General features: G+C 62.0%; 83 protein-coding genes, 2 tRNA genes and 1 pseudogene. 36 read left to right on the top strand and 50 right to left on the bottom strand.

The features are described 5' to 3' along the window. The first annotated feature begins 1,117 nt into the window (after positions 1–1,117). The 10 genes from ACF8O8_RS19675 to ACF8O8_RS19630 all read left to right on the top strand — a co-directional run bounded on the left by ACF8O8_RS19675 (position 1,118) and on the right by ACF8O8_RS19630 (position 10,746). Positions 1,118–1,477, top strand: coding sequence for a hypothetical protein (locus tag ACF8O8_RS19675; protein ID WP_392510299.1), 360 nt, complete (start codon positions 1,118–1,120; stop codon positions 1,475–1,477). 585 nt (positions 1,478–2,062) lie between these two features. Continuing rightward, positions 2,063–3,784 (top strand): tetratricopeptide repeat protein, encoded by a 1,722-nt coding sequence (locus tag ACF8O8_RS19670; protein ID WP_392510298.1) that lies wholly within the window; start codon positions 2,063–2,065, stop codon positions 3,782–3,784. Between the two features lie 4 nt (positions 3,785–3,788). Beyond that, positions 3,789–4,406: a lipoprotein insertase outer membrane protein LolB gene (gene lolB / locus ACF8O8_RS19665; RefSeq protein ID WP_010951969.1), complete on the top strand. Its 618-nt coding sequence runs from the start codon at positions 3,789–3,791 to the stop codon at positions 4,404–4,406. Positions 4,407–4,410: 4 nt separating this feature from the next. After that, positions 4,411–5,271 (top strand): 4-(cytidine 5'-diphospho)-2-C-methyl-D-erythritol kinase, encoded by an 861-nt coding sequence (gene ispE / locus ACF8O8_RS19660; RefSeq protein ID WP_010951968.1) that lies wholly within the window; start codon positions 4,411–4,413, stop codon positions 5,269–5,271. A gap of 20 nt (positions 5,272–5,291) precedes the next feature. After that, positions 5,292–5,366, top strand: a tRNA-Gln gene (locus tag ACF8O8_RS19655). A gap of 48 nt (positions 5,367–5,414) precedes the next feature. After that, complete coding sequence (locus ACF8O8_RS19650) at positions 5,415–6,356, top strand: ribose-phosphate pyrophosphokinase (RefSeq protein WP_003247410.1); 942 nt, start codon at positions 5,415–5,417, stop codon at positions 6,354–6,356. Positions 6,357–6,474: 118 nt separating this feature from the next. Continuing rightward, positions 6,475–7,068 carry a 50S ribosomal protein L25/general stress protein Ctc gene (locus tag ACF8O8_RS19645; RefSeq protein ID WP_049586382.1) on the top strand — a complete coding sequence of 198 codons (594 nt, stop codon included), beginning with the start codon at positions 6,475–6,477 and terminating at the stop codon, positions 7,066–7,068. 79 nt (positions 7,069–7,147) lie between these two features. Then, entirely contained in the window at positions 7,148–7,732 is a 585-nt protein-coding gene (pth, locus tag ACF8O8_RS19640; protein ID WP_003247413.1) for an aminoacyl-tRNA hydrolase, read from the top strand. Positions 7,733–7,756: 24 nt separating this feature from the next. Continuing rightward, positions 7,757–8,857 (top strand): redox-regulated ATPase YchF, encoded by a 1,101-nt coding sequence (gene ychF, locus ACF8O8_RS19635; RefSeq protein WP_003247414.1) that lies wholly within the window; start codon positions 7,757–7,759, stop codon positions 8,855–8,857. A gap of 176 nt (positions 8,858–9,033) precedes the next feature. Then, positions 9,034–10,746 carry a SulP family inorganic anion transporter gene (locus tag ACF8O8_RS19630; RefSeq protein WP_010951966.1) on the top strand — a complete coding sequence of 571 codons (1,713 nt, stop codon included), beginning with the start codon at positions 9,034–9,036 and terminating at the stop codon, positions 10,744–10,746. An 18-nt stretch (positions 10,747–10,764) separates the two neighbouring features. Here the strand turns inward: ACF8O8_RS19630 and ACF8O8_RS19625 are convergent, their stop codons facing one another. From ACF8O8_RS19625 to ycaC, 7 genes are all read right to left on the bottom strand, one after another. Further along, entirely contained in the window at positions 10,765–11,787 is a 1,023-nt protein-coding gene (locus ACF8O8_RS19625; RefSeq protein WP_392510297.1) for a DUF2955 domain-containing protein, read from the bottom strand. Beyond that, a complete protein-coding gene (locus ACF8O8_RS19620) occupies positions 11,777–12,874 on the bottom strand; it encodes an HlyD family secretion protein (RefSeq protein ID WP_392510296.1) in 1,098 nt (365 codons plus the stop codon). Before ACF8O8_RS19620 ends, ACF8O8_RS19625 begins: the two co-directional genes overlap by 11 nt. Continuing rightward, a complete protein-coding gene (locus ACF8O8_RS19615; RefSeq protein ID WP_392510295.1) occupies positions 12,871–14,385 on the bottom strand; it encodes an efflux transporter outer membrane subunit in 1,515 nt (504 codons plus the stop codon). The genes ACF8O8_RS19620 and ACF8O8_RS19615 overlap by 4 nt, the downstream gene beginning before the upstream one ends. A 3-nt stretch (positions 14,386–14,388) precedes the next feature. After that, entirely contained in the window at positions 14,389–15,486 is a 1,098-nt protein-coding gene (locus tag ACF8O8_RS19610; RefSeq protein WP_003247421.1) for an AI-2E family transporter, read from the bottom strand. 40 nt (positions 15,487–15,526) lie between these two features. Next, positions 15,527–16,723, bottom strand: a complete 1,197-nt coding sequence (locus ACF8O8_RS19605; protein ID WP_392510294.1) for a monovalent cation:proton antiporter-2 (CPA2) family protein — start codon at positions 16,721–16,723, stop codon at positions 15,527–15,529. 36 nt (positions 16,724–16,759) lie between these two features. Next, a complete protein-coding gene (ppk2, locus tag ACF8O8_RS19600) occupies positions 16,760–17,575 on the bottom strand; it encodes a polyphosphate kinase 2 (RefSeq protein WP_392510293.1) in 816 nt (271 codons plus the stop codon). Between the two features lie 106 nt (positions 17,576–17,681). Continuing rightward, positions 17,682–18,302, bottom strand: a complete 621-nt coding sequence (gene ycaC, locus ACF8O8_RS19595; RefSeq protein ID WP_010951959.1) for an isochorismate family cysteine hydrolase YcaC — start codon at positions 18,300–18,302, stop codon at positions 17,682–17,684. A 210-nt stretch (positions 18,303–18,512) separates the two neighbouring features. Here ycaC and ACF8O8_RS19590 point away from each other — a divergent pair, with 210 nt between their 5' ends. The 3 genes from ACF8O8_RS19590 (at position 18,513) to ACF8O8_RS19580 (ending at position 21,938) form a co-directional block, all read left to right on the top strand. Further along, positions 18,513–18,902 (top strand): nuclear transport factor 2 family protein, encoded by a 390-nt coding sequence (locus tag ACF8O8_RS19590; protein WP_004575697.1) that lies wholly within the window; start codon positions 18,513–18,515, stop codon positions 18,900–18,902. Positions 18,903–18,994: 92 nt separating this feature from the next. After that, complete coding sequence (locus ACF8O8_RS19585; RefSeq protein WP_010951957.1) at positions 18,995–20,494, top strand: cytosine permease; 1,500 nt, start codon at positions 18,995–18,997, stop codon at positions 20,492–20,494. 13 nt (positions 20,495–20,507) lie between these two features. Continuing rightward, positions 20,508–21,938, top strand: a complete 1,431-nt coding sequence (locus tag ACF8O8_RS19580; RefSeq protein ID WP_010951956.1) for an aldehyde dehydrogenase family protein — start codon at positions 20,508–20,510, stop codon at positions 21,936–21,938. 131 nt (positions 21,939–22,069) lie between these two features. Here ACF8O8_RS19580 and ACF8O8_RS19575 read toward each other — a convergent pair whose 3' ends face one another. From ACF8O8_RS19575 to ACF8O8_RS19565, 3 genes are read right to left on the bottom strand one after another with little or no spacing between them, the layout of a single operon-like run. Beyond that, positions 22,070–24,481 (bottom strand): DUF3772 domain-containing protein, encoded by a 2,412-nt coding sequence (locus ACF8O8_RS19575; protein ID WP_392510292.1) that lies wholly within the window; start codon positions 24,479–24,481, stop codon positions 22,070–22,072. 56 nt (positions 24,482–24,537) lie between these two features. Then, positions 24,538–25,590 (bottom strand): bifunctional DNA-binding transcriptional regulator/O6-methylguanine-DNA methyltransferase Ada, encoded by a 1,053-nt coding sequence (gene ada, locus ACF8O8_RS19570; protein ID WP_129933727.1) that lies wholly within the window; start codon positions 25,588–25,590, stop codon positions 24,538–24,540. A 47-nt stretch (positions 25,591–25,637) separates the two neighbouring features. Further along, positions 25,638–26,264, bottom strand: a complete 627-nt coding sequence (locus ACF8O8_RS19565; protein WP_010951953.1) for a DNA-3-methyladenine glycosylase — start codon at positions 26,262–26,264, stop codon at positions 25,638–25,640. Positions 26,265–26,435: 171 nt separating this feature from the next. Here ACF8O8_RS19565 and ACF8O8_RS19560 point away from each other — a divergent pair, with 171 nt between their 5' ends. Then, on the top strand, positions 26,436–26,951 hold the full coding sequence (locus tag ACF8O8_RS19560; RefSeq protein ID WP_392510291.1) for a sigma-70 family RNA polymerase sigma factor: 516 nt from the start codon (positions 26,436–26,438) through the stop codon (positions 26,949–26,951). Further along, entirely contained in the window at positions 26,938–27,894 is a 957-nt protein-coding gene (locus ACF8O8_RS19555) for a FecR domain-containing protein (protein WP_392510290.1), read from the top strand. The genes ACF8O8_RS19560 and ACF8O8_RS19555 overlap by 14 nt, the downstream gene beginning before the upstream one ends. A 7-nt stretch (positions 27,895–27,901) precedes the next feature. On the opposite strand, the gene ACF8O8_RS19550 is transcribed toward ACF8O8_RS19555, so the two are convergent. From ACF8O8_RS19550 to ACF8O8_RS19540, 3 genes are all read right to left on the bottom strand, one after another. After that, positions 27,902–29,059 carry an MFS transporter gene (locus ACF8O8_RS19550; RefSeq protein WP_010951950.1) on the bottom strand — a complete coding sequence of 386 codons (1,158 nt, stop codon included), beginning with the start codon at positions 29,057–29,059 and terminating at the stop codon, positions 27,902–27,904. 83 nt (positions 29,060–29,142) lie between these two features. After that, positions 29,143–29,280 (bottom strand): hypothetical protein, encoded by a 138-nt coding sequence (locus ACF8O8_RS19545; RefSeq protein WP_003247435.1) that lies wholly within the window; start codon positions 29,278–29,280, stop codon positions 29,143–29,145. A gap of 103 nt (positions 29,281–29,383) precedes the next feature. Beyond that, a complete protein-coding gene (locus ACF8O8_RS19540) occupies positions 29,384–30,598 on the bottom strand; it encodes an MFS transporter (RefSeq protein ID WP_392510289.1) in 1,215 nt (404 codons plus the stop codon). 193 nt (positions 30,599–30,791) lie between these two features. On the opposite strand from ACF8O8_RS19540, the gene ACF8O8_RS19535 reads away from it, so the two are divergent. Continuing rightward, complete coding sequence (locus tag ACF8O8_RS19535) at positions 30,792–31,715, top strand: FecR family protein (protein ID WP_392510302.1); 924 nt, start codon at positions 30,792–30,794, stop codon at positions 31,713–31,715. 95 nt (positions 31,716–31,810) lie between these two features. Then, a tRNA-Met gene (locus ACF8O8_RS19530) sits at positions 31,811–31,887 on the top strand. A gap of 130 nt (positions 31,888–32,017) precedes the next feature. Here the strand turns inward: ACF8O8_RS19530 and ACF8O8_RS19525 are convergent. Next, a complete protein-coding gene (locus ACF8O8_RS19525) occupies positions 32,018–32,632 on the bottom strand; it encodes a LysE family translocator (RefSeq protein ID WP_392510288.1) in 615 nt (204 codons plus the stop codon). Positions 32,633–32,857: 225 nt separating this feature from the next. On the opposite strand from ACF8O8_RS19525, the gene ACF8O8_RS19520 reads away from it, so the two are divergent. Then, positions 32,858–33,775, top strand: a complete 918-nt coding sequence (locus ACF8O8_RS19520) for a LysR substrate-binding domain-containing protein (protein WP_010951946.1) — start codon at positions 32,858–32,860, stop codon at positions 33,773–33,775. Here ACF8O8_RS19520 and ACF8O8_RS19515 read toward each other — a convergent pair. Genes ACF8O8_RS19515 through ACF8O8_RS19505 form a run of 3 tightly spaced genes read right to left on the bottom strand, consistent with a single transcriptional unit; the run spans position 33,715 to position 35,585 of the window. Continuing rightward, the gene (locus ACF8O8_RS19515) at positions 33,715–34,290 is read right to left on the bottom strand and encodes a D-Ala-D-Ala carboxypeptidase family metallohydrolase (RefSeq protein ID WP_049586371.1); all 576 of its coding nucleotides are present in this window, start codon (positions 34,288–34,290) and stop codon (positions 33,715–33,717) included. The genes ACF8O8_RS19520 and ACF8O8_RS19515 overlap by 61 nt on opposite strands. A 57-nt stretch (positions 34,291–34,347) precedes the next feature. After that, positions 34,348–34,803, bottom strand: a complete 456-nt coding sequence (gene rimI, locus ACF8O8_RS19510; protein WP_010951945.1) for a ribosomal protein S18-alanine N-acetyltransferase — start codon at positions 34,801–34,803, stop codon at positions 34,348–34,350. Next, positions 34,800–35,585, bottom strand: coding sequence for an energy transducer TonB (locus ACF8O8_RS19505; RefSeq protein WP_392510287.1), 786 nt, complete (start codon positions 35,583–35,585; stop codon positions 34,800–34,802). The genes rimI and ACF8O8_RS19505 overlap by 4 nt, the downstream gene beginning before the upstream one ends. Positions 35,586–35,796: 211 nt before the next feature. On the opposite strand from ACF8O8_RS19505, the gene mksB reads away from it, so the two are divergent. The 3 genes from mksB to mksF are packed head-to-tail and all read left to right on the top strand — an operon-like array spanning position 35,797 to position 40,611. Further along, the gene (gene mksB, locus ACF8O8_RS19500) at positions 35,797–37,086 is read left to right on the top strand and encodes an Mks condensin complex protein MksB (RefSeq protein ID WP_003247449.1); all 1,290 of its coding nucleotides are present in this window, start codon (positions 35,797–35,799) and stop codon (positions 37,084–37,086) included. Continuing rightward, positions 37,076–37,783, top strand: a complete 708-nt coding sequence (gene mksE / locus ACF8O8_RS19495) for an Mks condensin complex protein MksE (RefSeq protein WP_003247452.1) — start codon at positions 37,076–37,078, stop codon at positions 37,781–37,783. The genes mksB and mksE overlap by 11 nt, the downstream gene beginning before the upstream one ends. Continuing rightward, on the top strand, positions 37,780–40,611 hold the full coding sequence (mksF, locus tag ACF8O8_RS19490) for an Mks condensin complex protein MksF (RefSeq protein WP_392510286.1): 2,832 nt from the start codon (positions 37,780–37,782) through the stop codon (positions 40,609–40,611). Before mksE ends, mksF begins: the two co-directional genes overlap by 4 nt. Positions 40,612–40,704: 93 nt before the next feature. Here the strand turns inward: mksF and ACF8O8_RS19485 are convergent, their stop codons facing one another. From ACF8O8_RS19485 to rplU, 5 genes are all read right to left on the bottom strand, one after another. Next, entirely contained in the window at positions 40,705–41,166 is a 462-nt protein-coding gene (locus ACF8O8_RS19485; protein WP_010951941.1) for a CreA family protein, read from the bottom strand. Beyond that, positions 41,163–42,281, bottom strand: coding sequence for a glutamate 5-kinase (proB, locus tag ACF8O8_RS19480; RefSeq protein ID WP_003247458.1), 1,119 nt, complete (start codon positions 42,279–42,281; stop codon positions 41,163–41,165). Before proB ends, ACF8O8_RS19485 begins: the two co-directional genes overlap by 4 nt. Positions 42,282–42,366: 85 nt before the next feature. Then, on the bottom strand, positions 42,367–43,593 hold the full coding sequence (cgtA, locus tag ACF8O8_RS19475; protein WP_003247460.1) for an Obg family GTPase CgtA: 1,227 nt from the start codon (positions 43,591–43,593) through the stop codon (positions 42,367–42,369). Positions 43,594–43,781: 188 nt separating this feature from the next. Continuing rightward, positions 43,782–44,039, bottom strand: coding sequence for a 50S ribosomal protein L27 (gene rpmA / locus ACF8O8_RS19470; RefSeq protein WP_003247464.1), 258 nt, complete (start codon positions 44,037–44,039; stop codon positions 43,782–43,784). A gap of 38 nt (positions 44,040–44,077) precedes the next feature. After that, the gene (gene rplU, locus ACF8O8_RS19465) at positions 44,078–44,392 is read right to left on the bottom strand and encodes a 50S ribosomal protein L21 (RefSeq protein WP_003247466.1); all 315 of its coding nucleotides are present in this window, start codon (positions 44,390–44,392) and stop codon (positions 44,078–44,080) included. A gap of 244 nt (positions 44,393–44,636) precedes the next feature. On the opposite strand from rplU, the gene ACF8O8_RS19460 reads away from it, so the two are divergent. The 3 genes from ACF8O8_RS19460 to ACF8O8_RS19450 all read left to right on the top strand — a co-directional run bounded on the left by ACF8O8_RS19460 (position 44,637) and on the right by ACF8O8_RS19450 (position 46,437). Beyond that, positions 44,637–45,605 carry a polyprenyl synthetase family protein gene (locus ACF8O8_RS19460; RefSeq protein WP_010951940.1) on the top strand — a complete coding sequence of 323 codons (969 nt, stop codon included), beginning with the start codon at positions 44,637–44,639 and terminating at the stop codon, positions 45,603–45,605. Between the two features lie 160 nt (positions 45,606–45,765). Next, positions 45,766–46,107 carry a zinc ribbon domain-containing protein YjdM gene (locus tag ACF8O8_RS19455; RefSeq protein WP_010951939.1) on the top strand — a complete coding sequence of 114 codons (342 nt, stop codon included), beginning with the start codon at positions 45,766–45,768 and terminating at the stop codon, positions 46,105–46,107. 84 nt (positions 46,108–46,191) lie between these two features. Next, positions 46,192–46,437: a hypothetical protein gene (locus ACF8O8_RS19450; RefSeq protein WP_010951938.1), complete on the top strand. Its 246-nt coding sequence runs from the start codon at positions 46,192–46,194 to the stop codon at positions 46,435–46,437. A 26-nt stretch (positions 46,438–46,463) separates the two neighbouring features. On the opposite strand, the gene ACF8O8_RS19445 is transcribed toward ACF8O8_RS19450, so the two are convergent. The 5 genes from ACF8O8_RS19445 to ACF8O8_RS19425 all read right to left on the bottom strand — a co-directional run bounded on the left by ACF8O8_RS19445 (position 46,464) and on the right by ACF8O8_RS19425 (position 51,250). Next, positions 46,464–47,081: an FKBP-type peptidyl-prolyl cis-trans isomerase gene (locus ACF8O8_RS19445; protein WP_003247482.1), complete on the bottom strand. Its 618-nt coding sequence runs from the start codon at positions 47,079–47,081 to the stop codon at positions 46,464–46,466. A gap of 85 nt (positions 47,082–47,166) precedes the next feature. Further along, positions 47,167–47,472: a DUF6482 family protein gene (locus tag ACF8O8_RS19440; RefSeq protein ID WP_014589631.1), complete on the bottom strand. Its 306-nt coding sequence runs from the start codon at positions 47,470–47,472 to the stop codon at positions 47,167–47,169. Between the two features lie 160 nt (positions 47,473–47,632). After that, the gene (locus ACF8O8_RS19435; RefSeq protein ID WP_003247486.1) at positions 47,633–48,121 is read right to left on the bottom strand and encodes a TIGR00645 family protein; all 489 of its coding nucleotides are present in this window, start codon (positions 48,119–48,121) and stop codon (positions 47,633–47,635) included. 189 nt (positions 48,122–48,310) lie between these two features. Beyond that, positions 48,311–48,649, bottom strand: coding sequence for a hypothetical protein (locus ACF8O8_RS19430; protein ID WP_010951936.1), 339 nt, complete (start codon positions 48,647–48,649; stop codon positions 48,311–48,313). A 162-nt stretch (positions 48,650–48,811) separates the two neighbouring features. Continuing rightward, entirely contained in the window at positions 48,812–51,250 is a 2,439-nt protein-coding gene (locus tag ACF8O8_RS19425) for a Lon protease family protein (RefSeq protein ID WP_004575710.1), read from the bottom strand. A gap of 250 nt (positions 51,251–51,500) precedes the next feature. Here ACF8O8_RS19425 and ACF8O8_RS19420 point away from each other — a divergent pair, with 250 nt between their 5' ends. From ACF8O8_RS19420 to ACF8O8_RS19405, 4 genes are all read left to right on the top strand, one after another. Continuing rightward, positions 51,501–51,989, top strand: coding sequence for a DUF3015 domain-containing protein (locus ACF8O8_RS19420; protein WP_003247492.1), 489 nt, complete (start codon positions 51,501–51,503; stop codon positions 51,987–51,989). Between the two features lie 71 nt (positions 51,990–52,060). Next, positions 52,061–53,914 (top strand): DUF4105 domain-containing protein, encoded by a 1,854-nt coding sequence (locus ACF8O8_RS19415; RefSeq protein ID WP_049586363.1) that lies wholly within the window; start codon positions 52,061–52,063, stop codon positions 53,912–53,914. A gap of 101 nt (positions 53,915–54,015) precedes the next feature. Then, positions 54,016–54,372 (top strand): hypothetical protein, encoded by a 357-nt coding sequence (locus tag ACF8O8_RS19410; RefSeq protein WP_176685629.1) that lies wholly within the window; start codon positions 54,016–54,018, stop codon positions 54,370–54,372. Positions 54,373–54,439: 67 nt separating this feature from the next. After that, positions 54,440–54,937, top strand: a complete 498-nt coding sequence (locus ACF8O8_RS19405) for a GreA/GreB family elongation factor (RefSeq protein ID WP_010951933.1) — start codon at positions 54,440–54,442, stop codon at positions 54,935–54,937. A 59-nt stretch (positions 54,938–54,996) separates the two neighbouring features. Here ACF8O8_RS19405 and gdhA read toward each other — a convergent pair whose 3' ends face one another. The 3 genes from gdhA to ACF8O8_RS19390 form a co-directional block, all read right to left on the bottom strand. Next, positions 54,997–56,337, bottom strand: coding sequence for an NADP-specific glutamate dehydrogenase (gdhA, locus tag ACF8O8_RS19400; protein WP_003247498.1), 1,341 nt, complete (start codon positions 56,335–56,337; stop codon positions 54,997–54,999). Positions 56,338–56,558: 221 nt separating this feature from the next. Beyond that, complete coding sequence (gene ettA, locus ACF8O8_RS19395; protein WP_010951931.1) at positions 56,559–58,226, bottom strand: energy-dependent translational throttle protein EttA; 1,668 nt, start codon at positions 58,224–58,226, stop codon at positions 56,559–56,561. A gap of 303 nt (positions 58,227–58,529) precedes the next feature. After that, positions 58,530–58,934 (bottom strand): hypothetical protein, encoded by a 405-nt coding sequence (locus ACF8O8_RS19390; protein WP_017148090.1) that lies wholly within the window; start codon positions 58,932–58,934, stop codon positions 58,530–58,532. A 248-nt stretch (positions 58,935–59,182) separates the two neighbouring features. Between ACF8O8_RS19390 and ACF8O8_RS19385 the strand changes: the two genes are divergently transcribed. The 3 genes from ACF8O8_RS19385 (at position 59,183) to ACF8O8_RS19375 (ending at position 65,718) form a co-directional block, all read left to right on the top strand. Continuing rightward, positions 59,183–63,013 (top strand): EAL domain-containing protein, encoded by a 3,831-nt coding sequence (locus tag ACF8O8_RS19385; RefSeq protein ID WP_010951929.1) that lies wholly within the window; start codon positions 59,183–59,185, stop codon positions 63,011–63,013. A gap of 249 nt (positions 63,014–63,262) precedes the next feature. Then, entirely contained in the window at positions 63,263–64,516 is a 1,254-nt protein-coding gene (gene glyA / locus ACF8O8_RS19380) for a serine hydroxymethyltransferase (protein ID WP_003247505.1), read from the top strand. Positions 64,517–64,764: 248 nt separating this feature from the next. Beyond that, entirely contained in the window at positions 64,765–65,718 is a 954-nt protein-coding gene (locus ACF8O8_RS19375; RefSeq protein ID WP_392510285.1) for an arsenic resistance protein, read from the top strand. Positions 65,719–65,746: 28 nt separating this feature from the next. Here the strand turns inward: ACF8O8_RS19375 and ACF8O8_RS19370 are convergent, their stop codons facing one another. From ACF8O8_RS19370 to ACF8O8_RS19330, 9 genes are all read right to left on the bottom strand, one after another. After that, complete coding sequence (locus tag ACF8O8_RS19370; protein ID WP_392510301.1) at positions 65,747–66,064, bottom strand: RidA family protein; 318 nt, start codon at positions 66,062–66,064, stop codon at positions 65,747–65,749. 46 nt (positions 66,065–66,110) lie between these two features. Continuing rightward, the gene (locus ACF8O8_RS19365) at positions 66,111–67,529 is read right to left on the bottom strand and encodes an aldehyde dehydrogenase family protein (RefSeq protein ID WP_010951923.1); all 1,419 of its coding nucleotides are present in this window, start codon (positions 67,527–67,529) and stop codon (positions 66,111–66,113) included. A gap of 12 nt (positions 67,530–67,541) precedes the next feature. Beyond that, complete coding sequence (locus ACF8O8_RS19360) at positions 67,542–68,585, bottom strand: homoserine dehydrogenase (protein WP_392510284.1); 1,044 nt, start codon at positions 68,583–68,585, stop codon at positions 67,542–67,544. A gap of 198 nt (positions 68,586–68,783) precedes the next feature. After that, positions 68,784–69,221 carry an Lrp/AsnC family transcriptional regulator gene (locus tag ACF8O8_RS19355; protein WP_010951921.1) on the bottom strand — a complete coding sequence of 146 codons (438 nt, stop codon included), beginning with the start codon at positions 69,219–69,221 and terminating at the stop codon, positions 68,784–68,786. Then, positions 69,218–70,606, bottom strand: coding sequence for a threonine synthase (locus ACF8O8_RS19350; protein ID WP_239607030.1), 1,389 nt, complete (start codon positions 70,604–70,606; stop codon positions 69,218–69,220). Before ACF8O8_RS19350 ends, ACF8O8_RS19355 begins: the two co-directional genes overlap by 4 nt. A gap of 24 nt (positions 70,607–70,630) precedes the next feature. Further along, positions 70,631–71,515, bottom strand: a complete 885-nt coding sequence (locus tag ACF8O8_RS19345; protein ID WP_392510283.1) for a LysR substrate-binding domain-containing protein — start codon at positions 71,513–71,515, stop codon at positions 70,631–70,633. Positions 71,516–71,560: 45 nt separating this feature from the next. Continuing rightward, positions 71,561–73,000: an amino acid permease gene (locus tag ACF8O8_RS19340; RefSeq protein WP_014589617.1), complete on the bottom strand. Its 1,440-nt coding sequence runs from the start codon at positions 72,998–73,000 to the stop codon at positions 71,561–71,563. A gap of 142 nt (positions 73,001–73,142) precedes the next feature. After that, a complete protein-coding gene (locus tag ACF8O8_RS19335; RefSeq protein ID WP_392510282.1) occupies positions 73,143–74,411 on the bottom strand; it encodes a cystathionine gamma-synthase family protein in 1,269 nt (422 codons plus the stop codon). Positions 74,412–74,578: 167 nt separating this feature from the next. After that, complete coding sequence (locus tag ACF8O8_RS19330) at positions 74,579–75,463, bottom strand: homocysteine S-methyltransferase family protein (RefSeq protein WP_193774180.1); 885 nt, start codon at positions 75,461–75,463, stop codon at positions 74,579–74,581. A gap of 118 nt (positions 75,464–75,581) precedes the next feature. Here ACF8O8_RS19330 and ACF8O8_RS19325 point away from each other — a divergent pair, with 118 nt between their 5' ends. Further along, complete coding sequence (locus ACF8O8_RS19325) at positions 75,582–76,403, top strand: ABC transporter substrate-binding protein (RefSeq protein ID WP_003247511.1); 822 nt, start codon at positions 75,582–75,584, stop codon at positions 76,401–76,403. Further along, positions 76,400–77,221, top strand: a complete 822-nt coding sequence (locus tag ACF8O8_RS19320; RefSeq protein ID WP_003247513.1) for an amino acid ABC transporter permease — start codon at positions 76,400–76,402, stop codon at positions 77,219–77,221. The genes ACF8O8_RS19325 and ACF8O8_RS19320 overlap by 4 nt, the downstream gene beginning before the upstream one ends. 105 nt (positions 77,222–77,326) lie before the next feature. Here the strand turns inward: ACF8O8_RS19320 and ACF8O8_RS19315 are convergent, their stop codons facing one another. Further along, positions 77,327–78,256, bottom strand: a complete 930-nt coding sequence (locus ACF8O8_RS19315) for a malate dehydrogenase (RefSeq protein ID WP_047605117.1) — start codon at positions 78,254–78,256, stop codon at positions 77,327–77,329. Between the two features lie 430 nt (positions 78,257–78,686). On the opposite strand from ACF8O8_RS19315, the gene ACF8O8_RS19310 reads away from it, so the two are divergent. Then, positions 78,687–80,072, top strand: coding sequence for a GntP family permease (locus ACF8O8_RS19310; RefSeq protein WP_392510281.1), 1,386 nt, complete (start codon positions 78,687–78,689; stop codon positions 80,070–80,072). Between the two features lie 96 nt (positions 80,073–80,168). Here ACF8O8_RS19310 and ACF8O8_RS19305 read toward each other — a convergent pair whose 3' ends face one another. The 7 genes and pseudogenes from ACF8O8_RS19305 to ACF8O8_RS19275 all read right to left on the bottom strand — a co-directional run bounded on the left by ACF8O8_RS19305 (position 80,169) and on the right by ACF8O8_RS19275 (position 85,381). Next, a complete protein-coding gene (locus tag ACF8O8_RS19305; protein ID WP_392510280.1) occupies positions 80,169–80,867 on the bottom strand; it encodes a hypothetical protein in 699 nt (232 codons plus the stop codon). A 245-nt stretch (positions 80,868–81,112) separates the two neighbouring features. Next, positions 81,113–81,325 (bottom strand): hypothetical protein, encoded by a 213-nt coding sequence (locus tag ACF8O8_RS19300; protein WP_392510279.1) that lies wholly within the window; start codon positions 81,323–81,325, stop codon positions 81,113–81,115. Beyond that, the gene (locus ACF8O8_RS19295) at positions 81,318–81,446 is read right to left on the bottom strand and encodes a hypothetical protein (protein ID WP_392510278.1); all 129 of its coding nucleotides are present in this window, start codon (positions 81,444–81,446) and stop codon (positions 81,318–81,320) included. The genes ACF8O8_RS19300 and ACF8O8_RS19295 overlap by 8 nt, the downstream gene beginning before the upstream one ends. Positions 81,447–82,040: 594 nt before the next feature. Beyond that, positions 82,041–82,507: pseudogene (locus ACF8O8_RS19290) on the bottom strand (helix-turn-helix domain-containing protein). Beyond that, complete coding sequence (locus tag ACF8O8_RS19285) at positions 82,504–82,905, bottom strand: HipA domain-containing protein (protein WP_392510300.1); 402 nt, start codon at positions 82,903–82,905, stop codon at positions 82,504–82,506. The pseudogene ACF8O8_RS19290 and the gene ACF8O8_RS19285 overlap by 4 nt, the downstream one beginning before the upstream one ends. Positions 82,906–83,598: 693 nt before the next feature. Further along, positions 83,599–83,988: a hypothetical protein gene (locus tag ACF8O8_RS19280; RefSeq protein WP_003247529.1), complete on the bottom strand. Its 390-nt coding sequence runs from the start codon at positions 83,986–83,988 to the stop codon at positions 83,599–83,601. Then, the gene (locus tag ACF8O8_RS19275) at positions 83,981–85,381 is read right to left on the bottom strand and encodes a PAAR domain-containing protein (RefSeq protein WP_010951904.1); all 1,401 of its coding nucleotides are present in this window, start codon (positions 85,379–85,381) and stop codon (positions 83,981–83,983) included. Before ACF8O8_RS19275 ends, ACF8O8_RS19280 begins: the two co-directional genes overlap by 8 nt. A 247-nt stretch (positions 85,382–85,628) precedes the next feature. Between ACF8O8_RS19275 and ACF8O8_RS19270 the strand changes: the two genes are divergently transcribed. Beyond that, on the top strand, positions 85,629–86,045 hold the full coding sequence (locus tag ACF8O8_RS19270; protein WP_392510277.1) for a hypothetical protein: 417 nt from the start codon (positions 85,629–85,631) through the stop codon (positions 86,043–86,045). After that, positions 86,038–86,220 carry a hypothetical protein gene (locus ACF8O8_RS19265; RefSeq protein ID WP_010951901.1) on the top strand — a complete coding sequence of 61 codons (183 nt, stop codon included), beginning with the start codon at positions 86,038–86,040 and terminating at the stop codon, positions 86,218–86,220. The genes ACF8O8_RS19270 and ACF8O8_RS19265 overlap by 8 nt, the downstream gene beginning before the upstream one ends. Before the next feature lie 31 nt (positions 86,221–86,251). Here the strand turns inward: ACF8O8_RS19265 and ACF8O8_RS19260 are convergent, their stop codons facing one another. The 3 genes from ACF8O8_RS19260 to ACF8O8_RS19250 all read right to left on the bottom strand — a co-directional run. Continuing rightward, the gene (locus tag ACF8O8_RS19260) at positions 86,252–86,866 is read right to left on the bottom strand and encodes a YitT family protein (RefSeq protein ID WP_392510276.1); all 615 of its coding nucleotides are present in this window, start codon (positions 86,864–86,866) and stop codon (positions 86,252–86,254) included. Then, complete coding sequence (locus tag ACF8O8_RS19255) at positions 86,856–87,038, bottom strand: hypothetical protein (RefSeq protein WP_049586345.1); 183 nt, start codon at positions 87,036–87,038, stop codon at positions 86,856–86,858. Before ACF8O8_RS19255 ends, ACF8O8_RS19260 begins: the two co-directional genes overlap by 11 nt. 888 nt (positions 87,039–87,926) lie before the next feature. Then, the coding region (locus ACF8O8_RS19250; RefSeq protein WP_392510275.1) for a Fic family protein at positions 87,927–89,040 on the bottom strand (1,114 nt) is incomplete at its 5' end.

The following is an 89,040-nucleotide window of genomic DNA, read 5'->3' as shown; positions in this document are numbered from 1 at the left end:
TTGGCGTCGCCATCGCAAACGGACTGTACGCCTGATCAAAACCGCCGCTTAAGCTTTTGGGCTTTGGGCTTTTGTGTTGTGCTTTCACATCGAGTAGACATTCATTCACGATATAGGCGCCAAGTCACCTTTCCGCCCTTCCGGCGGGTTACTTTGGTCGTGGCCAAAGTAACCAAAACCGTCGGCTCCCATCATCCGGCCCCTACGCTGCGCTCCGGGGTCCCCTCGCTCCAGGCTTGCTCCCGGGAGGACCGCGCTGCAGGCCCCATCCTGGGGCCCAGCGCTTGACGGGCATCCATGCCCGTCACCTCCCTCCGCAATCCCTGCGCTCGGCCTCCTGAAGTCGCAATCTGCGTCGCCTGAACTATCGCGCACTTAGAAGCAAGAGCAAGAGCAAGAGCAAGAGCAAGTTGGAAAAACCGTAATGCATGGTTCATTCAAGAAAGGCACGCTCGATAGCCTGCTGGTCGCGAAATTGGCCGGCCAGTTTGAATATCGCCCAGGCAACTAAGCCGACCAAAGCGAGAAAACTCCTAAATATTTCCAGAGGACTTATCCACAAGCTTGTAGTCCATTTCCCAAATATATGCCCAGCTGTTGCCCTCCCCCCTTTCCGCGCCTAGCCTTGCCAATCACTGACGGGGCAAGTCCCGTCGTCACATCAACATTCCGTACCCACATCCTTGCCAAGGAGCGGTAAACATGGCTTTTGACGCGTATTTGCAAATCAGCGATATGCGGATAAGGTTGCCGGGGTGGGCAAGGCTGCCAACCTGATCAAAAAGGGAACCTATATTGGCATAGCGCTTGACGTAGCAGCGACGGGGCTAGAGATTCACCAGCCTTGTATTCTGGGCAGAGAAAGCGAATGCCAGCGAGCTTCATATGTAAACTCTGCATCATTAGCTGGAGGTCTGGCTGGTAGCGCTGTAGGCGGTTACCTAGGAGGGAGTATTGTTGCACCCGCAGTATGTGCGGCACTAGGAATAGGGACTGCCGGACTAGGGGCACTCACCTGCGCGGTCATCGGTGGCGCTGCCGGGGCGAAGTTAGCCGGTGATTTCGCAGGAGAAAAAGGCGAGGTATTAGGTAACTTTTTGTGTCACGAGCTCTCAAAATGACTAACATAGAGCCAGGACTGATCGCGCCGTTCCTGATTACAGCAATGCTAATTGCCGCTAGCGCGCAAATTATTATTTCATACAAATACACCGAGCATTTTGAATCTTTCCTGCCCACCTCCCGCCTCGTATCTGACAACATCAAAAATTACCAGCACGCCGGACTCTTGGGCAAAACAATAAGAACCGGCCAGATTGCAACACTGTTGGCCATACCCAAAATCTTCATTTACAGGGGTTACGCTGAAATTGAGGAAATAAAAAATTTCCCCCTCCGCGAAAAGCGCATTTTGTTAACCCTCTGGGTTATTCACATCACCTTGTTCATTGCACTGACGTTGTCGCATTATCTATGACTTCATGCCGATACGACTTGCCCCGATTCGAAACCTGACAGTCTCTAGGAGTGGTGTTCGCCATTCTTATCACCGCGATCTTCATATCCATGTCGATAACCCTATATTTACCCCATCGCCTGACTGAACACATTGAGTCAATGCTACCCAATTGCAAGTTAATCAGTGAGAGCAGAAAAACATATGCCGGACTTGGCTTTACCGGGAAAGTTTTTTTGATTCGGAACAATATCTTTAATGCCAACCTTCCCGAAAGCCTATGCTCGCAAAGGCTTAATAGATACCAAAGAAGCAAACCAATTACCAAGCCACACGAAGAAAACAATCAGAAGACTTGTCATTGTGTGCCTAGCGCTTTTTCTCGCACTGTTACTCTTTAGGGCATTCCTATATGTTGCCGATCATTACCAAACCCTTTGAAAGCAGCGCCAAACCTCAAGCACAAGCCCCAGCGAACCTCTCCCCCACCCCGCTGTCCCACTCTGCACCACCCAGCCTGTAAACCACGACCTTCGCAGGTGGGTTTGCCTCCGCGCTTGTGTCATCATGCTCCGACCGCCGGTGAGTCCTCCTATAAGCCTTTCTATGAACAAACCATACGCATTGCTGCTTGCCTTCGCCCTGCTCCAGGGCTGCCAAAGCCTGGCCCCGCAAAAGGCCGAGCCTCCCGTCGCCGAAGCTGGCAAGGGCGAGGCGGAAAAGCCCGTGGTGTATGGTTCGTTCAAGCAGGACACACTCTATAGCCTGTTGGTGGCAGAGCTGGCCGGTCAGCGCAACCGTTTCGACATCGCCCTGGCCAACTACACCGATCAGGCGGCAAAAACCCAGGACCCCGCAGTTTCCGAGCGCGCCTACCGCATTGCCGAGTACCTCGGCGCCGACGAGCCGTCACTGGAGAATGCACTGGTCTGGGCGCGCAACGACCCGCAGAACCTCGACGCCCAGCGCGCCGCCGCCATCCAGCTGGCCCGCGCCGGTCGCTATGACGAGTCCATGACCTACATGGAAAAGGTACTGCAGGGCCAGGGCGACACCCACTTCGACTTCCTCGCCCTGTCCGCAGCCGAAACCGACCAGAGCACCCGCGACGGCCTGCTACACAGTTTCGAACGCCTGCTGGTGAAATACCCCGACAACGGCCAGCTGATATTCGGCAAGGCCCTGCTGCTGAACCAGGACGGCAAGACCGAAGAAGCCCTGGAACTGCTCGAGTCGCACCCGGCACAAAACGGCGAAGTCGCCCCGATCCTGCTGCGCGCCCGTCTGCTGCAGGCCCTGGACCGAGGTCCGGAGGCCCTGCCACTGCTGCGCGGGGCGATTCGCGACAACCCGGACGACAAACGCCTGCGCCTGACTTACGCTCGCACCCTGGTCGAACAGGACCGTATCGCCGATGCCAAAGGCGAGTTCATCAGCCTGGTCCAGCAATACCCCGATGATGACGAATTGCGCTACTCGCTGGCGCTGGTGTGCCTGGAGAACAAAGACTGGGATGAAGCCGAAGGCTACTTGCAGGAGCTGGTCGAGCGCGACAGCTACGTTGACGCCGCGCACCTGAACCTGGGCCGCATCCACGAGGAGCGCCACGACCCTGCTGGCGCTCTGCGTGAATACGCCCTGGTCGGCCCGGGCCCAGACTACCTGCCGGCACAACTGCGCCAGGCCGACATCCTGATCGCCAACGGCCGCGGCACCGAGGCCTCGCGCCTGCTCGCCGACGCGCGCGAAGCCCAGCCAGACTACGCCATCCAGCTATTCCTGATCGAATCGGAAAGCTACAGCAACAACAACAAGGACGCCCAGGCCAACCAGGTGCTGCAACAAGCCATCCAGCGCTACCCGGACGACCTCAACCTGCTTTACACCCGCGCCATGCTGGCCGAGAAGCGCAACGATTTGACGCAGATGGAAAAAGACCTGCGCGCCATCATCGCCCGCGAGCCAGAAAACGCCATGGCCCTGAACGCCCTTGGCTACACACTGGCCGACCGCACCACCCGCTATACCGAAGCCAAGGCGCTGATCGACAAAGCCCACCAGCTGACCCCCGATGACCCGGCAGTGCTCGACAGCCTGGGTTGGGTCAACTATCGCCTGGGCAACCTCGACGCAGCTGAAACCTACCTGCGCCAGGCCTTTGCCAACTTCCCCGACCACGAAGTGGCCGCCCACCTGGGCGAAGTGCTGTGGGCCAACGGCAAGCGCCGCGAAGCCCGCCAGGTATGGGCCAAGGGCTTCGAAGCCCAGGCCGACAGCCCTATCCTGCGCAAGACCCTCTTGCGCCTGACCGGATCCGAGACTCTTTAACGCCATGTTCCTGCGCCATTGCATCACCTTTACCTTGATCGCCCTGCTGGCCGGCTGCGCCGGCTTCGGTAGCCGTGAGGCCCTGCAGGGCCACGGCGACCCGCAACAGTGGCGCGCCCACAAAGCGCAGCTGAGCAGCCTCGATGGCTGGCAGATCAACGGCAAGGTCGGCATCCGCGCCCCGCGCGATTCCGGCAGCGGTACGCTGTTCTGGCTGCAACGCCAGGATTATTACGACATTCGCCTGGCCGGCCCGCTGGGCCGTGGCGCCGCGCGCCTTACCGGCCGCCCGGGTGGCGTGGTGCTGGAAGTGGCCAACCAGGGCCGCTACGAAGCCACCAGCCCGGAAGCCCTGCTGGAAGAACAACTGGGCTGGCAGCTGCCGGTTTCGCATCTGGTCTGGTGGGTGCGCGGCCTGCCCGCCCCCGACAGCAAGAGCAAGCTGACCCTCGATGGCGACAGCCGCCTGGCCAGCCTCGACCAGGATGGCTGGCAGGTGCAGTACCTGAGCTACACCGAACAGAACGGCTACTGGTTGCCCGAGCGCCTGAAGCTGCACGGCAAGGACCTGGACGTGACCCTGGTGGTCAAGGACTGGCAGCCGCGCCAGCTGGGGCATTGATCGCATGCAAAAGCTCACCCTGCCCGCCCCGGCCAAGCTCAACCTGTGGCTGCACATCATCGGCCGCCGCGCAGACGGCTACCACGAACTGGAAACGGTGTTTCAGTTTCTAGACCATGGCGACGAACTGAGTTTTGCCCTGCGTGACGATGGCGTGATCCGCTTGCACACCGAGATCGAGGCCGTCCCCCACGACAGCAACCTGATCGTACGGGCCGCGCGCATGCTGCAAGCACAATCGGGCACCACGCTTGGCGCCGACATCTGGCTGACCAAGGTACTGCCCATGGGCGGAGGTATCGGCGGTGGCAGCTCAGACGCCGCGACCACCCTGCTGGCCCTGGCCCACCTGTGGCAACTGGACTGGGACGAAGACCGCCTGGCCGCACTGGGCCTGAGCCTGGGCGCCGATGTGCCGGTGTTCGTACGCGGCCACGCAGCATTCGCGCAAGGCGTAGGCGAACAACTGACCCCGGTCGACCCGATCGAACCCTGGTATGTCGTGCTGGTGCCGCAAGTGTCTGTCAGCACAGTAGAAATTTTTTCACATCCACAGTTGACACGTGATTCTCTCCCCCTTAAGATGCGCCCCGTTCCCGAGGGAAACAGTCGAAATGACTGCCAACCGGTGGTAGAGCAGAATTACCCAGAAGTTCGCAATGCGTTGAATTCACTGGGAAAATTCACTGAGGCTCGACTAACCGGCACTGGAAGTTGTGTGTTTGGGGCCTTCCCAAGCAAAGCCGAAGCTGATAAAGTTCTGGCCCTTCTTTCAGCGACCCAAACAGGGTTTGTGGCCAAAGGAAGCAATGTTTCGATGTTGCATCGTAAGCTGCAAAGTCTGGTCAAGAAGTCGAGCGCATGAGCGTTCGCAGCAACAGATACAGGGGCGTCGCCAAGCGGTAAGGCAGCAGGTTTTGATCCTGCCATGCGTTGGTTCGAATCCAGCCGCCCCTGCCATTTTCCTTATACTCATCCAGGTATACCCTCAGCCTTCAGGTACTGCGCGTGTCCAAGATGATGGTCTTTACGGGGAACGCTAACCCCGATCTGGCTCGGCGTGTCGTACGTCAGCTGCATATCCCTCTCGGTGACGTCTCTGTCGGTAAATTCTCCGACGGCGAGATCAGTACTGAGATCAATGAAAATGTTCGCGGTAAAGACGTTTTCATTATTCAGCCGACCTGCGCCCCGACCAACGATAACCTGATGGAACTGGTAGTGATGGCCGACGCCTTCCGCCGCTCCTCAGCATCCCGAATCACCGCCGTGATTCCCTACTTCGGATATGCCCGCCAGGACCGCCGTCCGCGTTCGGCACGTGTAGCCATCAGCGCCAAAGTCGTTGCTGACATGCTCACTGTCGTAGGTATCGACCGTGTACTCACCGTCGACCTGCACGCTGACCAGATTCAAGGCTTCTTCGATATCCCCGTCGACAACATCTACGGCTCGCCCGTACTGGTTGACGACATCGAAGACCAGCGTTTCGAGAACCTGATGATCGTCTCCCCGGACATCGGTGGTGTCGTGCGCGCACGCGCTGTCGCCAAGTCCCTGGGCGTCGATCTGGGTATCATCGACAAACGCCGCGAAAAGGCTAACCACTCCGAGGTTATGCACATCATCGGCGACGTCGAAGGGCGCACCTGCATCCTGGTAGACGACATGGTCGACACCGCCGGCACCCTGTGCCACGCGGCCAAGGCCCTGAAAGAGCACGGCGCTGCCAAGGTTTACGCCTATTGCACGCACCCTGTCCTGTCGGGCCGCGCAATCGAGAACATCGAGAAGTCGGTACTGGACGAGCTGGTGGTGACCAACACCGTTCCGCTGTCTGCCGCTGCTCAAGCCTGTGACCGTATCCGCCAGCTGGATATCGCACCGGTTGTCGCTGAAGCGGTACGCCGCATCAGCAACGAAGAATCGATCAGCGCGATGTTCCGCTAAGCGGGACACGTGTTGATGTGAAGCGCCCCGCCCCAACCTGTGTTGGGGCGGGGCTTTTTTGCCATCCCCGTTGGCGCTGGTCGCAAACGCCCTCGGGGGGCTACTTTGGAGAAACAAAATGACTGAATTCACTCTGAACGCCCAAGCGCGTACTGACCTGGGGAAAGGTGCGAGCCGCCGCCTGCGTCACTCCGCGAACATCCCAGCCGTTGTCTACGGTGGTAACCAGGACGCCCAGTCCCTGACCATCCTGGCCAAGGAAATCACCAAACTGTTCGAAAACGAGGCTGCCTTCAGCCACGTTCTGGAACTGAACGTCGACGGTGCCAAGCAAAACGTCGTGGTCAAGGCCCTGCAGCGCCACCCGGCCAAAGGCTTCATCATGCACGCCGACTTCGTTCGCGTCGTTGCTGGCCAGAAGCTGACCGCCAAGGTTCCGGTTCACTTCATCAACGAAGAAGCCCCGGTCAAGAAAGGCGGCGAGATCTCCCACGTTGAGTCCGAGATCGAAGTTTCCTGCGAAGCCAAAGACCTGCCTGAGTTCATCGAAGTCGACCTGGCCAACGCTGAAATCGGCACCATCATCCACCTGTCGGACCTGAAAGCTCCGAAAGGCGTAGAGTTCGTCGCTCTGGCCCACGGTGATGACAAAGCTGTTGCCAACGTTCACGCTCCACGCGTTGCTCCAGAAGCAGAAGGCGCTGCCGAGTAATCCACTCGCACGCCGGCGTTGATCGGGTTACAGTGCCGCGCGCACTGTAACCCACCAACTCCAAGGAAGAGCCCCTGACGTGACCGCCATCCAGTTGATCGTTGGCCTGGGTAACCCCGGCCCCGAATACGAACAGACCCGGCATAACGCAGGGGCTCTTTTCGTTGAACGCCTTGCCAGCGCCCAGCGTGTTTCGCTGACCGCTGACAAAAAGTATTTCGGCCTGACGGCTAAATTCAGCCATCAGGGCAACGACGTTCGTTTGTTGATCCCCACCACCTACATGAACCGCAGCGGCCAGTCCGTAGCGGCCTTGGCCAATTTCTTCCGCATCAAGCCGGAAGCGATACTGGTGGCACACGACGAACTCGATCTGCCCCCGGGCGTTGCCAAGCTCAAGCGCGGCGGCGGCCATGGTGGGCACAACGGCCTGCGCGACATCATCGCGCAGCTCGGCAACCAGAACGACTTCCACCGCCTGCGGCTTGGCATCGGCCACCCGGGTGACGCCAAACTGGTATCCAACTTCGTCCTGGGCCGCGCGCCGCGCGCCGAGCAGGAGAAGCTCGACGCCAGCATCGATTTTGCCCTCGGCGTGCTGCCGGACGTGCTTGCCGGCGATTTCGCCAAGGCGATGCGCGAGCTGCACAGCCAGAAGGCCTGATTTCCTTTAGAGAGGGGAATACCCATGGGTTTCAATTGCGGCATCGTCGGCCTGCCCAACGTCGGCAAGTCCACCCTGTTCAACGCCCTGACCAAGTCTGGCATCGCGGCGGAGAATTTCCCTTTCTGCACCATCGAGCCGAACAGCGGCATCGTGCCCATGCCCGACGCTCGCCTGGCTGCGCTGGCTGAAATCGTCAAGCCAAACCGCATCCTGCCGACCACCATGGAATTCGTCGACATCGCCGGCCTGGTTGCCGGTGCCTCGAAAGGCGAAGGCCTGGGCAACAAGTTCCTCGCCAACATCCGCGAGACCGACGCCATTGCCCACGTGGTGCGCTGCTTCGAAGACGAGAACGTGATCCACGTTTCCAACAGCGTCGACCCCAAGCGTGACATCGAGATCATCGACCTCGAACTGATCTTCGCCGACCTCGACAGCTGCGAAAAGCAACTGCAGAAGGTAGCCCGCAACGCCAAGGGCGGCGACAAGGACGCCTTGGCGCAAAAGGCCATTCTGGAAAAGCTGATTCCACACTTTACCGAAGGCAAGCCTGCGCGCAGCCTGATGAAGCACATGGCTGACGACGAAAAGGCCGTCATCCGTGGCTTCCACTTGCTGACCAGCAAACCGGTGATGTACATCGCCAACGTGGCCGAAGACGGCTTCGACAACAACCCGCACCTGGACGTGGTCAAGGCCATTGCCGAGGAAGAAGGCGCGGTAGTGGTGCCGGTGTGCAACAAGATCGAAGCGGAAATCGCCGAGCTGGAAGACGGTGAAGAGAAGGACATGTTCCTCGAGGCCCTGGGCCTGGAAGAGCCTGGCCTGAACCGCGTGATCCGCGCCGGTTACGAGTTGCTGAACCTGCAGACCTACTTCACTGCCGGCGTGCAGGAAGTACGCGCCTGGACCGTTCGCGTCGGTGCCACTGCCCCGCAGGCAGCCGGCGTTATCCACACCGACTTCGAAAAAGGCTTCATCCGCGCTGAAGTGGTGGCCTATGACGACTTCATCCAGTTCAAGGGTGAAGCCGGTGCCAAGGAAGCCGGTAAGTGGCGTCTGGAAGGCAAAGACTACATCGTCAAAGACGGCGACGTGATGCACTTCCGCTTTAACGTCTAAGCGGTAACCTGCAGCACACACAAACCCCTTGAGGCTTGCGCTTCAAGGGGTTTTGTTTTGCCCAGACATGCGCGCCCTTGGCAGGGGCGGCCTTGCGTCGTGCCAGGCCGCAAAGCGGCCCCCGCCTTCAGGATCTAAGCTGAGGTTCAGCGCCCTTCTCGCCCAGAGCCGACACCATGCCCCAACCCACTCGTTTCGACTGGCAACGCTGGTTACCCGGCCTGGTCACCCTGCTCCACTACAAGGCAGCCTGGCTCCCCAAGGACATCGCCGCCGGCCTGGTGCTCACCACCATGCTCGTGCCTGTGGGCATCGCCTACGCCGAGGCTTCCGGCGTCCCCGGTATCTATGGCCTGTACGCTACCATCATCCCCCTGCTGGCCTATGCCCTGTTCGGTCCCAGCCGTATCCTGGTGCTGGGCCCGGACTCGGCGCTGGCCGCGCCTATCCTGGCTGTGGTGGTGCAATACGCCGCCAGCGACCCGCAGCGGGCGATCGCCATCGCCAGCATGATGGCGCTGGTCGCCGGGGCGTTCTGTGTGATTGCCGGGCTGCTGCGCCTGGGCTTCATCACCGAGTTGCTGTCCAAGCCCATCCGCTATGGGTACATGAACGGCATCGCCCTGACCGTATTGATCAGCCAGTTGCCCAAGCTGTTCGGCATCAAAGTCGACAGCGAAGGCCCCTTGCGCGACCTTTGGTACTTGGGCCAGGCGCTATACGCCGGCCAAGGGCACTGGCCAAGCTTTGTCGTGGGTGCCGGTAGCCTGGCGCTGATTCTGCTGCTCAAACCGTTCAAGCGCCTGCCGGGCATCCTGATCGCCGTGGTACTGGCGACGCTGGCAGTGAGCGTGTTCAACCTCGATCAGATGGGCGTCAAGGTACTCGGGCAATTGCCTCAGGGCCTGCCCGGCTTCGTCTTCCCCTGGGTCAGCGACATTGACCTGGTCGAGGTGCTACTGGGCGGGATTGCAGTGGCGCTGGTGTCGTTCGCCGACACCAGTGTGCTGTCACGCTCCTATGCCGCGCGCCTCAAGATGCGGGTAAACCCCAACCAGGAAATGTTCGGTCTGGGCGTGGCCAACGTGGCCTCGGGGCTGTTTCAGGGCATCCCGATCAGCAGCAGTTCGTCACGCACCCCAGTGGCCGAAGCTGCCGGCTCGCAGACCCAGCTCACCGGCATCATCGGCGCCCTGGCGGTAACCCTGTTGCTGCTGGTAGCGCCCAATCTGATGCAGCACCTGCCTAACAGCGCTTTGGCTGCGGTGGTGATTGCCGCTGCACTGGGGCTGTTCGAATTTGCCGACCTCAAGCGTATCTTCCGCATGCAGCAGTGGGAGTTCTGGCTGTCGTTCACCTGCTTTGTCGGCGTGGCGGTGTTCGGCGCCATTCCCGGTATCTGCATTGCAGTGGCGGTGTCGGTGATCGAGTTCCTGTGGGACGGCTGGCGGCCGCATTACGCAGTGCTCGGCCGGGCCGATGGGCTGCGCGGCTACCATGACATACAGCGTTATCCACAGGCCCGGCGTATTCCAGGGCTGGTGCTGCTGCGCTGGGACGCGCCGTTGTTCTTTGCCAACGCCGAGCAGTTCCAGAACACAGTGATGGCGGCGGTGGACGCGTCACCAACGCCTGTGCAGCGGGTGGTAATTGCCGCTGAGCCTGTGACCAGTATCGATATCACTTCGGCGGACATGCTGGCCGAGCTGGACCGGGCATTGGAGGCGCGGGGGGTGGAGTTGCAGTTCGCCGAAATGAAGGACCCGGTGAAGGACAAGATGCGCCAGTTCGAGTTGTTCGAACATATGGGGGAGAAGGCTTTTCATCCGACGGTGGGCGCCGCGGTGGATGCCTATCTGGAAGAGAGTGGGGTTGATTGGCAGCCCTGAATTGCCTGGAGAGCGGGCTTAATCGCGAAGAAGCCCGCGCCGACTCCGAAGCCGGTCAATCCACATCAACATGGCGCTGGCATACACCGACACCGCCAGAAACAGCGCCATACGCACCGCAAATGCCTTGTACACATCCTGCCCACCTGCACTGTCCTGCACCGACTGCCCCAGCAAGATCAACATGGTCGTCAGGCAACTGACCCAGTACGCCGGGCTCTGCCGGCTCGGCACCGCCTGGTACAGGCGCCGAGCCTGCCAAAGGGCGAACAGCAGTACCCACAAGAAGAACATCCACAGGTGAACGAACAGGCTCAGCGCTACCCACAGCGCTATCGCCAACACCCCGGCAAGCAAGGTTGAACCGATCAGCTCCCGGCTGGCGTGCCGCGCGCGGGTTTCGCCTGCTTGTTGCCCCACACTCACGGCCTTCATGATCAACGGCATGTACTGATCAGGGGCGATCAATGCCAGCAGAAAGGCCGGCATCACGATCAACGTGGCACGCAGCGCCACCCAGCTGACATGCTCGCTGCCCAGCAGCGGCGGCACCGGCGGTGCTGGCGCATTGGCAGGTTCGGGGAACAACGTATGCGCCACCGACGTGCCCAGCACTGCCAGCAGCATGCCTTTGGCCAGCGCTTCGACCACCGACAATGCCAGGGTGAAGTCACTGGTGCCGGCAGCAGCGATCATGGTCAGGCCGATCACCAGCAGGTTGGCCAGCAGGCCGTTGCCGCCCTTCAGCGCATAGCGCAGGGTCAGGAAAACACCCACCCCGACCAGTAACACCCCAGCCAACGGAGCATGGCGCAACAGCGGAATCAGCAGCAACCCGCTGCCGCAAGCGAGCAGCACCAGTAGCGCAAGGGCCGGTGCTGCACGCAGGGGCAATGGCTGACTGCGCATGGCCAGCAACAGCACCGCAAACACCGGCGCCAGGATCGGCACCGGCAAGCCGATACCAAAGCTCACCGCCAGGCACAGCGCCACGCCCCAGGCCAGGCGCAGTGCGCGCAGGCGGCGCAATTCAATAGGCATACGACAGCCAGCTCATCAGCCACATGAACAACCGGCCCAGCAGGTTCAGTGGGTTGCCTTCGCTAGGCAGGGCCATGACCTCGGCCTGCCCACCGACCCGCAGCACGGTCTTGTCCTGAAGCTGATCGCGCTCCAGTTCGACAATCACCGGAAAGCGCTGCGCCGAACGCAGCCACTCGCGGCTATTCTGCACGGTCGGCAGCGTACCCGGCGGCGTGCTCTGGCCCACGCTCACGCCATAGCCAATGCTGCGTATACGCCCTTTCAACACAGTGCCCGGTAGCGCATCGAGCACCACCAGCACCGGGGTTTCAGGGCGCAAGCGACCGAGGTTGTTCTCGGTCATGTCGGCACTTATCCACACGTCATGGATACTGATCAGGGTCATCATCGGGCTACCTGCCCCGACATAGTGGCCAACGTCTGTGCGCAGGTCGGTGATCAGCCCGTTTGCGTCGGCACACACCACGGTACGGGCAAGGTCCAGGCGGGCCTTTTCCACATTGGCCGCGGCACTGCGCAGTTGGGCGTTGTCTTCCTGTGCCCCGCCCTGCTGCTCACGGGCGCGCTCCACCTCGGCGCGGGCCGCCGCCACTTGGCTGATGGCCTGGTCGCGGGTGGCCTGGGCGCCTTCCAGACGGCGCACCGACACCGTACCGGGGTCTTCGTCAATCAGCCGTTTGAGGCGCTCGGCGTCCTGCCGCGCCTTGCGTTCGTTGGCCTGGGCGGCCACCAGCGCTGCCTGCGCCGAATCGATACCAGCGGTACTGGCGCCGATCTGCCGGCGCACGGTATCGAGGTCGGCTTCGGCGCGGGCCAGGGCAATGCGGTACTGCTCCTGATCGAGTTCGAACAGCACATCGCCCTGGCGCACCTCCTGGTTGTTGCCTACGGCCACACGCTTGATCTGCCCGGCCACTTCGGCGGCCACCGGGACTACGTAAGCCTGCAGGCGAGCTTGCTGGGTGTACGGCGTATAGCGGTCAGCCAGCAAGTACCAGAGCAGGCTGACGGCAATCAGCAGCAGCACCCAGCGTATGCCGCGATCCGGGGCTGATGGGGGCGGCGTTGGCGTGGCGTCGCTCATTCGGTTTCACCTTGTGCATGCGCGGTGGGGGCTGGCTCGTCGAGCAACTCGCCCCAGTCGGTGCGTTGCTGCATTTGCTGGCGGGTGGCCGGGTCGATCGGCGCGCGGCTGGCGTCCCAACCACCGCCCAGGGCCTTGTACAACGTCACCAGGCTGCTGACCGCGTTGCCACGGCTGACCAGGTAACCGTCCTGTTGCTGCAACAACAGTTGCTGAGCATCGAGCACCCGTTGAAAATCAGCGAAGCCTTCGCGGTATTGCGAGCTGGCCAGATTCAGCGAGCGCTGCGCAGCCTGAGAGGCCTGGTCGCGAATGGTTGCACTCTGCAGCGAGCGCACCAGCCCGCTGGCAGCATCGTCGGCCTCACGGGCGGCTTCGCGCACGCCCTGCTGGTACAACTCGATCAGTTGCTGCAAGCGGGCATCTTCCACGCGTACCGTGTTCTTGCGCCGGCCATAGTCGAACGGGTTCCAGATCAGGCTTGGGCCAGCCGCCAGGTCGAAGGTGTCGGGCAGATGATTGGCCGATAGGAAGGTCCAGCCGATACTGCCGAGCAAGCTCAGCTGTGGATAAAGATCGGCCTCGGCCACCCCGACCAGCGCCGACTGCGCCGCCACTGCCTGCTCGGCGGCGCGGATGTCCGGGCGGCGCTGCAGCAGGCTGGCAGGTACATCCTGCAACACTGCCCGGTTGGGCAAGGGCAGTTGGCCATGCCCGGCCTCCAGCTGCGGCAGCGGCCCGGGCGGGCGGCCAAGCAGCGAGCACAGTATGTTGCGCAGGGCGTTGAGCTGGTTCTCGAACTCGGGAATGGTGGCCAGGGTCGCCAGGTATTGAGTACGCGCCTGCTGCCAGTCGAGCTCGTCGTTTTCGCCGTGGCGGAACAACCGCTCGGTAATCTCCAGGCTACGCGCCTGGCGCTTGGCGTTCTCTTGTGCGATCGCCAGCCGCGCTTCGGCGGTACGCAGGGCAAAGTAGGTGTCGGCCACTTGCGCACGCAGCAGCAGCATGGCATCGGCGTAGTTGGCCTGGGAGGCGAAGTAGACGGCATCGGCGCTTTCGATGGCGCGACTGAAGCGGCCCCAGAAGTCAATTTCCCAGCCGATGTCGAAGCCCACGCTGGATTGCCAGAACACCGAATCACGGGCCGAAGGCGTACCAGACTGATCCTGCTTCAGGTACAGGCTTTGCGCACTCAGTTGCTGCAGCTGCGGATAACGCCCGGTCTGCACGATGGCCAACTGGGCACGGGCTTCAGCGATACGCAGGCCAGCCACGCGCAGGTTGGTGTTGTTGGCATCGGCCTCGGCTATCAGCGCGTCCAGGGTCGGGTCGGCAAACACTGCCCACCACTGGCGCAGGTCGGGCGCCGCCGCGCTGCGCCCGGCCTGCTCCAGCATTGGCGTGCTCCAGCCGCCCAACCACGGCGTTTGGGGCTTTTCATAATCCGGGCCGACCTGGGTGCAACCGGCCAGCACGATCAGCAGCCCCAGGCCACAGCAGCGGTTGGGCATGGCTCAGGCGGCAGGGGGTGCCGGTTGCTCCGGCACCTGCAGCGCAACCCATTGCCAGAACAGCACGTAGGCCACGCCAAGGATTACCGGGCCGATGAACAAGCCGATGATGCCTTTGACCACCATCCCGCCCAATGCGCCGATCAGTACCACCGGCATCGGTACATCGACCCCGCGTCCCAGCAGCAGCGGCTTGAGCACGTTGTCGGCAAGGCCGGCGACAAAGGTGTAGACGGCAAAAATGATGGTCGCCACCGTGAAGCCTTCGGCATTGAACACATAAATGATCACCGGCAAGGTCACCAGCGTCGCCGGGGCCTGGGCAATGCCCAGCATGAGGATGACGATGGCCAGCATCCCGGCACCGGGAACCCCTTTGACGATAAAACCAACACCGATCAGCAGCATCTGGATGAAGGCAATGCCAATCACCCCTTGTGCCACCGCGCGAATGGTAGCCGTACACAGCGTGGCCAGGGGTTTACCGCGCTCTGCGCCTGAAACCCGCATGGCGATGCGCTGGGCAGCGATTTCACCGCGTTCACCGAAGGCCATGATGACCCCGGAAATGATGATTGCGCCGATGAACAGAAGGAAAGCCCCACCGGCGCTGGCCGCAGCGCCCAGCACCGTTAGCCCGGCCCCCTTGATCTGGGGCATCCACTGATTCAGCACACTGGCCATGTTTTCGGAGGCCGCCAACCACAGCGCATGCACCTTCGGCCCGATCAGTGGCCAGGTCGCCACGGAATCAGGCGGGACCGGCACGCTCCAGGCGCCGCTCTTGAGTAGCGTCACCAGGCTGTCTACCGATTCGCCAATGGACATCATCACCAGGTAGATAGGTACCAGCAGCAGCACCAGAACCAGTAGCACCACCAGCGTCGCCACATAGCCTTGCTTGAGCCCGGTGCGGCGCTGGATACGGCAATGCAACGGGTACAACGTAACCGCCAGGATCACCGCCCACATCATCAACTCCAGGAACGGCTGAAACACCTGGAAAGCGAAGATCACCAAGGCGGCTACCAGACCGGCCTTGATGAGCACATCGAGCAAGCCCCGCGAAAGGGCGCTGTCCAGCTTGAAACTCGACTGCATAATTCACCTCCCGATACCCAATGCGCCAGCAAGGCGTAATTCACTGGCCCGTTTCAGGGGATGCCTGTACAGGGCTGTCATCGCGCAGCTGCCGCGCCAGGGCCATCATGACCAAGGGCACCACCGCCATCGACAAGGTGATGGCCAGCACCAGCAGGTCGTGTACCTGTTGGGTGAGTACCTGGTGCTCCAGCGCCAGCTTGAACACCACGAAGGCAAACTCGCCGCCCGAAGCCAGCACCACGCCCAGGCATAACGCCTGGGCCTGGTTGAGCCCTCCGGCCGTATGCCCCAGGCCATACAGCAAGGGCAGCTTGATGGCCACCAGCAGCACGGTCAGGCCCAGCACCATCAGCGGCATGCCGAACAGCAGACGCAGGTCGGCACTCATACCTACGCCAACGAAGAACAATCCAAGCAGCAGGCCTTTGATCGGCTCGATCTGGGTTTCCAGTTCGTGGCGAAACGGCGACTCGGCCATCAGCACACCGGCCAGAAACGCCCCCAGCGCCATCGACACACCCACATGCTCCATCAACCAAGCGGTGCCCAGCACGACCAGCAAGGCCGTGGCGGTCGACAGTTCAGGCAGGCCCGACCCCACCGTCCACTTGAATATCGGGGTCAGCAGATAACGGCCAAAAACAATCAGCACACCAATGCCGACAACCACAGCCAGCAAGGGCCAGGCACCTTCGTCAGCAGTGCTGACATCGCCACCGAGCAGCGGCACCACGGCAATCAAGGGAATGGCGGCAATGTCCTGGAACAGCAGGATGGCCACGGCCATGCGGCCATGAGGTTTGCCCAGGTCCTTGCGCTCGGCCAGTACCTGCAAGCCAAAGGCAGTGGACGACAGCGCCAGGCCCAGGCCCAGCACGATGGCGGCAGGTTTCGATTGGTCGAACAGCCAGAATGCCAGTAGCCCAAGCAGCACAGCGGTCAGCCCCACTTGCAAGCTGCCGACGCCAAATAGCGCCCGGCGCATGGTCCACAGACGCTTTGGGGACAGCTCCAGGCCAATCACGAACAACAGCATGACCACGCCCATTTCCGACAGCCGCGCCACGTTGTCCGGGTTGCCGAGCAGGCCAAACACCGACGGACCAATCAGGATACCCGCCAACAGGTATCCCGGTACTGCGCCCATTTTCAGACGCTGCGCCAGCGGTACCAGAAGTACCACCGCCAAAAGGAATACCACCGTCGCCTGCAACAGGCTGCCGTCATGTGGCATGAGCTCGTACCTTCGCAGCTCCCTGCTGGGAGGGGTTCAGAAGCGTTCTTCGACGAACTTGAACGGGTAGGCGACTGCCTTGTACTTGCCGATCTTGCCGCGTTTGGGCAGCTTCACGTGCTGGTCGCGGGTTATATCCTTGTAGGGAATACGGCTGAGCAGATGGCTGATGATATTCAGCCGGGCGCGACGTTTGTCGTTGGAATTGGCCATGAACCACGGCGCCCAAGCGGTATCCGACGCCTGGAACATTTCGTCACGCGCTTGGGTGTATTCATCCCAGCGGCTATACGACTTGAGGTCCATCGGTGACAACTTCCACAGCTTGCGGCCGTCGTTGATGCGATCCTGCAGGCGCCGGGTCTGCTCATCGGCGCTGACTTCAAGCCAGTACTTGATGAGGATGATCCCTGAATCGACCATGACCCTTTCGAACCCGGGTACTCCGGTCAGAAACTTGTCCACTTGCTCGTCAGAGCAAAAGCCCATTACCCGCTCAACGCCCGCACGGTTGTACCAACTGCGATCGAAGATCACCACTTCACCCGCCGCAGGCAGATGGCCCAGGTAACGCTGCACGTACATCTGGGTCTTTTCCCGCTCGGTCGGTGCGGGCAGCGCCACTACACGAAACACCCGCGGGCTGACACGCTCGGTAATGGCCTTGATGGTGCCACCCTTGCCGGCGCCATCGCGGCCTTCGAAGACAATGCATACCTTCAGGCCCTTGGCGACCACCCACTCCTGTAGCTTCACCAACTCTACATGCAGGTTCTTGAGCGCTTTTTCGTACGCCTTACCGCCCAGCTTTTCTGGCTGTTTTTTGGAGGGCTTCCTGGACGGCTTCGACATGACACGCTCCTGAAGGCGAATGAAGAGTGAGTATGGTCGATTAATGCCAGTTTGCCGCTTCGCTTGCAGATTGATGTGGGGGCTGTCGTGCAGCCCCCGGGAGGCACTATTTGGCCAGCTTGTTGTAACTGGTCATCAGGTTGCGGTAGTCCGGGATATGGTTGGAGAACAGAGTACCCAGCCCTTCGATGTCGTTGCGCCAGTCACGGTGCAGTTCGCAGGCCACGCCGAACCAGGTCATCAGTTGCGCCCCGGCAGCCTCCATGCGTCGCCAGGCCGAGTCACGGGTCAGTTCGTTGAACGTGCCAGAGGCGTCGGTGACGACGAATACCTCGAAGCCCTCCTCCAATGCCGACAGGGCCGGGAAGGCCACGCATACTTCAGTAACCACACCAGCAATCAGCAGCTGCTTCTTGCCGGTGGCTTTTACCGCTTTGACGAAATCTTCGTTGTCCCAGGCGTTGATGTTGCCCGGGCGTGCAATGTAGGGGGCATCAGGGAACTGCTCTTTCAGTTCCGGCACCAGCGGGCCGTTGGGCCCCGTCTCGAAACTGGTGGTGAGGATGGTCGGCAACTTGAAGTATTTGGCCAGGTCGGACAGGGCCAACACGTTGTTCTTGAAGCGGTCGGGGTCGATGTCCCTTACCAGCGAGAGCAAACCGGTCTGATGGTCGACCAGCAGTACGGCTGCGTTGTTCTTGTCCAGACGCTTGTATTGGAAGGCCACAGTGGATCTCCTTGCTTCAGCGGGTTGGGAGTATCAGCGTAGGCAAGGATGGAGGGTGGGAGAGACCGTCAGTCGGCTTGCCTGTACTGCCCTGTGCCCCATCAGTTCACAAATTTCTGAACTGATTATTTGCCGCCAGCGATTTTTCCCCTCGCCAACCGCCACCAGAATCGCTTCACCACAATCACAAAAAACCGTGAGGCCACTCCCGTGGACCAGACACTCCAAGTGCGGCAAGCCGCCGCCGACCTCGTCGCGGCGTTCGCCAGCAACGACACCGCCCGCTATTTCGCCTGCTTCAGCGAAGACGCCACCTTTCTGTTTCACACCTTGCCGTATCCGCTGCTGTCGCGTCGCGCCTATGAAGAGCTGTGGGCCCAGTGGCAGGCCGAGGGCTTCACCGTGCTTGCCTGCGAATCGGGCAACGCCCATGTAAGCCTGCAAGGCGACGTGGCTGTTTTCATGCACGATGTGGCCACGCGTATCCGCATCGGCGGTGAAGAGCACCCGTTGAGCGAGCGCGAGACCATTGTCTTCCGCCGCCATGGTGACCAGTGGCTGGCCTGCCACGAGCACCTGTCGGTCGTAACACCGGCCTGATCACCCTTTACGCGGCGCTGCCGCCCTGCCATCGCACCCACAAGAAGGCCCGCGCACTGCGCTGGCTACAACAACCGCGCTGGAGCACCACCATGAGCCACTCGACCGGTATCGAGACCAACGGCGTCGAACAGATCCCCGCCGATCAACGCGACGCCTCCCCGCTAGACCTGTTCCGCCTGATCTTCGGCGGTGCCAATACCTTCGCTACCGCCGTACTGGGCAGCTTCCCGGTGCTTTTCGGGTTGTCATTCCAGGCGGGTGTGTGGGCGATTCTGCTTGGCGTTGGCATCGGCGCGCTGATCCTTGCACCGATGGGGCTGTTTGGCGCGCTTAACGGCACCAACAACGCTGTTTCATCGGGCGCGCACTTTGGCGTACACGGGCGCATCGTCGGCTCGTTCCTGTCGCTGCTTACGGCGGTGGCGTTTTTCTCGCTCTCGGTGTGGAGCTCGGGCGATGCGTTGGTCGGTGGTGCCAAGCGCCTGGCCGGCCTGCCAGAGACCGACCTGACCCTCGGCCTGGCCTATGGTTTGTTCGCGGTGCTGGTCCTGGTGGTATGCATCTTTGGCTTCCGCTTCATGCTGTGGGTCAACAAGATTGCCGTTTGGGCCTCGAGCCTGCTGTTCCTGCTGGGCATCGTCGCCTTTGCCGGGCCCTTCGATGCCGGCTACGCAGGCAGCGTCAACCTTGGCCAGGCAGGCTTCTGGGCTGCGTTCGTCGGCGCGGCGATCCTGGCCATGAGCAACCCGGTGTCGTTTGGCGCCTTCCTGGGTGACTGGTCGCGCTACATTCCACGCGAAACCCCCAAGGCACGCATCATGCTGGCTGTGATCGCGGCACAGGGAGCGACGCTGATTCCTTTCCTGTTCGGCCTGTGTACGGCCACCTTGGTCGCCACCCAGGCGCCGGACTACATTGCCGCCAACAACTATGTCGGCGGCCTGCTGGCAGTTGCCCCTAGCTGGTTCTTCCTGCCGGTGTGCCTGATTGCGGTGATCGGCGGCATGTCCACCGGCACCACCGCGCTGTATGGCACCGGCCTGGACATGTCCAGCGTGTTCCCGCGCCTGCTCAGCCGTGCTGGCGCTACGCTGCTGATCGGCGTGCTGGCGATTGGCTTCATCTTCATTGGCCGCTTCACCTTCAACCTCGTGCAGAGCGTATCGACCTTTGCCGTGCTGATCATTACCTGCACCAGCCCGTGGATGGTGATCATGATCCTTGGCCTGATTACCCGCCGCGGCTTCTACCACGCCGACGACCTGCAGGTATTCACCCGCGGCCAGCGTGGTGGCCACTACTGGTTCCTGCACGGCTGGAACTGGCGCGGCATGGGGGCGTGGATCCCCAGCGCGGCGGTTGGCCTGTGCTTCGTCAACCTGCCGGGGCAGTTCGTCGGCCCACTGGGTGACCTGGCGGGCGGCATCGACCTGAGCCTGCCGGTCACGCTGGGGCTGGCTGGCGTGCTGTACCTGCTGTTGCTCAACCTGTTCCCTGAACCTGCTGGCGTTTATGGCCCCCTGGGGCCGCGATGGGTGCGTTGCAAAAGCACCGCGCATACGCCTGTGACCACCGCCGAAATGGCCTGACTGGAAACCGATCATGACCACTTCCCACTATATCGCCGGCCATTGGGTCGAAGGCCAAGGCAGCGACTGCATCAGCGTCAACGACCCTGCGCTGGGGCAACCGTTCGCCGAGCTGATGGCCGCCAGCGTGAGCCAGGTCGACCAGGCCGTCGCCGCTGCCCGCAGCGCCCTGCCCGCCTGGAAAAGCACCTGCGCCAGTGAACGTGCCGCCTTCCTGCGTGGTTTTGCCGAACAGCTCGGGCAGCGCCGCGAAGCGCTTGTCACCGTGCAGATGCGCAATAACGGCAAACCGCGTCACGAAGCGGAAATCGACCTGGATGACGCCATCGCCACCTTTGGCTATTACGCCGAGCTGGCCGAGCAGCTGCCATCGAAAAACCGCACTGTGCCCCTGGCTGCGCCGGGTTTCACCGCCCGCACCCGCCTTGAACCGGTGGGCGTGGTCGGCCTGATCGTGCCGTGGAACTTCCCGTTGGTGACCAGCGCCTGGAAACTTGCCCCGGCCCTGGCCGCCGGTTGCACCGTGGTGCTCAAGCCTTCAGAGGTCACCCCGCTGATCGAGCAGGCCTACGGCCAAATCGCCGACGCCCTTGGCCTGCCCGCCGGGGTGCTGAACATCGTCAACGGCAAGGCCGAGACCGGCGCCGCACTGAGCAACCACAATGGCCTGGACAAGTTGTCCTTCACCGGTAGCAACAGCGTCGGCAGCCAGGTGATGCGCAGCGCGTCGGCGCAGTGCCGGCCGGTGACGCTGGAACTGGGCGGCAAGTCGGCCATCGTGGTGTTCGATGATTGCGATGTCGACCAGGCGGTGGAATGGATTGTTGCCGGCATCAGCTGGAATGCCGGCCAGATGTGTTCGGCCACATCGCGGCTGCTGGTGCAGGACGGCATTGCCGATGCACTGCTGCCGCGCTTGCAGGCGGCACTGGAAAACCTGCGGGTGGGTAATCCTTTGACCGAAGAGGTCGACATGGGCCCGCTGACCAGCCAGGCGCAATGGCTGAAGGTGGCCAGCTACTTTGCCACGGCGCGGGAAGAAGGTTTGCAGTGCCTGGCTGGCGGCCATGCACTGGACCGTGAAGGCTGGTTCGTCAGCCCGACGCTGTATACCGATGTGCCGAAAGACAGCCGCCTGTGGACCGAGGAAATCTTTGGCCCGGTGCTCTGCGCACGGCGCTTTGCCACCGAGGAACAGGCCATTGCCGAAGCCAATGACAGCCGCTTCGGGCTGGTGGCTACAGTATGCTCCGCCGACCTGGAACGCGCCGAGCGCGTGGCCGATGCGCTGGAGGTTGGCCATGTGTGGATCAACTCGGTGCAGGCGGTGTTCGTCGAAACGTCCTGGGGGGGCACCAAGGGCAGCGGGATCGGCCGTGAGCTGGGGCCTTGGGGGTTGTCGGCCTATCAGTCGATCAAGCATGTAACCCGCTGTCTGGGCTGATATCGCAAGGGGTCGCGTTATGGCACCGGCTCTGCCGGTGTTCGCGGGTAAACCCGTTCCTACAGCGGCCTGTGTCCAAACTCCGGTGTGTGTCCACCCCCGCTCCTACCAGCTGGACTGCCCCCCGATGCCTACATCGACTCGTCAGCCGGCCGCGCCCCCTCCTGCACCAGCACCATGCTCTGCGGCGAAGACAGTGGAATGCCTTCATCACGCAACCGGCCAAGAATGGTGAACAGCAGGTCGCTGCGGGCTCCCGATACCTGCCGCGGCCCGGCCACATAGCCACTCACACCAATCACCATACCGCTGGCCGTCAGGTCCTTGAACGACACCGAGGCAGCTGGCGCATCCAGAATCGCCTCATGCTCATGGTAAGCCGCCAGCAGCAGCTCCCGGACGCGGTTGGCATCAGTCTCCAGCGGCAGTGTCAGGGTAATGCTGACCACGCCCAGCGCATTGCCCATGGTCACGTTGCGCACGTTCTGCGAGATGAACTGCGAATTGGGCACGATCACCGTGGAACGGTCAGACATCTGGATCTCGGTGGCGCGGACATTGATGCGGCGGATATCACCCTCGACACCCGCCAGGCTGACCCAGTCGCCGACCTTCACCGGTCGCTCGGTCAGCAGAATCAGGCCAGAAATGAAGTTCTGCACGATCTGCTGCAAACCGAAACCGATACCGACCGACAGGGCACTGACCACCCAGGTCAGGCTGGTGAGGTTGATACGCAAGGTCGACATCACCAGCATGGCCAGGAACAGGAAACCCAGGTAACCCACCAGGGTCACCAGCGAGGCCCGCATGCCGGCATCCATCTCGGTTTCCGGCAGCAGGCGGTCGCTCAGCCAGCGCTTGACCACACGGATGGCGAACAGGCCACCGAGGAAGATCGCCAAGGCCAGCAGGATGTCCTGCGGCACGATGTTCAGGTTGCCGAGCACCTTGCCGCCGGTCCCATCCCAATCGCCCAGACTCAGCAGCAATTCGCTAGGGCTGGTGCCCGACGGCATCAACACCAGCAGCAGTGCCAGGAACAGCACGACAGTGCGGCCGATGCCGGCCAGTATGGTGCTGGCCTGCGCCTGATGGCGAGGCGCCAGGCCCAGGGTCGACGCCAGTGCCAGGCCACCGGGCTGGCGGGGCGACAGCAGGGTTTCGCACAGGTCGCCGAAGAAGGTGGTCAGCAAGTAGGCACAGGTGATCACCAGGCTGACCCACAACAGCTTGGCGGTGAGGAAATAGGCGAGTGTCAGGTAGCCGGTGAGCAGTGCCAGCAGGATCAACGTCAGCCAGATGACCATCACGAACGGGATCAGCCCGGCCAGGCCCGTCGGGCGCTCCAGGTCATGCTTGCGCAGGGTGCGGCGGTAACACAGCAGCGCGCCTGCAAAGGTGAGCGCCACCACCAGCGCGGTCAGCCCGTTGACGGCCACCGTCAGCGCCAGGCTGGCACCGATCACGCTGTTCATGCGCTCCATGGTCATCATGACCATCAGTGCCAATGCCAGCACCTTCGGGAACCAGCCCAGCGCACTGGCGACTTCGTCGTGGATCGCCGGCAACCGCCAGGACGGACGCTGCAGCATCAGCATGGCGCGGCCCAGGCCTGTGATGAAGGCACTGAACACCACCAGGGTAAGAATGTGATTGGTCAGGCTGGTGATATCCGAACCCAATCGCGCATTGCTTTCCAGCCCCCAGCGCAGCAAAGACACCGAGCCGGCGATGGTGCCCAGGGTTGCCAGGCTAACGCCCAGAGCCAAGGCGCTGCGGCGCAGGCGGCCCTCCGGCAACCAACGGATCATGGCACTGGCCAGCAAGCGTTCAAGCACGCGCCGTACCAACGTCCACACCAGAATCGCCGCCACCAGGCTGGCAACGAACAGCCAGCGGTTTTCGGCGCTGAAGGCGCTGCTGATGGCGTCGGCCGCCTCCCCGCGCAGGTCACGCAGGCGCGCTACGTCGTCCTGGGTGGGGCGGATGATGCTCTGCCAGAACGCCGGGCTCAGCGGCGAGGCTGCGCGGCTGGTGATTTGCGAGTTGAACTGGCTGCGGCGCAGGTTGACGATTTGCGTGGACAGGTCACGGGCCGACTGGGTCAGCTTGGTGGCCTGATCCTGCTGGGCTACCAGCGCCTTTTTCTCGGCCTCCAGCGCTTTGCGCTGCTGCGTCAGGGTAGCGGCCTCGCCCGGCTGGGCCGGGCCGATGACCTTCAGCTGATCGTCGAGTTTTCCCACATCGGCAGTGCGCTGTGTACTCAGTGCATCAGCTTGACGCTGAACCTGCATCGCGCCCAGGCGCAGTTGCGACAGCACGTCGTCGTTAGCCTCGCTGGTGACGCCTTGGCGGATGAGGTCCAAGCGGTCGCTCAGTTGTTCGAGGCTGGCGTTTTCGTCCAGTGCGGGCGCCTCGGCAGCCGCCAGGTTGGACAATGGCGTGGCCGGGGCCGACCAGGCCGGGCTGACAAGCAACAGCATCAGGGCCAGCAGGGCAATCAGACCTGGGCAATAACGGGCAAGGCTGACACGCCTCATCGAATATTCCTCTTTGCAATTCGATTTGGCGGGAGATTCTACGCGGCTTCGGGCGGTCAGGAGAGTGCCGTTTCTCGCTTCAGCAATTGCTGTTTGCGCTCCACGCCCCAGCGGTAACCGCTGATGTCGCCATCCCGGCGCACCACGCGGTGGCAAGGGATGGCCACGGCAATACGGTTGGCCGCGCAGGCCATGGCGACCGCCCGCACGGCCTTGGGGGCGCCAATGCGCTCGGCGATGTCTGTGTAGCTGACCCTGCTTCCGGCCGGCACCTCACGCAGCGCCTGCCACACCCGCTCCTGAAACGCGGTGCCTTGCACATCCAGCGGCAGGGCCAGGCCCAAGGAGGGCGCTTCGACGAAACCGATCACTTCGGCGACCTTCTGCTCGTAGGCGCTGTCGCCGCCAATCAGGTGGGCCTTGGGGAACTGATCCTGCAGCTCGTGCAACAAGCCCTCGGGGTCGTCGCCCAGCAGAATCGCGCAGATGCCCTTGTCGCTCTGGGCTACCAGTATTGCACCCAGCGAGCATTGCCCAAGGGCGAAGTGAATGGTTGCCCCGGCACCGCCGGCGCGGTATTGCCGGGGGCGCATGCCCAGGCGCTGGTCGGCACTTTCGTAGAAGCGGCTGTTGGAGTTGTAGCCGGCGTTGTAGATAGCATCGGTGACCGAGTGCTGGTCGTCTTCCAGGTGCGCACGCAGGCGCCGGGCCCGGAAGGCCGTGGCGTAGGCTTTGGGGGTAACCCCGGTTTCGGCCTTGAACAGCCGATGCAGGTGGAAGGGGCTGACGGCCAGCCGTGCACTGAGTTGGCCGAGGCTTGGAACGGGGTCGCTGGTTTCGATCAAGCGGCAGGCGTGAGTAACCAGCTGGCTGTGGCGGGTGGCGCTGGCCTTGCTGATACAGCGTTTGCAAGCACGGTAGCCGGCAGCCTCGGCAGCCGCGGCAGTGTCGTAGAACTCGACGTTCATACGCTTGGCCTGGCGTGATTTGCAGCCGGGGTGGCAGTAGACGCCGGTGGTACGTACGGCGTAGACAAAGTGGCCTGTAGCGGCAGTGTCGCGGCTCTCTACGGCTTGCCAGCGTTGGTCGGGGGTGGTGTAGAGGTTCATCTTTGTTTCCCGGATATGTTGTTGCCTGTACGGGCGATGCGAAAACCTCAGGCCCGCCACAGGTACCAGGCCGCCACGGTACGAAACGGCCGCCAGGCGCCGCCCAGCGAACGCATTTGCGCCGGTGTCGGCGCCGTCTCCAGCCCCTTGAGCCGCCGATACCCCTCGCGCACGCCAAAATCGTCCACCGGCAGAATGTCAGAACGCCCCAGGCTATAGATCAGCAGCATCTCCACCGTCCACCGCCCTACCCCACGCAGCGCCACCAGGCGTTCGATCAACGCCTCGTCAGCCATGGTTAACGCCTGCTCCCGCGTCGGTACCAGGCCCTCCAGGGTGGCTTGAGCAATGCCCTGGACCGTCACCAGCTTGCTCGCCGAAAAGCCGCAGGCACGCAGGGTTTCCGGGGATACCGCCAGCAACTGCTCTGGCTGGGGAAAATCATCTGCCGGGAACAGTGCCAGCAAACGCCCCAGGATCGCCTCGGCGGCGCGGGCGTGCAGTTGCTGGTAGGCAATCGCCCGCACCAATGCCTCATAAGGCTCACGTCCCGGCGTAGCCTGGTGCAGGCAGGGCCCGATCGCTGCGATATGCCGTGACCAGTCCGGGTCAAGTGCCGCCAGGTGTTGCGCGGCCTCGTGATAGGCCTCAGGCGAAAGGTCGGCCAGCATCATGGCACCTCCATCAAGTCGATTGCAGGTCCAGCTTAGCGCAGCCGTTCATCGGGCAAACGCCGGTTCTTGCGCAGCTAATCTTTGGCATGCCATTGCTCCGCGCCATCTTACCCGCATAGAATTGAGAACTATTCACAATCGCACACATCACTGGACTGGGCCTTCTCTACGATGCAGATCAACGACACGCTCAAGCCCACCGAGGTCGCTCTGCTCTACCAGTCTCACCATGCCTGGTTGCGCGGCTGGTTACGCAGCCGGGTCGGTTGCAGTGAACATGCCGCAGACCTGGCCCAGGATACCTTCGTGCGGTTGTTGCGCGCCCGCCAGGTGTCGCCGCTCAAAGAACCGCGCGCCTACCTCAGCAGCATCGCCCGTGGCTTGATGATCGACCAGTTCCGCCGCCGCGCGCTGGAGCGGGCCTACCAGGAGGGCCTGGCTCACCTGCCCGAAGCAGAAGTGCCCAGCGAAGAGGATAAGCTTGTCATCCTCGATAGCCTGGAACGCCTCGACCGCGCCTTGCAGCAGTTGAAACCGCGCGTCCGCCAAGCGTTCCTGCTGGCCCAGCTAGACGGTTTGAGCATCGTGCAGGTTGCCCAACGTCTGGGGGTGTCCAGGGCCACCGTTGAGCGCGACCTGGCCAAAGCCCTGGGCGCCTGCTACCGGTTGCGCTATGCCGATGCCTGATGGTACGCCCGCACAGGCGCAGGTCGATCAGGCCATCGACTGGCTGGTGAAGCTGCGTTTCGACACCCCCAGCCCGCGCACCGAGCAGCAGTTTCAACACTGGCTGGCCAGCCACCCACACAACCGCCTGGCCTGGCAGCGAGTCAGTAATCTGGGTGATGAATTGGCCGGGCTGCCCAAGGACCTGAGCCGGCGCACCCTGGACGCTAGCCAGCACCCAAAAGCCAGCCGCAGGGACCACCTGAAGTTGCTGGGGCTGTTGGCCGTGGGCGGCAGCCTGGGCTGGGCCGCGCGCGAACCGCTAGGCCTGCCACAGCTGCTGGCCGACACCAGCACTGCCACAGGCGAACGGCGCCAATGGCAAGGCAGTGACGGCAGCCGCATCCAGCTCAACACCGCCAGTGCCATCGACTTGCACTACAGCGCGGAGCAACGCCAGCTGAAACTGATCCATGGCGAGGTCAGCCTGGAGAGCAACCCCAACGACAACCGCCCGTTCCACGTCGCCACCCGTGTCGGCCCGCTGACCACCTTCGATGGCCAGCTGTTGCTGCGCGAAAACAGCCAGGGGCTGCTGCTGTCGGTGCGTCGTGGTGAAGTCACGCTGTTCCCTGCCTCGGCCTCAGCGAGGCAAGTGCTGCCCGGTGAAACCTTGCAAGTCACAGCCGACGGCAGCATTCAGGCCAGAACACTGCACAACGACCCCTGGGGTTGGACCGAAGGTGTACTCAGCGTGCAGCAGATGCCGCTTGCCGAGTTTGCCAGCGAACTCGGCCGCTACCGACCGGGCCTGTTGCGCTGCGCTCCAGAAGTGGCGGGCTTGAAGGTTTCCGGCACCTATCAGTTGGCTGACACCGGGCAAATTCTGCAACTGCTCACCCGCAGCCTGCCCGTGCGGGTCGAGTACAGGACGCGCTATTGGGTAAGCATCGGCGCGGCGTAAAGGGTTATCACTGCGCCACAGCCCGCATCCGCCCACGGCGCCGGTATGACTGCCTGGCAAAGCACACGAACAGCCCGGCCATCAGTGCCAGCGCCATGGGCAAACCATGCGGCGCGACATTCATGGCCGCCCCACTGACCAGCGGCCCGACCAGGCTGCCTACGCCCCACAGCAAGCCCACACTGGCGTTGGCAGTGACCAGGTCCTGGCCCTTGAAGCGCTGCCCGATCAGCACCAGCGCCAAGGTATAGATCCCCCCCGCCACCGCGCCCAGCACCACCAGCAGCGGCCACAGCAGCCAGGTCAGATTCAGCAGCCAAGGCAAACCGATGCCGATCACCATCGCCACCAGCCCGCACGCCAGGTGCAGCCCTGTGCGCTCAACCCGATCGGCCAACCAGCCCAGCGGCAGCTGGAAAAGCATGTCGCCGGCAAACACCACCGTCACCATCAACGCCGCCACGCCAACGGCAAAGCCATGGCTGGTGGCGTACACCGGCAGCAGCGACAGCACCACGGCATCGAAGAACGAGAAGAACAGCACCGCCATGCACAACGCCGGTGCCACACGGAAGAACCCGGCCAGGCCGAAGCTTTTTTCGCCCTCTTCGTGCTCGACATGGTCGTTAGGCACCGTCAGCACAATGCACAGCAACGCCAGCCCATAACAGACCGTGACGACACCCGTGATCCACGGGCTATCGGCGCCCAACACTGCCAGCATGGCCGGGCCCAGCACCTGAAAGCCCGTAAAGCTGGTGGCGTACAAGGCCATGATCTTGCCGCGGTTATGTTCGGGGCACAGTTCGTTGACCCACGACTCGCCGAGGATGATGGCGATCCCCATGCCAAGCCCCAGGCCCAGGCGCAGCAACGCCAGCAGCCACAACGAGCCGAACGCGGACTCGAGCAAGGCGATGCTGACCGTGCACAGGCTGAAACACAGCAGATAGATGGTGCGCCGGGTGAGATGGCGGCAGCAGGCGTCGACCAGAAAAGCCGAGAGCATCATGCCGGCGGCAGGGATGGCCGAGATGATGCCGATTTCCAGTGTGCTCGCCCCCGCTTCATGCAGGCGCAACGACACCAGCGGCAAGCTGGCCCCCAAACTGAAACCCACGACAGAAACAGCGAACAATAAGCCCGCCAACAAACGCATGTTCATGTACCACTCCTGGCAAACCGAAAAGACGTGCAGAAACAGGCGCGCACGCCAGAACGGCGAGCGACGCGAAAGCGCAGATCAGTTCAGGCGAGGTGTGGCGAGAAGGTGAAGGCAAACAGCACGCTGCGGCGGCGCTTGAGCACCGTGTCACTCGGCCATGCACGACGCAGTGCCTGGAAGGCAGGCTGGCGGGCATGTGGGAGGGACTGGGTACGGCGCATTGCTTTGGCTACTACGCAGGTGATTGAAAAAAGAGGCGGCACTTTAGCCACCTCCGGGGGGCTCGTCAATTGCCCAGGGGCCTCTGCCAGGCCCCCGGTGCGTTCAGCGTTTACCTGTACTTGGCAGCAACACCGCCAACAACCCGAACAATGGCAGGAACGAGCACAACCCATACACGTATTCGATACCACGCAGGTCCGCTACGTACCCCAACAGCGCAGCGCCAATGCCGCCAAAACCGAACATCAGGCCAAAGAAGATCCCGGCAATCATGCCCACGCTGCCCGGCACCAGCTCCTGCGCATACACCACGATCGCGGAAAACGCCGAAGCCAGGATAAAGCCGATCACCACGCTCAGCACCGTGGTCCAGAACAAGTCGGCATACGGCAGCGCCAGCGTGAACGGCGCCACACCCAGTATCGAAAACCAGATCACAGCCTTGCGCCCGATACGGTCACCGATCGGCCCGCCAAAGAAGGTGCCCGCCGCCACCGCGCCGAGGAACAGGAACAGGTGCAGCTGCGAGCTGGCCACCGACACACCGAACTTCTCGATCAGGTAGAAGGTAAAGTAGCTGGTGAAGCTGGCCATGTAGAAGTACTTGGAGAACACCAGCAAGCCCAGCACGATCAGCGCCGCGATTACCCGATTGCGCGAAATGCCGTGGGTGGCCTGCACCGCCTTGCGCGCCTTGGCCTGATTGAGGTGTTCCTTGTACCAGCCGCGCAACATCAGGGTAACGCCGAGGAAGAACAGCCCGGCCAGGCCGAACCAGGCCACATGGGTCTGGCCGAACGGTATGACGATGGCCGCTGCCAGCAGTGGGCCCAGAGCAGAGCCGGTGTTGCCACCGACCTGGAAGGTCGATTGGGCCAGGCCGAAGCGCCCGCCCGAGGCCAGCCGTGCAATACGCGAGGTTTCCGGGTGGAAGGTCGACGAGCCAATGCCCACCAAAGCCGACGCCAGCAGGATCATCGGGAAACTGCCAACGAAGGCCAGCATCACGATCCCCACCAACGTACACAGGGTGCCTAGCGGCAACAGATTTGGCGTGGGCCGGCGGTCGGTGAAGAAGCCGACCCAAGGCTGCAACAGCGAGGCGGTGATCTGGAACGTGAGCGTGATCATGCCGATCTGGGCGAAGCTCAGGTCGTAGTTGGCCTTGAGCATCGGGTAGATCGCGGGCAGCACCGATTGGATCAGGTCGTTGATCAAGTGCGCCAAGGCGCAGAAACCGATGATACGCATCACCATCGGCGAGGCTTGGCTTGCCGCTGCCGGGGTGGATGCGGTGGAGGCACTAGTGGTGGCCATTTGCCTGAATCTCCGTCCTCTGGTTTGGGATCCGATTATCAGGAATCAAATAGATACATAGCTACCTTTTTTATCCCCCTGTCGCCACGTACTTGAAAATGGTTCTCAATATAATTAGCATCCTCTGCCAATGACTCCTGTCATCGTTAGGCCAAACGGCCCCTATCGTGAGCAGACCGCCCCCATGAGCCCGATGTCCGCCAAGCAGCTGCAGCCCGATCCACAACAGGAAGCGCTGGCGTGGTTTTCGTTGCTGCGCCAGCCCGGTTGCGACGAAACCCAGCGCCAGGCATTTGCAGCCTGGTGCCAGGTACAAGAGAACGCCCACGCCTACGCCGAGCTGGAGACGTTCTGGCAACAGCTGCAACCCGCACCTGCCCGCCCTCGCCCACGGCATGTCACTGTCCGTCGCAGTCACCTGGGTAAAGGGTTGGCGCTTGTGTTCTTGCTAGGGTTAGGCGCTGCTGCTTACCTGTACTGGCCGCTGATACAGCGCCTGGCCAGCGAGCTGCACACCGATGTGGGAGAGCGCCGCAGCATACGCTTGGCGGATGGCACGACATTGAACCTGGACAGCGCCAGCGCAATGAACGTCGACCTGCGCGGCCGCACCCGCCAACTGCACCTGGTGCAGGGCCAGGTGCATCTGGAAGTCGTGCTCGACGGGCGCGCCATGGACGTGGAAGTGGGCAACGCACGCATCCAGGTATACGGCACTCGCTTGCAGATAGCCCGCCATGCAGGGCGTGACGAACTCGTGGTATTCAGTGGCAAGGCCATGGTCACCCAGGGGGGTGAGCAGCGAATGGTCTCGGCAGGTGAGCGGGTAACCTTCGATGACACACGCATCGATCCGGTGCGGAAGGCTGATCTGAAAACCGCTGACAGTTGGCGCAACGGTCGCCTTAAAGCCACAGACATGCCATTGAGGCAGGTGCTGGAGCGCCTTGCCGGTTACCAAGGGCAGCGTCTGTGGATGATGGATGAACACGTGGCTCATCGCCGTGTGAGCGGCGATTTCAACCTCGACCGGCCTGGCCAAAGCCTGCAATCCCTGGCTGCAGCCCAGCAGCTGCAGTTGCTGGGTGTGCTCGGGTACTGGCTTGTGGTGCGCTGAAACCGGGGCTGGCCGCTAAGTTTTTGAAAGCGTGCAAATTTTTTTTGAAATGAGTGTTGACAGAGGGGGCGTTCAAGAGAATAATGCGCGCCATCGGCTACATAGCTCAGTTGGTTAGAGCATAGCATTCATAATGCTGGGGTCCGGGGTTCAAGTCCCTGTGTAGCCACCAAACAAGACGAAGGGCTTACCGCAAGGTAAGCCCTTTTTCTTTGCCTGCGAAAAAGTTGCTGATGCCCGCACCAACCAATCCCGCAGCAGCCGGGCGCCGAATGACAGGCTTCGGCGCTACTGTCTTCGCCTCAACGTATTCCGGTCACCGCCACAGCCAAACCCAGCCCGATCAATGCCAGACCAATAGCTCGGTCCACCAGCACTTGCCGCTCGATCATCGCCTTGCGCAATGCCGTGCTGGAAAAAAATACCGCCACCAGGCTGAACCATAGCCAATGGGCAACGGACATGAACGCACCGTAGGCGAAGTTCAGCGTCAGCGGGCTACCAGGCTGTACCACCTGGGTGAAGGCACTGATGACAAACAACATGGTCTTGGGGTTGAGGGCGTTGGTCAAAAAGCCCGTGCGCAGCGCTTGCAGTACGCCGGCAGAGGACTGGCCAACCCCGTCCAGGCTGATGCGCCGGGTGTTGGTCAATGACTTGTACCCCAGGTAAATCAGGTAGCCCGCCCCCAGCACCTTCATGACGAAGAACAGCGTCGGGCTCTGGCTGATGATCACGGCAATGCCCAACACCGTGTACAACACATGCACCTGCACCCCTAGGGCGATGCCCACAGCAGCAGCCAGCCCGGCCTTGCGACCCTGCGCATAGCTGCTGCGGGTGACCATGGCAAAATCGGCGCCAGGGCTGATGACGGCGAGCAGGGTGAACAGGGCGACGGCGATGAGTTCGGTCATGCTGAGGGCTCTCGATAGGCGATGGAAATACACAGACCGCCGATTATCAAGCGCTTACAGATGCGGAAAAATCGATTTATGCTGAGATGAATCTGATAGTTTTGCTCACAGATGTACAGCCTGCCTTGGCCTCTTCGCGGGTAAACCCGCCCCTACAGGGAAATATGTGGCCATGTAGGAGCGGGTTTACCCGCGAAGAGGCCGGCACAGCTGAACAGGGATATCATGAAACTGCCGCCACTCAACGCCTTCCGCTACTTCGACATTGCCGCCCAGACCGAGAGCTTCGTGCGCGCCGCCGAGCACTTGCACGTCACTCACGGCGCGGTCAGCCGCCAAATACGCCTGCTGGAAGAAAGCCTTGGCGTGGAACTGTTCGAACGCCGCAACCGGGCCATTTTCCTCACCCCCGCCGGTCGTGCCCTGCAAGGCACCACCCAGGCGATCTTCGAACAGCTCGAAGGCGCCGTGCAGCGCCTGCAGCAACAAGCTCGCGACAATGTGCTGGTGCTGTCTTGCGAACCGACCATCGCCATGCGCTGGCTGATCCCGCGCCTGCCGCGCTTCCATGCCACCCACCCCGACCTTCAGTTGCACCTGGTAGCCGCAGGCGGCCCGCTGGACTTCGCGCGCAGCGGTGTCGACCTGGCAATTCGCCGCGACGACTTCCACTGGGACAACCAGCTGTACAGCCAGAAAATCTGCGATGAATGGATCGGCCCGGTGTGCCACCCCGCCGCCTGCGCCAGACTCGATGGCCAACGGCTGCTGCACAGCACCACACGTCCTGCTGCCTGGCCCACCTGGCTGCGCCTGAGCGGCCAACAGGCGCGGCACTGCGAACGCAGCGACTACGAACATTTCTACCTGTCGATTCAGGCCGCCAGCGCCGGACTGGGCCTGGCCATTGCCTCAGCCCTGATGGTGCGCGACGAACTCGACAGCGGGCAGCTGCAGGCGCCGTTCGGTTTTGTGCGCGATGGCTCGGCCTACCACCTGCTCAGCCCGCAGCCTCTGGCCGACAGCGGCAAGCGCCAGCGCTTCGCCGAGTGGATAATGGACGAATGCCGGAAGTGCCTGGCTCATTTGGGGTTGATACAGAACGACGCCCCCGCACCGCCATCACCACCCCAGGTGCGATAACCGGCGGTATCCAAATGGATACGGCCTGATGGGTAGCGGCCCAGCCCCATGTTCCAGGCTTGGCCGTGTTGCTGCCAGAAACGGCACAGCGGATTGGGGTCGGCCCAGGCCGGCAGCAGTATATCGACGGCGAAAGCGCGGGTATGCGCACTGTTGGCCGCCCCGCCCGCACAGGCATTCAGGCGCGGCTCACGGTAGGCCGAAACCACCTCGAACTGGCGCAGGATGCCTTGATCGTCGAGTGCCTTGATCAACGCGAGGGTCGAACGCACAGCGGCCCAATTGCCGGGGGGTGGTACGGCGAAAGGCGATGCGTGGCACAGTTTCCAGTCCGATGCCGAGCGCAGCAACTGGTGAATTGGCACTACACCGTAAAGCCGGGCATCTACCAGCATTTCACGGAAAGGGCGGGTTTGATGATCACCCGCCCACTGGGCGAACATCCACACGTCGCGCTCGTCAGCGTGAGTAGCGCTAGCGATACACAGGCTCGCTGCCAAAAGCAGTTGTCTCATTCTTTATCCGTCCCTGCCGAGAACAAAGCCTGCGCGCCCGGGTACGCCCCTGCAAAGTCAGTCTTCGAACAGGGTACAGGCCATCACCAGGGCGTCTTCACGGCCGCCGGCAATCGGATAATAGTCGCGGCGGCGGCCAATTTCGTTGAAACCATAACGCTCGTACAAACGATAGGCCGACTGGTTGCTGGCGCGCACTTCCAGAAAGCATTCGCGGCCATTGAGCTGATAGGCCCGGGCCATCAGGTGCTTGAGCAGGCGCAGGCCCAGGCCGCAGCCTTGGTTTTCCGGTTTTACGGTGATGTTGAGCAGGTGCGCTTCATCGATGATCACATTGATCACACCATGGCCCACTTGCTGCTGGCCATCGAACATCAGCCAGACTTCGTACGATTTGAGCGCATCCTGAAAGATTCCACGGGTCCAGGGGTGACTGAATGCGGCATATTCGATCTTAAGTACGGCATCCAGATCCGCCTCGGTCATCGGGCGGAAGCTGATCGAGTCACTCATTCAACGCTCTTCCAGCGCGCCATCAGCTGGCGCATGGCTTTCCAGACGTCCGCCTTGCGTTGCGGCTCGTCCATCAACAGTTCAAGGCCCGGCAATGCCCAGGCGTCGCCCAGGCTGTCGAGCGTCAGGGTTTGGTAATAGGCATCGGCGTCGGCATTGGCGGCAAAACGCAGTGCCGGCAGGCCGACCAGCCACAGACAGGTACACGGGGCGTCTTCCAGGCGCGCCTGAACGAAGCCCTGGACGAAATCGCGCGCAGCCTCCGGCCCCTGGTCCATGTTTCCGCGCACCAGCAGTGGCCAGCGCACCGGCTCGCCGATGATCTGCGGGGCGTCGGGCAGGCCGGCGGCGCGCAGCATGTCCTTGAGCAGCAGGTAAGAGGGGTCGCGGCTCTGGAACGGCTGACCAGTGGCCAGTTCCACCAGCAGCAGGCAACTGCCGGCGCGCAACAACTGCAGCGAGAAGCGCGGTGGCGGCACCGGTGCCGGGCGCGGAGCAGCGGGCTGCTCTTGTGCCTCGACAGGCTTGACGGCGGGTTTAGGCACACTGCCCGGGCGCGGGATCTCGATTTTCGGCCGCTCGCCGGAGCGAGCCTGGGGGGTGACGGGCGTTTCGTTGGCGGCCGATGCCGGCCTGACCTCGAAATCGATGTCCTCGACCGGCGCAACCGGCAGCAGCAGCTCGGGCCGCGACGGTGCGGCGAACGGCAGCTCGGCGCGCGGCAGCCAGTGCACCACTTGCATGGCGGAAAGGTAGGCGCGGCGACGGGGTTCGGTCAGCAAGGGGCGGATATCCGAGGGGGTGAAGGCAATTGGGCATTCTAACGTGTACGCCGTGGTTTTTGCAGCGCCTATCAGACCGAGCGCCGTCACATGAACAACGCCTTACACCTGCACATCCCATGGTTATTTCTCATTACAGACCAAGGGGTAAAAACCACCCCCGCGAATGCAGTACAATCGCCCCCTTTTTCTTGGCAACGAGTCGAAGCCAATGATCGAACCCAAGCGCGTCCTGCGCGCCCTAGCCGAACACTGGGCCCTGATCGAGCCGCTGTGCGAGCGTTTCGACCAGGGCACCCTGAGCCTGGTCGAACTGCGCCAGCATGTGGCCCGCCAGCAGCTCGAAAGCACCCCGCAGGACATCACCCAGCTACTCGACGTGTGGATCCGCCTGGATATCCTGGTCCCGGTGGCCAAGAGCCCGAACCGTTTCGAGCTCAACGCGCAGATCCACGACTTCCTCGCCTACCTGCGCCGCGAACACCGGCTGGGCCTGTGCCTGGAGATCGAAGCCTACTTGCGCCACCTGGAGCGCCTGGCCGGGCACATCCAGGATGCCTTCGACAACCGCGACAGCGACGACCTGGCACGCCAGTTGCGCCTGCTCGACATGCGCGTGCGCGATGTGCTGAAAAAGCTCGACAACGACGAGCAGGCACTGGTGGCCGTGGCCGAACGGGCCAAGACCAGCAACCGCCAGATTCCGCTGCGTCAGCGTTATGCCGAAGTGCTGGCCACCTGGGACGAATACGTCGAGCCGATGATCCAGCTGGTCAACGCCGACGGCGCCTTCGAACAGGGTGTACGCAAGGTCGAGACCGTGCTGCTGAAACTGCTGGGCGAACAGGCGCGCCTGGGCCACCTGGTCGACGACGACATGCTGCTGCGCACCCACGCGCGCATCCTGGAAATGCAGACCAGCGCCCAGTTGACCCTGCGCCACGCCCGCGAACTGCTGCTGCCGCTGCGCGAAGAAGCCCGCCGGCACAACGCCGTGACCCGCGGCGCCGCACTGGCCCTGTCGGTGATCCGGCGCAAAGGCATCGATGCCGTGCCGCAGGCGGCCATGCCGATGTTCACCCGCCCGCAAAGCACCTTCCTTGGCAGTGCCAGCCAGGTCGAGGCCTACGTTTACGCACTGGCTCGCTTCGAGCCCAAACCGGCGCGTTTCCCCAAAGCCCACAAGACCCAGTCCGGCGCCCTGCCCCGTGCCCCGCGCACGGTCAAGGAAATGGCCGAACGCTGCGAACAGGCCCTGCCACTGCCCGACTTGATGGTCTGGCTGCTGGAGCAGGAGCCCGAAGGCGCCACCGACGAGCTGCTGTACTGGTTCTCGCGCCTGTCGCGGGAAAAGCGCTTCAAGCGCGAACGCCTCGACCGCCGCGAATACACCACCCAGGAACATTTGGTCAGCCTGCATTCGTTCGCCCTGACCTCCAGCCGCGAAGACGCCCCAAGCGCGCCTACCGAACCCAACGCGAGCCCAGCCCATGCATCTTGATCTTTCCGAACTGTCCCAGCTCGCGCCGATCTTCCGCGAGCTGTTCAAAGGCTTCCACGTCAGCCGGCGCGACCCTGAGCTGTACGCCCAGCTGTCGAACTTCCAGGACCAGTACCGCACCCTGTTCAAGGCCCTGGGCTTCGAACTGGTGTGCGATACCCGTGGCTTCTATTACTTCGTGCCCGACATGACCGCCGCGCAGGTCAACAAGACCGCGCAACGCCTGTCGCTGTTCACCTTCATCCTGGTCGAGCACCTTGCTGACCAGGGCCGCGACCCGATGGCCGTGCTCGATGGCGGCAGCATCGGCCGCGACGAACTGCCCTCGCTGCTGGACAAGTACCGCGACCTGTTCCTGCAGGCCGAAGTGCAGACCGTGGACGAGCTGGAAGAAAAAATCCTGCGGCGCATGACCCAACTCGGCTTCGCCCATGAGGAAGGCGGCATCTACCGCTTCCTGCCGCCCATGCATCGCTTCCTCGATGTGTGCCTTTCGGTGCAGCAGGACCGCGACCTGGCCGCCACCCTGCACAGCGCCCTGCCGCTGCCGACCCCGGTACTGGTCGAGGAAGAAAGCGCCGAAGAACTCAACCGTACCGACGACCCGCTCGACCTCACGCCTTTCCAGGGCGAGGAAAGCGAAGAGGACGCCCTGGCCCGGGCCATCCGCGAAGAGCAACAGGAGATTGACGCATGAGCCAGGAACGCTACGGCATCCGCCGCTTCGCATTGCTCAACACCGCCGGCTACAGCCTTGGCCTGTTCCCGCTGGAGCACCCGCTGTCGGTATACGGCGCCAACAACCTGGGTAAATCGGCTTCGATCAATGCCCTGCAGTTCCCGATCCTGGCACGTATGTCGGACATGAGTTTCGGCAAGTACAGCCTTGAGCAATCGCGCCGCTTCTACTTCGCCAGCGACACGTCGTACATTCTTTGCGAACTGAGCCTGCCCCACGGCACGCACGTGATTGGTGTGGTCGGGCGCGGCCCGGGTGGCGGTTTCGGCCACCAGTTCTTCGCCTACAAGGGCGAACTGGACCTGGCCCACTACCAGAAGAACGACACCTGCCTGCGTCAGAAAGAGCTGTTCACCAACCTTGAACGCCTGGGGATCAAGGCTTACGAACTGAAGCCGGACGAACTGCGCCGGCTGCTGGTGGGCGGACACACTTCGGTGCCGCTGGACCTGACCATGATCCCGCTGCGCTCCACCAGCGAGCAAAGCCTGAAAACCTTCCGCGCGCTGTTCATCAACCTGCTGCACATGCGTGAGATCACCGCCGCCAAGCTCAAGCAGCTGTTCCTCGACGCCTTCGAGCACAGCCTGCGCTCGGGCAGCGTCGACTACATCGCCGCGTGCGAGGAAGCCTTCCGCGACGTACGCCGCATGGAGCAGGACTACAACGCCCTGGTGGCTGCCGGCCCGTTGGTCGAGGCCCTGGCCGGTGGCGTGGCCCAGCGCGACATCCTGCGTGGCAAGCTGCACCGCATTTCGCCTGTGCTCGACACCCTGCTGGGCACCTGGCAGGAATACGCCATGGCGCGCAAGGAAGAGCTGGTCATCCAGTCCGAGCACTACCGTGGCGAGCAGGACCGCCTGCAGAACGACCAGCGTGGCGGCACCCAGGAGCTGATGCGCCTGGAGCGTGAAATTACCGGTATCCAGCGCTGGCTAGGCGAGCTGTCGGTGCTCAAGCACCGCTTTGCGCTGGTCGATGACGTCAAGGTACTGGAGCAGCAACTGCTGGCGGCCAAAGACGCCCACGACGAGCTGGCCGGCGCGCTGGCCCAGTCACGGCAGTTCAGTGCCGAAGACCTCGACGAGCGCGTACGCGACCTGGAAAAACGCCTGAAGCAGGTCAAGCAGCAGCTGGATCACGCTGACAACAACAGCTATGCCCGCCTGCGCGAAGAGTTCTCGCAGCAGGACGTCGACCGCCTGATGCGCCTGTTCAACGGCGCGCTGTTCAGCCTGCCGCTGGGCGACCGCGGCATCGAGCTGGACGACAGCGACCTGTGGGTAAAATCGCTGGAAGCGGTGCTGGACGGCTTCAAGGGCGAGCGCTTCGAGGCCCCAGGCCTGGCCATCGACCTGACCCACATCGACCCACCGGCCCTGCAGGCCCTGGCCGACCGCGCCGCCCTGCGCGACCAGAAAGAGCGCCTGGAAAAAGAACTCAAGCAGCTCAAGACCCAGCAGGCCGTGGCCGCCGACCGCTCCGCGTCCAAAGCGCAGACCGAAACCCTGTACCAGGAAGTGCTGGACGCGCAGAAGGCGCTGGAAGACTTCCGCCGTAGCCAAACCCTCGCCGCCGAAGAGCCCGAGAAGCTGGAACAGCTCTCGCAGCTGGAAGCGGCCCAGGACGAACTCAAGCGCTCCAGCGACGCCTTCACCGAGCGCGTCCAGCAGCTGTCAGCCAAGTTGCAACTGGTCGGCCGCCAACTCGGCGACCTCGAGTCCAAGCAGCGCACCCTGGAAGACGCCCTGCGCCGTCGCCAGCTGTTGCCGGCCGACCTGCCCTACGGCACGCCATACATGGAAGCCATCGACGACTCGATGGACAACCTGCTGCCGCTGCTCAATGACTACCAGGACAGCTGGCAAAGCCTTCAGCGGGTGGACAACCAGATCGAGGCGCTGTACGCCCAGGTGCGCCTCAAAGGCGTGGCCAAGTTCGACAGCGAAGACGACATGGAACGCCGCCTGCAACTGCTGGTGAACGCCTACGCGCACCGTACCGACGAAGCCCTGACCTTGGCCAAGGCACGCCGCGCTGCGGTCACCGACATCGCCCGAACCCTGCGCAACATCCGCAGCGACTACGACAGCCTTGAGCACCAGCTGGCCCTGTTCAACCGCGAGATCAACAAGCGTCAGGTGTCCAACCTGGAAAGCTTCCGCGTGGTACTGGCGCCGAACAAGGAAGCGCTCAAGCACATCGACCAGATTATCCACAGTGCCGGCCAGTACGAAGAAGGCGAAACCCTGTCGGTCTTCGACCTGACCCAGAGTGCCGATCAGGACAACAAGAACGAAGAGGCCAAGGAGTACCTGGCACGGCTGGTGGCGGCCAACCACAACCAGCTGGGCCTGAAGGACCTGTTCGAGCTGGCGTTCGAGATCACCAAGGTCAATGGCCAGCCGATCATCCACGCCGACATCGACGGTGCGGCGTCCAACGGCACCACCATGACCATCAAGGCGCTGACCAACATGTACCTGTTGCTGCACCTGATGGACCGTGACCTGGCCGGGCGCATTCGCCTGCCGTACTACCTGGACGAAGCGGCAGACATCGACGAACGCAACCAGGCGGCACTGCTGGAGACCAGCCAGCAACTGGGCTTCGTACCGATCCTGGCGAGTGTGAAACCACAGGTCTCGGCGCACGTTGCGATCGACCTGGAAGGTGGCAGCGGGCCGAACGGCATCTACATCGACGAGGCGGACTGGAAGTTCATCAGCCGGCTGGATGAAGTGAAAGCGGTTGTGCGTGAGGATCAGGCCGAGGAACTGGCCTGAGATAGCCGGGGCCGCGTTGCGGCCCTTTCGCGGGTGAACCCGCTCCTACGACGGCCTGCGCCCAACCACCGATGCGTATGCAGGAGCGGGCTATCAATGAGCCCAAGGCAGGATCGGAATGGCAGTCACCGCATTCTGCGGGCTGCCTTCGATCATGCGGTCGCTGTACACCAGGTACACCAGCGTGTTGCGCTTCTTGTCGAGAAAACGCACCACCTGCATGGTCTTGAACACCAGCGAGGTGCGTTCTTTGAACACTTCCTCGCCATCCTTGAGCTCACCCTTGAAGTTGATCGGCCCGACCTGACGACAGGCAATCGATGCCTCCGCCCGGTCCTCGGCCAGCCCCAAGCCCCCTTTCACTCCGCCAGTCTTGGCACGTGACAGGTAGCACGTCACGCCCTCGACCTTAGGGTCATCGAACGCCTCGACCACAATGCGGTCGTTCGGCCCGACGAACTTGAACACGGTGGACACCTGGCCGACCTCTTCGGCGCCAGCCAACATCGGCAGCACGCACGCTGCCACAGCGATTACGTTCTTCAGCAGGCTCATACCAGCACCAGGTTGTCGCGGTGTACAAGTTCCGGCTCGGCGCTATAGCCAAGGATCGACTCGATGGCTTCGGACGACTGACCAATGATCTTCTGCGCCTCCAGGGCGCTGTAGTTGGCCAGGCCGCGAGCCACTTCAACACCGTCCGGGCCGACGCACACCACCATCTCGCCACGACGGAAGCTGCCCTGCACAGTCTTCACGCCAACCGGCAGCAAGCTCTTGTTGGCCTGACGCAGCGCTTGCACGGCACCGGCATCCAGCACCAGGGTGCCACGGGTTTGCAGGTGACCGGCCAGCCACTGCTTGCGCGCCGCGAGCATGCCGCGCTCAGGGGACAGCAAGGTGCCCAGGCGCTCGCCCGCCTTCAGGCGGTCCAGCACGCGCTCGATGCGGCCACCGATAATGATGGTGTGGGCGCCGGAACGGGCAGCCAGGCGCGCCGCACGCAGCTTGGTCTGCATGCCGCCACGGCCCAGGGCACCACCGGTACCACCGGCCACGGCATCCAGTGAGGGGTCGTCGGCGCGGGCTTCGTAGATCAACTGCGCTTCGGGGTTGTTGCGCGGGTCGGCATCGAACATACCATCGCGGTCGGTGAGGATCACCAGCAGGTCGGCCTCGACCAGGTTGGCCACCAGCGCCGCCAGGGTGTCGTTGTCGCCGAAGCGGATCTCGTCGGTGACCACGGTGTCGTTTTCGTTGATCACCGGCACCACGCCCAGATCGACCAAGGTGCGCAGGGTGCTGCGGGCATTCAGGTAACGCTTGCGGTCGGACAGGTCGTCATGGGTCAGCAGGATCTGCGCGGTGTGCTTCCCGTGCTCCCCGAAGCTCGACTCCCAGGCCTGCACCAGACGCATCTGGCCGAGCGAGGCAGCCGCCTGCAGCTCGTTCATCGCACTCGGTCGCTTGGTCCAGCCCAGCTGGCTCATGCCGGCAGCCACGGCCCCGGAGGAGACCAGTACCAACTCCACGCCCGCCTCACGCAGCGCGACCATCTGCTCGACCCAAACGGCCATTGCACCGCGGTCGAGGCCCTTGCCATCGGCGGTCAGCAGAGCACTGCCAATCTTAACGACCCAGCGCTTGGCGCCCGTCACCTTGCTTCGCATCTTCTTCCAACCTATGTCGAATCTGTAGATACCGTGGATACAAAAACGCCGCTCCAGAGAGCGGCGTTTAGTGTACTGCAACCGATCAGTCGCGCACGTAAATGATTTCCGGACCGTCTTCGTCGTCCTCGAAATCATCGTCCCAACCATCGTCGTCGCCGATGTCATGCACGCTCTTGACGCCGGTACGACGCAGGGTACGGGCGTCGTCCAGGGCCTGCAGCTGGGCACGGGCTTCGTCTTCGATGCGCTGGTCAAGGTCGGCCAGCTCTTCGGCGTAGGCCGGGTCGTTGGCCAGGCGGTCGGCGCGGTCTTCGAGGTAGCGCATCAGGTCGTGGCTGAGCTTGTCGGTGCCCTGCTTGGAAATAGCCGAGATCACGTAGACCGGGCCTTCCCACTCCAGACGGTCGATCACTTCCTGCACACGCTCGTCGCGCTCGTCGTCCATGACCATATCGGCCTTGTTCAGCACCAGCCAGCGCTCACGCTCGGCCAGCGACGGGCTGAAGCGGGTCAGCTCGTTGACGATGACTTCGGCGGCATCGGCCGGGCTGCTTTCGTCCAGCGGCGCAATGTCCACCAGGTGCAGCAGCACGCGAGTACGCGCCAGGTGCTTGAGGAAGCGGATACCCAGGCCGGCACCTTCGGAAGCGCCTTCGATCAGGCCTGGGATGTCGGCGATGACGAAGCTCTTCCAGCGGTCGACGCTGACCACGCCCAGGTTTGGCACCAGGGTAGTGAACGGGTAGTCGGCAACTTTCGGCTTGGCGGCCGAGACCGAACGGATGAAGGTACTCTTGCCAGCGTTCGGCAAGCCCAGCAGGCCGACGTCGGCCAACACCTTCATTTCCATCTTCAGGTCACGCTGCTCACCCGGTTTGCCTGGGGTGGTCTGGCGCGGCGCACGGTTGGTGCTCGACTTGAAACGGGTGTTGCCAAGCCCGTGCCAGCCACCTTGCGCGACCATCAGCTTCTGGCCGGGGGTGACCAGGTCACCGATCACTTCCTGCGTGGAAGCATCGATCACGGTGGTGCCGACCGGCACGCGCAGGAACAGGTCTTCACCCTTCTTGCCGGTGCAGTCGGTGCTACCGCCGTTGGAGCCACGCTGGGCTTCATGGTGACGGGTGTAGCGGTAGTCGACCAGGGTGTTCAGGTTTTCGTCGGCAATCATGTACACCGAGCCGCCGTCACCACCGTCACCGCCGTTAGGGCCGCCGTTCTCGATGAACTTCTCGCGACGGAAGCTCATGCAACCGTTGCCACCGTCACCGGCCTTGACCCGAATGGATACTTCGTCAACAAACTTCATTAAAACCGCCTCTCGTCGGCAGACGAGCTGAATGACTCAAAAACATGAGGCTCTTGCAAAAATGAGCGCGGCGGCCCCGTACGACCGTAGAAACCAACGCCGGCAACCCAGACAAACAGCTTTGCAAGAGGCTCACCACAAACGAAAAAGCCCCGTCGCATGACGGGGCTTCTGGAGCGACGTCGCGATTAAGCGGCGACGATGCTCACGTAACGGCGCATGAACTCGCCTTTCTTCTCGAACTTGATCACGCCTTCGATCTTGGCGAACAAGGTGTGGTCCTTGCCCATGCCAACGCCGTAGCCAGCGTGGAATTCGGTACCGCGCTGACGGACGATGATGTTGCCTGGCTTGATAACCTGGCCGCCATACATCTTCACGCCAAGGCGTTTCGATTCTGAGTCGCGACCGTTACGAGTACTACCACCAGCCTTCTTGTGAGCCATGGTTCAATTCTCCAAATAAATTCAGGGGATCTAGGGGATTAAGCCTGGATGCCGGTGATTTTGATCTCGGTGAACCACTGGCGGTGGCCCATACGCTTCATGTGGTGCTTACGACGACGGAACTTGATGATGCGAACCTTGTCGTGGCGGCCTTGCGAAACGACTTCGGCCACTACTTTAGCGCCAGCAACAACTGGAGCACCGATGGTGACTTCTTCACCGTTGGCGACCAGCAGAACGCGATCGAAGGTCACGGATTCGCCAGTGGCGACTTCCAGTTTTTCGATCTTGAGGAATTCACCTTCAGCGACTTTGTACTGCTTGCCGCCGGTAACGATTACTGCGTAAGACATGGTATTTCTCCGATAATCCTGCTCACCCAGCGCTTTATATGATGAGTATTGGCTGGCATGGCTGCACAGGGCTGGAACGGCCCGGCGCAATTGCGTAAGGCAGGTGCTGCCCAGGAAGTTAGGGTGCGCGATTGTACGCAACCGCGGTTTTGCTTGCAAGTGCCGCCCCCGGCCTGCGGGCACCGCGCCTTGACACACCGGGACCCGCGACCTAGCATGCCGCGCAACCTCACTGGAGCAGCCGATGCAACCCCAAACCTTCTACCGCGCGGTGGCTGATGATTTCAGCGCCGTCGACGAGATCATCAAGAAGCAGCTGACCTCGCGCGTGCCGCTGGTATCGAAGATCGGCGACTATATCACGTCCGCCGGTGGCAAGCGCCTGCGTCCCCTGCTGGTACTGCTGTGTGGCAAGGCCCTGGGCCGCGAAGGCGACGACCTGCGCCTGCTGGCCGCCACCATCGAATTCCTGCACACCGCCACCCTGCTGCACGACGACGTGGTCGACATGTCCGGCATGCGCCGTGGCCGCTCTACCGCCAATGCCCTGTGGGGCAACGCGCCGAGCGTACTGGTGGGCGACTTCCTTTATTCGCGCTCGTTCGAAATGATGGTCGAGCTGGGCTCGATGCCGGTCATGCAGATCCTGTCCAAGGCCACCCGGGTGATTGCCGAAGGTGAAGTGCTGCAACTGTCGCGCGTACGCGACGCCAGCACCACCGAGGAAGTCTACATGGAGGTCATTCGCGGCAAGACGGCGATGCTGTTCGAAGCTTCTACCCACAGTGCTGCGGCGCTGGCCCAGGCCACCGACGAGCAGCGCGAAGCCCTGCGTACCTTTGGCGACCATCTGGGCGTGGCCTTCCAGCTGGTCGACGACCTGCTGGACTACAAGGGTGACTCGCAGACCCTGGGCAAGAACGTCGGTGACGACCTGGCCGAGGGCAAACCTACCCTGCCGCTGATCTACACCATGCGCGAAGGCACTGCCGAGCAGGCGGCGCTGGTACGCCAGGCGATCCAGAAGGGTGGCCTGGAAGATCTGGAACAGATTCGCGTTGCGGTCGAAGAATCGGGCGCACTGAAATACACCGCCGAGCTGGCGCGCGATTACGTGAAACGCGCCATCGCCTGCCTCGAAGTGCTGCCTGCCAGTGAATACCGGGATGCGCTGGTTGAACTGAGCGAGTTTGCGGTCGCGCGTACGCACTGACAGACCGAGTCGTCTTCATTCGCGGGCAAGCCCGCTCCTGCACCATTTGTGGGGAGCGCGCTTGCCCGTGGTGCTTTTTGTCCGGACATAATCACTTCCGGAAAAATACCTTTTACAATGTGGGCTTTTAACCGCCCGTCTGTTTGTTTGAGGAACCGAAGTGAGCACTCTGCCACCCTGCCCGAAATGCAACTCCGAATACACCTATGAGGATGGCACTCAGCTGATCTGCCCTGAATGCGCCCACGAGTGGTCGGCCAGCGGCGATGCCGAGGCGGCCAGCGACGATGTGGTGAAAAAGGACTCGGTCGGCAACATCCTGCAAGACGGTGACACCGTCACCGTGATCAAGGACCTCAAGGTCAAGGGTTCGTCCCTGGTGGTCAAGGTTGGCACCAAGGTCAAGAACATCCGCCTGTGCGACGGCGACCACGACATCGACTGCAAAATCGACGGCATCGGCGCCATGAAGCTGAAGTCCGAGTTCGTCCGCAAAGTCTGATCAGGCAAAAAACCGCCAATTGGCGCTTGCTATTCTGGTAATAAGAATTATTCTCATTGGAATTGCTGTCCAAGGAGAATAGCCATGACTTATCTGATCGACGCCTGGCTGGAACGCCCTCACCCCTACCTGCGCATTCTTCATCGGGAAACCGGCGAAGTGTGCGCGGTGCTTGAAGAAGAAGCCCTCGACGAACTGCGTGACCAGGGTGACCTGGACATGAGCGGGCTGAATTCGAGTGAACCGGGGGTGCTCAAGGAACTGGTACGGAATCTGTTTCTGTTCTGCTATGCGCGGGCGTTGCGCCCTGGGGGGACAGACTGGAATTGAGGCCGGCAGGGCCGGCCTCCAGGGCATTACAGAACGTCGAGCAGCTCGACGTCGAACACCAGAACGCTGTGCGGCGGGATGCTGCCAACGCCTTGGGCGCCGTAAGCCAGCTCGCTTGGCACGTACAGGCGCCATTTGCTGCCAGCGTTCATCAGCTGCAGGGCTTCGGTCCAGCCAGCGATCACGCCGCCTACCGGGAATTCAGCCGGCTGGCCACGCTCGTAGGAGCTGTCGAACACAGTGCCGTCGATCAGGGTGCCGTGGTAGTGCGTACGCACGTTGTCTTCGCGGGTCGGCTTGGCGCCTTCACCAGCGGTCAGCACTTCGAACTGCAGGCCCGAAGCCAGCGTGGTGATGCCTTCACGCTTGGCGTTCTCGACCAGGAACTCCTTGCCAGCAGCAGCAGCGGCTTCGGCCTTGGCTGCAGCTTCGGCTTGCATCACCTCGCGGATGACCTTGAAGCTGGCCGACAGGTCGGCTTCGCTGACGCGGCTGTCGGCACCGTTGAAGGCGTCGGTCAGGCCGGCCAGGATGGCTTCCAGGCTAACGCCTGGTGGCGGGTTGTCGCGCAGCTGGCCACCCAGCTGACGGCCGATACCGTAGCTGACGCGCGTTTCGTCGGTAGACAGGTTGAGTTCGGACATTGTCGTGCTCCACTGCAGGGCGCAATGCAGCCGCGCCCTTGATAAAAAGGGCGAGCAGCCTAGCACACTGGGGCGCTGCGAGCAGCTACCAGGCCGAACGCTGGGAAATCGGCACCTTCAGGTCTTCTTCCGGGTGCGTACCCATGCCGCACATTTCGTCCTGCACCGACCAGTGCACCAGGTTCATCGAGACCATGGGGATGGTTTGCAGCAACTTGCGCGCATCCTCCACCGAGTGCACGCGCAAGCGTTCACCACGGGTATCGGACAGGGGGTGAGGATGGCCTTTGACCCGGGCCTCGAGCAGGTAGTCACCGCCTTCGATGGCGATCAGGTTCAGTTCGTCGACATGGCCAGCCCTGGCCTCGGTATTGAGCTGATGCAGGTTCATGAGAGCACCTCGCGATGGGAACCACGCATGAGAGCTCATTTTTTGTACAGGAAGGGAGAATGCGCAAGGCATGACTGACGCCACTCGTCAGTTGAGCCTCGATATCTGTGGGAGCGGGCATGCCCGCCCCCACAGGAGTTGCAGTGAAGCCTGGGGGGACTCAGTGCTTGGTCAGCTTGTCCAGGTAGCCCATGCAGAACGCCGAGACCACGAAGGTCATGTGGATGATCACGTACCACATCAGGTAATCGGTGGAGATGTTCTGCGCATCCATGAACACCCGCAGCAGGTGAATGGAGGAAATCGCCACGATCGACGCGGCAACCTTCATCTTCAGCGACGAGGAGTCCATCTTGCCCAGCCAGTTGAGCTTTTCCTTGCTTTCATCGATGTCCAGTTGCGAGACGAAGTTCTCGTAGCCGGAAATCATCACCATCACCAGCAGGCCACCAACCAGCGACATGTCGATCAGTGACAGGATCACCAGGATCAGGTCAGCTTCGCTCAACGCAAAGACATTGGGCAGGACGTGGACCACTTCCTGGAAAAATTTCAGCGCCAGGGCCAGCAGGCCGAGGGACAAGCCGAAGTAGATCGGTGCGAGCAGCCAGCGCGAGGCATACATCGCGTTTTCGAGGATACGTTCCATGAAGTTCAGGACTCATCAGGTGACTAAAAAAGCGACGGCGAGTATAGCCAGCCACCTGTTACAGCAAAAGCCCGGGGGCTGCTCCGCAGCCTGATCGCGACACAAGGCCACACTCCCACAGCAAGCCGATGCTGTACCTGTGGGAGCGGCCTTGTGTCGCGATGGGCCGCAAAGCGGCCCCGGCATTCTTCAGGTCTCAGGATGAAACTGGTAATCCCCCAGGTTGCGACACCGCTCACCATTGATCCGCCGCAACTGCGCCTGCAAATGCAGACACCAGATCTGCGGGTCATCGGCCACCTGATAACCATGCATGGTCAGGCTGTCGACGATGGCATTGAGCACCGATTCGGCCACCAGTGGCCCATGAAACGGGCCCTGCGCCTTGATCGCGGAGGGTTGTTCACCGGCCATGCCGGCGGCGAACAGCAACGTCCACATGCCGTTGTCACCGGCCAGCGGGCGGATGCTGCATTCGATACGGGTCACCAGGCCCAGGCACTGGCGTGTGAGGCTGAGGTTGCGCATGGCCGCGTCCCCTCCAATGAGCCTTGTTCAGCCCGAAACCCTCAGGCTGTTTCCATCCTGAACGCTGTACCGTCCTTAAGTTCCAGCATAGAGGAACAGTACAGAAAGATGGAAAACTGGCGCTGAACGGTAGCACATCGCCGCCAGCGCCAGTTTATTGACTCAGGCCGGTTTGGCCTGGGCAATCACCTCTTCCAGGCGTTCCTTTTCTGCCTTCTCGATGTCTTCCTCACTGATCATCTCGGCAATTTCACGCAGGCGCTCCACCACCCGGGCATTGACGCTGCCCTCGGTGAACAGCCCCTTGTCGTCGAGTACACCGGCCTCCTCGCCCACCAATAGGCTCAGCGCCTCATCAGCCTGGCTGACCGCGTAGACGTGGAACATGCCGTTCTCCACCGCCTGCAACACACGCTCGTCAAGCATCAGGGTGGCGACGTTGGCACGCGGAATGATCACCCCCTGCTCGCCGGTCAGGCCACGCGCCTCGCAGAGGCGGAAGAAGCCCTCGATCTTCTCGTTCACCCCACCCACCGCCTGCACTTCACCGAACTGGTTGATGGAACCTGTAATGGCGAAGCACTGCTTGAGCGGCGTGCGCGACAAGGCCGAGATCAGCGTGCAGGCTTCGCCCAGCGAGGCGCTGTCGCCGTCCACGTAGCCGTAGGACTGCTCCAGGGCGATGCTCGCGGAGATCGCCAGCGGGAACTCCTGGGCATAGCGGCTGCCCAGGTAACCGGTGAGGATCATCACCCCTTTGGAGTGGATCGGCTGGCCAAGGTTGACCTCACGCTCGATATCGACAATACCGCTGCCGCCGGGGTAGACGGTGGCCGAAATACGCGCGGGCATGCCGAACGCCGAGTCACCCACTTCAAGCACGGTCAGCCCGTTGCACTTGCCGATGGCCGCGCCCTCCGTGTCGATCAGGATGATGCCGGCGAGCATGTCGTCCAGCACCCGTTGCGACACACGGCCGGTACGGGTGGCCTTGGCCTTCAGCGCACGCTCGATGTGGCCTGCGTCGGTCATTTCGTCACTGGCCAGCTGGCGAATGAAATCAGCCTCGCTGACCAGCTGGAACAGGTCACCGATACGCGCTGACAGGCGCGACTGGTTTTCGGCCAGACGAGCACTGTAGGTGGCCAGACGCGCTACCGCGTCACTGGTCAGCGGCGCCATGCCCTCTTCGTTGGTGCGGGTGCGCAACAGCTGGGCGAACTGCTCCAGGTTCTCGTCGACCATCGGCATGTCTTCATCGAAGTCCACCAGCACGCGGAACATCTCCTGGAAGTCCGGGTCGTGGTCCTGTAGTGCGTAGTACAGCTGGCGCGAGCCGATGATCACCAGCTTGACGTTCAGCGGAATCACCTGCGGCTGCAGGCTGACAGTGGCAACACGGCCCAGCTCACCGATCGGCGACTCCATCTTCAGCTTGCGCGACTGCAACGCACGCTTGAGCGCGTCCCATACGAACGGCTCACCCAGCATTTTCTCGGCTTCCAGAATCAGGAAGCCGCCGTTGGCACGGTGCAGCGCGCCTGGGCGCAGTTGGCGATAGGAGGTATACAGCGCACCTTGGTCGGTGCTGTATTCGATACGGCCAAACAAATTGTCATAGGTCGGGTGCGGCTCGAACACCACCGGCGCCCCACCGTCAGCGTGATGGCCCACCACCAGGCTGGGCGCGTACTGCTCTTCGAGCAGCTTGCGGGCCACGGCGTCGGACTTGCTGTCATCGACCAGTTGCTCGACCAGCGTACGCAACAGGTTCAACTGCACCGATTGCAGGTAGGCGCACACCGCCGCGTTTTCGGCGTACTTTTCCGACAGCGGCGCCAGCAACGGCTGCAGTGCCAGGGTGATGGTTTCTTCGTTGAGCTGGCGCAGCTGGTTGTTCGATTCGCGCTTCCATTGCGGCAGGCTGGCCAGCTCTTCGTTGAGGCGCTCCTCAAGCAGGGCAATGTCCTCGTGGAATTGCTCGCGCACCTCCTCCGGCAATTGGGCAAATTCAGCTTCATCCAGCGCCTTGCCATCAGCCATCGGCGTGAAGGCGACGTTGCTGGCATCGCGGTACAAGGCCACGTCCTTTTCCAGCGACGCGCGCTCGATCACATCCAGAGCACGGTCATAACGCTGGTTGAAAGCGCGGTCGATGGCGCCCTTCTTCTGCTGGTAGGACGGGTGTTCGAACACCGCCGGGAACGTCGACAGCAGGTTGTCGATCAATCCGCCCATGTCGCTGATGAACTCGGCGGCGCTTCCGGACGGCAGCTCCAGTGCACGTGGTTCACGGGTGTCGTCGAAGTGGTTGACGTAGACCCAGTCGGCCGGGGTCTGCTGGCGCTTGCCCTCGGCCTTGAGGTAGCGCTTGACGAACGAGAAGCGCCCGGTGCCGGGCTCGCCCATCACATACACATTGTAACCAGGACGCGGCATGGCCACGCCAAACTGCAGGGCCTCAACAGCACGTTCCTGGCCCAGAACTCCGCGAAACGGCTCCAGATCGTCGGTATGGGTAAAAGCAAACTGCTCGGGGGAGAAACGCCGGGTCAGGGCTTCAGGCGCAAGACGCAGGCGCGCAGCGACAGGATCGGGCATTGGGTTTCCTTACTTCGGCGGGGCAGATACGCAGCATTCTGGCGCTGCCCGCGCGCGCCTTGCAAGGCTCCACGGGACTTTATGTCGCAGCCGGTGCAGTCTTGTGACAGCAAATTTTTCGCAATCAACAACGCAACCTTTAGATCGTGCCTAAACTCCAAGCTGCGCGGGTGGGTGAAAAGCTTTCCCGACCTGGCAACCGAGTTGCCAGAAACCCTGACCCTTGGTTAAGACAAAGAGAACAAATGCTATGAAACGGATTCTTCTGGGTACTCTGTTCACCGTGGTCTCGCTGAACGCCATGGCCGAAGCGCCAGGCGGCCCGAACTGCGGCTGGGGCAACATGCTGTTCGAAGGCCAGCGCGGCACGCCGGCACACTTCCTGGCTTCTACCACCAACGGCACCTCCGGTAACGCCACCTTCGGCATGACCTCCGGCACCAACGGCTGCTCGACCAAGGCTTCGCTGACCTACGGCGGCAAGTCCTGGTTCGCCATGAACGGCATGATGAACGAGCTTTCCGAAGACATGGCCATGGGCCAGGGCGAAGCACTGACCACCTATGCCGTCGTTCTCGGCGTAGCACCGGAGGACCGCAGCTACTTCAACTCGGTCACCCACCAGCACTTCAACCAGATCTTCAGCAGCGCCGACGTCACTGCCGAAACTGTCCACAGCAACACCCTGGCCGTTCTGAAGAGCGACCCACGCCTGGCCAAATACGCTACCGAGGCCTAAGCACAGCTGCTCCCGCCCCACCCGGGGCGGGTTTCGCCTTTTTCGGCATCGTCAAGAAGTAGTTGCCCGATATGCTCAAACGCCTCGCTGCCCTGGCGCTGTGTGCCTGCGCCCCTGTTCATGCCGCCCCCATGCTGGATCCAGGCCGTCTCCAGCAATTGGCCAATACCCCCTACTGGCTCGCCATTGGACATTACGAAACCGCCAAGCTCGGCGGCTGGCGCAGCTATGTGGATGATGATGCGTTCTTCCTCGCCGAAGATGGCGCGCACCATCCGGACCAGGAACTCAAGGCTACGGTCGCTGCGCTGTATGCCCCGGCCAGCCTCGGTGACAAGCACGCCCAGTGCGTATTCCCCGCTCGCACCCGCTGGCTGCGCGAACAGCTCGACCTGCAAGACTTGCCACAACCGGACTGCCAGGAATTCAAGACCTGGTACCAGTCGATCGACCCGCACAGCGCCGCGTTGATCTTCCCGGCAGCCTACCTGAACAGCCCGTCGTCGATGTTCGGGCACACCCTGCTGCGCATCGACCAGTCCAACACCCGCAGCGACGACACCACGCTGCTGAGCTACGCCATCAACTTCGGTGCCTATATCGAAGGCAGCGACAACAGCATCCTGTACGCCTGGAAAGGCCTGATGGGCGGCTACCCGGGGCTGTTCGCGCTGATGCCCTACCAGGAAAAACTCTCCGAATACCGCAGCCTGGAAAACCGCGACCTGTGGGAATACCAGCTGGACCTGACCCCCGAAGAAACCGGACGTATGGTCGAGCATGTGTGGGAGCTGAAGCAGATCCAGTTCGACTACTTCTTCTTCGACGAAAACTGCTCGTATCGCCTGCTGGAGCTGCTGCAAGTGGCCCGGCCGAGCCTGGACCTGACGTCTCAGTTCCCGCTGACCGCCATTCCCACCGACACGGTGAAGGCCGTGAAGCAGTCCGGGCTGGTCGCCAGCGAAACTTACCGCCCCTCTCGCGAACGTGAATTGCTGGCCAGAGCCGAGCCACTCGACCACGACGAAAAGCGCCAGGTGCTGGCTGTAAGCGCCGACACTGCGCAATTGCAAAGCCCAGAATTCCAGGCCCTGCCTCGCGAACGCCAAGCGTTGGTGCAAGATGCCGCGTATCGCCTTGAGCGGTATCGGGCCAACGGCCAGGAACGCGACCCAGGGCAAGCCAAACGCAGCTTCGAGTTGCTGCGGGCGATCAACAGCAACCCGCCGCCGCCCCTGCAGATCGAGCGCCCCGGCCTGCCCGAAGATGGCCATGACTCGCGCACCTGGCAACTGGGCGTGGGCACCCGTGAAGACCGCGCCTACGCCGAATATGGCTTGCGCATGGCCTACCACGACCTGAATGACAACGCCTATGGCTTCCCGCTGGGCGCACAGATCGAAATCCTGCAATTGAAGCTGCGCCAGTATGAAGGCAACGATTGGCAGGTGCAGCGCCTGGACCTGGCCACCATCCGTTCACTGACACCCCGTAACGAGCTGCTCAAGCCTTGGTCATGGCAAGTGGCCGGCGGGCTGGAGCGGGTGCCGGGCAAGCATGATGACGAAGTGCTGGTGAGCCATGTGAATGGCGGCGCTGGCGGCACCTGGCAGCTGGCCGACGGTTTGCTGGGGTTTGCCTTGGGCACGGTGCGGGTCGAGCATCACAACGACTTCGCTCAGTTCATTGCCCCGGCAGCTGGCTTCAATGGCGGGCTGCTGTGGCGCAACGGGCTGGGCAACATGACGCTGGAGGCCAAGGGCGATTACTTCACCAACGGCGAAGTGCGGCGCAGTGTAAGCCTGAACCAGCAGTGGGAAATCAGCCAGAACCTTGGTCTTCGGTTGAGCGCCTCGCGTGAGTTCAGCCACCTGGCCACGGCACAGAACGAGGTGATGCTCGAGCTGAAGTGGTATCACTACTGACGTGAATTGTGGGAGCCATCCGACTCTTTGACACTGTTTTGACACCTACCCGACAAACCGCCACCTAGACTTCCCATCATCAACTGGAGGGTTTTGTGGCTATGTCGCGGTACTGGTTCGGCGTGTGCGTCGCGTTGTTGCTGTCAGGTTGCGAAACCACCCACGAGCAGATGGTCAACCACGGTTACCCTCCTGCCTATGCGGATGGCTTCCAGGACGGCTGCAGCAGTGGCCGCCAGGCGGCCGGGCTGATGGTGGGCAACTTTCGCAAAAACGTACCGCGCTACCTGCACGAGCGTCAGTACGAAACCGGCTGGGACGATGGCTTCCGCCAGTGTCACGCCATGCAGAACAGCGAAGAACAGCGCCAATACCACGAGCGCTTCTGGGACCAGCGCGACCGCGAGTGGGAGCAGGAAAAGGACCGCGGCGCTGCCAAGGCCTATCGCCACAATTGAGTCGCAAACGGACATTCCTTTAAACCGGCGGCCTGCCATGATGGTCTCATGCACAAGGAGGCCCTACATGAGCCGAGCATTCGTCAACGAAGACCAAGCAGCCGACCAGGCCGACCAGCCGGTCGAGCGGCGCATCAGCGAACAGCCCAACTATGTGACGGCCAGCGGCCTGCGCCAGTTGCAGACGCGGGTGGCCGAGCTGAATGCCTTGCGCAGCGAACTGCAGGCGCAGGGCGAACGGGGTGACAAACAACGGCTGGCCGATACCGAGCGGGATCTGCGCTACTTCAGCGCGCGGGTGCAAAGCGCCCAGGTGGTACCCGCGGCGACTTCCCATAGCAAGGTACAGATTGGTAGCCGGGTGCGGTTTGTCGACGCGCAGGACCAGGAGCAGGTGGTGCAGCTGGTGGGCGAGGATGAGGCGGATGCCGGGCACGGGTTGATCAACTGGGGTTCGCCATTGGGGCGGGCTTTGCTCGGGGCTGGGCCGGGGGATGAGGTGGTCTGGCGGCGGCCGGTGGGGGAACAGGTGATAGAGGTGGTTGAGATTCTGGGCGAGGGTTGAGGGCCCTGGGGCTGCTTTGCAGCCCATCGCGACGCAAAGCGGCCCCCTACGGTCTCAGATCAGACCACGCCCTGAGCCAGCATCGCATCGGCCACTTTCACGAAGCCCGCGATGTTCGCCCCCTTGACGTAGTTGATCCGGCCATCAGCCTCTTCACCGTAGTGCACGCATGCATGGTGAATCGACTGCATGATGTTGTGCAGCTTGCTGTCCACTTCACCGGCCGTCCACAGCAGGCGCATGGCGTTCTGCGACATTTCCAGGCCCGACACGGCTACGCCGCCCGCATTGGAGGCCTTGCCCGGGGCGTACAGAATGCCGGCGTCCAGGAAGATATCCACAGCCTCGAGGGTAGTCGGCATGTTGGCGCCTTCGGCCACACAGATACAGCCGTTACGCAGCAAGGTGCGGGCATCTTCGGCGCCCAGCTCGTTCTGGGTGGCGCATGGCAGGGCGATGTCGCACGGCAGGCTCCACGGGGTCTGGCCCTTGCGGAACTCCAGGCCGAATTGCCCGGCCAGCTCGCTGATACGTCCGCGCTTGACGTTTTTCAGCTCCATCAAGGCGTCCCACTGGGCGTCGGTCAGCCCGGCTTCTGCATACAAGGTACCTTCAGAGTCAGACAGCGAGATCACCTTGCCGCCCAGGTCCATGACCTTACGCGCAGCATACTGGGCGACGTTGCCCGAACCGGACACCGCCACGCGGCGGCCGTCGATACGCTTGTCCTGACGCTTGAGCATTTCTTCGGCGAAGTAAACGCAGCCATAGCCGGTGGCTTCCGGGCGGATCAGGCTGCCGCCATAGGTCATGCCCTTACCGGTCAACACCGAGGTGAACTGGTTGGCCAGGCGCTTGTACTGGCCGAACATGAAGCCGATTTCGCGGGCACCCACGCCGATGTCACCAGCCGGTACGTCGCAGTCAGCGCCGATGTGGCGATACAGCTCGCTCATGAACGCCTGGCAGAAGCGCATCACTTCGGCGTCGCTCTTGCCTTTCGGGTCAAAGTCCGAGCCGCCCTTGCCGCCGCCCATGGGCAGCGAGGTCAGCGAGTTCTTGAACACCTGCTCGAACGCCAGGAACTTCAGCACGCTTAGGTTCACCGACGGGTGGAAGCGCAGCCCGCCCTTGTACGGGCCAATGGCACTGCTCATCTGAATGCGGTAGCCGCGGTTGACCTGCACCTTGCCCTGGTCATCGACCCAAGAAACGCGGAAAAGTACGGCGCGCTCGGGCTCAACCATGCGCTCGAGGATGCCGGACTGCAGATAGTGGGGGTTGGCTTCAAGGAATGGCCACAGGGTGCGCAGCACCTCTTCCACCGCCTGGTGGAATTCCGGCTGGCCTGGGTCACGCTGCTTTAGGCGTGCAAGGAAATTGTCGACAGATTCGATCATGGTAGACATCTCACCAAGAGGATTGGACTTATTGGTTTTTTCAGGAATGTACCAAGAAGCAATCGCACCGGAATAGGGCGAAATGTCGTTTTTTTGAAATTATTTGGTGCGTTTTATGTAAGTGTATACAAAATACAGCTTCGCCTCGCCATTTATAGCGGTCCGCCAGGCACAAAAATGGGGCCACTTGGGGCCCCATTCTTGTGCATCAGAAAACCGGCTTACTGGGCCAGTTTCTTGTGCCGTACACGGTGCGGCTGGGCAGCAGCATCACCCAGACGCTTCTTGCGGTCGGCTTCGTACTCGGTGTAGTTACCTTCGAAGAACACCACGTTCGAGTCGTCTTCGTACGCCAGGATGTGGGTAGCCACACGGTCCAGGAACCAACGGTCGTGGGAAATCACGATCGCGGCGCCCGGGAAGTCCAGCAGGGCTTCTTCCAGCGAACGCAAGGTTTCGACGTCGAGGTCGTTGGACGGTTCGTCGAGCAGCAGAACGTTACCGCCTTCCTTCAGGGTCAGGGCCAGGTGCAGGCGGCCACGCTCACCACCGGACAGGTCCTTGACGAACTTCTGCTGATCGCCACCTTTGAAGTTGAAGCGGCCAACGTAGGTACGCGAAGGGATCTCGTAGTTGCCGATGCGGATCTGGTCGGAACCGTCGGAGATCTGCTGGAACACGGTCTTGGCGCCGTCCAGGTCCTCACGGCTCTGGTCAACACAGGCCAACTGTACGGTTTCACCGATCTCGATGCTGCCCGAGTCCGGTTGCTCCTTGCCCATCAACATGCGGAACAGGGTCGACTTACCGGCACCGTTACCACCGATCACGCCAACGATGGCACCTTTGGGCATGGAGAACGACAGGTTGTCGATCAGCACACGGTCGCCGTAGCCCTTGGTGACGTTCTTGAACTCGATGACCTTGTCACCCAGGCGCGGACCGGCCGGGATGTAGATTTCGTTGGTTTCGCTGCGCTTCTGGAATTCCTGCGACTGCATTTCTTCAAAGCGCTGCAGACGGGCCTTGGACTTGGACTGGCGGGCTTTGGCGCCTTTGCGCACCCACTCCAGTTCCTCTTTCATGGCCTTTTCGTGGGCGCTCTGCTGCTTGGATTCCTGCGCCAGACGCTCCGACTTGGCTTCCAGCCAGCCCGAGTAGTTGCCTTCGTACGGGATGCCGGCGCCGCGGTCCAGCTCCAGGATCCAGCCGGCGACGTTGTCGAGGAAGTAACGGTCGTGGGTAATGGCTACCACGGTGCCCGGGAAGTCGTGCAGGAAGCGCTCCAGCCAGGCCACCGAGTCGGCGTCCAGGTGGTTGGTCGGTTCGTCGAGCAGCAGCATGTCGGGTGCCGACAGCAGCAGGCGGCACAGGGCCACACGGCGTTTCTCACCACCGGACAGGTGTTCGATGCGCGCATCCCAGGCCGGCAGGCGCAGGGCGTCGGCAGCGACGTCCAGCTGGCGCTCCAGGTTGTGGCCATCGGCGGCCTGCAGGATGGCTTCCAGCTTGGCCTGCTCGGCGGCCAGCTTGTCGAAGTCGGCATCCGGCTCGGCGTAGGCCGCGTAGACCTCGTCCAGGCGGGCCTGGGCGTCCTTGATTACGCTGACCGCTTCCTCGACCACTTCACGCACGGTCTTGGTTGGGTCCAGTTGCGGTTCCTGTGGCAGGTAACCCACGTTGATGTCGGGCATCGGACGGGCTTCGCCGTCGAATTCCTTGTCGACGCCCGCCATGATCCGCAGCAGGGTCGATTTACCGGCGCCGTTCAGGCCAAGTACGCCAATCTTGGCGCCTGGGAAGAACGACAGGGAAATGTTCTTGAGAATTTCCCGCTTCGGCGGCACGACCTTGCTCAGCCGATGCATGGTGTAGACGTATTGAGCCAAAACCAAGCCCTCTAATCAGATAGGTAAAGACATCGCCGATCGCCCCGGCACGCGGTGGCCAGTGGGATGTGTTTACGGGGTGTCATTGAACAAAGTCGACCATTCTACGCCAACGCGCGGCGTTGCATAGGAGGGGCCGATGGTGGGGTGTGATCAGTGCGGTCACTGGGATGAATTCATTGCCTGTGCCGGCCTCTTCGCGGGCATGCCCGCTCCCACAGCGTCACCACAGAGTCTGAAGAATCCGCATTCCTGTGGGAGCGGGCGAGCCCGCGAAAGGGCCGGCACAGCAGCCGAAGAGGCTCAGACGTGACGCTGTTTGGCCTTGCCCCGCGGCAGGCGGCAACGGTCGCCCTGCTCGGCCAGGCGCGCGGCCCAGGCGGACTTCACGCTGAAGCCGCCGCTGCGGGCAGGTTGCTGCTCGGCCGCCTTGGCCGGTTTGCCAGGTGCAGGCGCAGTGCTGACCACCTTGGCTGCCGGCTTGGCCGCCGCCACTGCGACAGCCGGCTCTGCTGCCACCTTGGCGGTCTTGCGCAGTTCAGCCAGCGATGGGGCCTTGCTTTTTGCGGCAGCGGCCGCCTCAGGTTTGCCCAGCGAACGCTGGCAAGACTTGCAGGATACGTCCTCGGTCACGGCAGTGCTGACAAGGGTCTGACTGCTGCGCCCGCAGGCGGAATCGAGGCCATTGGAGGAAAAGTGAGTAACCAAAACCGAACATCTCCGATGCGTTGTCATGTGAAGCGGGCGCTATTCTCGCACAGGTTACAGGGGCTTGCCGAACCACCGGGCAGCCACCATCGGTCAACATGGCTGGCACTTCGCCATAATCCGAGGCATGCTAGCCGGTTTCGGGTGTCCGGCCTTATAGTGCGCCACCGCGGTGCGCAAGCCGGGCGCCGGCACGCACCGTGCACGATCATTCCCTGCCATCGCCAGCCCAATCGCAGGATCAACGCTTGACCAACCTTACTCATCCGTCGTCATTGCGTTCCGCCCCACAAGCACCCGCGACTCTCCTGCGCGGGTCGATCAAGGGTGCGCTGGCGCTGCTGGCCCTGATCCTGCTGGGCCTGCTGCTGTGGCAGCTGTTCGCCCAGTTCAATCATACCCAGGCCGAATTGCGCAAACAGAGCCTGGACGCCTCCGCGGAACTGGCCGACCACCTGAGCCTGAACATGGCGCTCAAGGCGCAACAGGCCGTGAACGTGGTGCAACCCTACCCTGATGCACCGACACCTGCCGCCCTGCCCAGCCTGCTCGGTACCCTGCGCGAACGCCTTCCCGCCCTGCAGAGCGTGGCCTGGCTGGACAACGTCGGGCAGCTACGCGCCGACAGCCTGGCCGGCAGCCCCGACCGCCAGTCACTTGACGAGTTGCTCGTGCTGAGCCAGGGACGCCCGTACTTCTTCACCAATTCGGCCGACAACCACCTCCTGTACCTGTTGCTGCGCCAGGATGCCGCACAGGGTAGCGGCTACTGGCTGCTGCGCCTGTCACCGGACTATTACCGCGAGCTCACCCTCCACCTCGAGGGCAGTGGCCACCCGCAGTGGCTGCTGGAAAACAGCCGCAGCGGCGAGGTGCTGCAGCGCCATGCCGCAGCCGACACCAGCGACGAGCCGCTGCAAAGCGTGATGCTGGCCTTTATCGAAAACAGCACCTGGCAGCTACGCGGTCTGTTCGACGCCAAACTGGCCCAGCAAAAATTATTGCCGGCGCTGCTCGGCAAGTGCCTGCTGGTGCTGTTCTGCGCCCTGCTGCCAGTGCTGGCGCTGATCAACATGCGTCGCCGCCAACGGGCGCTGCAGGAAGACCGCCGGCGTTATCAGGAAATTTTTGAAGGCACCGGCGTTGCCCTGTGCGTGCTCGACCTGTCCAGCCTGCCCGGCCAGCTCGACCGCTACCACCTGCGTAACCGGGCCGCGCTCAAGCACAGCCTGGCGCTGGACCCGAACCTGCGCCGCTCGCTGCTGCTGGAGCTGAAGATCACCGAGGTCAACCAAGTGGCGCGCCAGCTGCTGAACATCGACTGCCACGAAGGTGCCTGGCAGCGGCTGATCGATGGCACTGGCGACAGCCGAGACAGCGTCGGCATGCAACTGATCGACGCACTGATCGAACAACGCCCGTTGCTGGAGCTGGAAGTGCGCCTGCCGACACCGCAGGGCACCGAGCTGCACCTGTGGCTGATGGCGCGCCTGCCGCTGCAGCGCCGTGATTATCAGGCGGTGATCCTCAGCATCAGCGATATCACCAGCCGCAAACAGGTGGAGCTGTCGCTACTGGAACGCGAAAGTTTCTGGTCGGACGTGGTACGCACCGTACCCGACCAGTTGTATGTGCAGGATGTGCCGAGCCAGCGGATGATCTTCAGCAACCGCCACCTCGGCCAGACCCTGGGCTACGACCGCACCGAGCTGGCACAGATGGGCGACCGCTTCTGGGAGCTGCTGCTGCACCCCGAGGACGCCGCACACTACCAGGCACTGCGCCGCCAACAGCGCGACAACTGTCATGACCAACCGCTGCACTGCCAGCTGCGCTTCCGCCACCGCGACGGAAGCTGGCGCTGCTACGACATCCGCGAGCAGGTGCTGACCCGCAACGCCGAAGGCCTGGTGACGCGCATCATCGGTGTGGGCAAGGATGTGACCGTTCAGATCGAGGCCAGCCAGTCGCTACGTGACAGCGAGCAACGCTACCGCATGCTCGCCGAAAGCATCAGCGACGTGATCTTTTCCACCGACAACCAGCTCAAGCTCAACTATGTCAGCCCCTCGGTACAGAGCGTGCTGGGCTACCAGGCCGACTGGATCTTCGCCAACGGCTGGCAGTCGATCGTCGCCAACCCGGCCCAGCTCACTGGCATCTACAGCCTGATGGAGCGTGTCAGCAAGGCCATGGGCGATCCGGCGCAGATGGCGCAACTGTGCAGCCAGTTACCCACCCAACTGTTCCTGTTCGACTGCCTGCGTGCCGATGGCCGCAAGATCCCGATCGAGCTGCGCCTGGTGCTGGTGTGGGACGATGACCAGCGCTTCGAAGGCGTACTCGGGGTGGGCCGCGACATCAGCCAGCAACGTCGTGCCGAAAAAGACCTGCGCATGGCCGCGACCGTATTCGAACATTCCACGTCGGCGATCCTCATCACCGACCCGGCCGGCTATATCGTTCAGGCCAACGAGGCGTTCAGCCGCGTCAGCGGTTACGCCGTCAGTGAAGTGCTCGACCAACTGCCGGGCATGCTCACTGTCGACGAACAGCAGGAAGGCCACCTGCGCTATGTGGTCAAGCAACTGCACCAGCGCGGCAGCTGGGAAGGTGAGGTGTGGCTCAAGCGCCGTGACGGCGACCACTACCCGGCCTGGGTCGGCATCACCGCGGTACTGGACGACGAAGGCGACCTGGCCAGCTACGTGTGCTTCTTCACCGACATCAGCGAACGCAAGGCCAGCGAACAGCGCATCCACCGCCTGGCCTACTACGACGCCCTTACCCACCTGCCCAACCGCACACTGTTCCAGGACCGTTTGTACAACGCCCTGCAGCAGGCCGAGCGGCAGAAGGCCTGGGTGGTGCTGATGTTCCTCGACCTCGACCGCTTCAAACCGATCAACGACTCCCTCGGCCATGCGGCCGGCGACCGCATGCTCAAGGACATGGCCCTGCGCCTGCTGGCCTGCGTGGATGACGACGACACGGTGGCACGCATGGGCGGCGACGAGTTCACCCTGTTGCTGCAACCGCGCCCCACCCGTGAAATGGCCCTGAACCGCGCCATCCACGTGGCCGAGAACATCCTCGGCAGCCTGGTGCGGCCGTTCGTGCTGGAAAACCGCGAGTTCTTCGTTACCGCCAGCATCGGCATCGCCCTCAGCCCGCAGGATGGCAGTGAGCTGAGCCAGCTGATGAAGAACGCCGACACCGCCATGTACCACGCCAAGGAGCGCGGCAAGAACAACTTCCAGTTCTACCAGGCCGAAATGAACGCCAGCGCCCTGGAGCGCCTGGAGCTGGAAAGCGACCTGCGCCATGCCATGGAGCAGAACGAGTTCATCCTCTATTACCAGCCGCAGTTCAGCGGCGACGGCAAGCGCCTGACCGGCGCCGAAGCGCTGCTGCGCTGGCGTCACCCGACCCGAGGCCTGGTGCCGCCGGGCGACTTCATCCCGGTGATCGAGGAACTGGGCCTGGTGGTGGACGTGGGCGACTGGGTGCTGCGCGAGGCCAGCCGCCAGCTCAAGGCCTGGCACAAGGCCAAGGTGCGGGTGCCGAAAGTGTCGGTGAATATTTCGGCGCGGCAGTTCTCCGACGGCCAGCTAGGCACGCGGATTGCCAACATCCTGGAAGAAAGCGGCCTGCCGCCGGCATGCCTGGAACTGGAGTTGACCGAAAGTATCCTGATGCGCGAGGTGAACGAGGCGCTGCAGATTCTTGCCAGCCTGAAGAACCTCGGCCTGAGCATTGCGGTAGACGACTTCGGCACCGGCTACTCGTCGCTCAACTACCTCAAGCAGTTCCCCATCGACGTCCTGAAGATCGACCGGACCTTCGTCGACGGCCTGCCCGAAGGCGAGCAGGACGCGCAGATTGCCCGGGCGATCATCGCCATGGCCCACAGCCTCAACCTGGCAGTCATCGCCGAGGGCGTGGAAACCCACGAACAGCTGGAGTTCCTGCGCGAGCATGGTTGCGACGAGGTGCAGGGCTATCTGTTCGGGCGGCCGATGCCAGCGCATCAGTTCGAGGCGCAATTCTCCAACGAGACCTTGTTCATGTTCCATTGACCCGCACACAAGGTCCCCGTAGGAGCGGGTTTACCCGCGAACACCGGCCAAGCCGGTGCCATCCACCGCGCCGCATTCCTGCATAAAAAAGCGGACTTCCAGGTCAACTCCCGCCCCCGCCCAGCCCAGAAACGGCGCGGGATGCAAGATGAAGCCCATTGGTCTGCGACTTGACGCCACTTCATATGCCAGCCGCGAATCAATCGGTTAGAATGCACACCCAAATTACCCCGATCCTTGAGGACCGCCATGTTCAGCCGTGATTTGACCATTGCCAAGTACGACGCCGAGCTCTTCGAAGCCATGCAGCAAGAAGCTCTGCGCCAGGAAGAGCATATCGAGCTGATCGCTTCGGAAAACTACACCAGCCCGGCAGTCATGGAAGCCCAGGGCTCGGTCCTGACCAACAAGTACGCCGAAGGCTACCCAGGCAAGCGCTACTACGGCGGTTGCGAGTACGTCGACGTCGTCGAGCAACTGGCCATCGACCGTGCCAAGGAGCTGTTCGGCGCCGACTACGCCAACGTACAGCCGCACGCTGGCTCCCAGGCCAACGCTGCCGTCTACCTGGCCCTGCTGTCGGCCGGTGACACCATCCTGGGCATGAGCCTGGCACACGGTGGCCACCTGACCCACGGTGCTTCGGTAAGCTCCTCGGGCAAGCTGTACAACGCCATCCAGTACGGCATCGACGGCAACGGCCTGATCGACTACGACGAAGTCGAGCGCCTGGCTGTCGAGCACAAGCCCAAGATGATCGTTGCCGGCTTCTCGGCCTACTCGCAGGTTCTGGACTTCGCCCGCTTCCGCGCCATCGCCGACAAGGTCGGTGCCTACCTGTTCGTCGACATGGCCCACGTTGCCGGCCTGGTTGCCGCTGGCGTGTACCCGAACCCTGTTCCGTTCGCCGACGTGGTCACCACCACCACCCACAAGACCCTGCGCGGCCCGCGCGGCGGCCTGATCCTGGCCCGTGCCAACGCCGACATCGAGAAGAAGCTGAACTCCGCCGTCTTCCCGGGCGCCCAGGGCGGCCCGCTGGAGCACGTCATCGCGGCCAAGGCCATCTGCTTCAAGGAAGCCCTGCAGCCAGAGTTCAAGGCTTACCAGCAGCAGGTCGTGAAGAACGCCCAGGCCATGGCCAGCGTGTTCATCGAGCGCGGTTTCGACGTGGTTTCCGGTGGCACCCAGAACCACCTGTTCCTGCTGTCGCTGATCAAGCAGGAAATCTCCGGTAAGGATGCTGACGCCGCCCTGGGCAAAGCCTTCATCACCGTCAACAAGAACTCGGTACCGAACGACCCGCGTTCGCCGTTCGTTACCTCGGGCCTGCGTTTCGGCACCCCAGCCGTGACCACCCGTGGTTTCAAGGAAGCCGAGTGCAAGGAACTGGCCGGCTGGATCTGCGACATCCTGGCCGACCTGAACAACGAAGCGGTGATCGACGCCGTCCGTGAGAAGGTCAAGGCCATCTGCAAGAAGCTGCCGGTTTACGGCAACTGATTGGCGCTTGCCTAAAGTGAAAGAGCCCGGCCCAGTGCCGGGCTTTTTCGTGAACGGACCATGAAACACGTTCGCAGGCCTGATACACATCCTGTGGGAGCGGGCGTGCCCGCGAAGAAGGCTACGCGGTGGATGGCACCGGCTGCGCCGGTGTTCGCGGGCACGCCCGCTCCCACAGGGAATGATTTCGAGCAGCGACGTGCCATCACGTATTACCCTGTTTGACACTACCAACCACAGGCCACACCTTGACCAGAGAGCAACTCGAAACCCGGCAGATCCCCATCTACTTCGCCGCCGTACTGGCCGCGATCGTTTTCGGCCTGCTGGCCAGCGACACTGCGCGCCAGCTTGAAGCCCTGATCACCCCCGCCATCGCCGTGCTGATGTACGCGATGTTCCTGCAAATACCCTTCCTCGACCTGCGCCAGGGCCTGGGTAACCGCCGCTTCATCACGGCCCTGCTACTGGCCAATTTCATTCTCGTTCCGCTGCTTGTCTGGGCCATCACCCGTGGGCTGGTGGAACACCCGGCGATCCTCGTCGGTGCCTTGCTGGTGCTGCTTACGCCCTGCATCGACTACGTGGTGGTGTTCACCCACATTGGCAAAGGCGACTCACGCCTGACCCTGGCCGCAACCCCCCTGTTATTGCTGGCGCAACTGGTGCTGCTGCCGGTGTATCTGGCCCTGATGCTGGGTGGCAGCAGCCAGGTGGCAATCTCCATCACCCCGTTCGTGGAAGCCTTCGTGCTGTTGATCGTGTTGCCGATGGCCCTCGCGGTACTCACCAGCGCCGGTGCCCGGCGCTCGCGCGCAGTCGCGACCTGGAACGACGCCTGGGCGTGGTTGCCGGTGCCGGCCATGGCCTTGGTGCTGATGGTGGTGATCGCTTCGCAGATTGACGTGGTACTGCGTGATTTCGACCGTTTGCTGCCGGTGATTCCGGTATACATCGGCTTCATGCTGCTGGCGCCGGTGCTCGGCTTCATCTGTGCGCGCCTGCTGCGCCTGCCGGCCAGCGAGGCACGCTCGGTGACGTTCAGCGCAGCCACGCGCAACTCGCTGGTGGTGCTGCCGCTGGCGCTGGCGTTGCCAGAAGAGATGCGCGGGTTGGCGGCAGCAGCCGTGATCACGCAAACCCTGGTAGAGCTGGTGAGCGAACTGATCTATGTACGGGCGGTACCACGGTTTGTGCGTTGACCCGTGGTACTCGTCATAGAGAAAAGGACTATTCGGGGCACACAGCGAACACCTGCACCTCTACCAGGTAGCCAGCCCCCAGGTCGGCACCCACGCAGGCCCGCACCGGTTTTGCACAGCCTTGCAACCAGGCGTCGTACACTTCGTTGACCAGGTCGAAGTGGCGGTAGTCGGCAAGCCACATCTGAACCCGCGTCAGCTGCGCCTTGCCGACGTTGGCTTGCACCATCAGGCCGTCGATCACGCTCAGCGCCTGACGCAACTGCCCCTGCACATCCTGTTGCAGGTCCTCGGCCACGATGCCTGCCGTTTCGAACAGGCCCCTGTAACTGACCGCCAGTGACATCCGCGCGCCTGATCCGTAGCGAGTGATCATCGAGGTAACCTCCCCCTCAACCCATCTGGTTGAAGCAGACGACTTTGGGTTGGGTCATGTCCTCGTAGGCAAACCGCACCCCCTCACGCCCAAGACTCCCATACTTGGCACCACCAAATGGCATGGCATCGAAGCGGTAGTCGGAAGAGTCGTTGATCATTACACCGCCGGCCTCGATACGCCGGGCCAGGCTCAACGCCAGCGACAGGTCACGGGTGAACACACCGGCATGCAAGCTGTACTCCGGGGCATTGGCCAGCGCTATCGCCTGCTCGACAGTCTCGAAGGGCGCCAGCATCACCACCGGTGCAAAAACCTCCTCGAGCCACAGCCGGCTGACGGGGTCAACGCTTTCGAGCACTGTCGGCGCATAGACCGCCCCGTGACGCTGGTGGCCGCAGAGCAGGCGGGCACCGCCCTCAATCGCCTGGTTCACGCGTGCTTCGATCTGCCGTGCAGCTGCTTCGGTGATCATCGGCCCCATATCGGTTTCGCGCCGGCCCGGATCGCCCCAGACCATCGCCTGGGTCAATGCCACGAAGCGCTCTCGAAACGCCTCGTAGATCGAGGCATCTACGAGAATGCGCTGGGTGCCGATGCAGTTCTGCCCGGCCGCCCAGAACGCGCCCGACACACACGACTCGACAGTGGCTTCCAGGTCGCAGTCCTTGAGCACCAGCACCGGGGCGTTGCCGCCAAGGTCCATGGCAAGCTTTTTCAAACCAGCCCCGTGCGCAATCTTTTCGCCCGTCGCGAAACCGCCCGTAAAGGAAACCATGCGCACCTCACGCACAGCCACCAGCGCCTTGCCCAGTTCGGCGCCCCCTGTGGCTACGGTGACGACGGCCTCCGGCAGCCCTGCATCCACCAGGTACTGCACCAGTTTCAGGGCAGAAAGCGGGGCCAGTTCCGAGGGTTTCAGAATGACCGCATTGCCCCCTGCAAGTGCTGGCCCCAGCTTGTGCGCCACCAGGTTGAGCGGGTCGTTGTACGGGGTAATGGCCAGGATCAACCCCAACGGCTCGCGGGTGAACCAGCCCTGACGCGATTCGGAGCCTTCATAGGCATCGAAAGGCACCACCTCACCGGCGTTGCGCCGCGCCTCTTCGGCAGACAGCTTGAGCGTGTTGATGCAGCGTTTGACCTCTTTCTCGGCCTGGCGCAGGGTCTTGCCCGCTTCATCGACGATCAGGCCGGCAAAGTCTGCCGCATCCCGTTCAATGAGCTGAGCGGCGTGCTCCAGAATAGCGGCCCGGCGGTGCCGGGGCAGCGCCGCACTTTCACGCACACCTTGACGGGCACGGGCGAGCAAGGCAGGCACTGCTTCTGCGCCGAGGTTGTCGACGCTGCCAACCAGGCTGCCATCGAAGGGGTTGTACACATCGATCAAGGCGGGTTGCTGAACAAGCGCCCGCGATACGGAAGTCAGGCTCATGAACGTTGCTCCTCAGGCCGAGTGGCCGGCGGTGTGAATGGCGACAATGTCCGACAGCAGGGCAAAAGCCGTTTCGATGCGCCCCGCCCCCGGGCCGGACACGGTTACAGCCCCCAGCAACTCCGTGTCGAACGCCAGCGCATTGGTGGCGCCTAAAATACCCGCCAAGGGGTGATGACCAGGCAGCAGCTTCGCTTCGACGCTGGCTCGTACCGAACCATCGGCTTCACGGCGGGCGCTGCCGATCAGCTTCCAGCGCTCGCCCGCCGCCCGTGCCCGCTCGATAGCCGCGCTGTCGATGGCACTGATACCGCTGCAGGCCACATCACCCACCTGCAGACAGGCGCCGAGCAACTCATTGGCGAGGATCACCACCTTCAGGCGTACGTCATGGCCTTCCACATCGGCGGTCGGGTCAGCCTCGGCAAAGCCAAGCGCTTGTGCCTGGGCCACCGCCTCGTTGAAGCCAAGCCCTTCCTCCATGCGCGTGAGCACATAGTTAGAGGTACCGTTGAGAATGCCCTCGAAACCTACCAAGCCCGCGCCCGCCAGGGTCTGGCGCGCCATGCGCAGCACCGGTGTGCCGCTCATGACGGCGCCTTCGTATTCGAACGACACATTGTTGGCCTTAGCCAAGGCCTTGAGTGCCTGGGCATGCAAGGCAATCGGCCCCTTGTTGGTGGTGACCACGTGCTTGCCCGCCTCCAGCGCCCAGCGGCAGAAGGTTGCCGCCGGCTCACCGTCCTTGGGGTTGGTGAATGTGGCCTCGGCGATGATGTCGGCGCCTGATTGCTTGATCACCGCCTCATTGAACGCCTCGGCCGAACCTTGAGGGATGTGCGCCAGCGCGCCCTTCTGGGCCGGCAGCGCGGCCAGCACGGCGGCATCCAAGCCGTCGCGGTCGATCACCGACCCCAGGAACAAGTCGGTGACACCCACGATTTTCAGGCCAAAGCCCAACTCGTGCTGCCAGCGCGCATTGCGTTCGGCGATCAGTTGGGCAAGCGCGCGGTTAACGCCACCAAAGCCAACGAGTGCAATTTTGTATTCGGTCATGGTTTGCTGTCCTGTCCAGGCAGTGGGTGGATGAGGACTAGCGTAAGAGCCGTGCACTGCCAGTTGAATATGGCAATCCGCTGTATTTATTGGCCAATCTGGCCAGTGCAAAGCGCGCACTTGCGCCAGGGCAAAACGCACAACGCCGCCTGGGCGCGAACCCAGGCGGCGTTGTGCCAGCCAATGCAAAGACGCGGTTCAGACCACCGCGGCCAGGACGAACGAAGTCACCGTGTTCTCCACCCCGGGCATGGCAGCGATTTCCTTCCACACATGGTGCACCCGCTCCGGGCTGGAGGCCTCGACGCGCAACATCAGGTCGAACTCGCCGCTGAGCACTTCACACTGGATCACCTCGGGGATCTGGCGCAGCGCATCGAGTACCGCCTCACCGCGCATGCGGTCATAGCGGTAGACGAAGATCACCGCGTTGATCAACGACGCCGGCCGTCTGCCCTCACCGATGCGCAGGGTATAACCCTGAATGGCGCCGTCACGCTCCAGGCGCTCGATGCGCTGGCGTACCGCATTGCGCGACAGGTTCACCTTCAACCCCAACTCGGCGTGGGCGATACGCGCATTGGCGGTGAGCTCGGCGAGAATGCGCTCGTCGAGGGGGTCGAGGATGCGCTTCATCGCCCAGCCTGCAGCCGGGCCAACAAAGCATGAACACCGGCCAGGTCATCAGGTGCCAACAGCGGCCCATCGCCCGCTGTGCCGACCGCGCCGGCGGGCACCTCACCGTGCCAGGCCCCCAGCTCCGCCAGCAGCCCGGCAGACTTTTCGGGGGCAAACTGCCCCAGCGTGACGATGGGCGCACCGATGTTGCGCCGGTGCAGGCGCCCGGCGAATACCCCTGTCGCGGCATGAGGGTCTACTGCGCTGCCCGTTTCGTGGAACAGCGTGACAATTTCTTCGCGAATCAGCGCGTCGTCCACGGCATAGGAGTCGAACAGCATGCGCGCATGCAACCACTGGCGGTTGCCGATGCTCAGCTCGCCACACGCCTCGAAGTGCTCCATCAGTGCCCGGGTCGCCACGCCATCGCGGTCATACAGTTCCCAGACGAAGCGCTCCAGGTTGGAGAACAGCGAAAAGTCCATGACCGGTGACAAGGTCTGGCTGGTTGAGCCACGGCTGTAGCGGTTGCAGTGGATGAACCGGTGCAGGGCATCGTTGCGGTTGGTGGAGACGATGATCTGGTTGATCGGCAGGCCCATTTTCTGGGCAATGAACCCCGCGTAGATCTCGGCAAAACTGGCCGTGGGGATGCTGAACCCGACCGGGCGTATGCCGCCACCGAGCTGCAGCGCCGCATGGAAATAGAACACGATCTGCGCCAGCACACCGACCCAGTTGGTGGAGTTGAAGCTGACCGGAATCAGCCCGGGGCATGGCCAGTCACGCAGCAGCGCCGACACCAGCGACTGGCAATCGTCAAAGCTGCCATCCACGGCCACGCAGCTCACGCTGTCGGACGCGGCGCTGCGCATCACTGCCGCGCGGTCGGCGGGCGTGCCTGCGCTGGGGTATAGCGCCAGTAAGCCTGCTGCAGGGCAATGCCGCAGCGCCTCGATAGCCGCTACTGCGGTATCGCCGTTGCTGGCACCGACCAGCATGACCCGCTCGCACTCCGCCCCCAGAAAGTGCCGGACAAAACGCGCCTGCAACTGCGCGGCAAAGTCCTTGGAGGACCGGGTAGGCCCATGGAAAAGCTGCAGGATCCATTCGTTATGGCCAAGCTGCTGCAAAGGCGCAATGCCGCGGTGGCGGAACCCGCGATAGCTGTCGCTGACCAGCGCCCTGAGGGTAGGCTCGTCGAGGGTATCGCCGACAAACGGTGCCATCACCCGCCAGGCCAGTTCGTCGAAGGGCAACCACGACCAGCTGGCAATTTCCTGTGGGCTGAACACTGGCACCGAGGTGGGTACATAAAGCCCGCCATCGTCGGCCAGGCCAGAAAGCAATGCCGTGCGGAAATCGACCCGTGTCTCGTTGCCGCGCGTGGATGTGTACTGCATCGGTGCTCCAGATAGCTACGTAAATTAACGATGCGCCATGGCCACCAGCCAATGGCTGAACGCCTGGGCATCGGGGGACAACGCTTCACCCAGGCCGCGTACCAGGAAAAACGACTCGCTTGCCTCGATACGCTGGGCAAAGGGAGCGACCAGCCGCCCCTCCTGCAGCAGGTCCTCTACCAGCGACGAGCGTGCCAGCGCCACGCCCAGCCCCAGCTCCGCCATGCGCAGGGTCGACACCAGCGTGTCGAACTGCAGGCCGCTGGAAGAATCGACCTGATCGGCGCCGACCCGCTCCAGCCAGTAGCCCCACCCCTCCTCGTAACCCAGCACATGCAGCAACGGCACACGGGCCAGGTCGCGCGGTTCGCGCAGCGGGCAACCGGCCAGCAGCGCGGGTGCGCACACCGGCACCAGCACGTCGCGGGTCAGGCGCTGCGCCTCTACCCCGGCCCACTGCCCGCTGCCCCAGCGGATTTCCAGATCATCTTCGGCATCCAGCTCCTTGACCCACAGGTTGCTGATGTAGCGGATGTCCACCTGCGGGTGCGAACGCCGAAAGTCGGCCAGCCGGGGGGCCAGCCAGAAGTGCAGGAACGACAGGCTGCCCCGTACCTTCAGGGGCCGACGCTGGCGTTGCCCGAAGATTTCATTGGTGCCGACCGCAAGGCGGCTGATGGCGTCCTGCACCACCGGCAGGTAGGACTGCCCTTCTTCGGTCAGCCCCAACCCGCGCGGCAGGCGCTTGAACAGCGCCACACCCAATTGGCTTTCCAGGTGACGAATCTGCTGGCTCACGGCCCCTTGGGTAAGGTGCAGCTCTTCTGCCGCATGGGTGAAGTTCAAGTAACGCGCCGACACTTCGAAGGCTCTCAGCCAGTTCAGGGGGGGCAAGGTTTTCTGAGTCATCGGCGGCTTCTCGTGGCTCGGTTCCGGTGGCCTAGTATCACCTGCTCAGGCGGCCTCGGAACCTGGGGCGACAATTTCCACCGGGCCCGTACGGCGGCTGCGGTACTTGCACGTCAGCCAATAGGCCAGGTAGCACCAGGCAATGAAGGGCAAGCCGAAGTACAGGGCAACCCGCTGAGCTGGGTCGAAGGCAATGCCGACGCAGGCCAGTACGCAGCAGAAAATGGCCCCCAGTGGTACGAACGGGTAGCCACGCACCCGGAACTTGAGGTCCTCGAGCTTGCCGCCGCTGGCGATGTAATGACGGCGGAATGCGATTTGGCTGGCCGCGATGCTGATCCACACCACTACCACGGCCAACCCTGAAATCGACACCAGCGCCAGGTAGATGGTGTCGGGGGCAAACACACTGCTCAACAGCGAAGCCATGCCGCCAGCCATGCTCAGCACGATCGCATTGAAGGGGGTGCCGCGGCGCGACAGCGTGGCGTAACGGCGGGGCATGTTGCCTTGGTCGCTGAGAGTCCAGAGCATGCGCGAAGCGGCGTATAGGCCGGAGTTGGCGGCAGACAGCAGCGCGGTGATGATGACGAAGTTCATGATATCGGCCGCATACGGGATACCAATCATCGCAAAGACCATCACGAACGGGCTTTCAATAACCCCGGCCTGTTCACGCGGCAGCAAGGTGGCCAGTACAAAGATGGTGCCGATGAAGAACAGCGCCAGGCGCAGGACCGTGGTGCGAATGGCCTTGGGCACGTTCTTTTCCGGGTCTTTGGTTTCACCGGCAGCGATGCCGATCAGCTCGGTGCCCGAGAACGCGAAGGCCACTGCCAGCAGGGTCATTGCAATGGACCAGAAACCGGTGGGGAACAACCCTTCACGGGTGAAATTGCCCAGCCCTGCACTGTGCGCCTGCTGGATCTCGAAGCCACCCAGAATGGCCCCGCCGCCCACCACCAGAAAGGCGATGACGGCCAGCACCTTGACCAGTGACAACCAGAATTCGGTTTCGGCGAACGATCGCACCGAAATGATATTGCTGATGAACACCGCGGCGCCGAACAGCGCACTCCACATCCATACCGGCGTGTCGGGGAACCAGCGCACCATCAGGATGCCTGCGGCGGTGAATTCGGAGCCGATGGCCACCGTCCAGGTCAGCCAGTACATCCAGGCCACCATGTAACCGGTGCCCGGGCCGAGGTAACGCGTGGCGTAACTGCTGAACGAGCCGACTTCCGGCATGTGTACCGCCAGCTCACCCAGGCACATCATGACCAGGTACACCATGATTGCGCCAAGTATGTAGGCGATGACCGCGCCCAACGGGCCGGCCTGGTTAACGGTGTAGCCCGACGTGAGAAACAGGCCGGTGCCTATCACTCCGCCCAGCGCCAGCATGACGATGTGGCGGGTTTGCATATCCTGCTTGAAGGTATGCGCCGAGGCATTTCTAGTTGTGGTTGTCTGCACGGACATTGTGGGTTACTCATGAAAGTTGGCGGGCAAGGACGTAGCAACGACCTCGTCTTGGCAGAGCGAATCGAGTTGCCTTGCATATTGTTTTTGTTCGACTTCATGAAGTGGCACCCACCACACGGGTGGGCGCTACGCGCCAGCCTCAGGCCTGCACCGGGCTCTGGCAGTCTGCGTCAGCGTGCAATTCCTTTGCGACGGCCAGTTCCTCACGCACCGATGCACAGGCCTGTGCCAGGTCCGCCAGCAGGTCATCGGTTTCCTCGATGCCCACTGAAATGCGCACCAGCCCTTCGGAAATGCCCAGCGCCAGGCGCTCTTCCAAAGTGTTCTCGACATGGCTGGTGGTGCGCGCCGGGCCATAGATGGTCTCTACCGCGCCGAGGTTGCCGGCCCGATGGGCATACTTCAGCCGCGGCAGCAAACGGGCCACGGTCGGCATGCCGCCCTTCAGCACGAAGCTGACAATGGCGCCAAACCCGCGCATTTGCGCCTTGGCAATGGCATGCCCGGCATGCGCCGGCAAACCTGGGTAGTTCACCGCTTCAACCAGCGGCTCGGTGCTCAGGTAAAGGGCCAACGCCATGGCACTGGCTTGCTGCTGGCGCAGGCGCACTGCCAGGGTCTTGATACCGCGGATGATCAGGTAGGCCGAGAACGGGTCCAGCGCCGCACCGTTGATTTCCCGGTAGTGCCGCACCTGGGCCATCAGCGCCTCCGCGCCGCCCACCACCCCACCCAGCACGTCACCATGCCCGGACAGAAACTTGGTTGCGCTGTGCACCACCACATCCACGCCCAGCGCCAGCGGGTTCTGGTTCAGTGGCGTGGCAAAGGTGTTGTCGGCCACCACCAGCGCCCCCACCTTGTGCGCAGCGGCGCTCAGCCGACGAATGTCCAGCACCTTCAGCGTCGGGTTGGTGGGGGTTTCCAGGTAAAGCAGGTCGCAACCGGCGGCAATCTCGCGCTCCAGCGCTTCAGTGTCCAAGGTATCGCACAGGCACACTTGCACGCCCATGCGCGGCAGGAACTCTTCGAAGATCTTGTTGGTGCCGCCATAGCTGTCGCGGGTCGACACCACGCGTTTGCCGTTGGACAGGAAGGTATGCAGCACGGCACTGATGGCCGCCATGCCGCTGCTGAACGCGACTGCCGACTCGGCTTGCTCCAGTTCGGCCAGTTTTGCTTCCAGCGTGGCGACCGTGGGGTTGCTCATGCGGCTGTAGATGAAGCCCGGCTGCTTGCCCTGCGCCACGTCGTACCAGGCATCGATATCGTTGTAGCCATAAGCGGCGCTGACCACGATCGGGGTCTGCGTGGCGTTGTACGGGTGCTGTACCTGTTCCCCGCTCCACACGACCCGCGTCCCCACACCGGCCGCAGCATTGCCCTCGATTTTTTCGTTGTTGTTCATATCCGGTTCCCGCCCAGCTGAGTTGTGTACACCGATGCAGCATCGGCCTTCAGCGGACTATAGGGAGATGACGGAGGCCTGAAAAACGATGGAATCCGGGTCTGACTGGCGTTTTTTTTAATGGCTGCGGGCCGGGCGCTGCAAAAGCCGCCCGGCCACGTGGGCGCTTAGGCCAGGTTACGCTTCAGCTCGGCGATGTGCTCCGGGCCGATGCCACAGCAACCGCCGACCATGCTGGCACCCCGCGCACGCCAGTCCTTGGCCCATGCCAGGTAACCCGGCGGATCGAGGTCTTCGCGCAGTTCGTCCAGGCCATCGTTGGCAGTGGCTTCTTTGGGCTGCGGCGGGAAGGCGTTGGCATAGGCACCGATGGCAATCTCGGCGTTGTGTCGCTCGATGACCGAGCGCGCGACATCAATGGCGGCGCCGATCACCTCAGGCTGGCTGCAGTTGAACAACACCGCAGCCACCCCCAGGCTGACTGCGGCTTCGATGGCGTCGGCCACCGGTTCACCGGAGCGCAGGCGCGGAACCTCGTCAACGTCCTCGTCCTGCAGGGTGAAGGACACCCAGAACGGCCTGCCGTCTGCCGGCAAATGGCTATGAATGGCCCGCACCTCGGCCACGGAACTCTGGGTTTCGGCCAGCCACAGGTCGACATGCGGGGCCAGGCCCTGGAGCAACGGGGTCAGCACCTCTGCCACACGCTCGGGCTGGAACAGGTCGGGGCGGTAGGACCCGAACAGCGGCGGCAGCGAGCCGGCCACCCTGACCGGGTGCGCGCCGCTATCTGCCGCGTGCCGCGCAAGCTGGCCGGCGATATGGGCCAGCTGTCGCCCTTCGGCGGCAAAGCGTTCTTCACCGATGTGGAACGGTACTACCGCATAGCTGTTGCTGGTGATGACCTGCGCACCCGCCTCGATGAAGGCTGCGTGCACACCCACGACCGCCTCCGGCGCCTCGCTCAGCGCCAGCGCCGACCACTCGGGCTGGCGAAACGGTGCGCCACTGCGCTGCAGCTCTCGGCCCATGCCACCGTCCAGAATTACCATCGTTCGCTCTGCCATATAACTTCTCTGAAGGTTCTTATGAATAAAATTCATTATGGGGATTAGGGTTATAACTATTAAATACCCTATCACCCATTTGCCCAACATATCAGGTATGTACATGCGATTTTCTTCTCTGCTGGGTGCGGGCCTTGTACTGCTCGCAACTGCCACCCAAGCCTTTGCTGGCGCCACGTTGGAGCGAGTTGAATCGCGCAAGGAAATGGTTAACGTGCTGATGGAAAGCTACCCGCCGTTTTCCTTCCTCAATGACCACAACCAGCTCGACGGTTACGACGTGGACGTGGCCAAGGCAGTGGCCGACAAGCTCGGCGTCAAACTGCGCCTGGAAACACCGTCCTGGGACGTGATTGCCGCTGGCCGCTGGAGCGGGCGCTACGACATCTGCATTTGCTCGATGACCCCGAGCAAGGCGCGCGCCGAGGTGTTCGACTTCCCCGTGGAGTACTACGCATCGCCCGCCGTGATCGTGGTCAATGCCTCGGATGAGCGCATCCATGGCGCCAAAGACCTGGAAGGCCGCAAGGTGGGTTCGATCAGTGCATCGAGCTACGAAAGCTACCTGAACAAGAACCTGGTCATTGAAGGCAAGGAAGACCAGAAGATCGATTACCCGTTCGACTTCGTGCAGGCTGCGCCCTACGACACTGAAAACGTCGCCTTCCAGGACTTGGGCCTGGGCACTGGCGTGCGGCTGGACGCCATCATTACCAACCTTGTGACCGCGCAGCCGCGCCTGCAGCAAGACAAGCGCTTCAAGCTGGCCGGTGCGCCGCTGTATGAAGAGCCCAACGCGGTGGCCATCGAAAAAGGCGACCCTGAGTGGGATGCCAAGGTACGCCAGGTGTTCGCCGAGCTGAAGGCTGATGGCACCCTGGCCAAGCTGTCGCAGAAATGGATTGGCGCCGACATCAGCAAATGAGCACCTTCCCTCCCTCCCCCAAGCCCGTGGCAAAGCCTGCGGGCGCCGGCCTGTTCGGCTTTCGCACCCGGTTACTGCTGACCTGGCTGGCGCTGTTCGGGCTGTTTGTCGCCTTCTTCCTCAGCTTTGACCTGAAGTTCGCCATCATTCTGGAGAAGTTTCCCAACCTGGCCGGTTTCAAGCTGGGGCCCAATGGTTTTCTGCAAGGCGCCGCACTGACCCTGTTCCTGTGCCTGTGCTCGATGGTGGTATCCGTGCTGCTCGGCTTTGCCGCCGCGCTGGCACGGTTATCCAACAGCGCGGTGCTGGTGGGTGTGGCCAGCTTCTACACCTCGTTCTTCCGTGGCACGCCGCTGCTGATCCAGATTCTGCTGATCTACCTGGGGCTGCCGCAGGTGGGCCTGGTACCCGGCGCCATCAGCGCCGGCATCATTGCCTTGTCGCTGAACTACGGGGCCTACCTGAGCGAGATCTTCCGCGCCGGCATCCTCGGGGTGGCCCGTGGGCAACGTGAAGCAGCATTGGCGCTGGGCATGCGCACGCCGCAGATCTTCTGCCACATCATCCTGCCCCAGGCCATGCGGGTGATCATTCCGCCCACCGCCAACCAGTTCATCTCGATGCTCAAGGACTCGTCGCTGATTTCCGTGATGGGGGTTTGGGAGGTGATGTTTCTGGCGCAGTCGTATGGGCGTTCGAGCTATCGCTACCTGGAAATGCTGACCACCGCCGCCGTGATCTACTGGGTGCTGTCGATACTGCTGGAGCTGCTGCAGGCGCGGCTGGAACGGCATTTTGGCAAGGCTTATCAGCGCTGAGGGCTGCACACGGCCCCTTGCAGAATCATCTATGCACGCACGACGTGCAGGAGCACCACCAGGGTGCTCCTGCATCGAACGCGTCCACTGAAGCCGCTTTGCCGCTCACAAAGCTTTCATCTCGGCAATATCCCGCGCTACCTGGTCGGCAGAGTGGTCGAACATCGCCTGTTCCTGCGCATCCAGCGGCAACTCGATCACCCGCGCAAGCCCCTTCTCTGCCAGTACGCAGGGCACCCCCATGGCGATATCCGTTCGCCCATACTCGCCCTCGAGAATCGCCACCGCCGGCAAAATACGGTTCCGCCCATTGGCGATCGCATCGACCATCTGCGCAATGGCCACGCCCGGTGCATCGCAGGCGCTCCCCATCTTCTTCAACCCCAGAATCTCGCCGCCGCCCTTACGTGTGCGTTCGACAATCTGCTCGATCTGCTCATCGGACAAGAAGTGCGACAACGGCACCGAGCCAATCTGGCAGTAGCGCATCAGCGGCACCATGCTGTCGCCATGCCCGCCCAGCACCAGCGCCGTGATATCCCGTGCAGAAAACCCGGTTTGCTCGGCGATGAAGCACTTCATGCGCGCGGTATCCAGCACCCCCGCCTGCCCAAACACCTTGTCACGCCCCTGCCCGCTGACGCTCCAGGCGCGGTAGGTGAGCACATCGACCGGGTTGGACACCACCAGCACCGTCGCTGTCGGCGCGTGGTGCTTGATATCCGCCATGATGCTGTCGAGGATTGGCAGGTTGGTACTCAGTACATCCTGGCGCGACTGGCCGGGCTTGCGCGGCACGCCCGCCGTGATCACCACCAGCTCGGACCCCTCCAGCATCTCGGCTTTGGCCCCGCCGTGAACATGGGTATCGGAACCTGAATCCACCGCAGCCTGCCAAACGTCCAGCGCCTTGCCCTGCGCCAGCTCACCCTGCACGTCCATCAACACCAGCTCACGACACAACTCATCGCGGGCGATGATCTGCGCCGCCGCCTCGCCGACCAGGCCGGCACCCACAATCGTTAATTTGTTCACCAGACACCTCCCAGCGGCGCGCGCCACCAGGAACACGCCTGCGTATACAGAGAAGTATTGCCTGCCGGGGCTAAATGGCCACCCAAGACGATGCGACTACCTTCACTTGACAGTATTCCATGGCAGCGCGAATACTTTGGCCAGATTCATATAGATGACCATACAACAAGGTGAATCAACCAATGAACATGCTGCCCAAGCGCCCTGTCGCCACACCACCGCCCACCGGCCTCAGCGCCACGCCTCCCTGCTGCCCACCTTCCGTTACCAGGCGCCCGCCTGTGAGCGGCAGCTAGCGCAAAGCCGCGTTCCCTTCCTCGAAACCGTAGCAGCAGCCCCAACGGCAGCCACCTGCATGCCCCGTGGAAACGCCCGTCACGCCTTCAAACCCTGAGTGCAGCCGAGCGCCAGCCCAACCGAGACTCCTTGAATGACTCCCTTAGATATACAGCTATTACTGACAGCCTTGGCCAGTGTTCTGGTGTTGGTGGCGCTCATCGTTTCGCGCCTGAAAATGCACCCGCTGCTGGCCTTGCTGGTGGTGTCCATTGGCGTGGGCTTCGCGACGCATATGGCGCCAGGCAGCATCGTCTCCCACCTGCTCACCGGCGCCGGCAAGACACTGGGCGCAGTGGGGGTGGTGATTGCGCTGGGTGCGATGCTCGGCAAGATCCTGGCTGACGCTGGCGTCACGGAGCAGGTCGCGGATGTCATCCTCAAGCGCACCCCCGACCGCATGATCCCTTGGGCCATGATGCTGGTAGCCTTCGTCATTGGCATCCCCATGTTTTTCGAAGTCGGCCTGGTGATCATGCTGCCGCTGATATTCAGCGTGGCGCGCAAACTGGAAAGCAAGGCGCGCTTCAAAGGCTCGGCGTATGTGTATGTAGGTGTGCCGGTCATTTCGGCGCTTGCCGCCATGCACGGCATGGTACCGCCGCACCCAGGCCCCCTGACCGCCATCGCCGTGCTCAAGACCTCGGTTGGGCCCACCATGCTCTATGGCTTCCTTGCCGCCATTCCGGCAATGATCCTGGGCGGCCCGCTGTACGGCATGTTCATTTCACCGCGCATGAACACGCGGCCCGATCAGGCATTGCTGGACCAGTTCACACTGGCTGAAAAAGCCGATGGCCAACCCCGCCCCGGGGTAATGGTCGGCATGCTGGCCGCATTGCTGCCGGCCATCCTGATGCTGGTGCATGCCGTCGCCGAGATGCTGCTGCCCAAAGGCAATGCGCTGCTGGAACTGGCCAGTTTCCTGGGCAACCCGCTGATCGCCATGCTGCTGGGCGTGCTGTTCGCTGGCGCCAGCCTGGTGCTTGCCCGCGGCGGCGACGCCGAACAGCTGCGCGATGCACTGGGCAAAAGCCTCAAGCCGATTGCCTCGATCATCATGATCATTGCCGGTGGCGGTGCCTTCCAGGAGATGCTGACCAGCGCCAAGGTTGGCGATGCCATTGTGCACCTGACCCAGCAATCTGCCTTCCCTCCCCTGATTCTGGGGTGGCTGATCGCGATGTTGCTCTCGGTGTCTACCGGTTCCGCCACGGTCGGTATCGTAGGGGCTTCCGGCTTACTGGCGCCGCTGGCAGGTGCAGACCCCAGCCTCAACCTGCCTTTGCTGGCCTTGTCCATCGGCTGCGGTTCGCTGTTCTTCAACTATGCGAACCATGCAGGCTTCTGGATGGTGAAAGAATCCTTTGGCATGACCATGGGCGAAGCCACCAAGACCATCTCGGTGGTGCAGTCCATCGTGGCGGTGGTTGGCTTGATCGTGGTGTTGCTGCTGAACGCGGCGATTGCTGTGAGCTGAACCGGCTTGCAACAACTGCCCGAGATCATTCCAAGGTCTGCACGGACGGTGCGGACCTTGGGTCGCGATGGGCTGCAAAGCAGGTTCACGCCGACGTCAGTACTGGGTTTTGTTCAGCTTCTCGGCCAAAGGCGGATAGTAGATCTGGCCGATCTCATCCGATGACCACCACGCCCAGTGCAGCAGGTACAGGGTGACGATGCTCAGTAGCGCATAGCCCTTCCAGCCAAACCAAAAGGTGAAATAAGCCATCAACCCGGGCAGCTGGAAATGAGCACTCACCCCAGCATTTGCAATTGCCATCAGCACCAGGCCGAACACCAGTACCCCGGTTTGGAAGCGCTGTTGCCGCCACTCCTCGCGCTGCATGGTCAAGCGCTTCCAATAGTTGTAGAGGAATTCGTTGCCTTCACGAAGGCTGTGCTCTCGCAGTGCACTGAAGGTCACGTAGTTGGGAAACAGCGAATAATCTCGCGGGCCCTGAAGCCGATACCACGGAACGAAGCTGCCCATGATCGCCGCCACACGCGCCAGCACCGGGATTACCACCGACACCACCAGGCAGAAGACCATGATGCCCACGAATATACGACCGACATTTTCCCAGACGATCGCCATGTCCCCCGAGAAACCCAGCAAAGTTGTACCCAGTGAGTGCATGAGCGCGATATCGATGAACAAGCCTACATAGGCCAGCTTCAATGCCCAGCGTACTTCCCACGCTTTTTCGAACACCGCGCCCGGCAGCCCGGCGATAGGGTTGGTGGTTTTCAGGCTGTCTCTGTTTTGATCCATGCAGAACCCTCGGTAGTTGGCACATGGCCAGGCAAATGGTCAGGGCAAAGCGCTTTAAATGCGCTTTGCCTGATTACCATGCACTACAGAGGCGCGAGCGTTCTACTCAACTTGACGCAGTTGCTACCATCCCCGCAGAAGAGGCTGCTTTTGTGTTGCATGTCCAAGGGCTGTAAAGCAGCCGTTCATGCATCCACACCGGAGTGCCATGCCCTCTTCCGCGGTGCCCGCTAATCAGCCGGGTCCTACCCACCCTGCTCCATCACCTTCCCACACTGCTCGCTGGCCAACCGGCTGATGATCCGGATCGCCTGATGGATACCGGCCGTGTTGCGAAAACTCAGCCGCGGGTTGTGTTCGCACTCGAGCACTTCGTCGTGCTGGACCAGGGCCTCGCCTAGCAGTTCTAGGGTCCAGGCGTAGCTTTGGATGGTGGAGAGGCGTTCTTGGTCAGACATGGCGGGCCTCCGGTTGGACGGAGGTGAAGAAAGGTTTGCCGACGGTGAGCTCACTCAGGGCGCCCGAAGAACAACGGCGGCGAACGGATACGCGGATCTGTAACGGATTTACGGTGGTCATGCATGAGTTCCTTTCGTGATGGAACTGCCACCGCTCGCGGCCAAGCAAGTTAAGGTGGCAGCAGTACGCGGGTTGGCCGACCGGGACGAAAGGAGCCCGGCACACCCGAAGGTGTCCCGCGCACCACCGCCATAACGCAACATCGCGGGCACAAAAAAAGCGCCTGCGATGAAGATTGGGCGCTGATGCGCCTTTCGATTCCGACCGGCCAAGGTCGCATCGCCGATGCTTCGGCGACGTAGGGACTTTATTCCTGGGTGGCTGTTTTCGCAAGTTTCTCGGGGCACGAATAGCCAACGCGCGCCGTAGGAAAACGGCTTGCCACAGGTCACATGCACTTACCAGGATTAATGCGGTCCGTGTAGGAGCTGGCTTGCCTGCGAAGGGCTGCGCAGCAGCCCCATACCCCGACATGACTGGAATAATCCTTCAACGGCCTTCAGCAGACTAGGCCAGGCGCAACATGCGATACCTGGCCAATCAACACCCTCGCCTAACCCTCCAACTCCTGGCCATCGCGTTCCAACACCTTCCCACACTGCTCACTGGCCAACCGGCTGATAATCCGAATCGCTTGATGAATCCCAGTTGTAGTTATTCCTGACTGCTTTTCCGTGCCCGTGGCGATGCCGGCCTCGACACTGCCTTCTTCGCTTTGGCTGCCGCAGGGCTTTTCCCTCGTTTCGGTCCGGCCACCACGCAGGAACTGGCCAGCGGCGCGGCCACAGCGATTGGCCCACCAGCCTTCAACTGGCCGACAGTGTTGCCGACGAGCGTTGCAGTGGGCTTATTTTGGCAGTCATCACCATACCCATCCGCACGCCAAAGAGACGCAGCACGCACTCCAAAGTGCTGAGTTTCGGATTCGACTTCCCGCTTTCCAGTTCGTACAGGCTTTTCGTGGACATCTTGCACATGGTCGCGAAGGTCTTTTGGTCAAGCCCGGTGACTTCGAGCCGAAGACGGCGGATGGATGTCCCAATTGGATCGAGTCCCGCCGCGTTGCGCTTGACGATATCCTCTACGAGCTGGGCGCGCTCTTCAGGCTGTAGTTTTTTCATCGCAGTCCCCACTCCACGAGTCGTTTATCCAGGTTATTCACGGGTAGCGAGGCTGCATTGCGCATCGATTCAGGCGCATCGGTCAGCAGATCGGGCAATGCCCTGAATGCCTCAGCCGCATGCATCAACCGTTGCAGCAGAACCTCGGGATCAGTGCAACCAACAAGCTCAGCGCAGTTGTCGCGCCGATTAGAAGACCCCTTGCGCTCCGCCGCCCACTTTGTCGTCCGTGTGATGCCCTCTTCATACAGGATCATTGGCGCGAGGTCATAGATTGGCGCCAAACGAAACCTCCCACCCACACGCATGATGCAGGTGTTGCGGCCGTGGTTATCGGTGCTCCCTAGAATGCGGTTCAGCAGATCGCGATGATGTAGTCGTCGTAGGCGACAAGACAGCTTCCATCAGCAACACGCTCAGGGTTCTCAACCGAGAGTGTCGCTGCCTCGCACCATGCACCATCGGAGAAGCCCGGATCGTGAGTCTGAGCGGCATCGCGACACCATTAATCAGTATTTGAATGCCGATTAAACTAGTGCGCACGACAGGAATCGGCAATATTTTGCCGATTAAAAGCTTAAGCACGGGCAAAACCGGCACCACACTACCGATTATGCATTTACAGCGCGCCGGTGGGTGCTACAGGTCGTTACTGCGCCTGGGAAGCAGGAACTGCATGTGACTCGGCCTTTGGGTTATAGGACTATGTTTAATTGCGCTGGGTAGGTGGTGGATGGCACAAGCTTCGCCCGTGTTCGCGGGTAAACCCGCTCCTACAGGGGGGGGGAACGGCTAAGTCCGAGGTTTGCAGGCCTGATGAGAAAAGACAGGCATAAGAAAGCCCGCATTAGGCTGGCTTACATTGATGGCCCGATAGCAAAAAACACCATCGGCCAAATTGTCTGGTGCGGAGACAGACGGACGGTTGTAGGGCGTCAGGGCCCGGTTTTCACGGGGCTGGAATTTGGTGGATTTATAGACGTACCTCATAGGGTATCTATCAAAAAATCAGCTATTTATGGCTTTCAGTGGAATCGAATCGGGACTTGCGAAGGATCCAGTGAGAGCTACGACCGCCGTGGCATCAACGTTCACGCCTTGATGAATCCATAGGTCACCCACATCCAAGCGAAGCCAAAGGCCGTCAGCCACGTGGATACCTGTAGAGCCAACTTAAGTTTTGCAGGGAAGTTTTCCAGTTCTTCGATGTCCAGATGCCCTCGGCGCATATGTACGCCAGGCCAAATGAGTATTCCACAAAGAAACGTTATCAGCAGCCACCGAGCGCCAAAGCGCCGCGTGCCCAAAAACAGTTTCATTTGCTCCAGGCCGGGATGACTTTGGATAGCCGAGGTTGCAACAGTGAAATTTCTTGTACCCGCGATGAATGCACTGACCGCACAACCGGCCAACGCGATCACGAACGGACACGCCAGCATTATCCACTTCAGCCACACGGGCCAACTCTCGAACTCAGTCATAATGTGATTCGTAGATCAGCTCGCCCATTTGCTCACCGCCCTCCGCACCGGCGATGCTCCCAGCAAAAGCCCCTCCCCCGACCAGCGCAATGCCACATACCGGCGCCCCGAAACCCGCGGTACCAGCAGAGAACACCCCACATACAGCGAGCGCAGTGATCCCAGCAATCTTGCCACCCACGATCCCTCCCGCCAGCCCCCCAGCGAAAGCACCTGCCTCAGACAAACGAATTTTTTTGCAGCCTTCGGTTTCCCCTGCACGGCAGGCCTCTTGGACTTTCAGATAGGAAGATGTACCACCTAAGCCAATTCCGACATGCCCACCATACCGAAGGTACTTACTAAGCTTCGCCACTTTGTCCAAGTATGTGGCGTACCCAGGAATCTGCCCTGGCCCACCGGCTTTTGACCAATGATGCACAAGACTTTTGGTCGAGATATTCAAGCTTTTCTTCAGCCGCTCGTAGGCCCCTAGATTCAGATGTTTATTTAGAAAAGTCGCCTTCAGCTGACCATCTAGCTGTTCCAATAACAGCCGTCGTTCGGCGAAGAAGGATGGGCTATTCAGATGGCCATGGCGCAGAAATTCTTGCTGATGCAAACGCTCGATGTTGCCAAGTGTGCTGCGAAGCTGCCGGAGGCCGTGGTCCATCATGTCCTTACCCACACCCATGGAGAGACTGGCGTCACTAAGCAGTCCGGCAATTTCAGCCTGATACTCCATCATGAAATCTGACTCGGCAAAATCGAGTACAGCCAAGGAACGTCGCGCGCGCTCGGCGGCCGCCATGAGTTGGCCCTCCTCCTGGGTGCAGGCATAACCGTTATCCGGATCGCCGATGACGAAGATTTCCCCTGCCTTGAACCCCTGCTCGAAAGTCGGGTTCAGGCGTTGCAGGTACGAAATGGGCAAGGTCGAATCATGGCTAGCCAGCTCCAACAGAATCTGCGGGAACGACATGCTCCGGGGCACCACATAGAATCCCGGCTGCATCTGCCCAGGCAACCCGCCAACCATGGCGGGCGAAGCCCCTGCCAAAGCGCTAGAGCTCCCAGGGCCAGCGGGTGTGAGGCTAGTGCGTACGGCAACCGGCAGCCGCGGCGGGGGCATTTCCCCTAAAGGCGCCACCACCCGGTTGCTACCCTCTGGGCAACCGCAATCAACTAACGCGCCATCCATCGCGACTGGCTGGCCATCCGAGATGAAGTGCCACACCCCTTCGACGACCTTTCCTTCCAGCCCGCAAAGTGGACAAGGTGTGGTGGGATCCCCCATCCTCAGGACCATTCGTCCCTCGTCGAGGTAACCTTCCCCGGTGGCGATGCAAATCGCACCTGTGGTGGTTACGTCACCGTCTACTGCTTGGCCAAGCCCATCCAGACTGACGCGCATTTCAGAGTCCCTTGCGAACTGTAGGAGCGAAAGAACCTAACAGCTAGGAAGGGGCAAATGAGGCCTCGAGCAGCTAACGAGACGATTCCTACGAGCAACGCGGATTTAGGACTAGGCACGACCTAACGGTTTGGGAACTAGAGCCCTCCCCCTTTTTGTTCACTCCCGAAAATAAAAAAAGGGGGACAGGCCCACACTTACTTAACGTGCTTCGGGTGCCCTTTTTTTTTGTGTCGGAGGCAGAGCGATGACCAAAGCACTGCGCACTGGCATGACCTACGAAATGGCCAACCACATAGACCGTCACAACCGGACAACAAAAGGCCCGATGACGATTAGCCAGGAGCTGACAGCCAGGATTATGAACAAGGCCAAAGACCTTGCATTGCAGTATGAACACCGCGCCGTTGTCGGCCTCACAGGCGAGGCGCGAGACGCGCTAGCCCGTGATGATATGTGGCCAGCATCATCAAGGAATTGCAGCTGTAGCGGCGCGCCAGAGCTTCACAGGGGTGGCCTGACCCTGGCCGCCACCAATGAGGCTATGCGCCAGATGATCAGCTTCGGCTCGATGTTGGGCCTGGACCCGGCCAACCGGGCGCGGATCATCGGGGGCAACAGGCAAAGCCCGGCGAATGAATTCGCCGCCCTGCTGAATGCGTGATTTCGCGACCGTCCGCGCGCTGGAGCGGCACCTGCGCAACGCGGGCGTGCCCAAGTCGCTGGCCACCAAGATATCCAGCCAGGTGACGGACGAAACCGCGCGCCGGCTGCTGCCGCTGCACGTTCGGTTTTGGATTGTGGCACGGGCCATGACCGCCAGGCCCCGGAAAATCTGAGTTCCAGGCGGTGCCCAACATCACATTCAAATCAGCCCCGATACCGGCCAGGCTTGTGCCAGCGGATCAGCACCAGGTTCATTGCGACGGTGCCGACCGCCGACCAGGCCATTTTGTCGGCGGGCAGGTAGAAGGCCGCGACCAGGAACAGCGCCGCATCGCAAGCGAGCTGCGCCACGCCGGCGTTAATGCCGAATTTCCGCTGGAACCAGAGAACCATCGAGCCTGTACCGCCCATGGATGCGTTGTGCCTGGCCAGGCAAAGGATGCCCATTCCCAGGAGCGTTCCGCCGAGCGCCCACCCCACCGCCGGGTCGATGCCAGCAACGTTTAACGCCGGGGTAACCAGCTTAACGCCCAGGCCAAGGGCGAAGCTGACCAGGACGCTTTTCAGGGTGAAGTTCCGCCCCATCGTGAACAGCGCAAACAGCAGGAACGGCACGTTGATAGCCGGCACCAGAATCGACGACGGGTAGGGGGTGACGAACGAGGCCAGCAGGGCCATTCCAGCAATGCCCCCGGTGATCAGCCCGCTTTTGCCCAGGATGGCGATTCCGGTCGCGGCCAGCGCGATGCCAGTGAACAGCCCGTATGCGTCATCTAGCGCGCTGTGGCGCGGGTAGAAGGCGTGGGTATCACAGCTCATAGGGCGCCCCCATTAGCGTCGTAGCGCGCTGGCGCAGGCCTTCCACTGCGGTGACGCGGGCAATCTCAATGCCCTGGCGAACGATGATAACCACGGTTCCATAGATCACTTGTTCGAGGATGAATTCAAGGCTCGACTGAGCGTCGGCCAGGTCGTATTTCACCTGGTGCACGGTGCGGGTTCCTTTTGGGAGGGTGGCTCGAAAGGTGGGTTTCACCTGGGGCGCCGTGGGCCAGGGTAGGCCTACAGGCGAGGGGAAATGATGGCGCGGATTGTGCGAAAAGTGCTTTCTAACTTTGCAGGGTATGGGGGTATTTGCGAATGGACTATGCGCAGACTGTTAGAAACTCAGAAAATCTATGCGCCGGCGCGAAAATGATCGGATTCGATAGGAGCCTAATAAATCCGATCCTGGCGCGCTGCTGGCTGCATGAAAACACTCCCACATCTAAAGCGATTTGGGCGACGCAGAGATAAATACCACCAAAAGGTGGGGGTTTGGGTTTACTGCCACCCGGTCGGCGCCGCTGGTGAAATCCTCGGAAAAGCGACGAAAATTGCATTGGCATGTTTTTTGTGCGTGCGTATGGCGGGTCAGTATCTCGGCGCATGGCACGGGCTTCACCCGTGTTCGCGGGCAAGCCCTAATGCCAGTCAGTTAACGTTTTCCGGCTTGATTGGGGCTGCTTTGCAGCCCTTCGCGGGCTTGCCCGCTCCCACAGGGATCGCGCTAGCTTTTAGAATTTGAGCAAGCCAGTTGGCTCACACAGGTACGGAGTAATGTTCCGGGTGGCGATACCTGTTCGACTGCCCGGCTGCGCATGCTTTGAAAAGCTGCTCCGAAGTAGCTTTAAAGGGTTTCGTGGGGAGAGTGAACTGTGTTGCAGGGCACAGTTCAGCGGTGGAGCAAGAATTGCGGGGGCCGCCTTGCGGCCCTTTCGCGACACAAGGCCGCTCCCACACAGGGCGTGGAATATTCGAGCATCGCGCTTGCATACGGGCCTTAATGTTCACGAAAGGAGACGAATTCAAGCTGAATTAGTGCCGATCTTGAAATCATTCAAGGCCTGTCGAGTGGCTCTGAAATGAACCCCTGCTCCCTCAGTGCCTTGATGACCCCACGCACCAGGTAATTGTTGGAGAAGCCAATGGTGTATTGCCTCGAATTTGGGTTGATTGGCAGAAGCATGCCTTGCTCTACCAGGTTCTTGATCTGATAAGTCCGTTGGTTAGCCGTGAGCGCGGGGAGTGCCTGAGCAATGTCACTCGATTTCACGACCTTCATCTTTATGACGCTGACCAGAATCTGTTCCTCGGTGTCGGTAATCCACTCCCGACTGCGTGCAAAACTCACCGCCGGCAACAGAATGCACTTCGTGAGGTAGCCATAGTCGGTGAGCTTGTCCACCTTCTCCAATTCGTCGCGGATGCCCTGCAGCACATAGGTACACCATGCCTCCAGCCCTCCTGCGGCGCCAGTATCGGCAAGCCCCAGCATGGTGTAGTACTTGTCCCGGTCATTGCAGAACACCGCAGTAGGGTTGAGCACCCGACCACCCGTGTTCACGTTGAAGCCGTACTTCATCAACAGCGCGTAGGTCAGCAACCTTACCACCCGCCCATTGCCATTGCCGAATGGATGAATCCAACCGAAACGGTGGTGCGCCAGGGCGACCTTCATCAGCGCGTATTTAGGGGAATCGTCGCGATTGATGAAGCTGACCAACTCCTGCATGTACTGCGGCACCAGCACACCTTCTGGAGGCAGATGCTCCGCCTGTGCGATCCTGACCGCCCCTTCCCGGTAGGCGCCTGGCGTTTTATCGCCTTCACGCCGTAACCCCATTACGGTCATGGCGTGCAATTCTCGGATCGTATGCTCTGTCAGGTCTGCACCAGGCTTGATCACCACTTCGATGTAATCCATCGCCTTTTCGATGTTGGCAATTTCCAGCAACTGATCGGTGCTCTCGGCCTTCCCTTCGACTTTGCTGTCGATGTAGTCGGCCAGTGTGGTGTGGTTGCCCTCGATTCGAGCAGACCCCAAGCTCTCCAGCGTGTGGAACAGCGCCTTCAACTGAAAGAACACCTGAGGTGGAGTGTCCCCTTCCAGCCTCAGCCTGCGCAGAAACTCGAGCTCGGCCAGAACGTCAACCAGCGGCGAGTCGAAGGAC

Origin of the sequence: Pseudomonas sp. TYF_14, from assembly GCF_043105275.1 — a bacterium.
GTDB classification, from domain to species: domain Bacteria; phylum Pseudomonadota; class Gammaproteobacteria; order Pseudomonadales; family Pseudomonadaceae; genus Aquipseudomonas; species Aquipseudomonas alloputida.
The sequence above is the reverse complement of the archived record's forward strand: the minus strand, read 5'-3'. Positions and strand labels throughout refer to the sequence as shown.

Excerpts from the sequence above, each read along its gene's own strand:
- ACF8O8_RS19550 (WP_010951950.1), bottom strand. The coding sequence starts at position 29,059 with ATGAACATGCGTTTGTTGGCGGGCTTATTGTTCGCTGTTTCTGTCGTG.
- ACF8O8_RS19305 (WP_392510280.1), bottom strand. The coding sequence starts at position 80,867 with ATGGATCAAAACAGAGACAGCCTGAAAACCACCAACCCTATCGCCGGG.
- ACF8O8_RS19435 (WP_003247486.1), bottom strand. The coding sequence starts at position 48,121 with ATGGAACGTATCCTCGAAAACGCGATGTATGCCTCGCGCTGGCTGCTC.
- ACF8O8_RS19610 (WP_003247421.1), bottom strand. The coding sequence starts at position 15,486 with ATGCAGTCGAGTTTCAAGCTGGACAGCGCCCTTTCGCGGGGCTTGCTC.
- ACF8O8_RS19670 (WP_392510298.1), top strand. The coding sequence starts at position 2,063 with ATGAACAAACCATACGCATTGCTGCTTGCCTTCGCCCTGCTCCAGGGC.
- mksE (WP_003247452.1), top strand. The coding sequence starts at position 37,076 with ATGCATCTTGATCTTTCCGAACTGTCCCAGCTCGCGCCGATCTTCCGC.
- ACF8O8_RS19270 (WP_392510277.1), top strand. The coding sequence starts at position 85,629 with ATGACCAAAGCACTGCGCACTGGCATGACCTACGAAATGGCCAACCAC.
- ACF8O8_RS19615 (WP_392510295.1), bottom strand. The coding sequence starts at position 14,385 with ATGCCCAACCGCTGCTGTGGCCTGGGGCTGCTGATCGTGCTGGCCGGT.
- ispE (WP_010951968.1), top strand. The coding sequence starts at position 4,411 with ATGCAAAAGCTCACCCTGCCCGCCCCGGCCAAGCTCAACCTGTGGCTG.
- ACF8O8_RS19355 (WP_010951921.1), bottom strand. The coding sequence starts at position 69,221 with ATGAAGCGCATCCTCGACCCCCTCGACGAGCGCATTCTCGCCGAGCTC.
- ACF8O8_RS19560 (WP_392510291.1), top strand. The coding sequence starts at position 26,436 with ATGCAGATCAACGACACGCTCAAGCCCACCGAGGTCGCTCTGCTCTAC.
- ACF8O8_RS19440 (WP_014589631.1), bottom strand. The coding sequence starts at position 47,472 with ATGAACCTGCATCAGCTCAATACCGAGGCCAGGGCTGGCCATGTCGAC.
- ACF8O8_RS19300 (WP_392510279.1), bottom strand. The coding sequence starts at position 81,325 with ATGTCTGACCAAGAACGCCTCTCCACCATCCAAAGCTACGCCTGGACC.
- ACF8O8_RS19265 (WP_010951901.1), top strand. The coding sequence starts at position 86,038 with ATGCGTGATTTCGCGACCGTCCGCGCGCTGGAGCGGCACCTGCGCAAC.
- ACF8O8_RS19630 (WP_010951966.1), top strand. The coding sequence starts at position 9,034 with ATGCCCCAACCCACTCGTTTCGACTGGCAACGCTGGTTACCCGGCCTG.
- ACF8O8_RS19260 (WP_392510276.1), bottom strand. The coding sequence starts at position 86,866 with ATGAGCTGTGATACCCACGCCTTCTACCCGCGCCACAGCGCGCTAGAT.
- ACF8O8_RS19325 (WP_003247511.1), top strand. The coding sequence starts at position 75,582 with ATGCGATTTTCTTCTCTGCTGGGTGCGGGCCTTGTACTGCTCGCAACT.
- ACF8O8_RS19540 (WP_392510289.1), bottom strand. The coding sequence starts at position 30,598 with ATGGCCACCACTAGTGCCTCCACCGCATCCACCCCGGCAGCGGCAAGC.
- ACF8O8_RS19585 (WP_010951957.1), top strand. The coding sequence starts at position 18,995 with ATGAGCCACTCGACCGGTATCGAGACCAACGGCGTCGAACAGATCCCC.
- ppk2 (WP_392510293.1), bottom strand. The coding sequence starts at position 17,575 with ATGTCGAAGCCGTCCAGGAAGCCCTCCAAAAAACAGCCAGAAAAGCTG.
- ACF8O8_RS19525 (WP_392510288.1), bottom strand. The coding sequence starts at position 32,632 with ATGACCGAACTCATCGCCGTCGCCCTGTTCACCCTGCTCGCCGTCATC.
- lolB (WP_010951969.1), top strand. The coding sequence starts at position 3,789 with ATGTTCCTGCGCCATTGCATCACCTTTACCTTGATCGCCCTGCTGGCC.
- rplU (WP_003247466.1), bottom strand. The coding sequence starts at position 44,392 with ATGTCTTACGCAGTAATCGTTACCGGCGGCAAGCAGTACAAAGTCGCT.
- ACF8O8_RS19445 (WP_003247482.1), bottom strand. The coding sequence starts at position 47,081 with ATGTCCGAACTCAACCTGTCTACCGACGAAACGCGCGTCAGCTACGGT.
- ACF8O8_RS19460 (WP_010951940.1), top strand. The coding sequence starts at position 44,637 with ATGCAACCCCAAACCTTCTACCGCGCGGTGGCTGATGATTTCAGCGCC.
- ACF8O8_RS19675 (WP_392510299.1), top strand. The coding sequence starts at position 1,118 with ATGACTAACATAGAGCCAGGACTGATCGCGCCGTTCCTGATTACAGCA.
- glyA (WP_003247505.1), top strand. The coding sequence starts at position 63,263 with ATGTTCAGCCGTGATTTGACCATTGCCAAGTACGACGCCGAGCTCTTC.
- ACF8O8_RS19545 (WP_003247435.1), bottom strand. The coding sequence starts at position 29,280 with ATGCGCCGTACCCAGTCCCTCCCACATGCCCGCCAGCCTGCCTTCCAG.
- proB (WP_003247458.1), bottom strand. The coding sequence starts at position 42,281 with ATGCGAAGCAAGGTGACGGGCGCCAAGCGCTGGGTCGTTAAGATTGGC.
- ACF8O8_RS19340 (WP_014589617.1), bottom strand. The coding sequence starts at position 73,000 with ATGTCCGTGCAGACAACCACAACTAGAAATGCCTCGGCGCATACCTTC.
- cgtA (WP_003247460.1), bottom strand. The coding sequence starts at position 43,593 with ATGAAGTTTGTTGACGAAGTATCCATTCGGGTCAAGGCCGGTGACGGT.
- ACF8O8_RS19565 (WP_010951953.1), bottom strand. The coding sequence starts at position 26,264 with ATGATGCTGGCCGACCTTTCGCCTGAGGCCTATCACGAGGCCGCGCAA.
- ACF8O8_RS19320 (WP_003247513.1), top strand. The coding sequence starts at position 76,400 with ATGAGCACCTTCCCTCCCTCCCCCAAGCCCGTGGCAAAGCCTGCGGGC.
- ACF8O8_RS19295 (WP_392510278.1), bottom strand. The coding sequence starts at position 81,446 with ATGACCACCGTAAATCCGTTACAGATCCGCGTATCCGTTCGCCGCCGT.
- ACF8O8_RS19515 (WP_049586371.1), bottom strand. The coding sequence starts at position 34,290 with ATGAGACAACTGCTTTTGGCAGCGAGCCTGTGTATCGCTAGCGCTACT.
- ACF8O8_RS19420 (WP_003247492.1), top strand. The coding sequence starts at position 51,501 with ATGAAACGGATTCTTCTGGGTACTCTGTTCACCGTGGTCTCGCTGAAC.
- ACF8O8_RS19425 (WP_004575710.1), bottom strand. The coding sequence starts at position 51,250 with ATGCCCGATCCTGTCGCTGCGCGCCTGCGTCTTGCGCCTGAAGCCCTG.
- mksB (WP_003247449.1), top strand. The coding sequence starts at position 35,797 with ATGATCGAACCCAAGCGCGTCCTGCGCGCCCTAGCCGAACACTGGGCC.
- ACF8O8_RS19645 (WP_049586382.1), top strand. The coding sequence starts at position 6,475 with ATGACTGAATTCACTCTGAACGCCCAAGCGCGTACTGACCTGGGGAAA.
- ACF8O8_RS19350 (WP_239607030.1), bottom strand. The coding sequence starts at position 70,606 with ATGCAGTACACATCCACGCGCGGCAACGAGACACGGGTCGATTTCCGC.
- ACF8O8_RS19310 (WP_392510281.1), top strand. The coding sequence starts at position 78,687 with ATGACTCCCTTAGATATACAGCTATTACTGACAGCCTTGGCCAGTGTT.
- ACF8O8_RS19335 (WP_392510282.1), bottom strand. The coding sequence starts at position 74,411 with ATGAACAACAACGAAAAAATCGAGGGCAATGCTGCGGCCGGTGTGGGG.
- ACF8O8_RS19275 (WP_010951904.1), bottom strand. The coding sequence starts at position 85,381 with ATGCGCGTCAGTCTGGATGGGCTTGGCCAAGCAGTAGACGGTGACGTA.
- ACF8O8_RS19345 (WP_392510283.1), bottom strand. The coding sequence starts at position 71,515 with ATGACTCAGAAAACCTTGCCCCCCCTGAACTGGCTGAGAGCCTTCGAA.
- ACF8O8_RS19430 (WP_010951936.1), bottom strand. The coding sequence starts at position 48,649 with ATGCGCAACCTCAGCCTCACACGCCAGTGCCTGGGCCTGGTGACCCGT.
- rpmA (WP_003247464.1), bottom strand. The coding sequence starts at position 44,039 with ATGGCTCACAAGAAGGCTGGTGGTAGTACTCGTAACGGTCGCGACTCA.
- ACF8O8_RS19625 (WP_392510297.1), bottom strand. The coding sequence starts at position 11,787 with ATGCCTATTGAATTGCGCCGCCTGCGCGCACTGCGCCTGGCCTGGGGC.
- ada (WP_129933727.1), bottom strand. The coding sequence starts at position 25,590 with ATGAACCTCTACACCACCCCCGACCAACGCTGGCAAGCCGTAGAGAGC.
- rimI (WP_010951945.1), bottom strand. The coding sequence starts at position 34,803 with ATGAGTGACTCGATCAGCTTCCGCCCGATGACCGAGGCGGATCTGGAT.
- ACF8O8_RS19580 (WP_010951956.1), top strand. The coding sequence starts at position 20,508 with ATGACCACTTCCCACTATATCGCCGGCCATTGGGTCGAAGGCCAAGGC.
- ACF8O8_RS19360 (WP_392510284.1), bottom strand. The coding sequence starts at position 68,585 with ATGACCGAATACAAAATTGCACTCGTTGGCTTTGGTGGCGTTAACCGC.
- ACF8O8_RS19575 (WP_392510292.1), bottom strand. The coding sequence starts at position 24,481 with ATGAGGCGTGTCAGCCTTGCCCGTTATTGCCCAGGTCTGATTGCCCTG.
- ACF8O8_RS19620 (WP_392510296.1), bottom strand. The coding sequence starts at position 12,874 with ATGAGCGACGCCACGCCAACGCCGCCCCCATCAGCCCCGGATCGCGGC.
- gdhA (WP_003247498.1), bottom strand. The coding sequence starts at position 56,337 with ATGATCGAATCTGTCGACAATTTCCTTGCACGCCTAAAGCAGCGTGAC.
- ACF8O8_RS19330 (WP_193774180.1), bottom strand. The coding sequence starts at position 75,463 with ATGGTAATTCTGGACGGTGGCATGGGCCGAGAGCTGCAGCGCAGTGGC.
- ACF8O8_RS19370 (WP_392510301.1), bottom strand. The coding sequence starts at position 66,064 with ATGTCACTGGCGGTCAGTTACAGGGGCCTGTTCGAAACGGCAGGCATC.
- ACF8O8_RS19535 (WP_392510302.1), top strand. The coding sequence starts at position 30,792 with ATGTCCGCCAAGCAGCTGCAGCCCGATCCACAACAGGAAGCGCTGGCG.
- ychF (WP_003247414.1), top strand. The coding sequence starts at position 7,757 with ATGGGTTTCAATTGCGGCATCGTCGGCCTGCCCAACGTCGGCAAGTCC.
- ACF8O8_RS19605 (WP_392510294.1), bottom strand. The coding sequence starts at position 16,723 with ATGCCACATGACGGCAGCCTGTTGCAGGCGACGGTGGTATTCCTTTTG.
- ACF8O8_RS19415 (WP_049586363.1), top strand. The coding sequence starts at position 52,061 with ATGCTCAAACGCCTCGCTGCCCTGGCGCTGTGTGCCTGCGCCCCTGTT.
- ACF8O8_RS19410 (WP_176685629.1), top strand. The coding sequence starts at position 54,016 with ATGTCGCGGTACTGGTTCGGCGTGTGCGTCGCGTTGTTGCTGTCAGGT.
- ACF8O8_RS19405 (WP_010951933.1), top strand. The coding sequence starts at position 54,440 with ATGAGCCGAGCATTCGTCAACGAAGACCAAGCAGCCGACCAGGCCGAC.
- ACF8O8_RS19280 (WP_003247529.1), bottom strand. The coding sequence starts at position 83,988 with ATGACTGAGTTCGAGAGTTGGCCCGTGTGGCTGAAGTGGATAATGCTG.
- ACF8O8_RS19520 (WP_010951946.1), top strand. The coding sequence starts at position 32,858 with ATGAAACTGCCGCCACTCAACGCCTTCCGCTACTTCGACATTGCCGCC.
- ACF8O8_RS19450 (WP_010951938.1), top strand. The coding sequence starts at position 46,192 with ATGACTTATCTGATCGACGCCTGGCTGGAACGCCCTCACCCCTACCTG.
- ACF8O8_RS19365 (WP_010951923.1), bottom strand. The coding sequence starts at position 67,529 with ATGAGCCTGACTTCCGTATCGCGGGCGCTTGTTCAGCAACCCGCCTTG.
- ACF8O8_RS19485 (WP_010951941.1), bottom strand. The coding sequence starts at position 41,166 with ATGAGCCTGCTGAAGAACGTAATCGCTGTGGCAGCGTGCGTGCTGCCG.
- ACF8O8_RS19555 (WP_392510290.1), top strand. The coding sequence starts at position 26,938 with ATGCCGATGCCTGATGGTACGCCCGCACAGGCGCAGGTCGATCAGGCC.
- mksF (WP_392510286.1), top strand. The coding sequence starts at position 37,780 with ATGAGCCAGGAACGCTACGGCATCCGCCGCTTCGCATTGCTCAACACC.